Here is a 110082-nt window from a genome sequence, read left to right on the forward strand (position 1 = left end):
CGCTGCAGTACGGCGCGCCCCCGCACGGCGGCCTGGCCTTTGGCCTGGACCGCATCGTGACGCTGATGACCGGTGCCGAATCGATCCGCGACGTGATCGCCTTCCCCAAGACCCAGCGCGCCCAGTGTCTGTTGACGCAAGCGCCATCCGTGGTCGATGAAAAGCAACTGCGCGAGCTGCACATCCGCCTGCGCAACCCCGACGCGGTCAAGACTGCGGCGTGATTCCGGGCGCATCACCCACGTCCCTCGCGCATGCAGCCATGCATCGCACACCAAGCGGCTCGGGCCTTGTGCCCGGGCCGCTTTTTTCATGCTCCACCCGCCAGGCATTGATGGCCGGGCGCGGGCCCAAAGAGGCTTTCCCCATGCGTTTGTTGACAACTTCCCCCGTGTTGCTGCTGGTGACGGCCGCCTGCCTGGCACTGGCCGGCTGTGGCGAGAAGAAGACTGAACTGGGCCAGGGGGGCTCTGTGGTCACGGGTTCGGCCGGGCCGCAGGGCGCGCAGAACGCGGCCCGCGAGCTGGTGCGTTGTGATGCGCCGGTAGCCACCCTGGCGCTGGCCGAGAACCCCAATGGCTACATCATGGGCTCGGGCTACCAGCTGCCGGCGTCGCCGGTGCCGTTGGTCAAGCTGCTGGCACAGCAAAGTGGGTGCTTCCGGGTGGTAGACCGGGCGGCTGGCCTGAAGGGGACCATTCAGGAGCAGGAGCTGAAGGACGCGGGCGTCCTGCGCAAGAACAACTCCACCGTGGCCAAGGGCAAGGGTTATGAGGCGCAATACACGCTCACGCCCAGCCTCACGTTCAGCGAGCAGGATGCGGGCCGGGGCCTGGCCGGTGTGATCGCCATGATCCCGGTGCTGCGCGACATTGCAGGCCTGGCCGGGCTGGTGGAGCAGGTCAAGTTCAAGGAAGCGCAGACGGCCTTGCTGCTGTCCGACAACGAAACCACCGAACAGGTGGCAGCGGCCACGGGCTCTGCGCGCACCACCGACCTGGGCCTGGGTGGCCTGGTGTTTGGCAAGCTGGGCGGCGCTGCGGGTGCGGGCTGGAGCAATACCAATGAGGGCAAAGTCATTGCCGCGGCGTTTCTGGATGCACACAACCAGCTGGTTGTGCAGGCACGCGCGCTGCAGGCCAAGGAGCTGCCCCCGCCCGTGCCCACTACCCCGGCAGTCCAGCGCCCCAAGGGCGGTTGAAGGCCAGTGAGCGCAAGCGCCGCCCAGCCATGACACCCGCGCCCCAGCGACCGTACAAGCTCCCGGAGTCGGTGCTGGTGGTCATCCACACCCCGGCTCTGGAGGTGCTGCTGATCCGCCGCACCGGGGGTGAGGGGCATTGGCAATCGGTCACCGGCAGCAAAGATGCGCTGGACGAACCTTTTGCAGAAACAGCGCGGCGCGAGGTCGCCGAAGAAACCGGCATCGACACCCAGGCACCGGGTTGCTGGCTGGCCGACTGGGCGCTGGAGAACGTGTACGACATCTGGCCTCAGTGGCTGCACCGTTATGCACCCGGTGTGGTGCGCAACCGCGAGCGCGTGTTTGGCCTGTGCGTGCCCCCGGGGACGCCCGTGGTGCTGAGCCCGCGCGAGCACGATGCCTATGAATGGCTGCCCTGGCAGCAGGCGGCCGACCGGTGCTTCTCTGCGTCCAATGCCGAAGCGTGTCTGCTGCTTCCCCGGTTTGTGTGCCGTACGTGAGGTGGCCCGGTGTGGGCGGGCTCAAAGGGCCGAGAAGGGTGGAGAAGGTGTGTCCGCCCTCCAAGCCCGCTTGTCTCGCGCCGACGAACCCCCTCGGCGTTGCAAATGCCCGCCATGTCCCTCGCTATGGCTGCGCTTTGCGTCTTGACGGGGCACGGAGGTGCGACCCCCTCGGTCACGCCGGGTTCATTCACACTTTCTGAGCGAACGGAGGGCGGAGCGCCCGCCCATCACGGCGTATGGGGCGGCCGCATGCGCAGGGCGGCAGCAGGGTCGTCGTCGCCGACCTCGTCATCGTCTGCGGGCGCTGGGTCATCGGCCTGGCTGTCCTGCGGCGGCGGGAGGCGCGCGGGTGCGCTGTTGTCGGCACCGCCCCGTACCCGCAGCGCCACGCCACCCGGATGCCGCTCGCTGTCTTGCCCCAGGATGGCCCGTGCCGGGGTGTTGCCGATGCGGGTACGCAAGGCGTCGATGGCCTCCTGCAACGGCTCGGGTGTGGTCATGCGCGCGCCATGGCGCAGCAGCACTTGCTGGGCCATATCGAGCAGCTTGGAGTTGAGAGTGCGTTCGGCCTCGGCCAGCAGGTTCTGCACGGCACCGCCGGGGTCGCCCCCCAGGCTTTGCGCCATGGCCACCTCGGCCGTCTTGTTGACGCGTTGCAGGCAGTCGCGCACCAGGTCACTGTAGGGCGCATGCAGGTTGCAGGCGTTGGCCAGCAGCTCAGTCAGGCCGCGCGTGTTAGCGTAGCGCATGCCCAGGGCAAGCACCCAGCTGTCGCCCTCGGGCAACTCGATGGACGTGACGGCCAAGACGGCCAAGAGGCTGCCCAGGTTGCAGGCGGCCTCGAAGTCGAAGGTGCTGGAGGCGATCTCGCGGGCCATGCCACGCACCGATTCGACCGCCTGCGAGAACTGCCGCTGCTGGATGAGCTGCAGCGCGCGCGCCACCTCGGCAAAGCGCCGAATGCGTGCACTGCTCGGGTGGCGCTCCAGGATGCGGGCAAAGTCTGCCATGCACCGCTCGATGCCCTTGCGGTCGTTCTCGGCGTAATAGGCAAACGTCAGCAGCACCAGCGACTGGTAGTCGAACAGCTTGGAGTCAATGCCCAGCATCGTGGCGCGCGCCAGCACCTTGGTGGCGGTGGCGCGGTCGCCCATGTAGTACGACATCATCCCCAGCTTCTGCAGCCGCACCACCGAGTCGGGCGTGAGGGTACTGGCCGTGCGGTAGGTCTCGATGGCCTGCGCAAAGTTGCCCATCTCCACCTGCGCGCGGCCCAGCACGTCGTAGGCGTCGGCAAACGAGGCGTCCTCGCCAATCAGCTCCTGCAAGGTGGTGATGGCGCGGGCAGCCTGGCCCGATTCGATCTGTGCACGCGCCACGCCCAGCTTCGCCCAGGGCAGGGCGCGCGCGGCGATCACGGCTTCGAACAGCGTACGTGCCTCGTCGTGCCGCCCCAGGCGCAGCAGCAGCTCCGAGCCGATGCGCGCGGCATACAGCCAGTACGGCTTGCGGGCCTCGAAGCGCTCCACGCACAGCGCGGCGGCCTGCTCGAAGTCCTCGGCCTCGATGGCGTCGAAGATGGGCTTGAGGTGGATCTTGCGCAGGCGCGCCAGGCTCAGGCGCTCAAACAGCGCGCTGGGCGTGAAGGGTTTGAGCAGGTAGCCGTCCAGGGCCGACTCGGCAGCCTCAGCCACCGCTGCGTACGAGGCTTCGGCCGTGACCATGAAGAACACGGTGGAAAACGGCAGCAGCTGTGCGCGCCGCAGGTCGTCCAACAGGGTCTGGCCCGAGTAGTTGGACTCGCCAAAAAACTGGTCGCACAACACGTAGTCAAACACCGTGTGTTCCAGCCGGCTGCGTGCGTCTTGCACACGCGAGCACTGCACGATGCGGGTCACGCCGTATTCGCGCAACTGTCCCACCAGGATGCTGCGCGACGTGGCATTGCTGTCCACGATCAGCGCCTGGGTTGGTGGGGCGGGATTGGGGCCGCTTTCGGTAGCCATTGGGTGTGGGCCGTCCCTGCGTGCTCAAGAAGTTAGAGGTGCCAGTGTAAGGCGCAGCGCTATCCTGCGGTCGTCGGGCAAACCCCTTGCCCGGGCGGCTTGCGACACAATTCAACCATGCAACACGACGACATCCTGCGGGTAGCCACCTACAACATCCACAAAGGGGTGCAAGGCATCGGGCCCGCGCGGCGGCTGGAGATCCATAACCTGGGCCTGGCGGTGGAGCAGCTCGATGCCGACATCGTCTGCCTGCAGGAGGTGCGCAAGCTGCACCGGCGTGAGGCGGCGTATTTTCAGCGCTGGCCCGAGCTGCCGCAGGCCGAGTTCCTGGCGCCCGAAGGCTACGAGGCGGTGTACCGCACCAACGCGGTCACCAAACACGGCGAACATGGCAACGCGTTGCTGACCCGCTGGCCCGTGATCGGGCACCAGCACGAAGACATCTCGGACCACCGTTTCGAGCAGCGCGGCCTGTTGCATGTCGAGGTGGACGTCCAGGGCCGCAAGGTGCACGTGATCGTGGTGCATCTGGGCCTGATCCCCGGCAGCCGCATCCGCCAGATCGAGCGCCTGCAGAGCTTCATCGAGCGCGAGGTGCCGCCCGGCACGCCGCTGGTGGTGGCGGGCGACTTCAATGACTGGGGGCAGTTGCTCAAGCGCATGCTGGCGGGCTTTGGCCTGTATGAGTGGGATGCGCCGCGCACCTTCACCTACCCCGCGCGCCTGCCCCTGGCGCAGCTGGACCATGTGTATGCGCGCGGGCTCACGCCGCTGTCGCTGCACGTGCCGCGTGGCCGCATCTGGTGGCGCATGTCAGACCACTTACCCTTGATCGCGGAGTTCGGGCTGTGAGGCTTTGCCGTGGTGCGCGCGGTGTCGAGGTGGCGGGATGAGGCGCAAGCCCTTTGCGCAGGCCCCGGGCACCGGGCCCGCCGATGACCACCAGGTGCGCCTGCTGCAGGGCGCCGAAGAGCTGTTTCCGGCACTCATCGAGGCCATGGATGCCGCGATGGCGGACATCCAGTTCGAGACCTACATCTTCGACTTCACCGGCGCCGGTGCCTCGGTGGCCCAGGCGCTGATGCGCGCGGCAGCGCGCGGCGTGCGCACCCATCTGGTGGTCGATGGCGTGGGCACGGGCGCGTTGCCCAAGGCCTGGGCCGAGCAGCTCCAGGCCGCAGGGGTGTTGTGCAGCGTGTATTCGCCGCTGGGGCCGCTGGGGCTGCTGCTGCCGCACCGCTGGCGGCGCCTGCACCGCAAGCTGTGCGTGGTGGATGGGCGCGTGCTGTTTTGCGGCGGCATCAACGTGCTGGACGACTATCACGACCCCAACTACGGCGCGCTGGAGGCCCCCCGTTTTGACTTTGCAGTGCGGACCACGGGCAGCCTGGTGGCATCGGCCAGCGACACCATGGAGCAGCTCTGGTGGCGCATGCAGGCCGTGCGCGACGCGCGCCAGCGCCGCCTGCCCGAGGCGCTGCAGGCCCTGCGCGCCGCCAGCGCAGCACGGCATGCCGCGCAGGGCGCCAAAGCCGACGCCCGGCCACCCGTGCGCGCTACCCTGGTGCTGCGCGACAACGTGCGCAACCGCAGCCGCATCGAGAAGGCGTACCGCAAGGCCATCGGCGCGGCGCGGCACGAGGTCATCATCGCCAACGCCTACTTCATGCCCGGTGGCAAGCTGCGCCGCGCGCTGGTGATGGCCGCGCGCCGGGGCGTGCGCGTGCGGCTGCTGCTGCAGGGGCGGTACGAATACTTCATGCAATACCACGCGGCCCGCCCCGTGTATGGCGCGCTGCTGGAGGCGGGGGTCGAGATCTACGAGTACGCCCCCAGCTTTCTGCACGCCAAGGTGGCCGTCATCGACGCGCAGGGCGACCGGCCCTGGGCCACAGTGGGCTCGTCCAACCTCGACCCGCTCTCCCTGCTGCTGGCGCGCGAGGCCAACGTGGTGGTGGAAGACGCCGCCTTCGCCATCGACCTGCGCCAGCGCCTGGTGCACGCCATGCAGCACGCGGGCCGCCGCATGGACCCTGCGCGCTATGCCGGCCGCCCGCTGCGCCAGCGGGTGCTGGACCGCGTGGCTTTTGGCCTCATGCGCCTGGCGCTGTGGGTGACGGGCAAGCGGTATTGACGGTCGCTTTGTCCAGATTGCTATTTAATTTATAGCTATCAAGGCATATTGCACTAGCGCTTGCTGCCTAAAACCCTTGCAATCGATCAACCCGCGTTCGCTGGTACGATGCCACCCATGTCCAGCCAACCTGCCGCCGATATGACGCCCACCTCACCGGACGAAGGCACGCCCGTTTCCGTCAAGATCCGAGAGCGCCTCGCCGCCGCGCGCAAGCGCTTTCACGCCAACGACAACATCGCCGAATTCATCGAGCCCGGCGAGCTGGAAAAGCTGCTCGACGAGGTCGAGATCAAGATGCAGGGCGTGCTCGACAGCATGGTGATCAACACCGAAGGCGACCACAACACCAACAACACCGCGCGCCGTGTGGCCAAGATGTACCTCAACGAGGTGTTCCGCGGCCGCTATGTGGCACAGCCACCCATCACCGAGTTTCCCAACGCCGAGCACCTCAACGAACTGATGATCGTGGGCCCGCTCACCGTGCGCAGTGCCTGCAGCCACCACTTCTGCCCCGTCATCGGCAAGATCTGGATCGGCGTGATGCCCAACGAGCACACCAACGTGATCGGCCTGTCCAAATACGCGCGCCTGGTGGACTGGATCATGGGCCGCCCCCAGATCCAGGAAGAAGCCGTGGTGCAACTGGCCGACCTCATCATGGAAAAGACCCAGCCCGACGGCCTTGCCATCGTGATGGAAGCCAGCCATTTCTGCATGTCCTGGCGCGGCGTGCGCGACAACGACAGCCGGATGATCAACTCGGTCATGCGCGGCGTGTTCCTAAAGGATAGCGCGCTGCGCCGTGAATTTTTGTCCCTCATTCCTGGAAAGAACTGACCATGCTGGTACGCCTGCTTTACGCCAGTCGCGCGGTCGATACCTCGCCCGCCGCCATCGAAGCCATCCTGACCCAGTCGCGCCAGCACAACCCGGGCTGCGGCATCACCGGCGTGCTGTGCTACGGCGGCGGTGTGTTCCTGCAAGCCATCGAGGGCGGCCGCTCTGCGGTGAGCGAGCTGTACGGCCACATCCAGAAAGATCCGCGCCACCAAAACGTCGAACTGCTGCACTACGAAGAAATCGCCGAGCGCCGTTTTGGCGGCTGGACCATGGGCCAGGTCAACCTGTCCAAGATCAACCACTCCATCTTGCTCAAATACTCTGAAAAGCCCGAGCTGGACCCGTATGCGGTGTCGGGCAAGGTGTCGTTTGCGCTGCTTGAAGAGTTGATGGCCACCGCCTCCATCATCGGAAGAGCATAGAGATCACCCCCCTGAGGCGCTGCGCGCCTTCCCCCCGCTCTCGCACCACTTCGCGGTGCGGGCAGGGGGACGCCACCAGTGCGGCGGGGCGGCCCTTGCACGGTGGCCCCCGGCTTGGGCCGCGCCAGTTGCAGATGCCGTGAGCGGTACCTAGCCCTTCAATCCAAGCCGCAGCCGCCATCGCGCTGCGGCTTTTTGCATTCAAGCCCTCTCTCTTTTTGACCCGTGACCTTCACCGCCTTCGCCCTCATCATCCTCGCCGGCCTCATCCACGCGTGCTGGAACATTGTGGCCAAGAAGGCTGGGGGGGACTCGCGGTTTGCGTTCTTCACCTCGGTGATCATGATGGTCGTGTGGGCGCCGCTGGGCTGGTACCTGGGGCGCGACGCGGTGCCGCTGTGGGGCGCGGTGGAGTGGGGCTTTGTGGTCGCCAGCGGGCTGCTGCATGTGGCTTATTTCGTCATCCTGCTGCGCGGCTACCGCGTGGCGGACCTCACCGTGGTTTACCCGCTGGCGCGGGGCTCGGGGCCGCTCTTGTCGTCGCTGGTGGCCATCACGCTGCTGGGCGAGCAGATCTCGGCGCTGGGTGCCCTGGGCATTGTGGGCGTGGTGGGGGGCGTGTTTCTGATCGCGGGCGGCCCGGGCCTGCTGCAAGCGGCGCACGACCCCGCCGCACGGGCGCGGGTGCACAAGGGCATGTTGTACGGTTTGCTCACGGGCGCATTCATTGCCAGCTACACGGTGGTCGATGGCTATGCGGTCAAGTTTTTGCTCATGTCGCCCATCCTGGTGGACTACATGGGCAACTTTGTGCGCGTGGGGCTGCTGGCGCCGGTGGTGCTGCGCGACCTGCCCACGGCCCGCACGCTGTGGCTGGCGCAGTGGCGTTTTGCCCTGGCCGTGGCGGTGGTGAGCCCTGTTGCCTATGTGCTGGTGCTCTACGCCATGCAGCAGGCACCCCTGTCGCACGCGGCCCCGGCGCGCGAGGTGTCCATGCTGTTTGCCGCGCTGATCGGCGGGCACCTGCTGGGCGAGGGTGACCGCCTGGCGCGCATCTGTGGAGCGCTGTGCATTGCGGCGGGCGTCACGGCCCTGGCATTGGGATGACAGCCATGGCACCCCAACCCCCATTCCAGCTGCTGGGCTGCGACTTCTCCAGCAGCCCCACGCGGCGCAAGCCCATCATGCTGGCGCTGGGCCAGCGCCAGGGCGCGCGCGTGGTGCTCACCGCGCTGCAGCCGTTCGACACCCTGGCCGCATTCGGCCAGTGGCTGGTGCAGCCCGGCGACTGGGTGGGCGGGTTCGACCTGCCGTTTGGCCTGCCGCGCGAACTGGTGCAGGCACTGGGCTGGCCCACCGACTGGCAGGCCTGCATGCAGCACTACCGCAGCCTCAGCCGCGAGCAGATCCGCGCGCAGTTTGCGGCGTTCTGCGATGCGCGTCCCGTGGGTGGCAAGTTTGCCCACCGCGCCACCGACGTCCCCGCAGCCTCCAGCCCCTCGATGAAATGGGTGAACCCGCCCGTGGCCTACATGCTGCACGCGGGCCTGCCGCTGCTGCTGGACGCAGGCGTGCACCTGCCCGGCCTGCATGCAGGTGACCCCCGCCGCGTGGCGCTGGAGGCCTACCCCGGCCTGCTCGCGCGCGAAGTGCTGCAGCGCCGCGGCTACAAAAGCGACGACCGCGCCAAGCAGACCCCCGACCGCCTCATCGCCCGCAAAGACCTGGTCAATGCGCTGGAGCTGGGTCAAACGCGCCTCGGTCTCCGCCTCAAGCTCAGCCACGCCCAGCGCGATGCGCTGGTGCAAGACGCCAGCGGCGACAGCCTGGACGCCGTGCTGTGCCTGCTGCAAGCCGCCTGGGCCGAGCAGCGCCATGCCGAGGGCGATGCGCTCTACGGCCTGCCGCCGGGGCTCGATCCGCTGGAAGGCTGGATCGTCACGGCGGACAAGCCCTGACCAACGATCCCGCCGCTTTTCCGGGCATCGGCCTGCCGCAGGCTGCGTAGCATGGGTGGGACACGTTCGATGCTTTGTTTGCCCATGCTTTTCGCCCCCCGCCTTTCGTGCGCGCTGTTCGCGCTGGTCGTCTTGCTGGCCCCGCTGCTGGTACAGGCCTCCCCCGCGCCTTGGTATTACTGGCGCAGCCTGGTCGACGGCCAGCGTGTGTGTGCGCAAACCTCGCCCGGCCCGGGCTGGGAGCAGGACAGCGCCGCTCACGAAGGCCCCGGCTGCCAGCCGCGCCGCAGGGTGCTGGTCGTGCCCATGCGGTGACGGGCCGCACGGTGGGTGGTGGACAGGCGGTTGTTATAAAAAACATAGCTATCAGCGCTTATTGCATAAGCGCTTGCGGGCAAAAGAGCTTGCAATGCTGTGTGTACATTCGATAATGGCACGCATGACCGAACTCATCCTGATCCGCCACGGCGAGACCGACTGGAACCGCGAAATGCGCTTTCAGGGCCACGTGGATGTACCCCTCAACGCCACCGGCCACGAACAGGCGCGCCGCCTGGCCGAGCGCCTGGCCGCAGAGCGCCCCGTGGTGCATCACCTCATTTGCAGCGACCTCATCCGCACCCAGCAGACCGCCACGCCCAGCCTGCAGGTGCTGTTCCCTCAGGCCCGCATCGACACCCTCACCGACAGCGCCCTGCGCGAGCAAAACTTTGGCGTGGTGGACGGCAAGCGCGTGGACGATGTCAAGCAGGAACACGCCGATGCCTGGAACCAGTGGCTACGCTTTGAAGCCGACTACGGCATGCCCGGCGGCGAGACCACCCGCCAGTTCCACACCCGCGTGATGGACGCCGTCTACCGCATCGCCCAGCAGCACAGCGGCCACACCGTGATGGTCGTTACCCACGGCGGCGTGCTCGACATGATCTGGCGCACTGCACGCGGCACGGGGCTGGACGGCCCGCGCCAGAGCGACATCCCCAACGCGGGGCTCAACCGCGTGCGGGTGAGCGGCGAGGCGGTGGAAGTGCTGGACTGGGCCGACGTGCGGCACCTCGCGGATTTGCCGGAGCAGCCGGTGTATGATCAGACGAAGTTGGTGGTGCGGTGAGGATGGAAACTCCGTCAATCGACCCGTGCTACCTGCCGAGCTTCATTTTTTTTCGGTACTCGCGGTTCAAGCGTGGGAGCTTTTCACACCACGTTGTTTATTACTTCGCAATCGCAGTACCCGCCCCAGTGGCGAATGGCTTTCAGCTTTGAATCTACCTTGGTGGATGAATGTTCAGACAGCCAATGGCGAGTCTGGTCGAGTGTGTGGTCGCATGACTTCTGGGAAAGTGCGCTTTCAAGAAAACTCCCGAGGCTTGCCAACTCCTCCGGACTGATCGGAAGCTCAGCCCATTTTTTCTCGTACTCCCTCAGCAAAGCCAAGCGCTTCAGATCCTTGGCCTCTCGTTGCGTAGAAAGTTGGATCGCCAGTTCGAGACTGGCTCGTGCCCCGGGATAGTTCAGCAGGCACTCTTGCGCTGTGCTTAGGAGTCGATGGGCTTCTGCCTCTCCGTTGTGCAGCGAGAGAAATTCTTGGATATCCGATTTGGCTTTCAGAAGCGCGGGAATGGCCTTGGGCGATGGGGCTCTCCGTTCATACGAGGACTGCCCAGTGAGTTTTTGAGCAGAGATCAGTTGAGCACGGAGTTGGGCAATTGTTGTCATGGCTCTAGAGTGCATTTCCCTGTTCTACAGGCAATCCAATCGCTTGGTTCACCACTCCCACCTGCCTCGCCAGCCGCACCGACTCTGGCTGCCCATTCACCATCGGCTGCAGTACGTTCTGCACCGCCGCCCACTGCCCGTTGCGCTGTAGCGCATCCAGCCAGATCTGGTGAAACAGATCCCGTTGCGCATGGCTGCCGCCAATCTCCACCAGCCGGGGCAGGGCCACGCCCAGCTTCTCCACGGCCGTCGCCCAGTCGCCCTGGGCATGCCCCAGCAGGCCGTGGGCGGCAGGCACACACACCTGTTGCCACACGGTACGTTCATGCGCCTCGGTGCGGGTGGCGGCGTGGGCGGTGATGTTGTTTTGCAGCGTCCGCGCGGCCTCCATGCGCCCGGCGCGGGCCAGACCGTAGAGGTATTGCAGGTCCAGAAAAGGCAGCACGTGGTCGGCCAGGCGCAGTGCGAGGTGGTCAGCCACGTCGGCCCAGCGGTCGCCCACGTCCACGCCCGCCAGCTCCAGTCGGGCGAGCAGGGACACGGCGTTGATCTGGTCTTGCGTGTATTCCTTGACCACGCCCCACACCTGCTGGTCGTAGAGCGCCAGCACCTCGGCGTGCCGGTCCTGTTCCAGTAAAAAAAGTGCCTGGTGCCACCAGTTGTGCGTGACCATGAAGGAGTTCAGGTCCGTCCAGGTGTCGCTCACGCTGGCCATGAAGTCGGTGCCTTCGCGGATGCGGCCCTGGGTCAGCATGACGTGGGCCAGCGCGTGATGGGCCCAGGGCTCTTTGCGGCACAGGCCGATGGCGTGGCGGGCGGCGGCCTCGGCCTCTGGCAGGCGGTGGCATTGCTCCCAGCCAAAGGCCAGCATGCCGTGCAGATAGGGCACCTCGGCCGCTGCGGGCAGGGCCTGCAGCGCCAGGCGCAGCATGCCAGGCGAGTCGCCCCGGTTGAACAGATGGTATTGACCGAGCTTGAGGGAGGCGAGGTCGCGCGGGTGCAGGCGGGCTTGCTCTTCGTGCAGTGCAATGGCGCGGGGCAGGTCGCTATCCACCCAGGCGGCGATGGCGGCTACAAAACGTTGCTCACGCTCGGTAGCCTCTGCAGCACGGGCCAGTGCCTGGTCGATGAAGGGGCGGGCGTTGCGCGGGGCGTCGGCCGACTCGGCAAACATGTGCAGCGCGGCGCAGCTGGCCTGGACGATGGGGCTGGTGTCGGCCGCCGCGTTCAGCACGTTCACCGCGCGGGCTTCGCAGGCGATGAAGCCTTCTACAAAGTCATTCAGCGCCGTCGCGCTGGTGGCGTCGTGCAGCGTGATGGGGTTGCCCAGGCTGTCGGTCATGCGGGTGTGCGTGGAGGATAGCATGGGGCATTGTTGGGTCGCTGGGCTCAGCCGCCGTTGATCAAGGTCAGGTAGGCGTTGCGGGTTTCGGCGGACACCGAGGCCACGAGTTGTTCGTGCGGCGTCTGGTGCCGCGCCAGCATGCGGGCGCTGGCCACGGTTTTGGACTTGCAGTACCAGTGGCAGGTGTGCTGCATCAGAAACAGCTCGGCCGTCATCATGTAGGCGCGGTCCTTGGGTGACAGGTGGCTGGTGTTCTGCACCACATGGGCAATGCCGCGCGCGTGGATGGCGAGCGCTCGGCGCACGTCAAACGTCATGGCGGGCAGCAGCTTGTCGGCAAACGGGATCGGCACGGAGAGCCGGCTGACGCGGGTGTGGGCTTCGTCCACCTTGGCAAAGTCGGCGGCAAAGCGGCTGAACTGCTCGCTCAGCTGCGACTCGGTGGTGCTCAGCAGGCTCCATATCTGGCTGCGGCGCTCGTCGGTGCTTTCGCCCAGAGCGCGCAGGTAGCCGTCGGTCAGCGCCTCCATCAGCTTTTCGATCTGGTAATTGGCCAGGTGTTTGCCCAGCAGTGCAATGCGTTTGCGCTGCTCTTTGGCGTTGAGCATGAAGGTGCCGGTGGCGATGAGGATCGCCAGGATGATGATGTCCATGCGGTGGTGGGGTGGTGGTTGGTAAGGCGGGGGGCTCCAGCGGCGGTGTCAGCGTCAGAGCGTGTCCCCCAAGGTTACCAACAACAGCGCACGACAGACGCAGCGTTATGCCGCAGGCGGCTGGGGCCATGCGCGCTGGGGCTCGCGGATGAGCTCGAAGGCATGCGCCACCTGCAGCACGCCCAGGTCGTCAAAGCGCGCACCTGCAATCTGCAGGCCGATGGGCAAACCAGCACGGGTGTAGCCGCAGTTGACCGAGGCCGCAGGTTGCTCGGACATGTTGAATGGCACGGTGAAGCCGATGTGTTCCAGCGGGCGCAGCGGGTCGTTGGTGGGCGATGGCAGCTCGGCCTGGAAGGCGACGTTGGGCGCCACGGGCGAGATCACGTAGTCGAACGCGCTGCAGGCCTTGACCGTGTTCACCCGGGTCAGGTGGAACTGGTGGCTGGCGTTGAAGACTTCGGTGCCGCTCATGCCGGCCGCGCTGTCGGCCCAGGTGCGGATATAGGGCAGCACCTTGTCGCGCCGCGCCGCAGGCAGGGCCTGCAGGTCGATGTGGGACCGCATGCGCCAGAAATGGTCCATGCCGTCGAGCATGGCCTGGGTCATGAAGGGCGCCATGGGCACGATGGTGGCGCCAGCGGCTTCCATGAGTTTTGCTGCGCGCTCCACGGCGGCCTTCACCTCGGGCTCCACGGGCAGGCCGCAGCCAGCATCCAGCAGCAGGCCGATGCGCAGGCCGCGCAGGCGCTCGGCGCCCTTGTTGAACTGGCTCCAGGCGATGTCCTGGTAGGGCAGGCTCATGCTGTCGCGTGCGTCGGGCTGGCTCAGCACCTGCATCATCAGCGCGGCGTCGGCCACGGTGCGGGTCATGGGCCCGGCGGCACGCCCGGTGTAGGGCGGGTCAATCGGGATGCGACCCAGGCTGGGCTTGAGGCTGAAGATGCCGCACCAGCTGGCGGGCAGGCGCAGCGAGCCGCCAATGTCGGTGCCGATGTGCAGCGGGCCGTAGCCCGCAGCGGCCGCAGCGCCACCACCGGCGCTGGAGCCGCCGGGGCCTTTGCTCACGTCCCAGGGGTTGCGCGACAGCGGGTGAAACGTGGACAGGCCCGAGGACAGCATGCCGTAGTCGGGCATGGTGGTCTTGGCGACGATGACGGCACCGGCCTCGCGCATGCGGGCGGCAGGGGGGGCGTCGGCTGCGGCGGGCAACAGCTCGACGGCGGCCGTGCCCAGCGGGGTGGGGTCGCCTTCGGTGGCAATGTTTTCCTTGATGGTGCTGGGCACGCCGTCCAGCGCGCCTTTGGGCTCGCCGCGCAACCACCGGGCCTCGGAGGCACGCGCCTGGGCCAGGGCGGTCTCGGGGCGCAGCAGGTAGGTGGCCTGGATGTGGGGCTCCCACCGTTCGATGTGGGCCAGCACGGCCTGCGTGACCTCGACCGGTGACAGCTTGCGCTGGCGGTAGGCGGCAATCAGGTCGTGAGCGGGCAGGTCGTGCAGTTCGGTCATGGCGGGGTGGGTGGTCGTCGTAGCGACGTTTATCAATAAAAAAGGCTGCAAGCGCTAGTAAATCAAGCGCTGGCAGCTATTGTTTTAGGAGTGTTGGCTCCTGCACGCGCCGCGTTGCGGCGCGTGGCTATCAGGACCAAGACAGCGTGGAGATGTCGTTCACGAACACGGGCATGTCTTTCCACAGGCCCTTGAGGTTCTTGTTGGCCACCGTGATCCACTGGTTGGAGTACAGGAACGCATGCACTGCGTCATCGGCCAGCAGGCGCTGCGCATCGCCCAGCAGCTTGGCGCGGTCGGCAGGGCGGGCGGCGTTCTTGATCTGGTTGAACAGGTCGTTGAACTTGGGCGAGTTGTAGGCCCAGTAGTAGTCGGGCTTGGCAAAGTTGCCCAGGTCAAAGGGTTCCACGTGGCTGATGATGGTCAGGTCGTAGTTCTTGCTGCCGTAAGTGCCGCTGAGCCACTGCGCCCATTCCACGTTCTGGATCTTGGCGACGATGCCGACCTTGGCCAGCTGGGCTGCAATCACCTCGCCACCCTGGCGCGCGTAGGGTGTGGGGGGGAGCGTCATGGTCAGCTCCAGCGGCGTCTTGATGCCGGCCTCGGCCAGCAGCTTTTTGGCCTTCTCGGGGTCGTAGGGGTTCACGCCCGTGGTGTCCACATAGCCAAACGCGCCGGGCACGTAGTGGCTGCCGATGGGCGCGCCGTAGCCGTCGCCAGCGCCCTCGATCACGGCTTTGCGGTCCACCGCAGCGGCGATGGCGCGGCGCACGCGCACGTCGTCCAGCGGCTTCTTGCCGTTGTTGATGGCCAGGATGGTCTTGGCACGCGAGCCGCTGACCACCACCTGGAACTTGGGGTTGGCCTTGAACTGCGCCACGCTGCGCGGCGTAACGCGCGGGAAGGCGTCCACGTCACCGGCGAGCAAAGCAGCCACCTGGGCGGCTGGGTCGGAGATGAAGCGGAAGGTGGCGCGCTTGATCTTGAGCGCCTTGGCATCGCGGTAGTCGGCCCAGGCGGTCAGCACCACCGACGAGCCCTTGTTCCAGGCCTGCAGCTGGTAGGGGCCGGTACCCACGGGCTTGTTGGCGTTGGTGTCGGCGCTCTTGGGCTCCACGATGATGGAGGTGGCCTGGCCCAGCACGAACAGCAGGTCGGGGTCGATCTCCTTGTTGAGCAGCACCACGGTGTAGTCGTCCACCACCTGGGTGGTGATGCCTGCAAAGGTGCGCTTGTCCTTGTTGGTGCTCTTCTCGCCGCCTGCGCGGTCGTACGAGAACTTGACGGCCGCAGCGGTGAAGGGCTCGCCGTTCTGGAACTTCACGCCACGGCGCAGCTTGAAGGTGTAGGTCTTGAGGTCGGGCGAAACCTCCCAGCTTTCGGCCAGCAGGGGCGACACGCTGCCGTCGGGGTTGATCTTGGTGAGCGTCTCGAAGATGTTGTACTGAACGATCTCGGCGATGGCAGAGGCCGCACCAGCGGTTGGGTCCAGGCCTGGGGGCTCCAGCGTCATCGCCACAGTCACCGCATCTTTGCGGCCTTGCGCCAGGGCGCCAAGCGAGGTGGTCAAGGGCACAGCGGCGATGGCGCCAGTGGCAAGGACGGTACGGCGGTTCAGCATGTTCGGACTCTCCAGACAAAAAACCAGACAACAACCATAAAGACCCCCGGTGCAATTTGTTACCGGGGAGGAAAGAAGCTTTTTACACCATCACACCTGCATGTGGTTATGCGGTTTTTGCCGTTGCCGCAGCGGCTGCCGCACGGCGCGCCCGCGCGCGTCCGGGCAACACCTGCGGCACGGCGCCCACCAGCGACTGTGTGTAAGGGTGCTGCGCGTTGCGGAACAGCTCGCCCGGCGAGCCGCGCTCCACGATGCGGCCCTGGTACAGCACCGCCACTTCGTCGCACAGGTGGTTGACCACCGCGAGGTCGTGGCTGATGAGCATGTAGGTGATGCCGAACTGCTGCTGCAGGTCCTGCATCAGGTTCAGCACCTGGGCCTGCACCGACACGTCGAGTGCGCTCACCGGTTCGTCGGCCACGATGAGGCGCGGCCGGGTGATGAGGGCGCGTGCAATGGCAATGCGCTGGCGCTGGCCGCCGGAAAACTCGTGCGGGTACTTGCCCAGATCATTGGTGCGCAGGCCCACTTGCGACAGCACCTGGGCGGCCTGCTCGCGCTGCTCGGCGCGCGTGGTCTGGCCTTGCGCCTGCAGAGGTTCGGTGACGATGCGTTCCACCGTCTGGCGCGGGTCCAGCGACCCATACGGGTCCTGGAACACCATCTGAAAATCGCGCCGCGCCTGGCGCAGCTCTTCGGCGGGCAGCTGGTGCAGGTTGCGGCCCAGCAGTTCTACCGTGCCAGAGGTGGGCGCATCGAGCGCCATCACCAGCCGTGCCAGGGTGGACTTGCCCGAGCCTGATTCGCCGACGATGCCCAGGCTGCGGCCTGCAGCAATCGAGAAGTTCACGCCGTTGAGCGCATGCACCTTGCCCGGCGGGCGGAACAGGTGCTCGCGGGGCAGCGTGTACTCACGCACCAGATCGGTCACCTGGAGCAGCGGCGCGGTGGTGGGAGCGACGGTGGTGGGAGTGGCGTGGTTCATGCAGCCACCTCGGTGATGTTCGCCACGTTCGCACTCTGCGCCTCGGCAATGGCCTCGCGCCGCAGGCAGCGCACAAGGTGGTCGCCGTCGGCATCGGTGGCCACGAGCGTGGCCTCGGGTTGTTTGTGGTGGCAGTCATCCACCGTGTAGCTGCAGCGTCCCGCAAAGGGGCAGCCTGCGGGCAGGTCTACCAGCTCGGGCACCGTGCCCGGAATGGTGGACAGGCGAGGGCGCTGGCCGGGCGCGTGCACCGCACCCAGGTGGGGCCGTGCGGCGAACAAGCCGCGTGTGTAGGGGTGGGCCATGGCTGAGAAGACCGAGGCGGTGGAGCCGCTTTCGACCACGCTGCCGCCGTACATCACCATCATGCGGTCCACGTTCTGCGAGATCACGCCCAGGTCGTGCGAGATGAGGATGAGCGCCATGCTGCGCTCGGCCACCAGGTCGCTGATGAGGTCCAGGATCTGCTGCTGGATGGTCACATCCAGCGCCGTGGTGGGCTCGTCGGCAATCAGCAGGTCGGGCCCGCAGGCCAGCGCCATCGCAATGGTGATGCGCTGGCGCTGCCCGCCAGAGAACTGGTGCGGATAGGCATCAAAGCGCTGTGCGGCGTTGGGGATGCCCACGCGGTCCAGCAGTGCAATCGCTTCGGTGCGTGCGGCTGCTGCACTCATGCCCCGGTGCAGGCGCAGCGGCTCTGCCACCTGGCGGCCAATGGTGTGCACGGGGTTGAGGGCCGTCATGGGCTCCTGGAACACCATGCCAATGCGGTTGCCACGCATCTGGCACATCTGCGCATCGGTGCGGCCCACGAGCTCTTGGCCGTCAAAGCGGATGCTGCCGGTGACCTGTGCGCTGTCAGGCAGCAGGCCCATGAGCGACATGGCCGTGATGGATTTGCCACAGCCCGATTCACCGATCAGGCCCAGGGTTTCACCGCGCGCCAGCGAAAAGCTCACGCCGCGCACGGCGTCGGCGGGGCCCCGGTGCGTTTGCAGGCGGATGCGGAGGTTGGAGACTTCTAACAGAGACATCGTGGGGTCTGGAAGGCTTTTTGGGGGGGTCAACGCTTGCGCGAGAGGCGGGGATCTAGGAGGTCGCGCAGGCCATCGCCCAGCAGGTTCAGGCCCAGCACGGCCAGCGCAATCGCCACGCCGGGCCACACGGCCAGCAACGGGGCCTGGAACATCAGCGTCTGCGCTTCGCTGAGCATGCGGCCCCAGGAGGGTTGGGGGGGCTGGGTGCCCAGGCCCAGGTACGACAGGGCCGCCTCGGCCAGGATGGCGATGGCGAACTGGATGGTGGCCTGCACGATGAGCACCGACAGGATGTTGGGCAGCACGTGCTCGATCGTGATGCGCCAACTGCCCTTGCCGCAGGCGCGCGAGGCCAGGATGTATTCGCGCGACCACACAGCGTTGGCCGATGCACGGGTGACGCGTGCGAACGTCGGGATGTTGAAGATACCGATCGCAATGATCGAATTGACAATACCCGCGCCGAACACGGCGGTCAGCATGATGGCGGAGAGGATGGCCGGGAAGGCGAAGGTGAAGTCCGCCAGTCGCATGATGAGCTCTTCCACCCAGCCGCGCTTGGCGGCGGCCAGCAGGCCCAGGGCCGTACCGATGGTGAGGCCAATGCCCACGGCGATCACGCCCACCAGGATGGAGTTGCGGGCGCCCACCAGCAACAGCGAGGCCACGTCGCGGCCAAAGGCATCGGTGCCCAGCCAGTGCTTTGCAGACGGGCTCGCCAGCTTGTTCGCCAAGTCCATCTCGTAGGGCGACCAGGGCGTCCAGACGAAAGAGAGCAGGGCAGCCAGGATCAGCAGCGCCGACAACACGGCACCGATGACAAAACTGCGGTGGCGCAGAGCGCGGTGCAGCCAGCCGGGGGCGGAGGGCATGGAGGAGGAGGGGGTGGAAACGGCGGCGCTCATGGGGGGATCAGATGTCGGAGGCCTTCACGCGGGGGTCGATCACGGCGTAGAGGAGGTCCACGACGAAGTTCACGATGACCACCATGGCAGCGAGCAGCATCACGCAGTTGCGCACCACGATCAGGTCGCGGTTGGAGATGGACTGGAAGATGAGGCGCCCGAGGCCCGGCAGGTAGAACACGTTTTCCACCACGATGGTGCCCGCCAGCAGGTTGGCGAATTGCAGCCCCATCACCGTGACCACCGGGATCATCGCGTTGCGCAGCACATGGCCCCACAGCGCGGCGCGCTGCGTCAGGCCCTTGGCACGCGCGGTGCGCACAAAGTCTTCACGCAGCACCTCCAGCACGGCCGAGCGGGTGATGCGCGCCAGGATGGCCGCCTGCACCACGGCCAGCGCAATCGCAGGCAGCAGCAGGGCCTTGAGGGCTTCGAGCGGGCTGCCACCGGCGTCTTCGGTCCAGCCCGGAAAGCCACCGGCCGAGAACCACTGCAGCTTCACCGAGAACAGCAGGATCAGCAGGATGGCGAACCAGAAATTGGGGATGGCAATGCCGATCTGCGCCAGGCCCATCACGCCCACATCGCCCAGCTTGTTGTGGCGTGCCGCGGCGTACACACCAGCGGCCAGCGCCAGCACCGTGGTGATCACCATCGCCATCAGGGCCAACGGCACGGTGAGCGCCAGGCGCTCCAGCACCAGGTCCAGCACGGGGGAGCTGTAGGCGTAGCTCTCGCCCATGTTGCCCACCACCAGGCCGCTCACCCATTGCCAGTAGCGCAGGCTGGCGGGTTGGTCCAGCCCCAGCTTGGTGGCCAGCTCCGCAACCGCGTCGGGGGAGGCATCGGGGCCCATAAGGATCTGCGCGGCGTTGCCCGGCAGAATTTCCAGCACCAGAAACACGACGATGGAGGCGCCAATCAACGTGGCCAGGAGGGTGACAAACCGCTTGAGAAAAAACAGGCCCATGGGTGGGGTGCGTGGGGAAGTGGATCAGACGCGAGGGCGTCAAAATTAATGTGTATACACAGCATAGCGGGAAAAACGTCCCCGTCAGCTGTGGTGGGTTGCAGTGTGGCATGCAAGGCACATGCCACCGGCGCGGGATAATACGGAGCATGAACTGCGCCGTTTGCCCCTTTGCCACTGTTTTTGGCCCCGCGCCCTGGGAGGCCGTATGGCGCTGATGATCACGGACGAGTGCATCAACTGCGATGTGTGCGAGCCCGAATGCCCCAACCAGGCGATCTACCTGGGGCAGGAGATCTACGAAATTGACCCGAACAAGTGCACGGAATGTGTGGGGCATTTCGACGAGCCCCAGTGTGTGCAGGTCTGCCCTGTGGCCTGCATCCCTGTGAACCCGCAGCACGTGGAAAACCGCGAAACCCTCTGGCAGAAGTTTCAGCGGTTGCAGGCAGCTACATCAACGTAGTTTTACGCGTAATCGGCCGCTTGTGTCGGTGAGTCATGCCTTGATTGCTATTGAATGAATAGCAATACCCTCTGTGCAACGGCTGGACGGGTTGGTGGCCTGTCAGTCCTCCACGGGCCGAGGAGGCTTGGGGCGGGGTGGTTTGGTGGTGTGGATGAGCAGCGTGGCTTTTTCCATGTCCCCCGCCAGCAGGGCCGGGTAGGCCTTGAGCGAGTGGATGATGCTGTCCTCGATCAGCGTGCGTTGGTCTGGCGACGGTTTCTTGAGCACCCAGTTGGCGACTTCGCTTTTGACGCCCGGATGGCCGATGCCGATGCGCAAGCGCCAGTAGTCGGGCGACCCTAGCTGACCGTGAATGTCCCGCAGGCCGTTGTGCCCGGCATGGCTGCCGCCGCGCTTGAGCTTGACCTGCCCGGGGGCAATGTCCAGCTCGTCGTGCACCACCAGGATTTCCTCGGGCAGGATCTTGAAAAAGCGCGCGAGCGATGCCACCGACTTGCCCGAGAGGTTCATGAAGGTCTGCGGCTCCAGCAGCCACACGTTCTGGCCGTGCACCGTGGTGCGCGCCGTCAGACCGTGATAACTGCGCTCGGGCACCAGCGTGGTCTTGAGTTCGCGCGCCAGGGCGTCAATCCACCAGAAGCCGGCGTTGTGCCGCGTGTCCTCGTAGTCCGGCCCGGGGTTTCCCAGGCCTACAAACAGCTTGATCATGTGCGGGATTATCGGTGGCTGGGATGGGGTCAGGCCGTCGGGATGGCTGCGCCGCTGCTGAAGACGTGTTCAGGAAGTGGGCTGTGCAGTTTGCGAGATGCGCCGCACCAATGAAAACGGCCCACGCAAGGTGGGCCGTTTCGTGGTCAACACCGCAAAGCGGGTTGACCGGATGAAGTGATCGAGGTCTTTGACCGACGAATTACTTCTTGCCCTTGCCCTTGCCCTTGGCATCGGCTGCAGGAGCGGCGTCAGCAGGGGTCTCAACGACCACGACTGGAGGCACCACGGACACCAGCACGGGGTTGTTGTTCTGGCCACCACGGACCTTGGCCACCACGCCCTTGGGCAGCTTGATGTCCTTCAGGTGCAGGGAAGCACCCTTTTCCAGTTTGGACAGGTCCACAGCGATGAATTCGGGCAGGTCCGAAGGCATGCAGGTCACGTCCAGTTCGTTCACGATCGGGTTGACCATGCACTTGTCCACCTTGACGGCGTTGGACTCTTCGGCACCGCTGTAGTGCAGTGGCACCTTCAGGTGCAGCTTGGTCTTGTCGTCCACGCGCTGGAAGTCGATGTGCAGCACCAGTTGCTTGTAGGGGTGGTATTGCACGTCACGCAGCACGACCTTGGAGGTTGCGCCAGCCACTTCCATGTCCAGCACGCTGGAGTGGAAAGCTTCCTTCTTGAGGGCGTGCCACAGAGCGTTGTGGTCCACCTCGATCAGTTGGGGTTCGGCAGCACCACCGTACACGATGCCAGGCGTCTTGCCCGAATTACGCAGACGGCGGCTCGCACCCGTACCCTGCTTGGCGCGCTCAAAAGCGACGAAGTTCATAGTTAGCTCCTGAAAAGGACAGACCGCGACCAGTCATATCCCGATTAAAAAAGACCTGTGACGCCCTCATGGCGGCAGGCCTGCGCATTGCTCCCGAACAGACAAGCCTCCCGAAGGAGGCCTGCGTGCAATCCGACTGCAACGCTCCCGGGGGAGCGCGTCAGAACAGGTTGTCCTGGTCCGAGAACAAACTCATGACCGACTCACCCTTGGCAATGCGCTGGATCGTCTCGGCGATCAGCGGGGCCACGGAGAGTTGGCGAATCTTGGAACATCCCTTGGCGTTGTCGCTCAGCGGGATGGTGTTGGTCACCACGACTTCATCGAGGGCTGTGCCCTTGGCGATGCGTTCGATGGCAGGACCCGAAAAAATGGGGTGCGTGCAATAGGCGTACACGCTCTTGGCGCCACGCTCCTTGAGCACTTCGGCAGCCTTCACCAGCGTGCCGGCGGTGTCGATCATGTCGTCCATGATCACGCAGTTGCGGCCTTCGATTTCTCCGATCACGTGCATGACTTCCGACACGTTGGCCTTGGGGCGGCGTTTGTCGATGATCGCCAGATCGCAACCCAGTTGCTTGGCCAGAGCCCGCGCACGCACCACGCCGCCCACGTCTGGGGATACCACGATCAGGTCCTCGTAGTTCTTCTGACGCAGGTCGCCCAGCAGCACTGGCGACGCGTAGATGTTGTCCACGGGGATATCGAAGAAACCCTGGATCTGGTCGGCGTGCAGGTCCATGGTCAGCACGCGGGCCACGCCCACGGCTTGCAGCATGTTGGCCACCACCTTGGCCGTGATAGGCACACGGGTAGAACGGGGGCGGCGGTCCTGGCGGGCGTAACCGAAATAGGGGATCACGGCGCTGATGCGCTCAGCCGACGCGCGCTTGAGCGCATCGACCATGATCAGCAGTTCCATGAGGTTTTCGTTGGTGGGTGCGCAGGTGGACTGCACCACGAAAACGTCACGTGCACGCACGTTTTGCTTGATTTCGACGGTGACTTCACCGTCAGAGAAACGACCCACGTCAGCCGCACCGAGGGTGGTGCCGAGGTGTTGGGCAATTTCAGCCGCCATGCCAGGATTGGCATTGCCGGTGAAAACCATGAAGTCGGGGTGGTTGGCTTGCATGAGCGTCCCAGCAGTCTGAAAAAAAAGCCCGTACGCGGAAAGCGTTTGGCAGGGGAAGAAGGATTCGAACCTTCGCATGCCGGAATCAAAATCCGGTGCCTTAACCAGCTTGGCGACTCCCCTACACAGGTCAATTGCCGAAGGCAACCAACCTTAAATTCTTCCTGATGCCCAGCCTGCCAGAGGATGAACCATCAGATTCTCACACGTCTTCACTTGCCAGCCCTCAGGGACTTCGCTCAGATCGACTGCGTGTGATTCTTGTGCAAACACTGCACTGCCTGAGCCTGTCATCCTGCCTTTGAGGCCGCGCTTCTTGAACCATTCAATGGCTTGCGAAACATCGGGGCAAAGTGCCTGAGCAACGGGCTGCAAGTCGTTTCGACCGAAGTCAAAGTGTGCTGCAGCAAAGCCTAAGATTGTAGCACTATCTGAATCGCGTTTCAAACTTGGTGACGAAAAAATTTCTTTTGTCTCCAAACCTGCTGCGGGCTTCACGATCACGAAGCTCGCTTGCGGCAGCTGGTGCGCTTTCTCAAGCGGCGTGATTGTCTCACCAATTCCCTCCACCCAAGCGTTGTGACCGCATAAAAAAAACGGCACGTCTGCGCCGAGCTGCAAACCGATCTTTGCCAGTGCATGCCGGGACAGGCTCAGACCCCACAACCGGTTCAAAGCCAGGAGCGTGGTGGCCGCATCTGACGAGCCTCCCCCCATGCCTGCCTGCGCGGGCACGCGCTTCAGCAGTCCGATATGCGCGCCCTCACGGCAGCCCGTAGCGGCCTGCAGCGCACGGGCTGCGCGAATCGACAGGTCGACTTCTGGCAGCGCTGTGGAAAGGTCTTCCCGCGAAATCAGTCCATCTGCTCTGCGTTCGAAATGCAGGGTGTCGCACCAGTCCATGAGCATGAAAACGGACTGCAGCAGGTGGTAGCCATCGGAGCGCCGCCCGGTGATGTGCAGAAAGAGATTGAGTTTGGCCGGTGCCGGCACGTCATACAGAGCTTGCATGGAGGGCAAAAGAGTGAGCTGAAGCGCGGGATTTGCTGTGCGACCGGACCTGCCGGCTTCCGCAGTCTGTGGGCCTTCAGGGCGTCAAAGCAATGCGCAAGGTCGCTATAGGCTCTGGATCACTGCGGCGTGCCGTCAATCGTCCATCGGCAATGCCGGTGAGGTCCGCTTGCCACCCGGTGGCACTGGCCTGGATGCCCTTGAGCCAGCTGAACAGGGCAGTCACAGGAATGCGGGTGCCTGTCACGTCCTGGAGCAGTCCATCCAGCGAATCCGAGGTGCGGGTGTCTTGGCCGCTGAGCAGCTGCGCGTGGCCGTCTTTCCAGTCGAGTTGTGCAATGCGATTGCCGAAGGGACTGAGCAAAACCAGCCCACCCGTCTGGGGCGTGCCACGCAGTTCAAACAGGGCAGAAAAAGATTGTGACGCCTGCCCGTCGATCTGCAAGGCAATGCGCCCATTCCAGCTGTCTTCCCCGACGGAGACCTGGGTCACAGGCTGCGCGCAGCCTGCGAGCCACAGAGCACACACTACCAGCCACCAGGCCCATCCGCGAGAAAGAGTCTGCTGCGGAGCGCTTGGACTGGCGCTGAAAAAGCCTGGCATCAGAGGGCGGCTCCGAGGCGCTTCAACGTCTCTTTGAGGGTGTCGTTGTCGGGGCTGGCGCGCTGCCCTTCCTTCCACACCCGGGTCGCACCGTCCTTGTCGCCCATGCTCCACAACACCTCGCCCAGATGAGCCGCAATCTCTACATCGGGCCGGGCCTTGAATGCCGCTTCAAGGTGTTTACGAGCGTCTGCCTTGTTACCAAGGCGAAACTCCACCCAGCCGAGGCTGTCCATGATGAAGGGGTCATTGGGCGCAAATTCGAGCGCCTTCAGGATGAGCTGCTTTGCCTCATCCAGCTTCACACCGCGGTCCGCCAGCGAATAGCCAAGGGCGTTATAGGCGTGGTGATATTGCGGCTGACGCGCGATCACCTGCCGCAGCAGCTTTTCCATGGTGTCGGGCTGGCCCGCCTTTTCGGCCAGCATGGCCTGGTCGTAGACCAGCTCGGCATCGTCCGGCGCCAAGGCCACCAGTTCGACCTGCACTTTGTAGGCCTCTGGGTACAGGCGCTGGTCGCGCAGCAGTTGGACCTCCGCCATCAATTTCATCCGTTGGCTTTCCGCCGAGTTGCCGGGCAGGTTGCGCAAAAGAGCGCGGGCCTGCGCCAGCTTGCCCTGACGTGCCAGCAGGGACGCACGGCGCGTCTGAGCGCCAAACACTTCTTCGGCGTTATCGATGCGCGCGAGCCATGCTTCCGCACCGGCAAAGTCTTTCTTTTTCTCTGCAATCTGAGCGTGAAGCAGGTATGCCTGTGTGAGGCTCTTTTGCCGCAGGTCGGCATCCGCAGACGCCGATGCAAGTTCCATGAACCGCTGCAGCGACGCCTCTGCGGCAGGCAACCGGTTGTCTTGGTATTGCAAGGTGGCAACCACCAGCCAAGCTTCCACCAGATCAGGTTTTTCCTTGGTGACGGTTTCCAGCTGGCGACTGGCTTCGGGGTAGCGCTGCAAACCCAGCAACACCCTCGCATATGCCATGCGCAGGTCCGGGATGGGCTGTTTAGACAGCGTTTGTGTCACGATGGGTTCTGCGTCCATAAGACCTTCGTCCATCAGTTCCAGCGCCAGTCTGGCTGCGCTTTCGCTGGCATTGTCGAGGGCCTGTGCCCTGCGTGCTGCGTCCAGAGCGCCCGCCTTGTCTCCAGCTGCCAGTCTCAAACGGCCCAGCGACACCCAAGCCTCCGGGCCCGTGGCGGGGTTGGTAAGCTCGTTCACCAGGGCTTGTTCCACCACCTTGGCGGCCAGGGCCTTGTCGCTCGCCCGTCCGTACAGCTGGGGCAGGGCGGTCAGGGCCGAGGCCTTTGACCGGGGCGAAGCCTGCGCGAGTTCCTGGCGCAGCAGATCAGGTGTCTCGCCAATGCGGTTCAGGGCGATCAGAATTTGCAGCACATATTGGTTGGCCTCGCGCGATTGCGGCAAGGCTTCTTTCCAGGCCTGGGCTGCAGCAAGGGCATATTCGCCGGATCGTGACTGCAGCGCAATGTCTGCAGCCCTTTGGTAGAGCTGACCGTCAGCGCTGCGGCGAGCTGCCTCCAGCATGAACGCGTAACCCGCACCCGGATCACCGGTGCGCGCACTGATCTCGCCCAGAAAAATCTCGTAAAACAGCTCTGCGTCCAGCGCGGGGTTGGACGCCACGGGTGGCTCCTGGCTGGCGGGGCGGCTTTCACCGCTGGGCTTTTGTGCCCAGGTGGAATGGGCGGCGGCCGCAATCAGGGTGGCCAATGCGACGGTACGAAAGCGGGAAGGTAACACCATCGGGCCATAATAATCCATGCCTGTGAAGCTGTTGCCCGCTTGTTTGTATGCCTGAGTTGCCCGAAGTGGAAGTCACGCGGCGCAGCTTCGCCGACGCGATTGCTGGAGCCCGGATTGAGGCGGTGGTGATGGGCAAGCCCCTGCGTTGGCCCCTGGGTTGTGATCCGCAGATACTGGTGGGTCAACAGGTGGTCGGATTCCGCCGACGGGGGAAATATCTGTTGCTCGATATGACCCAAGGCCTGCTGCTCCTGCATCTGGGCATGTCGGGAAGTCTGCGCTTTGCGTCTGGGATGCCGCAAGCCGGCATTCACGACCATTTTGACCTCGTCACCAACCAGGGGACGCTGCGTCTGCATGACCCGCGCCGGTTTGGTGCGGTGGTTTATGCGCAGGCGGAGCATTCGCCGGTGGCTGCCAAGTTGCTGGGGGGGCTGGGCATGGAGCCTCTGTCGGAGGGGTTCTTGCTCTCCGATTTCCAGGCAGGACTCAAAAAGAGCCGGATGCCCATCAAGCAGTTGCTTTTGGGCGGACGTTTGGTCGTGGGGGTCGGTAACATTTACGCGTCCGAGGTGCTCTTCCTGGCTGGTATCCGCCCTACCACCGTCGCATCGCGCATCGGCGCCGCGCGAGTGCACAAGCTGCACCAGGCCATTCGCTCCGTGCTGGCCCAAGCGGTCAAGATGGGGGGCAGCACCTTGCGCGATTTTTCCAATGCAGAGGGAATGGCGGGTCACTTTCAGACGGCGGCAAATGTGTATGGCCGCGATGGCCTGCCGTGTAATGCGTGCGGAACGGCCATTGCGCTGTTACGCCAGGGGCAGAGAAGCACGTACTTCTGCCGCCGGTGCCAGCGGCCATAGGGCCCCATCCAACCCGCGATTCGTGACACCCGGTGTACGGTCGATGCTATATTTTGTATATACCTGCCTCGCGGGCCATCCATAGATCTCTGGGAGCAAAGTGGGACCTTCATTCAACGAACAGTTCGACCAGCATGGCGCTTGGCGGCGGGAGTTCGCCCAGCAGCTCAAGCGACTGGCCGATTGGATGGCCACGCACGACCTCATGGATGCCGCTGTGCAAGAGCGCCTGCAGCGCCTGGAGGAGCAGGTCCGCAGCGACAAGGTCATGGTGGCATTTGTGGCGGAGTTCTCACGCGGCAAGTCCGAATTGATCAACGCGATCTTTTTTGCCGACTATGGCCGCCGCATCATGCCTGCCAGCGCAGGCCGCACCACGATGTGCCCTACCGAGCTGGGGTACGACGCAAATGTCGCACCCAGCCTGCGGCTCTTGCCCATTGAAACCAGGCTTCAGATGCAGAGTCTGGCCGAGTGGCGGGTCAAGACCGACCGTTGGCAGGAAATCCCGCTGGATGTCGGCAATGCTGACCAGATATCCAAAGCCCTGGAGAAAGTAGCCGAGGTGCGCAAGGTCACCCTGGACAACGCTCGCGCGCTGGGTTTCTGGCACGACGATCTGACGGACGAGAACCCTGTGCCCGATGCACAGGGCTTGGTAGAGGTGCCCATGTGGCGCCATGCCATCATCAATATCCCGCACCCGCTGCTGAAGCAAGGGTTGGTGATTCTGGACACGCCTGGCCTGAACGCGGTGGGCGCGGAGCCGGAACTGACCGTCAATCTCATCCCCCAGGCGCATGCCGTGGTGTTCATCCTGAGCGCTGACACCGGCGTGACACGCTCGGACCTGTCAATTTGGCGTGAGCACCTCGCCATCTCGCCCGAGAGTATGGAAGCGCGTTTGGTGGTGTTGAACAAGATCGACACGCTCTGGGACACGCTCAACACTGCCGAGCAGGTCCAGGCTCAGATGGAGCGGCAGTGCGTGACTTCGGCCGAGATGCTTGGCGTTTCACTGGATCGCGTGGTGCCGGTATCCGCGCAAAAAGGCTTGGTGGCCAAGATCACTGCGGACGATGTCTTGCTGGAGACCAGTGGACTGCCTGCATTGGAAGAGGCCCTGGCCAAAGGCATCATGGGCAGGCGGCAAGCCATACTGCGCGCTGCAGTGGGTACTGGCGTGGCCAGCTTGCGCACAGAAACTTCGCGTGTCATCAATATCCGGCGGCGCGACCTCGATGACCAGATGGCAGAGCTGCGCAGCCTGCGCGGCAAGAATGCGTCGGTGATCGAATCCATGCGCCATCGCATTGAGCAGGAGCAGCGTGAATTCGACCTCAGCACTGCCAAGATCCAGGCGGTGCGGGCAGTGCACCTCAAGCTATTGCGCGATGTATTCCAGCAGCTGGGCGCCAAGGCATTGAAAGTGGAGCTGTCCGAACTGGCGCAGACACTGCAGCAAAAGGGGCTCAAGCTGGGAGTAAAGAAAGTTTACGTCCAGACCTTTGACAAGCTGCGTGGGACTCTGGACAAGGCGCAGGCCTCGGGCACAGAGATTCAGGCCATGCTGAGCGGAACCTTTCGTCAGCTCAATGCGGAGTTCGGGTTTTCGTTGCAGGTACCTTCGCCGCCGCAGTTGGAACATTTTTCGCAAGACCTGCACCAGATCGAGCAGAGCCATTTGCAGTACCTGGGAATGGGCAATGCGCTCAAACTGGCTCAACCCGAGTTTGCCGAGCGCCTGGTGCGCGCGCTGGCCATGCGGTTGCGCACGGTGTACGAGTCGGCGGCCAATGATCTGGAATTGTGGAGCAAGTCTGCAACCGCGCAATTGGACGCGCAGCTGCGGGAGCGGCGCCGCAGCTTTGCTCGCCGCATGGAAGCAGTGGACCGTATACAGCAGGCCGCCAGCGGATTAGTGGAGCGTATCTCTGAGATAGAGGCGGGGGAAGAGGAGCTGGGTCAATTGGAGCGAAAGTTGCACGAGCTGACTGCCAAACTGGTGGTTCTGCCGAGGGCCGCACCCGCATTGACTAACGTACATCCGGTCACCGCATGAGTGGTGTCTCCGGGGGGGCTGATGCTGTGGCCGAGCGCGTCGTGGCCTGGCAGGCGGTGCATGGACGCAACCATCTGCCTTGGCAGCAAACCCGCGATCCGTACCGGGTCTGGTTGTCGGAGATCATGCTGCAGCAGACCCAGGTGACCACCGTGCTGGACTACTACGCACGTTTTCTGGACAGATTTCCGGACGTGGGCGCACTGGCAGCTGCTCCGCAGGACGAGGTTTTGGGCTTGTGGAGCGGGTTGGGTTACTACAGCCGGGCGCGCAATTTGCACCGCTGTGCGCAGCAGATCATGGCGGAGCATGGGGGGGTATTTCCTCGAACTGTGGCGGTGTTGTCCTCTTTGCCGGGCATCGGGCGCTCGACGGCGGGCGCGATTGCCGCGTTCTGTTTTTCGGAGCGCGCACCCATTCTGGATGCCAACGTGCGCAGGGTGCTGACGCGCCTGCTGGGTTTTGATCGTGATCTTGCTTCTGCCAAGAACGAGCGCCTGCTGTGGGGCCACGCGGAGGCGCTATTGCCCGCGGGCGATCTTGCGTTAGCGATGCCTCGGTATACCCAGGGCCTGATGGACCTGGGGGCGTCTCTTTGTAATCCCCGCGCTCCACGATGTGTGGATTGCCCGTTGGCAGGCCATTGCGTGGCTTTTAAAGACGGTGATCCCGAACGTTATCCGGTCAGGACCCGCAAACTGGCACGTCGGGCTGAGTCCTGGCAATTGGTGATTCTGCGTGATGTCGGAGGCCGGATCTGGCTGCAACGCCGACCCTCGACCGGTATCTGGGCGGGAATGCACTGCGTGCCTGTGTTCACAGATGTGGAGTCTCGCGATGCGTTCGTGGGTGCTTTGGGTGGCCCCGCGCAGTGGGTGCAGCAAGAGTTGCCGCCCTTTGTGCATGTGCTGACGCACCGGGATCTGCACCTTCATCCGCTGTTGATACAGACCGATGAAGGCGGGTCTCCTGCGCAAGACGGGGAGTGGCTGAGTCCAGATCAGTGGTCTTCGGTGGGGTTGCCTGCGCCCATCCGCAAATTGCTGGACACCACGCAATCGACGCTCTGGTGAGCGCGTGTGGTTCGCTACCCCGCCTACAGCGGCGTTGTGTAGCCACCCCGTAAATGTGCCTCGAGCGTGCCAGAGCTGGTGCTCCCTCAAGTGGGCCGCTAAAAGAAATGGTCAGCGCCCATCGAGTTCGCGGTGCCGTTTCAACGCGGTCCATCGATTGCTGAATGCCTGTGCCAGTTTCTCCACCAGATAGACAGAGCGGTGCTGCCCGCCGGTGCAGCCGATGGCGACCGTGACGTAGCTGCGGTGATTGCGATCAAGCATGTCCAGCCAGTGCGCCAGAAATTGCTCGATATGGACCCGCATGAGGCCCACTTCGAGCTGCATGTCCAGAAAGTCGGCAACAGGCTGATCCAGCCCGGTGAGGTCCCGCAGTGCGGCTTCATAGTGCGGGTTCGGCAGCATGCGTACGTCGAAGACATAGTCGGCGTCCATGGGAATCCCGCGTTTGAAAGCAAATGACTGGAATACCAGTGTCAATTGCCCTTGTGCCGTGGACATCAGGCCTTTGACATAGCTTTGCAGCTGCGAGGCGCGGATAGTGCTGGTGTCGATCACATGCGACTGCTCGCGCAGTTCCGCGAGCAATTCACGCTCCAGCTCAATGATTTGTACCAGGGCCCTGCGTCCCTGCTGGAGATCATCGTGTGACAGTGGATGGCGGCGACGTGTTTCGGAGAAGCGACGCACCAGGGTGTCAATCGTGGCATCCAGAAAGAGTGATTTCACGGCCACGCCTTGGCTACGCAGGCGATTCAGTTCTTGCGGCACTTGGTGCAAAGAAGTGGCGCTGCGGACATCCACCGCAATGGCCACACGGTTGCCGTGATGCTTGTGTTCTAGCGCCACAAAGGCTGGCAGTAGCTCGGGCGGGAGGTTGTCCACGCAGTAGTAGCCTGCATCTTCCAGAGCGTGCAGGGCGACGGACTTTCCAGAGCCCGACATGCCCGTAATGAGGACGATTTCGAGAGCCATCAGCGTTTCCTGACGAAGGTCGCGGAATTGAGTGGTGCGGGCGGTGCCATGGCTGACATCGGAGCTGCACCGCCCAGCATTTCTCGGGCGTGCGCCAAGGTCGTCTCGGTGGCGCGCTCGCCGCCCAGCATGCGGGCGATCTCTGCAACGCGCTCGTCCTGCTGCACGATCAGTACCGTGCTGGTTGTGCCTCCGGCGCTTTTGTTTTTTACGACCTTCAGATGGTGATGCGCACACGCCGCTACTTGCGGCAGGTGGGTCACGGCCAGCACCTGGCGGTCGCGCCCCAACTGTTGCATCAATCGTCCTACGGTCTCTGCGACCGCTCCACCCACGCCGGAGTCCACCTCGTCAAAAATGAGGGTGGGAGCCGCACCCAGCTCACTGGTCGTGACGGCGATTGCCAGCGATATGCGCGACAGCTCACCGCCAGACGCCACTTTGCCGACGGGCCTGGGAGTTATACCGGGGTGCCCTGCCACCAAAAACACCACGTCGTCGATCCCGTCGGAGGAGGGCTCTGACGCTTTGGTCACCGATACCTCGAATTTGCCGCCTTCCATCCCAAGGCCCTGCATTGCCTGCGTGATGGACGCTGAGAGCTTGGGGGCTGCCTTGGCGCGGGCCAAAGACAATGCGCGCGCCGCCGCCTGGTACGCTTTGGCACTGGCTAATTCGTTGGCTTGCAATCGGTCCAGATCGGTAGCGGCATCCAACTGGTGCATGGCTGTTTTCCAGCCTTTAAGCAGAGCCGGTAGTTCTGCGGGTGGGCTTTTGTACCGGCGCGCCAATCCCATCCATTGCGACATGCGTTCATCCAGTTCTATCAGACGCTGCGGGTCGATGTCGGCATGGCGCAGATACGTGTGCAGTGAATGCACCACATCCGTCACCTGCGCCAGACTCGATGCCAGGATGTCGGCCAGATTGGCGAACTCTGGTTCGATGTGTTCCTGTGTGTGCAGCAACGCATGCGCGCGTGTGAGTGCAGAGACGGCGTCCGCCTCGTCTTCTTGCAGAGCTTGCAGCGCACCATGCGCCCCATCCAGCAAAGCCTGTGCGTGGGAGAGTCGCTTGTGCTGCGTATCGAGCTCCTCCCACTCCAGGTCGCCCGGCGCCAGTTTGTCAACTTCGCTGATCTGCCATTGCAGGCGTTCGCGCTCTTGCTGCAGGGTCGACTGGGCCACGCGCGCTTGTTGCAGTGCCTTGAGGTCAGCACGCCATTGCGCCCAGCGCGACGTTGTCTCGCGGGTGTTCACACCCGCAAAAGCGTCTAGCAGGCCACGTACTGACTCCGGGCGGGTCAGGCTCTGCCATGCGTGCTGACCGTGAATGTCAAGAAGCATCTCGCCCAATGCGCGCAACTGAGAGGCTGTCGCGGGTGTTCCGTTGATCCAGGCCCGGCTCTTGCCCTGCGTGTCTACTGTGCGCCGCAGCAGCAGGCCGTCATCTGTGTCAAACCCCGCTTCTTCCAGCCAAGACCGAGCGTGTGCAGGGCAGTCAAATTCTGCGCAAATGTCGGTCTTGCCGCACCCCTCACGCACCACCCCCGCATCCGCACGTGCACCCAACGCCAGCTGCAACGCGTCGATCAGGATCGACTTGCCCGCGCCGGTCTCGCCCGTCAGCACGGTGAAGCCGCTGCGCAGATCAAGCACCAGTTTTTGGACAATCACAAAATCCCGCAGGGTCATGCGTCGCAGTGCCATGCTCAGGATCCTCCTTCGTTCCAACGCAGCTTCTTGCGCAGTGTGGCGAAGTAGTTCCATCCCTGGGGGTGCAGAAACCGCACACGATGCTCTGACCTTTTGACGAGGATGCGGTCGCCATGCAGCAAGGATGCAAGCGACTGCATGTCAAAGTTTGCGCTGACATCGCGCCCGCTCACCACTTCCACAGCTACTTCCGTTGCGTCAGAGAGCACGATGGGACGATTGGACAACGTATGTGGTGCGATCGGAACCAGTACCCAGCCCGGGATGGAGGGGTGGAGCATGGGGCCGCCCGCCGACAGAGAATATGCCGTGGAGCCGGTGGGAGACGCAATGATGAGGCCGTCTGCCCTCTGGTTAGCCACAAACTGCCCACCCACTTCAACGCGCAGCTCCACCATGCCCGATGTGGCCCCTCGGTTCACCACCACGTCGTTCATGGCCAAGGCTTCAAACACCACGCGCTCGTCGCGTACAACGGTGGCATGCATCAGAGGTCGTTGGTCTTCTTCGTAGGCCCCTCGCAGCATGGGCGGCAACGTGGTCTGGTAGGTATCGAAAGGAATATCCGTAATGAACCCGAGCCGGCCCTGGTTGATGCCGATCAGTGGCGTTCCGAAACGTGCGAGGCGCCGGCCAATCCCCAGCATTGTCCCATCTCCTCCCACCACCAGTCCCAGATCGCACCGTGCGCCGATCTGGTCTACATTCAGAGACGGGTAGTGTGTCAGTCCGGTGTTGCTGGCGGTTTCCGCTTCCAGCACCACCTCACAGCCCTGCCGCTCCAAGAAATGCGCAATGTCTTCCAAAGCCCGGCGAGAACCGTCACCGGAAGTGCCTGCTGCTGAAGTCTGATACTTGCCTATAAGTGCGACATGGCGGAAATTGGACGTCATCGCGAAATTACATCATTAAACAGATGTGAGTTTCGCGACGCGCTTCATCATCCGCGTCTTGCATGCGCTGTCTCGTTCTGATTCCAGTGCGGCAACCACTATCCAAGTCTTCACATCCTCGCCCAGCTCGTCTGCCAGTGCTCCTGCTATTGCCGGGCTGATATGGCCCCTTTGTCTCGCGTTATGAAGTGCGTTCCTGTTCAGGTTCAGTTTTTCGTGCCAGTACTGCGCTGGCTGCATCGATAGGGCTTGTTCCAATAGGGTCATTGTTGACAGCATTTTTCGCTCCTTTGAGGGTGCTTTTGTCCAGTGGGAAGTCGCGTTGCAGTTGGTCGGTGTCGGGGATGTTGCCGTATCGGATCACGCGATATCCAGCGTTCGTTAGTAAGGCGTCTCTCGCTGCGTCTTCTTCCGTTTTTTTCTTGTGTGAATCGTCGTCCAGTTCGATAACCGCTAGCACTTGCAGGGATTTGTCGCAGACAACGAAGTCTGCAATTTTTCTGTCGAAGCTGTTTCTCGTCGCTCTTGACTTTGCAGATAGCAAAGCTCCGAAAGAAACCTGCGCCAGGATTTTTGATTCAGGCAAAGACGTCGTTAGTCGGTTGTACATAGCCTCTTCGCGCTGTGTGAGAAGACGCTTTCTTTTTGGCCGTTCTTGCTCTTCGCCGTCTGTCGTGGTTTCTGTGCTTTTCTTTTTCAGCGCGGCTATCACGATTGCCGCAATCAGCACCAGCACAACCAGAAATATCAAGGTTTTCATGGATCAAGCGTTGTAATTTTGCAATCAATGTGATTGCAGTGTTGCAATCATGGTGATGGCGAGTCTATTCTCCCGTCTGCAATCAATGTGGTTGCATGAGTCGGAGCCGCCATGACCTCAAACCCGCCCTTTTGCCTACCCCCAGCCACAAAAGGCGCTGCACGCGCTGTGGCGGCTCCTGCAGCGCCTGCGCTGGGGGTGTGCACCCGCTCTTACGTCAAGGGCTCCACCGCTTCTCTCCCCTGGCCTCGCGTCGAGATTCGTGGGCAATCCGGCGCCGGGATGCTCAACGGTTGGCACTCCATCGCAACCCTTGTTGATGACATGCCGCAGCGCGCCGCAGCCGCGCCCAGCAAGCGGAGCGCGGGCGCGGTAGCGGAGCGCGGTGCTATCAATTTTGGGGGGTGCGTAGCACCTCAGACAGCTTCGGTCCCCGATGGTAATCACGGGGACAACTTTCCAGAGTCAGCCGCATGACCCATCCCACATCGCTCGTTCTAGAGGGCAATGAGGTCAAGCTCCGTTTGCAAGCGGAGCGCGTCCAAACCGGCTCGCCCGTTCATGTCGATTGGCTGCGCTTCACAGTCAATCTGCGGTTCGCGCCCATTCCCACCGTTGAGCATCTTTTCCCGCCCGCCCAGGCATCGGAATTCGATCTGCGCTCAGAGCACCAACTGAGCGAAGACGATCGCCGCCGCGCAAAGCTCTGCCACCTGCTGCGCGACATTCCAGACCCTGACTTTGCCGCCAGCACACAAGCGCTTGAGCTGGCTAACAACGTCTGCGACATCCTCGGCGAAGGCTTCACCGTAGACCCCGAAATGAAGAAGGGTCACGACTTCTACCGCCACCGCTGGAGCATCCTGCGCGCTGGCAATGAATGCGGCTGGGTCGGCTTCCTCGCCTCCGGTGAAAGCCCACGCCAGCGTGCCCAGTCGAAGACCATTCATTGCAACCTGTACGGCGTCGCCTGCACGTTTGCTGCCCCAGGCTGGGCACCACGCATGGCCGACTACATGGACGAACACCGCGCCCTGGTCACGCGCTGCGATCTGGCCCTGGACTTCTTCGACGGCATCAGCGGTGGCATGGACCGCGTTGCCACTGACTACGACGCCGGGGCCATGGACCACTACGGCCACCGCCCTGAACACAACTGTGTGGGCGCTTGGCGTGCTGGTGGTGTGGGCCGCTCCTTCTACTTCGGCAGCAAGGCCGCAGGCAAGCAAACCAACGTCTACGACAAGGGCGTGCAGCTCTACGGCAAACAGGACGCTACCGGCTGGCAGCGCATCGAGTTGCGCTATGGAAACCAAAAGCGCCTGCTGCCCACGGACGTTCTGCGCAGGCCCGCCGACTTCTTCGCAGGTGCCAGCGACTGGCATGCACAGATGCTGGCTGAGCACGGCGCCATTGCAACGCCTGAGCCCATCAAAACAGAGCCACGCCTGCCCCTTGAAACCCTCATGGCCGAGTGCACGCGCAACGCCCGTTGGTTCTTCTCCACCGCTGGCAAATCAGCCGCGCTCGCGTTCCTCTACATGGACCGCGAAACCCTCATGCAATTCATTGAGAACTGCGCCGAGATGCCCGGTCGCCTTGCCAAGTTCAAGCGCTCCGAAGTCGAGCGCATCTATCAGCAGATGTTCAAAAAGATCTCGGGCTCCGGTGCTGGCCACACCGCGTTTGCCCACTAACCCAGGCCACGAAGGACTAACCATGAAGATGACCAGCAAAGCCGTGTTGCACGGCCTCAAGCAATCCAAGGGCGACTATGAGGGCCGCGCCTTCGACTCCACCACCTTCCACCTGTCGGTGGACATTGCCCAGTCCTCCAGCGGCGAAAGCATCGGCGTGGTCACTCGCCCGTTCAAGCTGGGTGACTCCACCGAGTTCCAAAAGTGGGCACACCTCAAAAATTCGTGGCCCCTCGGCGGCGTGATGTGTGAATGTGAGTTCGACATCGTGGCCGGTGCGGACAACACCACAAAGCTCACGCTGCTGGCGATCAAACCCGCCGCCCAGGCCAAGGCCGCGTAAGGCACCAAGGCACGCCATGCGCAACGTGATCCAGTCCCGCACAACAGGCGCTTTCCTCGCGCCCTCATACGAGGACGGCCAACCGGAGTGGACCATGTTGCTCTGCGAAGCCGCCATTGTCGAAGACCTCGAAACCTGCGTGCAGCTTATCGAGGACCACACCGAACCGTTCCACCGACCCCAAGTCGTGGACCTCGATGACCTCTACAAAAAGCAGGAGCCACACCTTGGAAATTGACCTCTCGTTCTTCGCCCAGCGCGTTGCCATGCTGGCCCTACTGGCGGGCTTCGTTGGCGGTCTGCTGTTCGTCCTGGTGCATGGCGCAGTAGTCGCCCTGGCTGAGCGTCTGCGCTCACGCGCCAACACTGCCGAACGCGTCGCCCAGGCACGCATTCGGCAGCAATCAATCATGCGGGCCATGCCTCGTGGCTGACCCAACTGTCATCGAATGCCCCAGCACCTGCACGGTGACTGTGGTGCATGAATTAAGCCTCCCTCCGCTGCAACTCGATACAGCGGATGGAGCAGCCATCGCGGGCGCCGTCCTCGCGGTCTGGGTAGTCGGCTGGGCATTTCGCATGCTCGTCCGCTCCTTGAACATCGACGGCAATTCATCAACCACCAATGAGGAAAACTGAAATGAACCGCTTCAACATGCAAACCCGTCGTGCAGCCCAGATCGCCGCTGCCTCTGCCCTCGTCCTGGCTTCGCAATCGCACGCTGCTGCCATCGATGTGACCCCCGTCACTGCCGACATTAGCGCTCAGGCCGCACCAGTGGCCGCCATCGGTGCTGCTGTGCTGGTGCTCTTCGTGGGCATCAAGGCCTTCAAGTGGGTGCGTAAGGCTCTGTCCTAAGCCCTCACTGCATGCGCTCCCTGACCGGCCGGCAGGGGCCTTGCAAAAGCTCACGCGGGGTGGGCTTCTTCAAGGTGCAAAACACATGGGCCTCTTCGTCATCATCGCCGTCTTGGGGGCCGCATGGTTCATCTTTACCGCCTGATCGCGGCGATGGTCATTGCCGTCTTCTCGGCCACTACGTTCGCTGCCATCGCGCCTGTTGTGAAGTATCGCGACAACCTCGGGCGTGTCGATACGGTCAGCGGTCTGGTTGCGTGGTGGCAGGCTTATGACCCGGTTTTTCCGTGTACCTCGCCGTACACCAACAAGGCTGCGACATGGGAAGCCCGGAACGTCACGGCGCAGAAGTTTGATCTCTACAAAGTCGGGTCCAACTGTCTCGGCACAGGTACATACAACACCCTAGTGCAGAGTCCCACCGCTTCGGGCTCTGCGTGTCCTACTGGCTCCGCCCTGTCCGGTGGCACTTGCCAATGTCTTTCACCGCTGGTTGAGGTTGGAGGTGAATGCAAGCTCCCTGCTTGTCCTGTCGGCCAGCATGAGGAAGGCGGTGCATGCGTTCCTGATGCCTGCAAGCCGAATGAAACCCGCGTCAATGGCGTGTGCGTTCCTGAGCCTCCCTGTCCAACTGGGCAGACCCGGGTTAACGGCAAGTGCGTACCCATGAAGTGCCCTTCTCAGGGAACGGTGTCGGACCAGTGGTACGAGCTCACATCACCGGGCACGAGTGCGACATGCCTGTTCAACAGCCAGGACAACACCTACTGCACCATGACGGTGAAGCCCAGCGTTATCGCTTCCAGCGGCGGCAGCAACACGTATATGGGCGGCTATGGCGTTTACACCGGTGGCACCTGTGGCCCTTCTGAGCCCGGAAAGCCCACGCCTGTGGACCCCAATAAACCTGATGGCGACCCCAATAACGGAACCAAGCCACCCGGCCCGAATGACCCCAAGCCGGACACAAGGCCCGGTGGCAGTCCCGGCGGCCCCGGCAGCAATCCAACGCCGCCAAACCCTGATGGCACATGCCCTGCTGGCACCTACAAATCGAACGGCGGTTGCTACCCCAAAGACCCGCCCACGCAGCCGCCAGACAATGACGGCAAGTGCCCTAGCGGGTACATCAAGGTGGGCGATAAGTGCGTCCCCCTGATGCCGCCAGAAGACAAAGACCCTGACGACAAAGACCCCTCGTCGTTCGGAGGCCAGTGCGAGGCGATCACCTGCGACGGCGACGCCATTCAGTGCGCCATAGCCCGCGACCAATACAAACGGTCCTGCCAGCTCATGGAAAAGGAAAGCGCTGAATCTCAGCTCTACGGCTCCAATAAGGGCAAGGAGGGCAATCAGACTGGGGAGCTTCCGGGCAATGAAACCATCAGCCTGTCGGGCCGCATCGATACCTCTGATGCGCTCGGCGGTGGCTCCTGCTTTGGCAATCTGAACGTCACTGTGTGGGGCCAGTCGGTGGTGCTGCCACTCGCTGACCTGTGCCAATACCTCGCCATGCTCGGCAACATCTTGGTGGCCGTGTCGATGCTCATGGCCGCCCGCATCGTCACTAGGGGATAGAACCATGCCAATGTTTGTTGCTGCCATCGGCGGCATGCTCATCAACCTTGTGGGCACCCTCGCGGGCCGCATCCTGATTGCTCTTGGCATCAGCGTTGTGACCTACACGGGTGTCTCTGCTTCACTCGATTGGATGAAAGCTGGCGCAGTCTCCGCGCTCGGTGGTCTGCCTGCCGACATGATCGGGCTGATCGCTTTCATGAAGGTGGGCGTCTGCATCAGCATCATCACCAGTGCCATTGCTGCACGTGCCATCGTCAGCGGCCTTAGCGGCGACAGCTTCAAGAAGTGGGTGATGAAATGATCTACCTCACCACTGGTGCGAACGGCGCAGGCAAAACGCTGCTGACTCTCAAGGATGTGCGGGCGCAGCAGCTCAAGGAAAACCGCCCGGTTTACTACCATGGCTTTGACATGGACGAGGCCAAAGCGGCTGAATTCGGCTGGCAGAAGTTTGACCCCAAGGATTGGCAAGGCCTCCCTGATGGGTCGATCTGCATCATGGACGAGTGCCAGAACGAATTCCCGTTGAGGCGCTCCGGCTCGGAGGTGCCTGAGTACGTGCAGGCCATCGCTCAGCACCGTCGCCGCCGCGGTTTTGACTTCTGGATGATCTGCCCGCACCCCTCGCTGGTCGATGTGTTCGTGCGCCGTCTGATCGATAAGCCATCATGGCATCGGCACCTAAAGCGTGCCTTCGGCGCTGATGTGGTCAGCGTCCTTCGCTTCTCGGCACCTGACATGAAGTGTGAAGAGCCCGGCGCAGGCGCTCGCGGCGAAGTGTCCATGGTGGGCTATCCCAAGGAGGTCTACAGCTGGTATCGCTCGGCCAGTCTCCACACCGGGAAAAGGAAAATCCCTCGCGCCGTGTTCGTCCTGGCTGCGTGCGCCATCGCTGTTCCCTCGGCCCTGTACTTCGCCATCACCGGCGTTTACAAAAACGCCACTAAGCAGGCCAAGCCCGCTACAGAAACGATAGCAAACGTGCCAGGCGGAAATGCTCCTCAAAACGGGCGGCAGGTTGCCCAGGTGATGACCGCTGCGGAATATGTCGACCACCGCACCCCGCGCCTGAAAGACTTCCCGCAGACGGCCCCGGCCTACGACGAGGTCACCAAGCCCACTGAGGCCCCGTACCCTGCGGCCTGTGTCCAGATGGGCAAAACCTGCAAGTGCTACACGCAGCAGGCCACGCTATTGCAAGTGTCCGGCGCTGCATGTCTCCAGATCGTGCAACAGGGCTTCTTCATGGACTGGAAAACCGCCCCCAGGGGTGAATTCAGTCCAAGGGATAGGGGCGACTATCGGCAAGGCCGGGAAGGCCATCAGCAGCCCCAGCAAGTGGCCCAGCTGGACCCGCAACGCACAGTCCCTGTGCCATCGCCTGCGGCCCGACCTGAGCCCGTGCAGAGTCAGTACCTCCAAGGCCTCGCTGCGCGCAATGCTCAGGTGCGTTCTAGCCTCACGCAATGATTCAGCCGCGCCGTGTTTGCTCTCTGGCTTCGGCCTCATCTTCAAGCATTAGCACCCATCGGTAGCCCTCTGGTGCCTCTGGTCGGCTGAACGGCGATGGCCCTCCGTTCTTTGGTTCCTTGTCAGCAAAAAACAGCAGATAGGCGGCTTGAATGAGGCCCATGCCTGATAGGGCTAGCAGCGCGTAGTACGTGAAATAGGGGAGTTGCTTCATGCCCTTAAAACTAGCACAGCCTTTCAAATGTCGCCAAAACGGATCTGGCCATGACAATTCAGGCGCTGACAACGATAGGGCAGCGGGCCAGCGGACGCATTGCGCGCATGCGGTCGATGTGCCCGCCGAAGCCCTTCCGCTTCACCGGCTCAGAGAACACCAGCGCAACTTGCGCAGCCTTCACCAGCTTGCCCAGGTCGCGCACCTTCTTCGCCAGCTCTCGCGCCCAGCTCGGGGCAGTCTTGCGGACTGGATAGGCCACCCGGCCCGCTGCCTTGAACGCCGCACCACGCTCGGCCCTGATCGCCCGCAGGAGGCGTGTCGTAGGCCGCGACGTAGCCCACACCAGCAAGCGCCCGAACTGCAAAGGCATCTGCAGCGCCAGAGCTTCAGGAAATTTGCGGTAGTTGATTGCGATCATGGTGTTCCCCTTCAGGTGTACCGGGCCCCTAGATTCCGAGCCGGACAACTGTTGTCTGTTGCCCGTGCAAGCTGGCCTTGCTTGCACCGTTCCCCTGAGTTCTTCGCCGTGCCATTAGCGGTGCCGGGATTGAGTTCCGGAGGGGGGAGGGTTTGTAAAGCGCAGCTTTATGGATTCCCCCCGCAGGAACTCAAAGCGCCCTCGGCGCGGTCCTGGCTTAGCGTTGGCCGAAGAGGCGAAGAAATCTGGGGAATGGTGCTGGGCACTACCTTTCACGGGCAACGGACGCCGCGCGGCGAGCGCCTAAAGCTGCGAAGCAAGCTCAAGCCAATTGAAGTCCTCGATAGCGCGCACCGTTTGATACATTCGTGCTATCAAAATTACAGCTAACTGATTACCGTTTTGACCATCTACGGCTACGCCCGCGTTTCGACAACTGAGCAAAACACCGCGACACAGCTCGCGGCATTCAAGCGTGCGGGCATCGAAAAAATCGTTCAGGAAAAGCGCTCAGCGGTAAAGCAGCGCCCAGAGTTGGAGAGGCTGTTGACCACCATGGTCAAAGGTGACGTGCTGGTGGTCTACAAGCTTGATCGGCTGGCCCGTTCTGTCTCTCACTTCGTCAAGGTTTTTGAGCATCTGAAAGGGAAGGGTGTCGGCTTCAGGTCGCTGACAGAGTCAATCGAAACCGATACGCCGCAGGGGCGCATGTTCTTGCACCTGCTGTCTGCTTTTGCAGAGTTTGAGCGTGAATTGATCCGGGAGAGGTGTCTTGCTGGTCAGCGGGCAGCTCGTGCCGCTGGGAAGACATGGGGCCGAAAGCGGGCTCTGGCAGATGATGATGTTGCCCAGGCCGCAGCGTGTTGGCGTTCGGGCTGGTACGACCAGCGGACTCTTGCGGATATGCTGAGCGTTTCCATCAGTAGCCTGCGCGACCACATCCACCGCCATGAGGGCAGGGGGCGTTGGGCGAAGACTCGATTACAAAAGTAAAATCATTCCATGCTCGATGACCGTGCCAAGTTGTTGCTCAAAGCCCTGGTCGAGCGTTACATCGCTGATGGGCAACCCGTGGGGTCTCGAACCCTTTCCCGTGCGTCGGGGTTGGATTTGTCGCCGGCCACGATCCGCAATGTCATGGCTGACCTCGAAGAACTGGGACTGATTGCAAGTCCGCACACTTCTGCAGGTCGCATCCCTACTGCGCGCGGGTACCGGTTGTTTGTGGACACCATGTTGACGGTACAGCGAGAGTCTGTAATGCCACCACAACTGGCCCCAGAACAGCCACAAAAGGTCATTGCAAACGCTGCGCAGCTTCTATCCAGCCTCTCCCAGTTCGTCGGTGTGGTGATGGCACCTCGGCGTACCTCGGTCTTTCGGCACATCGAGTTTCTGCGACTCTCTGAAAAGCGGTTTCTGGTCATCATCGTGTCCCCTGAGGGCGACGTCCAGAATCGCGTGATTTTTACCGAGGTGGACTATTCGCAGTCTCAACTGATAGAGGCCTCCAACTTTCTGAATGCACACTACGCAGGGCTTGCGATGGAGCAGGTGCGAGAGCGCTTGAAGTCCGAGGTCGATGTGTTGCGTGGGGAGATCGCATCGCTCATGCAGGCTGCGGTCAACGTGGGTTCTGAGGCGCTTTCAGAAGCGCAGGACGAGGTGGTGATCTCTGGCGAACGCAACCTTCTGTCAGTCAGCGACTTCTCCAGCGACATGGGTAATCTGCGCAGAGCTTTTGACCTGTTCGAGCAGAAGACACAGATTCTTCGGCTTCTGGATATTTCCAGCCAGGCGGAAGGTGTGCGCATCTACATCGGTGGAGAGAGCCAAGTGGTGCCATTTGAGGAGCTTTCGATCGTGAGCTCGCCCTACGAGGTCGATGGAAAGGTGGTGGGAACGCTGGGCGTGATAGGCCCCACGCGCATGCCCTACGACCGCATGATCCAGATTGTGGACATCACTTCCAAGCTGGTCTCCAACGCCCTCAGCCACCGCAAGTAAACGCCCTACAATACGGCGCTTGCCCCGTTGTATGGCGCTGGAGCATGGCTTGGGGCGTTAGCTCAGTTGGTTAGAGCAGAGGACTCATAATCCTTTGGTCGTTGGTTCAAGTCCAACACGCCCTACCACCCTCGTTTGCTGGACGAGGTATTAACAACAAACGCATTTTTTCAATCCGAATCGCGCAGTTTGTTTTTTTGGAGCCTTCAGCGTGCATTACAATCGTAGCTAGCGCTGAATTGATGAGTTGTTCGAATGCCTTGCTAAGAGGCGTCAAGCAACAAGCAAGCAGATTTTGAGGGAGACCAAAAAATCATGCTATAATTCAAAGCTTAGCGGCTGTAGCTCAGCTGGATAGAGTACTTGGCTACGAACCAAGGGGTCGTGGGTTCGATTCCTGCCAGCCGCACCAATTGGTAAGCCTCCCGTCTGAAAAGACGGGAGGCTTTTTCCATTTTGGCGCCTCGCTACACCACACCGCTACAAGGTGTGGATCATGGACGGTTTCTTTCGGCGTGGGGATGTGTGGTGGGCGCGCCTTGCAGTTCCGGCGCGTCTGCGTCAGGCGGCAGGGCGACGCGAGTTCGTGCAGTCATGCCGCACCACCGACAAGCACGCAGGGCGCGTGGTTGCGGCTGCGCTGCTGGCACAGTGGCGGCGGAAGCTTTTCGAGCTGGGAGGCGGGCGGGTGGACATTGAAAAATTGGTCGGTGGTGGCCCGGCCCTGGTGGCGGGCGGGCATCTGTCGCTTCAGCGCGCGGTGGAGCTGTTGGGCTTTGACCTGGGTGATCTGCTGCGGGCCGCCAGCGCCGGGCGCATCGGTCTCCACTGTCGGATTCCGCCCGGGGCTGCTAACGGGTTCGTCGTGCCGTCGCAGTCGCTTGAGTCTGTCGATGCTGAGTTGGGCCAGGCTGGCGGCGTGGTGATCCCGAGCCCCAATGGAGCCCCCAACGACAGCATCCGCGCGCAGATGGTGGGGCAGGTGCTGCCCCTGGTGGATTCGGCCATCGTGGCCGGTCAGGTGCTGGCTGGTGAGTTGGGCGCGGTGGAGCTGGTGTGCATGGAGGCGCCAGGACGGCCCGGGTGGCTCTACGTGCCCGATGTAGCGCCTGTTGTATCGGTGGGTAGCCTGGAGGTGCTGGCTGTTGAGCTGGAGGCGCTGCGGGCCGCTGCAGTAGCAGTGATCCCAGCTGAGCGCATGATGGCAAAGACGGTGACGGCCCCAGAGCCCCCAACACAGCCCCGGGGTGGGAAGTGGGCGGGCAAACGGTTTTCTGAGGCGCTTGAGGCGTATTGCGCAAGCCCCGATGGCCTACCCAAGACGCTGGCCTCTGAGGTTGAGCAACGCCAGCGCAAGGCCGGGATGATGCTGTTCCCTGAATTCATGGGTGATCTGCCCCTGGGGGCAATTGATGGTGACGTGCTACGCCAGTACCGGGACGGGCCATTGAAGACTTTCCCGGGCAATGCAAACCATCTGCCAAAGGAGGTAAAGCGCCCCACCATGAAAGCGACGATTGAGGCACTGCGCGCAGCGCGTCCTGATTGGCCGCTCATGAGCCCCACTATGCAGCGCGAGCGCATGCAGTGGTTGCGCCGTTTTTTTGCGTGGCTGGTTGCCCGTGGGTACATGGACGCGGACCCTTCGTCTGGGCTGGCTGGTGAGACAGGGGTGTCGAAGGCGGATGCGAAGGCCGCGCGTCGGGATGCAGCCGCTGCGCGCAAAGAAGCAGGTGAGGAAGACGGGCGTGGGCCGTTCTCTGGCGATGAGCTAACGGCGATCTTTTCGCAGCCTCTGTTTGTGAGGGGTCACGGCCGCCATGTGGTGGGCGCTGAGCGTTGCGGGCCGCATGAGTTCTGGTTGCCGCTGCTGGGGTTGTTCGGTGGCTTGAGGTTGAAAGAAGCGTCTCAGCTCCGCTTAACGGATGTGCGGCAGGTCGATGGCGTGTGGGGCCTGGACCTGAACGAAGACACACCGGACAAGAGTCTAAAAAATGAGCAGTCTGCGCGGCTGGTGCCGCTGCATCCGGCGCTGGTCGCGGCTGGTTTTCTGGACTACTGCGACCGGCTGCGGCGTGAAGGATTTCGGCGCGTTTTCCCCGAGCTTTCATGCGTGGCCTCTGACGCCCGCTACAGCAAGGACAGCGGGCGGCGAATGTCGATGATGTTGGAAAAGCTGGGCATGCCGCGTGATGGTGGCCGGGTGTTTCATTCATTCAGGCACAACATGAACAACGCGCTGGCACGGGTGCCAGCTGAGGTTCTGGGCTTTGCAGATGCCACGTTGGCGCGCGTGGCCCGGTACGCGATCATGGGTCACGACCTGCCGCCGGGTGAGCGAGATGTGAACACCGCGAGCTACCTACGCGGGAGAACGAGCGAGATGGCTGCCCTGGTGGCCGCTGTGCAGTATGAGGGGCTACCGACTGTTGCGCGCTTCGATGCTGGTTGGGGCGTCGAGGCGATCCGGGACGCGCTGGGGCGCAAACATGGCGACCGCAAGGGCAAGGAAGACATGGGCGAGGTCTTGCACTTGCGATAAGAGGGGGCCCTCGAAGCCACTGGATAGACCCCGTACTTTGCCCTGGTTTTGCTATTTCGGGCTGTTCTGGCGCGAGCGCGTTTTTGAAGCCCCAGGATACCCATGATGGTTCACTGAACCTTATAGGTAGAGGTCCAAGCGGGGGAAAAACTACATGATACCCTTCAAATAAGAATTATTATCATCTGTGGGTATAAAGGTCTACGGTGCCCCCTGGTGTGTTGCTGCGGAGTCGAGGCGGTTACTCTCTGTGGGCAATGGCCCATGCGGTGTGCGGCGTAGCCGCGATGCGCTGATGGCCCGGGCCGTTGGTGTCTTCTTGTCTTTCTTCTTCTGTCGGGTTGGTGAAGCCAGTTGTCCCCCTACCCCACAGCGTTCTGTAGGGTGGGGGCTGGCTTGACCACCCGGCCTATTCACCGCCGGGGCGGTTGTCGGTATAGGTGTCCACTCTGCGCACGGTCACAGCTTGTTTTGAGACAGGCACCAGCGCAGTCAGCCATGCGCCTGTCTCTCACCCCACGCACCCTGTAACGACTACGACTCGTCGCCGCGCCCTGTCGGTGCTGCCGCTGTGTGGGGTTCCCTCTAGCGGCTTTATCTTCCCCGTGCCGAGCGTCTGGATGCCGACAAGCACGGGTGCATACCTGGGGGTTAGAACACCCGGTTCAAGACCTCCCGGGCGTGGTGGTGCGCGCTTTCATGGGCGTCTGCCAGTTCCACGATGACGACGTTTCCGTCTGCGCCGTCCTGGATGGCCAGGAAGTCCACGCCGCTGCTGTCGGTCATGACGAACGTCCGGCTGCCGCCGTTGTCGTACTCGAAAAGGCATTCGCTGGTTTCGTAGATGGTGGCGAACTCGCTGGTGTCGATGGCGCGGGCGCTGAGGCCAAAGGCGGCCTTGTTGGTGGTGGTCATGGGTTCCTCTCGTTGATGATGATGATCAGGCCGCGCGTCTGAAAAGCGTTGCGGGCGCTGTTGGTGTGAGGGCCGGGCGCGCGTTGCGACTGCGCCAGGGTTGCAAGTGGCCGTGGTCGTCCACGACGAAAAACTGGGGCGGGCGGCTCGCCTTGACGCCGGGATCCGCAGCGCGCACCGCGTCGATGAAGTCCTGGACATCGGTCTGCTTGTACAAGACCACGTTCCCGTTGCACGCATACGGCATCAGTTGTTGGCCGTACAGGTCGGGGGCTTGAGTGCCTTCGCGCGGGCTTCTGCGAATGTCCGCAAGGAATGGATACCACGCCACGGCAGCGCCGGGCAATTGGCTATCCAGCTGGGTCACGGTTTGCTGGATGGACAACAGGCGGAGTGTTCTACGAATCATTGGGTTTTCCCTTCTTCTAGTTTTTGATCTTGTGCGGTTAGGCGCCGCTGCGCCCGCGATGGGTGGCGTCGTCTAACGCCTCTCTGGCTGCATCTGCCAATGTCGCTGCCAGGCTCAAAGCCTGGTTTGGGTCGAGGCGGTAGACCGTGGGGCGCGGGCCGGGCACGCTCATCTGGACAAACGGGGCGCCAGTGGCCTCATCCACCGCCGCGCATACAGTGGCCTGCGGCCATGCGTACCCGGTGCTGCTACCTCCCATGCCGACACCAAAGGCGCCCAGCACTTCAGCCACTCGCCCCGTAGGGCGCACATCGCCGATGCGCAGTTGCTGGTGAAACCGGACGAACTCACTGAGTTCGCTGCGGCTGTAGAACACCTGCCGCCCCATCTTCACCAGGGGAATGCGATAGATGGCCTTCTTGCTGTGGTTGCGGTTCTCTCGCAGCCATGAGGCCCACTGTGGCGCGGTGCGTTCCGGCAGTGCCTCTGCTAGCACTCCTGCTGCCAGCTCGGCAGAAATCAATTCTTCTGTCGCGTTCATGCGCCTCCTTGTTGTTATGAGGTGCTCATTGTAGATATGAAGCAAATAAAAAGTCAATGTTTCTTTTTTAAGGCTTCATTTTGCGTCAAAATTCAACCTGACTAAAAATTAAACGTCCGTCTTATCACTTCGTCAGGAGCGCTCATGCCACCCGAAACCCGCCATGCCGCCGTCGCCTACTACCGCGTGTCCACCACCGGACAGGAGCAATCGGGGCTTGGTCTTGATGCGCAGCGTGAAGCGGTTGCCCGTTATCTGAAAGGCGCTGGCTGGGAGTTGGTGGATGCGTTCACCGAGACGGAAACCGGCAAAGGGTCAAACGCCCTGGCCAAGCGCCCGCAGCTCCGGGCGGCCCTTGAGCTGTGTAAGCGGCGAGGCGCAACGCTCGTCATTGCCAAGTTAGACCGCTTGGCCCGCAACGTGAATTTCATTTCCGGCCTGCTTGAGGCTGGGTGCGATTTCGTGGCCGCCGATATGCCTCAGGCGAACAAGGTGATGATCCAGATGCACGCAGTGATGGCCGAGTGGGAGCGGGACCAGATCAGCCAGCGGACAAAGGATGCCCTGGCGGCATCGAAGGCGAGCGGTACGAAGCTGGGGACGGCTGGACCTGCGAACCTGCGCAGGAACATTGAAGAACGCCGGGACGCGGCAAACGATTTTGCCGCCAAGCTGGCGGGCGTGGTGGAAGGGTTCCAGGCGCGCGGACTGAGTCAGCGTCGGATGGTGGCTGAGCTGAACACCGTGGGCATCAAGGCCCCGCGTGGCGGGGCGTGGTCATTGAGACAGGTGCAGCACCTGTTGGCGCGCCTAAAGGCGGATGAACCTGGCGAGGCTGCGCGCGGTAGCTGGTGAGATAGTGCCTGCCGCTAGTTCATCTGGCGCTGGCATTTGCACCCGCGCACAGAGGCCATCTTCCAAGCGCAGCGGCTACTCTCCCGCCTGTCAGGGTTTCAATGGCGCCATCCATGTAAGTGATCTCAATTTCGTCCAGACGCACACAGTGGACAGAACCGTTGAGCCAAACGTGTTCAAAGGTGCCGCGCTTTTGTTCTCCGGGCTGGAGGGGGCCCACAATTTGCATCCCAGCTTGCACTTTCCCGCTGATGGTGTCTCGTACAGGGTCCCCAACCTTGTTGAACGGGGTCGCTTTGAAAACAACGTACTTCATCGCCTTCGGAGAGGTGTTGTAGAAGCCAACGCGATAGCCAGTAGTGTCGAAGCGTCCGACCTCCAGCCGGTGTCCTTCCATTGTGATGGGTTGCTCAGTGCTGTTCTTAACCTGGGGTGCGGTTGCAACGCATCCGGTGAGTGCCAGGACGGCGGCACAGATCGAAATAAATCTCATGGAACTCCTTGTTTGCGTCAAAGTGTAATGGCGCAACTGAGCCGCAATTGCCATGTTCGCTGATGCCGTGCGCCGTCGATGTGCTACAAAAGCACTTTTGGCTTACAGTGGTGTAGACGGACGTTGGACTCTGGCTTGTGGTCCTGCCAGCCGCACCAATGTTTAAAGCCTGCAATCGCAAGATTGCAGGCTTTTTCATTTGTCCACGCGCAGTGCGCCGATTGGAGAGTTCTGGCGATGAGCAAGGCTTTTACCAAGGAAACCGACAGTGCCGACGATGACGAAGGATTGGCACTGCCTCCTTTGCCGCCTGGCGGCAAAAACTACATCACTCCGTCAGGTTATGCACGCCTGAGGACAGAGCTGTTGGATCTCATCGACAACGAGCGGCCCAAGATCGTGGATGTGGTGCACTGGGCTGCTAGCAATGGAGACCGGTCTGAGAACGGGGACTACCTCTACGGCAAGAAGCGCCTGCGCGAAATTGATCGGCGCATCCGTTTTTTGACCAAGCGGCTCGAGATCGCCGAGGTGGTGGACCCCAGTTTGCATGCGGGCAGTGAACAGGTCTTCTTTGGGGCCACCGTCACCTACTCCGACGACGAGGACGGTGAGCGCACGATCACCATTATGGGCATCGACGAGGCGGACAGTCGTATGGGTCAAGTCAGCTGGATTTCGCCCGTGGCGCGGGCTCTGTTGAAGGCTCGCGTTGGGGATGAGGTACAGCTGCCCACGCCGGGTGGGGTGCGCCATTTGGAGGTGGTGGAGGTGCAGTACCCACCTCGGAGCGCCGCCACATAGCCTGTTTGCGCACAAGCGGCGGCCAGCGCGCCAGTTGTATAGGCCTCAGCTTGATGCGCCGCGCTGAAGCGTCAGGGCTGAGGCGTGATCCTTGCAGCGCGCAGCACCGCCTGTGTGCGGCGCAGGTTGCGCAATGCCAGCTCCAGGTGCGCCTGGTCGCAAACCGCCACGATGAATCGCAGGTCCGTGGTGTCCAAGGCCGCCTCATCGTCCATGTCCACATGGGTGATGTCGGCCTCAGAGTTGGCAAGCTCCGCTGCCACGCGTGCAAGCACCCCCTTGCCGTTGTTCACCGTGACGACCACACCCGTTTCGAACATGCGGGTGGGCTCGTCCGACCAGTCCACCGCAATGAACCGCTCACTGTCTTTGTGTTGCAGGCGCTTGGCCACGCTGCAATGCGCGTTGTGCACCACCAGCCCTTCGCCACGACCCAGATAACCCACGATGCTGTCACCAGGCACTGGGCGGCAGCAGGTGGCGTATTGCACGGAAGCATTCTCGCTACCGTCCAGCGTTACGGCCCCTTGCGACAGGTTTTCGTGGGATGTGTAGCGCTCACGGGTCATGAGCAGGGCGTCCGGACGGTGGCCATGCTCTGACATCAACACCATGAGCCGTTTGGCGACGATGCTGGCAATGCGTTTGCCCAGACCCAGATCGGTCATCAGCTCGCTGCGCGTGCGGTTGCCGGTAAAGCGCAGCAGTTTGTCCCACAGCGGTTGGGTCTCGGCGTTGACGGGGGGCAGCTGTTCGAGGCCTTCCGCGCGAATCGCCTGGGTCAACAGTTTTTCGCCCAGCCCTTCGGACTCGGTTTGGGCCAAGGTCTTGAGGTAGTGACGGATCTTAGACCGCGCACGGCCCGTACGCACAAAACCCAGCCACGCAGGGTTGGGTGTGGAGACCGGGGCAGTGATGATCTCGACCACGTCACCGTTTTTCAGTTCCGTGCGCAGCGGGACCTGCTCGTTGTTAATTTTCGCAGCGGTGGTGCGGTCGCCCACATTGCTGTGAATCGCGTAGGCGAAATCCACTACCGTGGCACCCCGCGGCAAGGCCATGATCTGGCTTTTGGGCGTGAAGACGTACACCGCATCGGGAAACAGGTCCACCTTGACGTGGTCCCAGAACTCCGCCGCATCCCGCGTTTCGTTCTGGATGTCCAGCAGGGACTGCAGCCACTTGGTTCCCAGTCGCTCAGCGGCAGTGCCTTCTCCGTCCTGGGCCTTGTACAGCCAGTGCGCTGCCACGCCGGCTTCGGCAATCACATGCATCTCGTCGGTGCGCATCTGAAACTCGATGTTCACGCCCGAGGGACCAACCAGCGTGGTGTGCAGCGACTGGTAGCCGTTGAGTTTGGCAATCGCGATGTGGTCTTTGAACTTGCCGGGCACCGGCTTGTACATCTGGTGCAAAACACCCAGGGCCGTGTAGCAATCGGTCACGGTGGGTACGATGACCCTGAAGCCGTAGATGTCCGTCACCTGGGCAAAGCTCAGGTGCTTGAGGTCCATCTTTTGATAGATGGCGTACAGCGTTTTCTCGCGTCCAGCCAGGCGCACCTTCATGCCGATCTTGGAGAAGGCAGCATCCACTTCCGCTTGCACTTTTTGAACCAGATCGCGCCGGCGGTTGCGGGATTTGTTGACCGCCTTGGCGAGAGTGGCGTAGCGCCAGGGGTGCAGATGCCGGAACGCCAGGTCCTGCAGTTCACGGTAGGTCTGGTTCAGGCCCAGGCGGTGGGCAATGGGGGCATAGATTTCCAGCGTCTCGGACGAGATGCGGCCCCATTTGCTGCGCGGCATATCCGACAGCGTGCGCATGTTGTGGGTGCGGTCGGCCAGCTTGATGAGGATGACGCGCACATCCCGCGCCATGGCCAGCAGCATTTTGCGAAACGACTCTGCCTGGTTCTCTTCGCGGGTGTTGAACTGCAGTTTGTCCAGCTTGGTCAGGCCGTCCACCAGCTCGGCCACGGGGGCGCCAAACCGGTCGATCAGGTCGGCCTTGGTCACACCGCAGTCTTCCATGGCGTCGTGCAGCAGCGCCGCCATCAGCGCCTGGGCATCGAGCTTCCAGGCTGCGCACTGTGCGGCGACCGCAATGGGGTGGGTGATGTAAGGTTCGCCACTGTTGCGCAATTGCCCCAGATGGGCTTCGTCGGCAAAGCGGTACGCCTGGCGCACCTGTTCGATGCTGGTGGCGTCCAGATAGTCCAGGCTGTCGGTCAGTGCGGCGAAGCTGGCTGCAGCCGCATTGGCGGCCGCAGCGGCCGCCGAAAGATTGCCTGTCGGGGCCGGTTCACCGGGCCGTGGCTGCGTTGCAGAAGGTGAGTTGAGCACCGCGTTCATGCCTTAAATGTAGCGCGGGACAGCGCCAGAGGACTTTTGGGCAAAAAAAAGCACCGCTGGCGCGGTGCTTTTGGATGGGCTTTGCCCAGCAGAACGTTCAACCCGGAACCTTCTTGAGCATCTCCAGGCCCACTTTGCCTTCGGCGATTTCACGCAGGGCGGTCACCGCTGGCTTGTTGCGGCTTTCGATGCGGGGGGCGTGGCCCTGGCTCAGCATGCGGGCGCGGTACGTGGCGGCCAACACAAGCTGGAAGCGGTTGGGGATCTTTTCCAGACAGTCTTCTACGGTGATGCGTGCCATCGTTTACTCCGGGGATTCAGGTGATATTGAGCGACTGGAAGGTGTCAGCACGGGCGCGGCGCTGGGCGGCGTACTTGAGTCGCTGGGCGTGAACTACGGCTTTCAGGTCGAAAAGCGCGCGCTCAAACAACTCATTGATTATAACGAAGTCGAATTTGCTGACTTGGGCCATCTCTTCGGCCGCATTCTTGAGGCGGATTTCGATCACCTCTGGCGTGTCTTCACCACGCCGCTCCAGGCGAGAGCGCAGCTCTTCCCAGCTGGGCGGCAGGATGAACACCAGCACGGCGTTGGCGAAGGCCTCCTTGATCTGCAGCGCACCTTGGAAGTCGATTTCCAGGATCACATCCGAGCCCTGGGCAATGCGCTCTTCGATGGCTTTCTTGGAGGTGCCGTAGCGGTTGCCGTGCACATGCGCCCATTCCACGAAGGCATTGCTCTGCACCATCGCGTCAAACTCGGATTGCGACGCGAAGTAGTAGTCGCGGCCGTGTTTCTCCTGGCCGCGGGGCGCGCGGGTGGTGTGTGAGACCGAGAGGTGAACGTGCGAATCCAGCTCCAGCAGTGCCTTGACCAGGCTGGACTTGCCGGCACCACTGGGGGCTGCCACTACGATGAGATTTCCAGGATAGTCCATGGTTGATGTGCGCCAGGCGCTATCAAAAAATGAGTGTTATTCGATATTTTGCACTTGCTCGCGCATCTGCTCGATCAGCACCTTCATGTCCACGCTGATGCGGGTGAGGTCGAGCGCGGCAGATTTGGAGCCCAGCGTGTTGGCTTCGCGGTGCAGCTCCTGGATCAGGAAGTCGAGGCGTTTGCCCACCTCACCGCCCTTTTTCAGCAGGCGCTCAATTTCGTCCAGGTGCGAATCCAGCCGCGTGATCTCTTCGGCCACGTCGATGCGGATGGCAAACGCTGTGGCTTCGGTCAGAGCGCGGTCGCGGGCGGCCTCGGGCAGGGTGGCGCCGTCGGTGAGGGCCATGGCCTCTTTCCAGCGTTCCATGAAGCGCAGGCGCTGCTGCTCCACCAGCAGGGGAACCATGGGAACGGCCTGTTCGGCCAAGGCGCGCAACTGTTTGACGCGATCCAGCAGCATGGTCGCCAAGCGCTTGCCTTCGCGCTCGCGCGCGGCCAGCAAGGCGGCGAGGGCTTCTTCGGCCAGGGCCGGAACGGCCTCGCTCCAGTCTTCGGTGCCCGAATGCGCGTTGGCGCACAGGCGCAAGGCATCGGCCACGGTGAGAGGCGCCGCGCTGGGCAGCCAGGCCCGGACGGAATCCTGCAGTGAGTTGAGACGCTGCAATAGCCGTGCGGGCGGGTCTTGCAGGCTGTTGTTGTCGTCGGTGTCGAGGGCGGCGCGCACTTCGACCTTGCCGCGCTTCAGGCGCGCGGTGAGCAGGCTGCGCAACGTGGGCTCCATGGCGCGCAGCTCGTCGGGCAGGCGGAACGACAGGTCCAGAAAGCGGCTGTTGACGGATCGGATTTCCAGTCCCAGCCTGCGCGTCTGGGGGGCGCGGGCGTCGGTTTCAGCGCCAGTGGCAGATGCGCCATGCTGTGCGCTGGCGTATCCGGTCATGCTGTAAACTGGCATTGGACTTTTTGATGGTTGCTTGCGATCCGGCGATTATCCGGGTTCCGCCTTACCCCCGAATCATCTTCGCAAAATATGTCAAAAATCAAACCGGCCCCCTTGCCGCCCGATACCGCAATTGGCGGCTACCGTGTGGTGCGCCGGTTGTCCTCCGGTGGTTTTGGTGTGGTCTATCTGGCCCTCGACGCCGAAGGCCAGCAGGTGGCCATCAAGGAATACCTGCCTTCTTCTCTGGCAACCCGCGCTCCGGGTGAGTTGCTTCCCAAGGTTCCGCCCGAAAAGCTTTCGCTGTATCGCTTGGGGCTCAAGAGCTTCTTTGAAGAGGGCCGCTCGCTGGCGCAGATCTCGCACGCCTCGGTGGTGAGCGTGCTCAATTTCTTCCGCGAGAACGAAACCGTCTATATGGTGATGAACTACCTGGAGGGCGCGACCCTGCAGGACTTCATCATCACCGCCCGCGACCTCAAGACCCAGAAGGTGTTCCGCGAGTCCACCATCCGCTCGCTGTTTGACGAGGTGCTGCGCGGCCTGCGCATCGTGCACCAGCACAAGATGCTGCACCTGGACATCAAGCCCGCCAACATCTTCATCACCGATGACAACAAGGCCGTGATGATTGACTTCGGCGCGGCGCGTGAAGTGCTGAGCAAGGAAGGCAATTTCATCCGCCCCATGTACACCCCCGGCTTTGCAGCGCCAGAGATGTACCGGCGCGATTCGCAGATGGGGCCGTGGACGGACATCTACGCCATCGGCGCCTGTATCTATGCCTGCATGCAAGGCTTTCCGCCCAACGAGGCGCCGCAGCGGGTGGACAAGGACCGCCTGTCGCTGGCGCTGACCAAGCTGCGCGGTGTGTACTCCGACAACCTGATCGAGGTGGTCGAGTGGTGCATGGCGCTCGACCCGCTGTCCCGTCCCCAGTCGGTGTTCGCCTTGCAAAAGGAGCTCAGCCGCGAGGGGGAGCGCCGCTACACCAAGCTCACCGTGGCCGAGAAGATGCGACTGCAGCTCGACACCCTGGTGTCCGACACCAAGAAGAATGTGCAGAAGGTGGGTGAAGCCACCGGAATCGGAGCCAAGCCCAAATGAACCCGGTGCACGCAATGCAGGTTCGGGCGAGGCATGTGTCCATGGATGGCGCCCCGGTGCATCCTTGTTTGCGTGAGTCCCTATGAAGTTCTCGGTATTCCAGATCAGCCGCCGCGGCGGCCGCGAGAAGAACGAAGACCGCATGGGCTATTGCTACACGCGCGAATCGGGCCTGTTTGTGTTGGCCGACGGCATGGGCGGCCACCCCGAGGGCGAGGTGGCCGCGCAGATCGCGCTGCAGACCATCTCGGCACTGTTCCAGCGCCAGGCCAAGCCCCAGCTCAAGGATGTGCAGGAGTTCCTGTCGGGCGCGCTGCTCGCGGCGCACCACCAGATCCTGCGCTACGCCACAGAAAAAGGCATGCTCGACACACCGCGCACCACCCTGGTTGCGGCGGTGTTGCAGGCCGGTACCGCCACCTGGATCCACTGCGGCGATTCGCGCCTGTACATGGTGCGCGATGGCGACCTGCTGACCCGTACGAGGGACCACTCGTACATGGAACTGCGCAACACGCCGCCGCCCGGGTTGGAGCGCATCAACCGCAACGTGTTGTTCACCTGCCTGGGCTCGCCCACCAAGCCCATCTACGACATCACCGGCCCGGTGTACTTGGAGCAGGGCGACCGGATCCTGTTGTGCTCTGACGGCCTGTGGGGCACGCTGAGCGACGACGAAATCGCCAAGCAGCTGGGCCGCAACACCGTATCGCACGCCGTGCCCGAGCTGGTGGAAGACGCCCTGCGCAAAGCCGGGGACAGCAGCGACAACGTGACGGTGATCGCCCTGGAGTGGGAGACGCCAGACGCGTTCGAGTCCACCCAGGGGGTGTCCACCGACAGCATCAGCGATGACGTGTTCGCCTCCACCATCCAGGCCGGTCCGCTCGATGGGCTGGTGGACGACCTGGACGACGCCGCCATCGAGCGCTCGATTGCCGAAATCAACGAGGCGATTCGCCGCTCTGCGGCCCGCAAAGCCTGACGGATGTGATGGGCCCGGCCGAGGCTGCGCAGCCTCGTGCACTGGGCTGATGCCTGTCAGTTGAACCGTTCCGTTTGCTGGCGTGCGCTTTGGGCGACGCTTGGAAGGCATTTTCTGAACACCCAAGAACCATGACCACTTTCATTCGCACCGGCAACCGCGCCGCCAACCAACTGCGCCCTGTGCGCATCACGCGCCACTACACCATGCACGCCGAGGGCTCGGTGCTGATCGAGTTTGGCAACACCAAGGTGCTCTGCACCGCCTCGGTGGAAGAGCGCGTTCCCCCGCACAAACGCGGCAGTGGCGAAGGCTGGGTGACGGCGGAATACGGCATGCTGCCGCGCGCCACCCACACCCGCAGTGACCGCGAGGCCGCGCGCGGCAAGCAGACGGGCCGCACGCAGGAGATCCAGCGCCTGATTGGCCGCAGCCTGCGCGCCGTGTTTGACCTCAAATTGCTGGGCGAGCGCACCATACAGCTCGACTGCGACGTGATCCAGGCCGACGGCGGCACACGCACCGCCGCCATCACGGGCGCGTGGGTGGCCGCGCAGGATGCGGTCCACCAGCTGCTGGCCAGCGGCAAGATCACCCAGTCGCCGCTGCTACAACCCGTGGCGGCGATTTCGGTGGGCATCGTGCAGGGCACGCCGCTGCTGGACCTGGAATATGTGGAAGACGTGGATTGCGACACCGATATGAACGTGGTGATGACCGGCGCGGGCCACTATGTGGAGGTGCAGGGCACGGCTGAGGGCGTGGCCTTTACCCGCGCCGAGATGGACCAGCTGCTGGGCCTGGCCGAACAGGGCATTGCCCAACTGGTGCAGCTGCAGCAGCAGGCGTTGCAAGATACTCCTTAATTGATAGCTGCCAGCGAATATTTCACTAGCGCTTGCGGCCATTTTGACCATGAAAATTGTTCTAGCATCCAACAACCGAGGCAAGCTGGCCGAGTTGCAGGCCATGTTTGCGCCCCTGGGCGTGGAGCTGGTGCGCCAAGCCGATCTGGGCGTGGGTGAGGCCGAGGAGCCCTTCCGCACCTTTGTCGAAAACGCCCTGGCCAAGGCACGGTTTGCGTCGGAGCACACAGGCCTGCCCGCGCTGGCCGACGATGCCGGCATGTGCGTGGATGCCTTTGGCGGCCTGCCGGGTGTAGACACCGCGTATTACTGCACCCAGTTCGGCTATGAGAAAAGCGATGACAACAACGTGCGTGCCCTGCTGGAGCAATTGCAAGGCGTGACCAACCGCCGCGCCGCCATGGTCAGCACCCTGGTCGCCGTGCGCAGCCCGCAAGACCCCGAGCCGCTGATTGCCGTGGGCCGCGTGGTCGGCGAGATCACCACCGAACCCCGGGGCAGCAACGGCTTTGGCTTCGACCCCGTGATGTTCATCCCCGAGTTCGGCAAGACCTTTGCCGAGCTGCCCGTGGAGGTGAAAAACGCCCACAGCCACCGGGGCCGCTCGGCCGCGCAAATGCTGGCGCTGATGCGCGAGCGCTGGTTGGCATGAAATCCCCCCTGAGTCGCTTTGCGCCTTCCCCCCAAGGGGGGACACCGCCAGCGCGGCGGGGCGGCCCTTGCGCGGCGGTCGTGCGCGCGACAGCTCCCGCTGCAAGCAGCTACTGTGGCGCGAGCGCTATGAACCTTTGATGCTTGAAATGGCTATTCCTATCATTCCTGCTGCTGATGATGCGCCCGCTGTGGTGCGCGACATCCAGCATTACATGCGCCCGGGCCTGCTGCAGCTGCCCAGCCTGCCGCCGCTGTCGCTGTACGTGCACCTGCCCTGGTGCCTCAAGAAGTGCCCGTACTGCGACTTCAACTCGCATGAATTCCGCGCGGGTGCCAGCACCGGCGGCGAGGTGCCCGAGCAGCGCTACATCGACGCCCTGATGGCCGACCTGGAGGCTGCGCTGCCCTTGGTCTGGGGGCGGTCCGTGCACAGCATCTTCATCGGCGGTGGCACGCCCAGCCTGTTCTCGCCCGCAGCCATCGACCGGCTGATCGGCGACATTCGCGCCCGCCTGCGGCTGGAGCCCGATTGCGAGATCACGATGGAGGCGAATCCCGGCACGTTCGAGAAAGACCGGTTTCGCGCCTTCCGTGCGGCGGGCGTTACCCGCCTGTCGGTGGGGGTGCAGAGCTTCAATGACCAGCACCTGAAGGCCCTGGGCCGCGTGCACGACCGCGCCCAGGCGATGGCGGCGGTGGAGGAGGCCGCTGCGTCCTTCGACACCTTCAACCTTGACATCATGTACGCCCTGCCGGGCCAGACGCTGCCAGAGCTGGAGCAGGACCTGCAGACCGCGCTGGCGTTCAAGCCGCCGCACATCTCCATCTACCACCTCACCATCGAGCCCAACACCTACTTCGCCAAGTTCCCCCCGGCCATCCCCGAGGACGACCAGGCATACGCCATGCTCGACCGCATCACCGAGATGACGGGCCAGGCGGGGATGGCACGGTACGAGATTTCTGCCTATGCCCAGCCGGGCCACCAGTGTTTTCACAACACCAACTACTGGCAGTTTGGCGACTACCTGGGCATCGGCGCGGGTGCGCACAGCAAGCTCAGCTTTGCCCACCGCGTGGTGCGGCAGGTACGCTTTCGGGACCCGGCGCGCTACATGGACAACGCCCTGGCCGGCCATGCCGTGGCACAGGACGACGAGGTGCGCCGCGCCGATCTGCCTTTTGAATACATGCTCAACGCCCTGCGTTTGCGCGAGGGCTTTGCGCTGCAGGACTTCATGGCACGAACGGGCCTGCCCGTCACTGCCATCGCCAAGGGTCTGGAGGCCGCCGAGCGCAAGGGCCTGATAGAGCGCGACATGGCGCGCGTGCGGCCGACGGAGCGGGGCTTTGACTTTCTGAGCGATCTGCAGGAATTGTTTCTGGTGGACTGACCGGGTCCCTCAGGCCAATCTGCAGCGTGCGGCGAGCTCAACCGCACTTTGCCGCAAGGATGCGGCCGTTGCCATCCACTTCCAGGTTCAGCCGCTGGGTGTCGTACTCCTTGGTGATGATCTGCCCTGGGCGCAGGATGCGCGCGGTCTGGGCGCCCGAGCGTTGCCGCGCTGACTCCACCACCGACGCCGTGCCGTTTTGCCCCACCGCAAACTGTGCGGGCTGGGCGTTGCACATGCCTCCGGGCGTCGCGGCCGCAGGTGCCTGGCCGGCGGGTGATGCCGGTGTTTGTCCGTAGCCCGCGCAACCGGTGACGGCGGCTCCCAGGGCCAGGCAGCAGGCAAGGGCAAAAGGGGGGGCTTTCTTCATGCGACAGGCTCCTGAATGCGAAACGCCCACCATAGCGGAACGCTGGCGTGTTGAGCGGTGGGTTGCGGTAAGGACCGGTTTCCAGCCGTAACGGAGATGCCCCCGGTCGTACGGGTGCTGGCTTTTCTTGATGCGCATCAAGCACCTGTGGTGCTGATGCAACACAACGTACCGCCGTGGGCCGGAGCGGGGCGCTGAGATGGTTTCTGGCGGGGTCGGCTCCGCACAATCAAGCGGCCCGTGTAGCGCACCGGTGGTGGCAACCCCCTCGCCATCGGGGCCAATGTGTTGCTCGGGTTTGTGTTGACCGTGACTTATCGAACCTCCTGACCATGCCTGAAGATTCCCGCCTTCGCCTCATCCGTGCCTTGGGGGACACCCTGGACGGTTTGGACGTGGCCCTGTGTGCGTTCGATGAAGCTGACTGCACCATTGCCTGGAACAGCACCTTCTTCAAGTTCTTTCCGGAGCACGCGGGGCATGTGTATGTTGGCGAGCCCTACGAGGCCAATCTGCGCCGCTTCTACCACCAGCGGCTTGATGCGCAGGAGCTGCCCAACATCGAGCGCTACATCACGGCCGGCGTAGAGCGCCACCGGGCGCAGACGCGTCCCTACAAGTTCGAGCACCGGGGGCTGCGTGTTCATGTGTCGTCGTTGCCCATCGAAGGGGTGGGGCGGGTGCGCGTGTGGCGTGCCGAGGCACTTTCAGTCACCAACGCCCCCGTTGTCGATGCCGCGCCGGCGGGCCCCGACATCCATGAGCCGGGCTACCTGCGCAGTCCGGTGATCGAAAGCACCGAACTGTTCGACCGCATCCCTGATGGGCTGATGATCTGCGCCGAAGATCAGCGCATTCAATGGGTGAACCAGCCCTTCATGCTGATGTACGGTCTGTCGGACCGTACTGCTGCCGTGGGCCAGGCATTTGATGAGGTGTACCGCCACGCATGGTCTGTCGCGGGCGAGGGCGACATGGCGCCGTTCTACGACGGCCTGTCTACTTTGCAAGAGCACATGCGTTTTGCCGGGGCTCCGTTTGAGGTGCCCCTGCCCCGCAGTCGCTGGAGCCGCGTTATTGCCAAGCAGGGCATCGACGGCACCGTGTTCTACGCCCATGTGGACATCACCGAACTCAAGCGCCAGCAGCGCTTGCTGGCACTGGCCGAACGCAGTGCCCGCGACAGCGAGGCGCAGCTGCGCGAGAAATCCATCTTGCTCGAAGCCACGCTGGAGCACATGGACCAGGGCGTTGCAAAGATCAGTGCCTCCGGCGTGGTCGAACTGTGCAACCGCCGCGCGCTGGAACTGCTGGAGCTGCCCGCCGAACTGATGGCATCCAAACCCACGCTGGTGAACGTGCTGGCCTACCTGCGCGCGCGGGGCGAGTTCCACGGAGCCTCCCAGGATATCCAGGACATGCTGCTGCACAGCAATGGCGGGCTCGATCAACATCAGGTGTATGACCGCCCCCGGCCCGATGGCCGCATCCTGGAGGTTCAGACCGTGCCCATCAAGGGCGGCGGCGCGTTGCGTACCTTCACCGATGTCACCCAGCGCAAGCAGGCCGAGCTGCAGATCCGCCACGTCGCAGAGCACGACGGCCTGACGGGCTTGCTCAACCGCACCGCCTTCTTGCAGGCGCTGCAGGCAGCCGCCACCGATGTGCATCGCCTGGGCCGAGGTTTTGCCGTGTTGTATGTGGATCTGGACGGGTTCAAACCCGTCAACGACCGCTACGGGCACGCGGTGGGCGACCAGTTGCTGATGTGGGTGGCCCGGCAACTGACACAGGCCGCGCGCGAGGATGACGTGGTGGCGCGGCTGGGCGGTGACGAGTTTGCGCTGCTGCAACGGGGGGTATCCGACCGCGAAAGCGCCCACCGCCTGGCCGACCGCTTGGTGCAGGCCCTGGGTCAGCCCACCGAGATCGAAGCGCACGCCCTGCAGATCGGGGCGTCCGTCGGCATTGTTCTGTCTCCCAGCGACGGCACCGAGGCCGAAGAACTCCTGCGCAAGGCCGATTCCGCGATGTATCTGGCCAAAGCCACCGGAAGGGGCTGCGCGCGGATCTATGGCACCTGAGTTGAGAGCCGGGGTGCTATGGTGATTGCTGTGCGGCTGAATAGGCTGGGTCCATACGCCGCAGCGCTGATCGTCTGCGTGGCTCATGCGTGCAGGGCGCGAGAGGAATCGGCCTCGTCCTACACGCCTATGCCGAGCCCCGTTCTAACATCCGCCTGTCGATACCCCTCGACATCCCTCCCGCTTGCATCGCGCAAGTGTTCAGCCCGCAAGTTGCGGGCTTTTTTTTGCCACACGCCGCGAGGAATCCTCTGCTCGAATTGATCGGAGAGTGTGCGTCACGGAGCTGAGCGGAGCGGGTGCTTAGTGGGGATGGCCGAAAAGAGCGACCGCACTGTAAGCCCTTTGCTGCGGAGCAAGGCCCCGGAGCCCATCTGTTGGCACCATAGCGGGTATCGGTGATGCCGTCATCACCCAGCCATCGCAGCGCGCTACACAACAAGAATGATTCTGTACAAACCCGGCACGCAATTTCTCTACAAGGGTCGCACGGTCAGTGTGGACTACGTCATCATCAAACGCACTGGTCTGTGGATCCGGCTGGCACAGACCGAAGAAGTGTGCCGCCCCGAAGATTTGATCCCGATTGCGCCCCAGTCGATGGGCTTGGCCAGGTAAAGCGAGGCCGCTAGTGGCCCATCGCACCCAAGCAAACCGTCCAGGTCGTTACCTGAGCTGCTGGGATAGCCATAGCAGGCCCCAGACAATCGCCACCAATTGCACCAGATTGACCAACAACGCTGCCGAGTGCACGCGGCGAAAGTGCTGGATGGCACTGCTGCTGCTCGCTTCGATTTGGGCTCCCAGTTGCTGCATTGCCTGCAGCAAGTGCTTGCGCAACAGCGCGACGACACAGGCATTGATCGCCACGCCGATGGCGAAGGGGTACCTGCCCCAGAGCGCGTAGCTGACCAAAGCACCCAGTGACGTCCAAAACGCCGCACGGTAGTACACGCTGAAAAACCCCCGAACGAACCGCGCGTCCAGTGGAGTGTCATGTTTCAGTGTGAGAAGGGGCAGACCACCCATCAAGAAATAGGCGGTGGTGACCAACAGGGCCACCGTGAAAAAGAACGAGGCGTAGATGGCAGGCGACAACATCATTCTCCCTGCGGAACTGTGGGCCACTGGCGGTAGTGGACTGGCTCCGAATTTCTGCGTCCTGCCCATGGATGTGGCGAGGCTTGGGCAAACGACAGTCTACGGGGCCACTGCGTTCTTGTGAATCCGGTGGGGGGTAAGGCAGGGATTTCAGCAACAAGCAGGTTGCCGTGCCGGCCTTTGTGCACATTTCGCTGTCGAAAATGTGTGGGGCAAAGAACTGGCGGAGACTGTGAGATTCGAACTCACGGACGGTTGCCCGTCGGCAGTTTTCAAGACTGCTGGTTTAAACCACTCACCCAAGTCTCCGGGAGGGAAGGCGCGAATTCTAGCCGACTGCGGGTGCTGATTTCTTTTGCAGCATGCCCCGGGTCTCGATGAACTTCACCACGTCGGCCACGCCCGCCAGGGTCTTGAGGTTGGTCATTACAAACGGCTTGAGGCCGTGGGCGTTGGTGCGCATGCGGGTCGTGTCGGCGTGCATCACCTCCAGGTTGGCGCCGACATGGGGGGCCAGGTCGGTCTTGTTGATGATGAACAGGTCGCTCTTGGTGATGCCGGGGCCGCCCTTGCGTGGGATTTTTTCGCCCGCTGCCACGTCGATGACGTAGATGGTGAGGTCGCTCAGTTCGGGGCTGAAGGTAGCGGCCAGGTTGTCGCCGCCGCTTTCGACGAACACGATGTCGGCGTTGGGGAATTCGCCCAGCATGCGGTCGATGGCTTCGAGGTTGATGGAGCAGTCTTCGCGGATGGCGGTGTGGGGGCAGCCGCCGGTTTCCACGCCCAGGATGCGCTCAGCGGGGAGGGCGCCGCTGACTGTGAGCAGGCGCTGGTCTTCCTTGGTGTAGATGTCGTTGGTGATGGCGATGAGGTCGTAGTCATCGCGCATGGTCTTGCACAGCATTTCCAGCAGCGTGGTCTTGCCGGAGCCTACGGGGCCGCCGATGCCCACGCGCAGGGGGGGCAGGTTTTTGGTGCGGTTGGGGATGTGGTGCAGGTTGCTGGTGGTCATGATCGGAAGAGGCGGGAGTATTGGGTTTCGTGCTGGGCCGACAGGATGGCCAGCATGGGCGAGAAGGCCTGGCGTTCGCTGTCCATCAGGCCCACGGCGTGGTCGGCTGCGGCGGGGATCGCGTCGGCCAGCCGGGCCAGGATGCGCTGGCCTGCGCTTTGGCCCAGTTGCATGGATTTGAGGGCGGCCTGCACCATGTTCTCCGCCCAGCCGAAAGCGTAGGCCAGCAGGACGTCGCGAACGGGCGCCTGGGTGTTGGAGGCGGCCAGTGCGAATGCCACAGGGTAGGTGGGGGGCAATGCGGCCAGGTGGCGCACGGCGGGCATCAAGGTCTCGTCGCCCTGGTTCTGATTGCGCAGCCAGTCGGCCATCGATCGGCCCATTTGCTCGGTCTGCAGGCGCAGCTCGCTCGTTTCGCGGGTGTGCAGCACCCAGTCGTTCAGTTCGCGCACATGTGCCCAGTCGGCGCGCCGCCACGCAACCACGGCCTTGGCGATGAGGGCCATGTCGCCCCGGGCTTGGGTGATATGCAGTTGGTCCAGCAGCCAGTCGCCCACGGCGGCTTCGCTGGCCAGGCCCGCGTTTTCAATGGCGCTTTCCAGCCCCTCGGAGTACGAGAACCCGCCCACGGGCAGCGCGGGCGAGGCCAGCCACATCAGCTGCAAGAAGCTGGCGGCGGGCAGGGGCTTGGGGCGGTCCAGGCGCATGGAGCGGGGAGTCAGTGGTCGTGGTTGCAGTCAGGGCCGTGTACATGCCCCTGGGCCACCACGGGGATGGAAACGGTGCGCCCCCGCGCCGGGGCTGTGGCGGGCGCAGCTGCATGGCTGTGTTCGTGGGCATGCCCGTAATCGCGGGTATGGTCATGGTCATGTGAGTGGCCATGGCCGTGACCGTGGTGATGGTCGTGTCCATGTCCCCCATGGCTGTGTCCACCACCATGCCCCGATGCGTAGGCACCACCTTCGGGCTCAAACGCCAGGTGCTGCTCGGTCACGATCAGGTGCATGGCGCGCAGCATGTCGGCCAGCACGTGGTCGGGTTCGATCTTGAGGTGGTCGGGTTGCAGCTCGATGGGCACATGGCGGTTGCCCAGGTGGTAGGCGGCGCGGGTCAGGTCAAACGCAGTGCCGTGGCTGCTGCAGTGCGTGATGACCAGCACGGGCTGCGGCGCCGCAACCACGCGCACCATGGAGCCGTCTTCGGCCACCAGCACATCGCCGCCGCGCACCAGCGTGCCGCGCGGCAAGAAGATGCCCAGCTCGCGCCCCGCTGAGTCGGTGGCCGCAAAGCGGCTTTTCTGGCGCACGTCCCAGTCCAGCTCGATGGTGGTGGCGCGTTTGAGCAGTACGGGAGCGAGGCCTTGGCCTTGGGGGAGAAGTTTGGAGACCTGGATCATGGCAAGAGAGGATTACGGTGCCGGCAAGGCGAGGTCAACATTGTGGCCTTGGCTGCGGAGTGATACCCGCCGGCTCTACAGCGCACGGCTCATGTACCGGCTGTGGGGGTCGAGCTGGTAGCTGCCGAACGGCACGCAGTCGGTAAAGCCGTAGCGCAGGTAGAGCTGGTGAGCGGGTTCAAAGAAGGGCTGGGTGCCCGTTTCCAGGCTGATGCGCTGGTAGCCCAGGTCCACCGCCTGGCCCAGGATGTGTTCCAGCACTGCGCGGCCCACACCCTGGCCCCGCACGCTGGCTGCGGTGCGCATGGACTTGAGTTCGGCATGTTCGGCGTCCAGGTGCTTGAGCGCGCCGGTACCCACCAGCTCGCCATCGCCCCGCCAGGCTGTCCAGAAACGGATCTCGGGCTGGCGCAACTGCGCCATGTCGAGCGCGTGCACGCTCTCGGGTGGCGAAGTGGCATGCATGTCTTTCAGATGCTCCTGCATGAAGGCTTCGATGCGTGGATCGGTCAGGTCGTCCAGGTGGATCCGCAGGTCTTGCAGCAAGGCGTTCATGGGCCGCGACCTCAGAACAGAAAGTAGCGCTGCGCCATGGGCAGCACGGTGGCGGCCTCACAGGTGAGCAGTTGGCCGTCCGCGCGCACGGTATAGGTTTGCGCGTCCACTTCCATCTTGGGTGTGTAGCTGTTGTGCACCATGTGCTGCTTGCGCACGCCACGGACGTTGCGCACGGCGCTCAGCGTTTTGCGCAGACCAAAGCGATCACCGATGCCCGCCGCCAAACCGGCCTGCGAGACAAAGGTGAGCGAGGTCTTGGCGATGGCACCACCGAATGCGCCAAACATGGGCCGGTAGTGCACGGGCTGGGGCGTGGGAATGGAGGCATTCGGGTCGCCCATGGCAGCCATGGCAATCAGCCCGCCCTTCAGGATGAGCGCGGGTTTGACGCCGAAGAACGCGGGCTTCCAGATCACGATGTCGGCCCACTTGCCGACTTCGAGCGACCCCACCTCGTGGCTGATGCCGTGGGCGATGGCGGGGTTTATGGTGTACTTGGCCACGTAGCGCTTGATGCGCGTGTTGTCGTTGCGGGCCGAGTCGCCGGCCAGGCTGCCGCGCTGCACCTTCATCTTGTGCGCGGTCTGCCAGGTGCGCAGGATGACCTCGCCCACACGGCCCATGGCCTGGCTGTCGCTCGACATCATGCTGATGGCACCCAGGTCATGCAGGATGTCTTCGGCAGCGATGGTTTCCTTGCGGATGCGGCTTTCGGCAAAGGCCAGGTCTTCGGCAATGCTGGCGTCGAGGTGGTGGCACACCATGAGCATGTCCACATGCTCGTCCAGCGTGTTGTGCGTGTAGGGCATGGTGGGGTTGGTGGACGATGGCAAGAAGTTGTCCTCGCCCACCACGCGCAGGATGTCGGGCGCATGCCCGCCCCCTGCGCCTTCGGTGTGGAAGGCGCAGATGCCGCGCCCGCCCACGGCCGCAATGGTGTTCTCCACAAAGCCCGATTCGTTGAGCGTGTCGCTGTGGATGGCCACCTGCGTATCGGTGGCTTCCGCCACGTCCAGGCAGTTGCTGATGGCCGATGGGGTGGTGCCCCAGTCTTCGTGCAGCTTCAGGCCAATGGCGCCCGCATTGATCTGCTCGTGCAGCGCATCGGGCAGGCTGGCATTGCCCTTGCCAAGAAAGCCCAGGTTCATGGGGAAGGCATCGGCCGCCTGCAGCATGCGCTCCATGTTGAAGGGGCCGGACGTGCAGGTGGTGGCCAGCGTGCCGGTGGCGGGGCCCGTGCCGCCGCCCAGCATGGTGGTCACGCCGCTGGCCAGGGCCTCTTCGATTTGCTGCGGGCAGATGAAGTGGATGTGGCTGTCGATGCCGCCCGCGGTGACGATGTTGCCTTCGCAGCTGATGACCTCGGTGCCGGGGCCGATGATGATGTCCACGCCGGGCTGCGTGTCGGGGTTGCCCGCCTTGCCGATGGCGGCGATACGGCCCGCGCGCAGGCCGATGTCGGCCTTGAAGATGCCGGTGTGGTCCACCACGAGGGCGTTGGTCAACACCGTGTCTACAGCCCCCTGGGCATTGCTGCGTTGCGACTGCGCCATGCCGTCGCGAATTGTCTTGCCGCCGCCAAACTTCACTTCTTCGCCGTAGCTGCCTGCGCGCAATGTGTGGTCGGCCTCGACTTCGAGAATCAAATCGGTGTCGGCCAGGCGCACGCGGTCGCCCACAGTGGGGCCGAACATCTCGGCGTAGGCGCGTCGTCCAATGGTTGCCATGGGTGGGGTGCTCCGTGAGAACGGTTTACTCTATTTTTGATAGCTGCTTGGGCAATGAATACCGGCGCTATCTGCCTATTTGGCTTGAAGTTTCTACAGCGCGCCCTGCGTCAGGCCCTGGAAGCCGAACACGCGGCGCTCGCCCGCGTAGTCCACCAGTTCCACGGTGCGCTCCTGGCCGGGCTCAAAGCGCACGGCGGTGCCCGACGCAATGTTCAGCCGCATGCCGCGTGCAGCGGTGCGGTCGAAGCCCAGGGCGTTGTTGGTCTCGGCAAAGTGGTAGTGCGAGCCGACCTGGATGGGCCGGTCGCCGGTGTTGCGCACCACCAGCGTCAGGGTGCGGCGGCCGGTGTTGAGCAGGTGTTCACCGGGTTCGGTGAAAAGTTCGCCGGGGATCATGATGGCTCCTTGGTGTGAATGCTCAGGCCATCTGCGCCAGCAGCGCGCCACCGAACGCAGCCACGCCAGCACCCGCTGCGCGGGCCAGCCACACATGGCGGTAGCGCAGCGCCCAGCCCGCCCCCAGGCCTGCGCTGTGCAGCAGCACGGTAGCGGTCAGCATGCCCGCCAGGGTCAACCAGGCGCTGTCGCTGCCCGCCAGTTCATAGCCGTGGGCCACACCGTGGAAGACGGCAAACACGCCCACACCCAGCGCCGCCACCAGCCCGGGCACGCGCAGGCGCGACACGACCAGCAGGCCGGTGACCAGCAGCGACGCAGCAATCATCGGCTCCACCGCTGGCAGCGCCACGCCCTGCAGGCCCAGCACGGCGCCCACCAGCAACATGGCGGCAAAACCCACGGGGCCCCACAGCAGGTCGCGCCCGGCGCTGCGCGCGGCCAGGGCGCTCCACAGGCCCACGGCCACCATGGCGGCCAGGTGGTCCAGACCGAACAGGGGGTGGGCAAAGCCGCTCAGAAAACTGTTGTGGATGTGCGATTCAGCACCGGTATGGGCGCTAGCGCCGGTGCTGATTGCGCTGGCAGCTATGAAAAGAAGAGCGGCTGTGTGGCGGTGTGAGAGTGCGATGCGCATGGGGGCTCCACAGAGAGAAGGGGGAGTAGAAGATAGAAGGGGTCAGACGATCGGCTGGTGCACGGTGACGAGCTTGGTGCCGTCGGGGAAGGTGGCCTCGACCTGGATGTCCGGAATCATCTCGGGGATGCCTTCCATCACATCCGCGCGGGTCAGCACGGTGCGGCCTTCGCTCATGAGCTGCGCCACGGTCTTGCCGTCGCGTGCGCCCTCCATCACGGCCGCGCTGATCAGGGCCATGGCCTCGGGGTAGTTGAGCTTCAGCCCCCGGGCCTTGCGGCGCTCGGCCAGCAGGGCGGCGGTGAAGATCAGTAGCTTGTCTTTCTCACGAGGGGTCAGTTCCATGTCGTTGTGCTTTAGGTAAGGAGGGTTGGGCTCGTGTGGCAGGTTGTCCTGGCCGGGCGGTCAGGAGGACAGCGGATTCATCATAGGCAGCAAGCCCCGTGCCCGCCATACGCCAGAGGGCGAAGATGTATTAGACGTGCAGGCAACCCGTGGCATGGAAACTGCACTTGCAAGGTGTCGCCGCCCTTTGCCATGCCCCCCTCCACCGCCTCCCTTGCCCCGCCCGACGCCAGTTCGGCCCCTGTGTCGGGGCCGGATGCCGACGCACAGGCGCCGCAGCAGGTGGTCAAGGTCCGGCGCGACTACAACAGCTGGGTGGCCACCGAGACCATGGAGGACTACGCGCTGCGCTACACGCCCCAGCGCTTTCGCAAGTGGTCCGAATGGCGCGTGGCCAACACGGCGTTTGGCGCGGCATCCTTCCTGATCCTCGAAGCCGTGGGCGCCACGCTGCTGGTGCAGTACGGCTTCATCAACGCCTTCTGGGCCATCGTGGCCACGGGGCTCATCATCTTTCTGGCGGGGCTGCCCATCAGCGTGTACGCGGCGCGCTATGGGGTGGATATGGACCTGCTCACGCGTGGTGCGGGGTTTGGCTACATCGGCTCCACGCTCACCTCGCTGATCTACGCGAGCTTCACCTTCATCTTCTTTGCGCTCGAAGCCGCCGTGATGGCCTATGCGCTGGAGTTGGCGCTCGACATCCCGCCCACCTGGGGGTACCTAGTCTGCGCCATTGTGGTGATTCCGCTGGTCACCCACGGCGTGTCGGCCATCAGCCGCTTGCAGGTGTGGACGCAGCCGCTGTGGCTGGTGATGCTGGTGGTGCCGTTTGTGTACGTGCTGGTGCGCGATCCTGGTGCGTTTTCTGGGGTGGTGCACTACGGTGGTGAATTGGCGCGCGGCGCCACGTTCCAATTGCCCTTGTTTGGTGCGGCTCTCACGGTGGGCATTGCGCTCATCACCCAGATGGGGGAGCAGGCCGATTACCTGCGCTTCATGCCCGCCCGCACACCCGACACGCGCGGGCGCTGGTGGCTGGGCGTGCTGGTGGGCGGGCCGGGCTGGGTGGTGCTGGGCGTGCTCAAGATGCTGGGCGGTGCGCTGCTGGCCTACCTGGCGCTCACCCACATGGTGCCGGCCGACCGCGCGGTGGACCCGAACCAGATGTACCTGGCCGCGTATGAATACGTGTTCCCCAACTACGGCTGGGCGGTGGCGGCCACGGCGTTGTTTGTGGTGATCTCGCAGCTCAAGATCAACGTGACCAATGCCTATGCGGGCTCGCTCGCGTGGTCCAACTTCTTCTCGCGCCTCACGCACAGCCACCCGGGGCGGGTGGTGTGGGTGGTGTTCAACACGTTGATCGCCTTCATGCTGATGGAGATGAACGTGTTCCGCGCCATGGGCGAGGTGCTGGGGCTGTACTCCAACATCGCCATCGCCTGGATCATGTCGGTGGTGGCCGACCTGGTCATCAACAAGCCGCTGGGCCTGTCGCCCAAGGGCATCGAGTTCAAGCGCGCGCACCTGTACGACATCAACCCGGTGGGCGTGGGTTCGATGGCACTCGCGTCCATTTTGTCCATCAGTGCGCACCTGGGGTTTTTCGGCCCGCTGCCGCAGGCATTCTCGGCCGTGATTGCGATGGCCGTGGCTTTTGTCACTGCCCCGCTGATCGCCTGGGCCACCGGGGGGCGCTACTACATCGCGCGCCAGTCTGAGCCGGCTGCGCTGGCCGACGTGGTGGCCGTGCCCCTGCACGGCCCGCTGCGCCGCAATGCCGAAGGGGGGCTGGGGACGGAAATAGGCAGCTACCGGCGCACCACTGTGCAGCGCTGCGTGATCTGCGAGCGCGAGTACGAAGCGCCCGACATGGCCCAGTGTCCCGCCTACCGGGGCGCCATCTGCTCGCTGTGCTGCACGCTGGATGCGCGTTGCGGCGACCTGTGCAAGCCCCACGCGAGCATGGCGGTGCAGTGGTCGGCCGCGCTGCGCTGGGTGCTGCCGCGCGCCACGTGGCGCTACTTGGACACGGGCCTGGGCCACTTCCTGCTGCTGATGCTGGTGATTGCACCGCTGCTGGCTTCGGTGATGGGGCTGCTGTACCACCAGGAGCTCAACACCATTGCCCAGGCCGCCACCGACACCGAGGTGATGGCTGCCCCTGAAGTGGCGCTGCGCTCGGGCCTGCTCAAGGCCTATCTCGCGCTGTTGGTCATCTCGGGCATCGTGGCCTGGTGGCTGGTGCTGGCGCACAAGAGCCGCCAGGTGGCGCAGGAAGAATCCAACCGCCAGACGGGCCTGCTGGTGCGCGAGATCGAGCTGCACCGCCAGACCGACGAAGCTCTGCAGACGGCGCGCAGCGTGGCCGAGGCCGCGCAGCAGCAGGCCGAGGAAGCCCGCTTGCGCGCCGACCAGGCCAACCAGGCCAAGAGCCGCTACATCAGCGCCATCAGCCACGAGATCCGCACCCCGCTCAACTCCATCCTGGGCTACGCACAACTGATGGGTGAGGACGCGGGCGTGCCACCGCACCGCAAGCAGGCGGTGCACGTGATCCGGCGCGGGGGCGAACATTTGTTGTCGCTGATTGAAGGCACGCTGGACATCGCGCGCATCGAGTCGGGCAAGCTCACGCTGGATGTAGCGCCCATGCGCTTTGCCGACGGCCTGCACGAGATGGCCAGCCTGTTCGAGCTGCAGGCCGCCGCCAAGGGCCTGGCGTTCGCCTTCGATGTGCAGGGGGTGATTCCGGAAGTGGTGCGTGCCGACGACAAGCGCCTGCGCCAGATCCTCATCAACCTGCTGGGCAATGCGGTCAAGTTCACGGCGCAGGGCACCGTCACCCTGCGCGTGCGCTATGCGCGCGAGATGGCCCGTATCGAGGTGCAGGACACGGGGCCGGGCCTCACGGCCGAGGAGATCGAGCGCATCTTCGAGCCCTTCGCGCGCGGCGGATCGGGCGGTGGCGGTACCGCTGCCGCACCGGGTGCGGGCCTGGGCCTGACCATTGCCAAGATGCTCACTGCGCTCATGGGCGGCGAGCTGACGGTGAGCAGCACCCCGGGCGTGGGTTCGGTGTTCCACGTCAAGCTGTTCCTGCCCGAAGTGCATGGCGATGCGTCGGGCAAGGTCGCAGCGCCGGCGGCGCGGGCCGCACACGGCCAACGCCAGCGCAAGGGGTACGCGGGCGAGCGCCGCCGCATTCTGGTGGTGGACAACGAGGAGCCCGACCGCGAGCTGCTGGTGCAACTGCTCGAACCCCTGGGCTTCGAGCTGCGCCAGGCCGCGAGCGGCCACGATGCGCTGGACTTGCTGTCTACCGGGTACCGGCCGCACGTGGTCTTCATGGACCTGGCCATGCCGGGCATCGATGGCTGGGAAACGCTGCGGCGCGTGCGGCAGATGCACCTCGAAGACCTCCACTGTGCCATCGTCTCCGCCAATGCTTTCGACAAAGCGCTCGACAACGACGTGGACATCCGCCCCGAAGACTTCATCGTCAAACCCGTGCGCCACAGCGAGCTGCTGGACTGGCTGGAGCGCCGCCTGGGCCTGCAGTGGCAATACGACGAGGCCTCCGGAGCGCTCGCCGGGACTGAACCCGCGCTGGGGTCTCATGCGTCCGTGCCCCTCACTTACCCCGATACCGCTGCGCTGGTGGCTTTGGCACAGGCGGTGTCCTTGGGCTACTACCGGGGCATTCTCAACACGCTGGACGACATTGAACGCAGCCAGCCTGCGCACAGCGCTTTTGTCAGCACCATGCGGCAGCTGGCCAAGCAATTCCAGTTCGATGCCATGGGCCAGATCCTGGAGCAGGCACCCTCGTGATGACCACTGCCAACCCCTTTCCCTCTCACCCCCCCACAGCACCTGCGAGCGCGCTGGACCGCAGCGACAGCGACGTGGTGCTGATCGTGGATGACGTGCCCGACAACCTGGCCGTACTGCACGACGCGCTGGATGAATCGGGCTACACCGTGCTGGTGGCCATGCACGGCGAGGCGGCGCTGCAGCGTGCGGCCCAGGCCCTGCCCGACATTGTGTTGCTCGACGCCATGATGCCGGGCATGGACGGCTTTGAAGTCGCCCGGCGCCTCAAGGCATCGCCCGCCACGGCGCACATCCCCATCATCTTCATGACCGGCCTCACCGAGACCGAGCACCTGGTAGCCGCGCTGGAGGCGGGCGGCGTAGACTACGTCACCAAGCCCATCAAGCCACGCGAGGTGATGGCCCGCATGAGCGTGCACCTGGGCGCAGCCCGCAAGGCCCGGCAGGACGCTCGCCAGGCGCGCGAGGCGCGCAACGCGCTCGATGCCTTTGGCTACGCCAGCATCACCGTGCGCGCAGTGGATGGCCGCATCGTGTGGCAGACCCCGCTGGCGCGCGAGCTGCTGCAAAGCTACTTCGGCGAAGTGGGCCCGGACGGCACGCCCACGGCCTTCGGCCACTGGGCACCCGAGCCGGTGCAGGCTTGGCTGCGCCGCCATGTACTGGCCGACAACGCGGCCGAACTGCTGGCCGCATCGCTGGCCGAGCCTCCGCGCCTGGCGGTGGAGCAGGGCGCGCGCCGCCTCACCTTCCGCCTGCACCAGCAGGCCGGTGACAGCGCGGGCGGTGGTGACTGGCTCATCGTGATGCGCGAGGTGTCCGACGCGAAGATCATCGAATCCATGGGCCTGGCCTTCCGGCTCACCGCGCGCGAGGCCGAAGTGCTGTACTGGGTGCTCAAGGGCAAGATCAACCGCGACATCGGCGACATCCTGGGGGCCAGCCCCGCCACGGTCAAAAAGCACCTGGAACGCGTGTTTACCAAGCTGGGCGTGGAAACCCGCACCGCAGCGGCGGCCATGGCCATGAACCGTATCCGGCAGCTGCATCCCCAGTTCGAGGGCTGACCACCGCCCGGGAGGCACAAAAAACACGTTGACCCAGCCATGTTGCAGCGCAATAATCGCGCACCTTCATTTCCGGAGCCCCAGCGTGGAAAGTGCCAGTTGTTGCAGTGAAACCCAGCAAGCCGTGACGGCTGCTGCCTGCCAGGCCTCCTGACGCCCGCTCCCGGGCCGTGGGTTGCCTTGTGCAAGCCCCGGCCCCGTCCCTCCCAGCCCCTGTTGTACCTGTGTGCCCATTGGGGCAGCTTTGGCCGTTTTGGCCATGGTGGTGTGGGTGGCTCTCCCGTCTTGCCGCTTCGTTGCATCTGTGCCGTCTGCACAGGCCATGCCCCCTTCGCTGGGGCGTTGCCCGCGTGCCGTGACGGCGCCTCCCGGCATATCTCTGCGTCTGTGTGCTCCGTCCTGCCTGCCAAGGACGACGGCCATGCGTTTTTTTGTTGTAGACCTGCCCAGCCTTTTCCAGCGTGCGGTGGCGCCTGGCGCTGCCAGCGCTGAGCCAGGGGCACAGCTGCCCCCTGGCGCGCAGGGCCCGGCCCGTGCGGCGGCTGACAGCCTGCAAGCCGTGGCCGACCTGGATGGCGCCACGCTGTGGCCCACGCACCGCATTCGCTGCTATCTGCACAGCCAGCCACCAGCACGCGCATCGCACCGCCGCGCGCGGCAGCCCTGAACCCGGCCACGACCGGCCCTGCATCGCATCCACCCCCCCAGGAGGCCCCATGGACCCAGACCCGCGCTGGCGCTCTGAAGCGCCACCCCACACCACCCCCCTTGAACTTTGCATACCGGGCCCTGGGCCGGAGGCGATGGCTTGCGTGACCGCGTGAGCCGCATCCTCTGGCCGTTGCGGGCCAGAAGGAGTGACTCACCATGTTCCGTTTCATCCACATTTCTGCGCACACGGCACCACAGCCCGTAACGCGCAACGCCGCCAGCGTTGGCTGCTAGGGAGACCGCCATGAGCTTCCTGCACCACCTGTTCGACCGCTTTCTGCACACCCGCCATGTCACCCGCCACTTTGCGCGGCGGCTGATTCTGGACACGCTCACGCTGGGCCGCGCGCCCACCCCCGCCACCTCGCCCGACCTGCTCAGCCGCGAACTGCAGCGCGCCGCCAGTGATGAGCTGCCCCAACTGATCGAGCGCCTGCAGTCCGACCCTGCAGGTCTGAGCGACGCCCAGGCCGCTGCCGCCCTGGCCCAGCACGGCCCCAACGAGGTGGAGCACGAAAAGCCGCTGCCCGCCTGGCTGCACCTGTGGCACTGCTACAAGAACCCATTCAACGTGCTGCTCACGGTGCTGGCACTGATCTCGTACCTCACCGAAGACCACGAGGCCACCATCGTGATCCTGGCCATGGTGGTGCTTTCCACGCTGCTGCGGTTCGTGCAGGAGGGCCGCTCCAACCGCGCGGCCGAGCGCCTCAAGTCGCTGGTCAGCAACACCGCCACGGTGCTGCGCCGTAGCGGAGCGGAGGGCGAAGGCAGGGCAGCCACGCCGCGCGAGCTGCCCATCCACCAGCTGGTGCCGGGCGACCACATCGTGCTGTCGGCAGGCGACATGATCCCGTCGGACTGCCGCGTGCTCACTGCCAAGGACCTGTTCGTGAGCCAGTCGGCCATGACGGGCGAATCGCTGCCGGTCGAAAAATTTGCCGAGCGCAGCCAGCCCGGCACCAGCGCGCTGGACGCGACCAACCTGCTGTTCATGGGCACCAACGTGGTCTCGGGCTCGGCCACCGCGCTGGTGGTGGCCACGGGCAACCACACCTACTTTGGCACGCTGGCCACGCGCGTCACGGCCACCGACCGCACGCCCACCGCGTTCCAGGCAGGCGTCAACAGCGTGAGCTGGCTGTTGATCCGCTTTGCACTCGTCATGGTGCCCATCGTGCTGGTGGTCAACGGTTTTACCAAGGGCGACTGGTTGCAGGCCTTTTTGTTCGCCCTGTCGGTGGCCGTGGGCCTCACGCCCGAGATGCTGCCCATGATCGTGACCAGCACGCTGGCCAAGGGCGCCGTGCTGCTGTCGCGCAAGAAGGTGGTGGTCAAGCGGCTGGATGCGATCCAGAACTTTGGCGCGATGGACGTGCTGTGTACCGACAAGACCGGCACGCTCACGCAGGACAAGATCTTTCTGGAGCGCCACACCGACGTGTTTGGTCACAACAGCGACGAGGTGCTGGCCTTTGCCTACCTCAACAGCCACTACCAGAGCGGCCTCAAGAACCTGCTGGACCATGCTGTGCTGGAGCATGTGGAGCTGCAGACCGACCTGCGCCTGGCGCAGGACTACCGCAAGGTCGATGAGGTGCCGTTCGACTTCGTGCGCCGGCGCATGTCGGTCATCGTCAGTGAACGCAACGACCACCACGAGCTGATCTGCAAGGGTGCGGTGGAAGAGATGCTGGACGTGTGCACCCAGGTGCGCGTGGTGGAAGACACCGGCGTGCAAGACCTTCCGCTGGACGCCACCCTGCGCGCACGGGTGCTGGAGGTGACGCGCGGCCTGAACAACGAGGGCCTGCGCGTGGTGGCCGTGGCCATGAAGGAGACGCCGCCCCACCAGACCGTGTATGGCGTGGCCGATGAATCGGGCCTCACGCTGATCGGCTACGTGGCGTTTCTGGACCCACCGAAGGAATCCACCGCCCCCGCGCTCAAGGCACTGGCCGCGCATGGCGTGGCGGTAAAGGTGCTGACCGGCGACAACGAGCTGGTGACGCTCAAGGTTTGCCGCGAGGTGGGTCTGGCCGTGCAGGGCGTGCTGCTGGGCAAGGACGTGGACGCCATGGACGACGCCGCGCTGGCGCGCGCCGCCGACACCCACAACGTGTTTGCCAAGCTCTCGCCGCTGCACAAGGAGCGGCTGGTGCGCGCGCTGCGCGCGGGCGGCCATGTGGTGGGCTTCATGGGCGACGGCATCAACGACGCCCCCGCGCTGCGCGCGGCCGACATCGGCATCAGCGTGGACAGCGCGGTGGACATTGCCAAGGAGGCGGCCGACATCATCCTGCTGGAGAAAAGCCTGATGGTGCTGGAAGAGGGCGTGATGGAAGGGCGCAAGACCTTCAGCAACATGCTCAAGTACATCCGCATGACGGCCAGCTCCAACTTCGGCAACGTGTTCTCGGTGCTGGTGGCCAGCGCGTTCTTGCCCTTCTTGCCCATGCTGCCGCTGCACCTGCTGGTGCAGAACCTGCTGTACGACCTGTCGCAGATCGCCATCCCGTTCGACAACGTGGACGAGGAGCTCATCCGCAACCCGCTGCAATGGAACCCCGGCGATATTGGTCGCTTCATGGTGTTCTTCGGGCCCATCAGCTCGGTGTTCGACATCACAACGTTTGCGGTCATGTGGCATGTGTTTGGCGCCAACAACGAGGGCGCGCAGACCCTGTTCCAGTCGGGCTGGTTTGTGGTGGGGCTGCTCACGCAGACGCTGATCGTGCACATGATCCGCACGCCCAAGCTGCCGTTTGTGCAGAGCGTGGCCTCGGTGCCGCTGCTCACGGCCACGGTGCTCATCATGGCGGTGGGCATCTTCATCCCGATGGGGCCGCTGGCCGGGCACTTCAAGCTGCAGGCGCTGCCACTGGCTTACTTTCCGTGGCTCGTGGGCATCCTGGCGGGCTACGTGGTGCTGACGACCGTGATGAAGCGCTGGTATGTGCGGCGCTACGGCTGGCAGTGAGGGGGCGCCAGGTGCGTGCCTGGGTCAGTGCGCCAGGGCCTGCTCCAGCTCCTGCTTGTTCATCCGGGACCTGCCCCGGATGTTCTCGCGCTTGGCGTCTTCGTACAGCTGCTCGCGCGTGCGGCCCTGCGGGCCGCGGTGCGAGTTTTTGCCGCCGCGCACAGGGGCCGGCGTGGCTTTCAGGGTCTTGGGGTTGGCCGTGCGGGCTTCGCCGTGTTGCGCGCGCTCCTTGTTCACGGTGCGCGCGGCAATCACTTCTGCGGTGCTTTCGCTCTCACCGCGTTCCAGCAGGCTGTCCTTGATGTGTTCGTACTGGCGCTCGCGTTTGGCGCTCCAGGCTGCGCGTGGCATGGGGGCTCCTTTCGGTTCGACGGGGGGCTTTTCAGCTTAGACCCGTGACCTGGCGGAGCGGTCAGTGCATTGTGACGGCGGGTGTAGGACAAGCCTGGTGAGCGGGCCACGCCCTGCGCCGCAGGAGCGTTTGGCTTGGGTTTTGATGCAAAAACGGCCGCAAGCGCTAGTGCATCATGCGCTGGCAGCTATCATTTTTGTAGTTTCTCTACATCCCCAGCGATTTGAGCAGTTCGTCCGTATCGTCCTGGCCGGCAGGCGGCGGGGCTGGCACGGGCGGGGCAGCCTGCGACTGGGCCATGAGCGCGTCAGGGTCGGGCGCCTCCTGCGCTTCGAAGTCGTAGAGCTTGATGAACTCGGTGCGGTCGATGGCGAGTTCCAGGTAGAAGATGTTGTTGTTGCTGGTGTAGAAGGTCACGCGCCGGGCCTCGGGCTTGTCGAGGTTGGCATCCACCGACAGCTGCACCTGCTTGTTCAGCACCAGCATCTTGGGCTGGTTCTGCGTGATGTGGGTCTGCAGCTCGCGCCGCACCTTGCCGGTGAAGTCGCCCACCACCTGGTTCATCAGCTCGCCCATTACGTTGCTGACCTCGTCCGAGGTGTAGGAACTGACCAGATCGTCCTTGGACATGCCCATGTTCAGCAGGTAGTTGGCATACAGCTCCATGGCCGCCTGGCCGCTGAAGTTGATGATCACCAGCCCCGAGAAGCCGCCATCAAACAGCACAAAACAGCCGATTTCGGGCCGCAGGCAGGTCTTGCTGATGCGCTGCACCATGCCGGAGTAGTGGATCTGGCTGTGCGTGGCCACGCCCAGCACGCGGGTGACGGAGTTGCACAGGCTGATCAAAAGGTCTTCGGTGCCGTAGACGGTGGATTTGTCGGGGGTGCTCATGGTGTCTTGGATAAGGTTGCTGGGGCCAGCATAACCGCTGCACACAGCATAGGCGAAGGCGCTGCGCTGTATCTGCGTGCTTTCCCCGGTAGTGGCAGGGTGGCCACGGGGCCGCCCAGAAGGTTGAGCGCGCCCGGTTGACAACCTGCGGGGGTGGGGTATCGTGCCTCCCACCACCAGCGCCTGCCCGGCACGCCTGGGGATGGCCCCACCAAGGGCCCGTTGACGTACACGGTTGTGAAGACACGGCACCATGGGTGACAAAGAAGACCTGAACCGCGAGCGGCTGGAACTGGTGCTGGAAGCCGCCGGGCTGGACCTGTGGGAAAACGACTTGGTCACCGGCCGAGTCACCCACAAGGCGACCAAGACCTTTCTGGAGCTGGGCTTTACCGAGGACGAAATCGTGTCGGGCGTGCAGGACATCTATGGCCTGTTCCACCCCGGCGACCTGGACATCGTGCGCCAGGCCGTGGCAGACCATGTGCAGGGCGTCACGCCGCAGTACCGCGCCGAGTTCCGGCTGCGCTCCAAAGCTGGCGAGTGGATCTGGTTTGCCAACTACGGCCGCATCATGGACCGCAGCAGCGCCACGCCCGGCAAGCGCCTGATCGGCGTCACCTTCAACATCCACGACCGCAAGCAGAAGGAAGACGAGATCGCCCAGATCAACCGCCAGCTGGTCGAGCAGAACCAGTTGCTGCAGACGTTGAACGCGGCCCTGGAGCGGCTGGCTGCCAACGATGCGCTGACGGGCCTGGCCAACCGCCGCACGCTGATGGAGCTGGGCGCCAACGAGTGCAAACGCTCCGAGCGGTTTGAACACCCGCTGTCGCTGCTGGTGGTGGACATCGACCTGTTCAAGGCCGTCAACGACGCCTGGGGGCACCTGGCTGGCGACCGCGTGATCTGCGCGGTGGCCCACGCCTGCGCCGCGCGCAAGCGCAGTGGCGTGGACATCGTGGCGCGCTTTGGCGGCGAAGAATTCGTCATCGTGCTGCCCGAGACCGATGGTGCCAGCGCCCTGCATGTGGCCGAATCGCTGCGGCGCGACGTGGCGGCGCTGCAGGTGCCCGTCAATGACGCGGGGGGCACGGTGTCGGTCACCGTGAGCATTGGCGTGACCACATGGCGCGACGGCGCCTGCGCGGGTTTTGAAGCGCTGCTGAACCAGGCGGACCTGGCCTTGTACCGCGCCAAGCAGACCGGGCGCAACGCGGTGTACTGCGCCGAGGAGCCATGCGGCGATGCCATGCCCGCGCGGTGGGCCCGCGACCCACAAGACGACACCGGTGGAGCGCGGTTGAACTGAAGACTGGGTGAATCGGTCGGTGGCGGGGTGGCGTTGCCTGGCCTGGTGTGCGTGCTGGATGTTAAATACCCAGGAAGCGTTTGTTCTGATTGGCGTTGTTGCTATCAAATGTGTAGTGATTCAGGCGACCTTGTTCCCGGCCGCCTGGTGGATCGCCGCCCGGATGCGCGGGTAGGTGCCGCAGCGGCAGGCATTGCCCGACATGGCGGCGTCGATGTCGGCATCGGTGGGCTGCGCGGTTTTCTTCAGCAGTGCGCAGGCTGACATCAGCTGCCCGCTCTGGCAGTAGCCGCACTGCGCCACATCCACCGCCGTCCACGCCGTGCGCAGCGCGGTGGCTTCGGGGCCCTGCAGGCCCTCGATGGTGGTGACCTGGGCATTGCCCACGGCCGACAGGGGCGTGATGCAGGCGCGCACCGGCTCGCCGTTCAGGTGCACGGTGCAAGCGCCGCACAGTGCCATGCCGCAGCCAAACTTGGTGCCGTTCATCTGCAGCTCGCCGCGCAGCACCCACAGCAGGGGCGTGTCGGGTGCAGCGTTGACGGCAACGGGTTGGCCGTTGAGGTTCAGGGTCGTGGTCATGGGAGCTCCGGTGCGTCGGGTCAGCTGAGCTTGAGCGGCAGCGCGCGCAGGCGCTGGCCGGTCAGGGCAAACAAGGCGTTGGCCACGGCGGGTGCGATGGGCGGCACGCCGGGCTCGCCCACGCCCTCGGGGGGCTCGGCGCTGGCCATGATGTGGGTCTCCACGCGGGGGCAGTCGGCCATACGCAGCAGGGGGTAGTCGTGCAGGTTGCTCTGCTGCACCTGGCCGTCTTTGATCGTCACTTCGCCCCACAGCGCCGCCGTGAGGCCGTAGACCACGGCGCTTTCCATCTGCTGGGCAATCAGGTTGGGGTTGATGGACGCGCCGCAGTCGATCACGCACACCACGCGGTGCACGCGGATGGCCTTGTCGGCACCCACCGACACCTCGGCCACCTGCGCCACGATGGAGCCAAACGACTGGTGCAGCGCCACGCCGCGCGCCCGCTGCACGCCCGACGCATCGGGCGGCAAGGGCTGGCCCCAGCCCGCCAGCTCGGCCGCCTTTTGCAGCACCTTCAGGTGGCGCGGGTGCTTTTGCAGCAGGGCTGCGCGGAAGGCCACCGGGTCCTTCTTGGCGGCGTGGGCCGCTTCGTCCACAAAACTCTCTTTGAAAAACGCCTGGTGCGAATGCCCCACCGAGCGCCAGAAGCCCACGGGCAGCGGCAGGTCGATGATCTCGTGGGCGATGCGTGCGTGCGGCCACTCGTAGGGCTGGTCGAACGCGCCTTCGGACGCGGTCTTGTCCGGCCCGGCGCCCGGCAGGCCAAAGGTGCGGGCCAGCACCTGCGGCACGATGGCCTGGCCGGCCGACACGTTGTGCCAGGCCACCAGCTGGCCCTGTGCGTCCAGCCCGGCCTTGAACCTGGCCACGCAAGCGGGGCGGTAGAAGTCGTGCTGCATGTCCTGCTCGCGGGACCACAGCGTCTGCACCGGTGCGCCCCCAGCAGCCTTGGCAATGGCGGCGGCCTGGGCTACGTAGTCCACCTCCAGCCGCCGGCCAAAGCCACCGCCCAGCAGCAGCTGGTGCACGGTCACCTTGTCTTCGTCGATGCCCAGGGCCTTGGCGGCCGCCATGCGCGCCAAGCCCGGCACCTGGGTGGATGTCCACACGCTGGCTACGCCGTCCTTGAACTGCACCGTGCAGTTGATGGGCTCCATGGTGGCGTGGGCCAGGTAGGGCGCACGGTAGTCGGCCGTGAGGGTGGTCGCTGCGCCTTGCAGGGCTTTGTCCACATCGCCCACGCTGTGGTAACCAAAGCCCTGGGCCTGGTCCAGCGCCTGGGTCAGCTGGGTCATGACGGTGGCGCTCGACAGCGTGGGGGCGGGGCCGTGGTCCCACTGCACGGTGAACGCGGCGGCGGCCTTCTTGGCGTGCCAGGGCGTGTCGGCAATCACAGCCACGCCGCCGGTGCCACCGTGGTACGGCGCGACGGCCAGCACTTGCTTTACCCCAGGCATCTTTTGCGCAGCTGCGCCATCGAACTGGGCCACCTTACCGCCCCGCGTGGGGCACATCACCACGCTGGCGTGCAGCAGGCCGGGTGGGTGGGCGTCGATGCCAAACACCGCAGTACCGTCGAGTTTGGAGGGCGCCTCGATGCGGGTGAGGGGCTTACCGATGAGCTTGAATTCTGCGGGCGCCTTGAGCGTGACCTTGCCCGGTGGCGGCTGCTGCGCCGCCAGTGCTGCCAGTTCGCCAAACGTGGCGCGCTGGCCTGCCGCGTGTTCCACCACGCCGGCGTTGGCCTTGCATTCGGCGGCCTGCACCTTCCATTGCACGGCGGCTGCATTGATGAGCATGGCGCGGGCGTGGGCACCGGCCTCGCGCATGGGGTGCCACAGGTCCTTGATGCTGCTGGAGCCGCCCGTCATCATCACACCCACCTCGCGCATGGTTTTGGCCGTCAGCCAGCCCGCCACGGCCTTGATGGAGCCGTCGTTGTCGGGGTGGAATGGCAGGCCGTCCACCACCGTGGCCAGGTTGTTGTAGATGTCGTCGATGGGCGCCATCTCCAGCCGCACCTGGGCCCAGTCGGCATCCAGCTCCTCGGCCAGGATGGCCGCCAGGCCGGTGTGCGCGCCCTGGCCCATTTCGGACTTGGCCATCATCACCGTCACCGTGTTGTCGGCCGCTACCTTGAGCCAGCCATTGAGTGCCACCTGGCCCGTGCCTTGGGGCAGGGGCTGCGCGGTGTGCAGCCGCTGGCGCGGGGGCACCACACCCCAGCCGATGACCAGCGCGCCGGCCGTTGCGGCGCCGCCAAGCAGCACTGTGCGTCGTTTCACCATGGGTCGGGTCCTTTGTGGCTGAGCGTGGGCTGTGGCCGCCATCGTAGAGGGGCAGGGCATTTCCCACAGAGCGCTGTGGGTGCGGAGATTGTGAGTGTTTTTGGCTGCTAGTGCTCATTGGGTATGCCCTAATAGCTATTAAATGAATAGCGTTTCGCCTACCCGACACAGGCGTTGCTTGCAGGCTGCATCCTTCAACGGCGGCGCTGGCGTGTACGCCACCCGGCGTATTTCGCCAACCGGCCCTGCTCTCCAGAATCCATTCCATCGCCCGATCCAATGCGGCTCCCCACCGGGGCCTGCCGGGCGAAGCGGTTTGATTGATTCCCAGACTGAAACCACCACCGGAGAAGCACACATGCAACGTCGTTATTCCCTCAAGGCCCTCGCGGCCGTCGCTACGCTCGCTGGCCTGTCTGCGCTGCCAGCCCACGCCCAGGACACGATCAAGGTCGGCATCCTGCACAGCCTGTCGGGCACCATGGCCATCTCTGAGACCGTGCTGAAAGACACCGTGCTCATGGCGATCGACGAGATCAACGCCAAGGGCGGTGTGCTGGGCAAGAAGCTCGAACCCGTGGTGGTGGACCCTGCCTCCAACTGGCCCCTGTTCGCTGAAAAGACCAAGCAGCTGCTGGGCCAGGACAAGGTCTCGGTGATCTTCGGCTGCTGGACCAGCGTGTCGCGCAAGTCGGTGCTGCCCGTCGTGGAAGAAATGAACGGCCTGCTGTTCTACCCCGTGCAGTACGAGGGTGAAGAACTGTCCAAGAACGTGTTCTACACCGGTGCCGCGCCCAACCAGCAGGCCATCCCTGCAGTGGACTACCTGATGAGCAAGGACGGCGGCAGTGCCAAGCGCTGGGTGCTGCTGGGCACCGACTACGTCTACCCCCGCACCACCAACAAGATCCTGCGCGCCTACCTCAAGAGCAAGGGCGTGAAGGATTCGGACATCGATGAAAAGTACACCCCGTTCGGCCACAGCGATTACCAGACCATCGTGGCCGACATCAAGAAGTTCAGCCAGGGCGGCAAGACGGCTGTGGTCTCCACCATCAACGGTGACTCCAACGTGCCCTTCTACAAGGAACTGGGCAACGCGGGCTTGAAGGCCAAGGACGTGCCTGTGGTCGCCTTCTCGGTGGGCGAGGAAGAACTGCGCGGCGTGGACACCAAGCCGCTGGTCGGCCACCTGGCCGCCTGGAACTACTTCCAGTCCATCAAGAGCCCGGCCAACACCGAGTTCATCAAGAAGTGGAGCGACTACGCCAAGGCCAAGGGCATTGCCGGCCACAAGGACAAGCCGCTCACCAACGACCCGATGGAAGCCACCTACATCGGCATCAACATGTGGAAGCAAGCGGTTGAAAAGGCCAAGAGCACGGACGTGGACAAGGTGATTGCCGCTATGGCCGGCCAGACCTTCAAGGCACCTTCGGGCATCGTGAGCAAGATGGACGAGAAGAACCACCACCTGCACAAGAGCGTGTTCATCGGCGAGATCAAGGCCGATGGTCAGTTCAACGTGGTGTGGAAGACCCCTGGCCCTGTGAAGGCCAAGCCATGGAGCCCTTACATCGAAGGCAACGACAAGAAGAAGGACGAGCCAGAGAAGAAGTGATCTCCCCCTGAGCGGCTGCGCCGCTTCCCCCTCTCTCACGCTGCGCGTGGGAGGGGGACGCCCCCAGCGCGGCGGGGCGGCCCTTGCGCGGGGGCGCTGGCATGGGCTGCGCTCACCGCAGAGGCTGGTCGTTTCTTTCACCCACTGGCCCTTCCATGCTTTTCTCTTCTTTCTCCCGTCTGATCGCCTGCGCTGTGTTGTGTGCAACTGCGCAGGCGTACGCACTCACCGCCGAGCAGGCCCTGGCCATGGCCGCCGGCGAAACCGACGACCGCGTGGCCGCCGTGCAGCAGGCCGTGGTGGAACCCAGCGAACGCACCGCTGCCTTTTTGCAGGCGCTGGCCGACGATGCGGTGAAGGTGGCCGACGGCAAGGCGCTGATCGTGCGTGATGACAAGGGCATCGACCCTGTCACTGGCGCCGAGGTTCCTGTGCCCGCCGATGCCGAAGACATCATCAACAACAACCGCATGCGCGGCGAGATCGACACGGCCCTGGCGGGCCTGGCGCTGTTTGGCAAGGACGAAACCCAGCGCATGGCTGCCGCCAAGGCGCTGACTAAGGAGCCTGATGCGGGCCGACTGCCCCTGCTCGACAAGGCACTGGCGCAGGAGACCAACGACAAGATCAAGACCCAGCTGGAGCTGGCCCGCGCCGCCACCTTGCTGGGCAGCGACGACGCGGCTCAGCGCATTGCTGCGGCGCAGGCACTGTCGCTCAGCGCCACACCCGATACGCGGCTGCTGCTCAACGAACGCGTCACGGTCGAAGAAGACCCCAAGGTCAAGGCTGCGCTGCAGGCCGCCCTGCGCGCCATGGAAGGCCAGCTGGCCTGGGGCGAGCGGCTGGGGGCTGCGTTCTCGGGCATCAGCCTGGGCTCCATCCTGCTGCTCGTCGCCTTGGGCCTGGCCATCACCTACGGCCTCATGGGCGTGATCAACATGGCCCATGGCGAGCTGATGATGATCGGCGCCTACGCCACCTATGTGGTGCAGGGCATCTTTCAAAGGTACTTTCCGGGCGCGTTCGACTGGTACCTGGTGGCCGCGCTGCCGCTGGCGTTTGGCGCATCGGCCGCTGTGGGCGCAGTGCTGGAGCGCGGCGTGCTGCGCTTTCTGTACGGCCGCCCGCTGGAGACATTGCTCGCCACCTGGGGCATCAGTCTGGTGCTGATGCAGCTGGTGCGCACGATTTTTGGCGCGCAGAACGTGGGTGTGGAAAACCCCGCGTGGATGAGCGGTGGGGTGCAGGTGCTCTCCAACCTCACGCTGCCGTACAACCGCCTCGTCATCATCGGCTTTGCCATCGCCGTGCTGCTGGGCATGGGCTACCTGATTGGCCGCACGCGCCTGGGCCTGTTCGTACGCGGCGTGACGCAAAACCGCCCCATTGCTTCGTGCATGGGCGTGAACACCGCTCGCATCGACACCATGGCCTTTGCCCTGGGCTCGGGCATTGCCGGCCTGGCTGGCTGCGCGCTGAGCCAGGTGGGCAATGTGGGGCCCGACCTGGGCCAGAGCTACATCGTTGATGCCTTCATGGTGGTGGTGCTGGGCGGCGTGGGCCAGCTGGCGGGCACGGTGTATGCCGCGCTGGGCCTGGGCATTTTGAACAAGTTCCTCGAAGGCTGGGCGGGCGCGGTGCTGGCCAAGATTGCAGTGCTGGTGTTCATCATCATCTTCATCCAGAAGCGGCCGCAGGGCATCTTCGCGGTCAAAGGGCGTACGGCCGACTGAAGCATCAGAGACGACAGATCATGACTACGCCAACCTCTCCCAACCTCCCACTGCCTGCACCGGCGCCGCTGCTCACGCGCGGCGGTTGGTCGGCCTTCATCGTGGCGCTCGTCGTGGTGTGCGCCGTGGCCCCCGTGCTCAACCTGTGGGTGCCCGCAGGCAGCATGTTCCACCTGAGTGACTACGCCGTGGCGCTGCTTGGCAAGATCATGTGCTACGCCATCTGCGCGCTGGCCATGGACCTGATCTGGGGCTACACGGGCATCCTGAGCCTGGGCCACGGCCTGTTCTTTGCGCTGGGTGGCTACGTGATGGGCATGTACCTCATGCGCCAAATTGGCCGCGACGGCAACTACAAAAGCGACCTGCCCGACTTCATGGTGTTCCTGGACTGGAAGGAACTGCCCTGGCACTGGGCGCTGTCCGACAGCTTCATCGCCACGCTGATCCTCATCGTGGCCGTGCCGGGCGTCATCGCGTTCGTCTTCGGCTACTTCGCCTTCCGCTCGCGCATCAAGGGCGTGTACTTCTCCATCATCACGCAGGCCATGACCTATGCGGCCATGCTGCTGTTCTTCCGCAACGAAACCGGTTTTGGCGGCAACAACGGGTTCACCGACTTCAAGCGCATCCTGGGCACGCCCATTGCCACGCAGAACATGCGCATGACGCTGTTTGTGCTGACGGGCGTCACGTTGCTGGGCTTCTTTTTGCTGGCGCGCTGGCTGGTGCGCAGCAAGTTCGGTCGCGTGCTGCAGGCCGTGCGCGATGCCGAGACGCGCGTCATGTTCTCGGGCTACTCGCCGCTGCCCTACAAGCTCACCATCTGGACCATCAGCGCCATGATGTGCGGCGTGGCGGGCGCGCTGTATGTGCCGCAGGTCGGCATCATCAACCCGGGTGAGATGAGCGCTGCCAACTCCATCGAGATCGCTGTGTGGGCGGCTGTGGGCGGGCGCGCCACGCTCATCGGGCCCATCGTGGGCGCGTTCATCGTCAACGGTGCCAAGAGCTGGCTCACGGTGACGGCGCCGGAGTTCTGGCTGTACTTTCTGGGCGCGCTGTTCATTGCCGTGACGCTGTTCCTGCCCGATGGCGTGGTGGGCCTGGTCAAGAAGCTCAAAGCAAAAATGACAACCACGAAGGGAGCTGCGCAATGACGCCCGATCTGATGGAAGAAGGCGCGCGGCGGCTGCAGAAGACGCTGGCGCCCGCTGTACTGGGCCAGACTGAGTCGGGCGGCCGCGCGGCAGGCTTCTCGCGCGTGGCGGTGCCGGGCGAGGTGGATGTGACCCATGGCCGCATCCTTTACCTGGAAGATGTTCACGTGAGTTTTGACGGCTTCAAGGCCATCAACGGCCTGAGCCTGGACATCGCTCCTGGCGAGCTGCGCTGCATCATCGGCCCCAACGGCGCGGGCAAGACGACGATGATGGACATCATCACCGGCAAGACGCGGCCCGACAAAGGCACGGTGTTCTTCGGCTCCACCATCGACCTGCTGCGCCACAACGAGCCCGAGATCGCGAGCCTGGGCATTGGCCGCAAGTTCCAGAAGCCCACGGTGTTCGAGCAGCTCAGCGTGTTTGAGAACCTGGAGCTTGCGCTCAAGACCCACAAGGGCGTGAAGTCCAGCATGTTCTTTCGGCTCAACTCCGCGCAGTCGGACCGTCTGGCCGAGATCCTGCACACCATCCACCTGGCCGACAGCGTCACGCGCCAGTCGGGCAACCTGAGCCACGGGCAGAAGCAGTGGCTGGAGATTGGCATGCTGCTGATGCAGGACCCCAAGCTGCTGCTGCTGGACGAACCGGTGGCGGGCATGACGGACGAAGAAACCGCGCGCACGGCCGAGCTGTTCCTCACGCTCAAGGGCAAACACTCGCTCATGGTGGTGGAGCACGACATGGGTTTCATCCGCACCATCTCCGAAAAAGTGACGGTGCTGTGCGATGGCTCGGTGCTGGCCGAAGGCACGCTCGACCAGGTGCAGGCCGACGAGCGCGTGATCGAGGTGTACCTCGGCCGGTGAAGGTATTCACTATCAAAAGTATAGCTGCCAGCGCATATTGAAATAGCGCTAGCGGCCCAAAACACTCCAAGTCACCATGCTCACCGTCCAGAACATCAACCAGTACTACGGCGGCTCCCACATCCTGCGTGACGTGAGCCTCACCGCCACACCGGGCAAGGTCACCGTGCTGCTCGGCCGCAACGGCGTGGGCAAGACCACGTTGCTCAAAAGCCTGATGGGCCTGGTGCCCATCAAGAGCGGCAGCATCAGCTTTGACGGCAAGCCCATCGACAAGGCCACGCCCTACGACCGGGCGCGCGCTGGCATTGGCTTTGTGCCCCAAGGCCGCGAAATCTTCGGCCGCCTCACCGTGGAAGAAAACCTGCGCATGGGCCTGGCCTACAAAAGCGGCTCCACCCCCGTGCCCCCGCACCTGTACGAACTGTTCCCCGTGCTCAAGCAGATGCTCAAGCGCCGGGGCGGTGACCTGTCGGGCGGACAGCAGCAGCAGCTGGCCATTGCGCGTGCACTGGCGCCCGGCCCGCGATTGCTGATCCTGGACGAGCCCACCGAGGGCATCCAGCCCAGCATCATCAAGGACATCGGCCGCGTGATCCGCATGCTGGCCGACCAGGGCGAGATGGCCATCCTGCTGTGCGAGCAGTACTACGACTTTGCGCAGGAGCTGGCCGACGAGTACCTGGTGATGGAGCGCGGTGAGGTCATCGCACGCGGGCCGGGCTCGGAGATGGAAGCCAAGGGCATTCGCAACCTCGTCGCCATCTGACGGCTCATGGCTGTTGCGCCACAGCGCCGAGGGCTGGGCTGCGCCAGCGCGACACACTCTCCATGAGCAGCACCGTGCACACCATCCATGTGCCGCCCAGCAGCCAGCCCGCCAGCACGTCGCTGGCGTAGTGCACGTGCAGCACCACCCGGCTCCAGCCGGTGGTGAAGATCAGCGCACCGGCCAGCACCACCGCAGGCAGGTGCCAGGCGCGGGGCAGCAGCCGCGTGGCCAGGTAGGCCAGCATGGCGTAGGCCACCATCGATGCGCTGCTGTGCCCGCTGGGAAAACTGTAGCCGCTGGCCTCCGCAATACCGTGCGTGTGCTCGGGCCGCACGCGCTCGAACAGGTTTTTCAGCACCTTGGTCAGCGCGCCGTTGCCAGCCATCGCCACCAGCCAGCCGGTGGCCAGCAGGCGGTGCCGGCGCAGCCACAGCGCGGCGGCCACGCCCAGTGCCAGAGCGGTCTGCACCCACGTGTCGCCCAGGTGGGTAAGGGCGGCAAACCACCGCAGCACGGCGGCCGATGCCTGCGCTTGCAGGCCAGCGGCCAGGGCATCGTCCAGCGCACCCCACGTGCCCTGGGCGCGCCCGCTCTCCGCCAGCTCAGCCATGGCGGCACCGGCCATCACCAGAGCGCACGCCGAGACGGCCATGGCTGCCACCAGCACCCAGCGCGCTTGCGCTGGAAACACGCGGCCCAGCGGTGCGCCCGCGTGTTGCCGCAGGCTGCGCAGACCGGTCAACGCCACGGCGCCCAGCAAAGCAAAAACCAGCACGCCTGCCATCCACCAGCCTACGGGGTGCTGTGCCAACAGGGCGCCAATGTCGGTGGCGGCCAGGGCGCCGGGGGTTGTGGTCATGGGGAGAGATCGTCCTTTTCTGTCTGCAGGGGTGGTCAGGGGCGCATGGAGAGAAGCCAGGGGTTGTACCGAAGTTCCCAGCATCCCATTGAATGGTGGGTGTATTGCGCCTTCAAGGCAGCTGTCGGCGCAGGCTGACAGACGGAAGGCATGGCTACCGGCTGCGCGGCGCACGATCGCTTGCCACCATGGAGTGCCCTGTAGTCCGTGTAGGCGCTGGTGGCGTGGTTCAGGCCTTCGGGCAGGACCGGCCGCTGCAATTGGGTCTGCACGCTGTGGGGTTGCTCTTGTTTGTTGCAGAGTTTTTGCATGACACCTTCGGAACACACCCTTCCTCCCCAGCCCCGTGGCCCCATCCACCTGGTGGTGCCTCGGCGGCCCGGTGCCGACCTGGACCTGCTGCGTGCCAAGCTGGAGGGCGTGCCCGCCTTGCAGGCGCACGACGTGGTCTGGCACGTGCCCGACCGGCGCGGCGACATCGTGCAGTTGGCCGAGCGTGCGGCACAGGCCGCACAGGACGACGGCGGGCTGGTGGTGGCCGCCGGGGGCGACGGCACCATCAACGCCGTGGCGTCGGCGGCGCTGCGTGCCGGGGTGCCGCTGGGTGTGGTGCCCATGGGCACGTTCAACTACTTCAGCCGCGAACACGGACTGGCACTCGACCCCGAGACCGCCGTGCAAGACCTGCTGCAGGCATTGCATGCAGGCGACCTGCGGGCCGTGCAGGTGGGGTTTGTGAACCGCCGCCTGTTTGTCGTCAACGCCAGCGTGGGGCTGTACCCCAAGATGCTGGCCGACCGTGAGATGGCATCGCGCCGCTTTGGCCGCAAGCGCTGGGTGGCTGTTGCCGCCGCGGTGTGGAGCCTGTTCCGCCCCGCGTCGGGCCGGCGCTGGCGTGTGGTGACGAAGACGCACCAGGGCGCCGCAGCGCAGCAGGAAGAGCATCTGGTCACCACCCTGTTTGTGGGCAACAACCCCCTGCAACTGGACCGCATGGGCCTGCCCCAGGCACAAAAGGTGGCCGATGGAGGGCACCTGGCCGTGGTCATGCTCAAGCCGCAAGGTCGTTGGGCCATCGCTCGCACCGTGTGGAACGCGGCCACCGGCCAGTTGGACAAGGACAACGCCGTGGTCAGCATGGCCTGCTCCGAGTTGACCGTGACCCCCGCCAGCTGGCGCCCGCCGCAGGTCAAGGTGGCGTTTGACGGCGAGCGCGAATGGATGACGCCGCCCCTGCATTTCCGCATCAGTGCGCGGCCGTTGTGGCTGGTGGCACCGAGCCCCTTGCAGCGCGACGGTGCACCGCCCCCGCGCGCGGCCGAGCCATTGCCCGTCACGGTAGAGCCCGAGGCGCCTGCGCCGGGCGCCGCTGCACCCGGCCTGTTGCCTGCGTGATGCGCCAGCCCTACGGCCCGCCCGCTGCCTTCGGTCCTCCGCCATGACTGTTCTGATGCACCTGTCGGACCTGCACTTCGGCGCGCACGACGCTGCGGTGTGTGCGGCCGTCCAGCGGCTGGCGCAGCGCCTGGGGGTGGCGATGGTGGTGGTGTCGGGCGACCTCACCCAGCGCGCCACCGCCGGGCAGTTTGAACAGGCCGCGCGCTTTGTGCAGGGCCTGCATGCGCGCAGCAATCTGGTGTTGGCGGGCAACCACGACCTGCCCCTGTTTGCGTGGTGGATGCGCTGGGGCCGGTCGTATGAGCGGTTCTCCGAGCAGTTCGGCATGGACCAGGAACCCGTGCGGCAGATGGGCGCGTTCTACGTGGTGGGCGTGAACACCACGCGCGCCTGGCGGCACGAGCGCGGTAGCCTGTCGTCCGCGCAGATCGAGCATGTGGCGCTGTTGCTGGCACGCGCGCCCCCTGGCGCATGGCGCATCGTGGCCAGCCACCACCCCCTGGTGGCCCGCGACGCCGAGGACCGCGCTCACCGCCCCCACCGTGCGGACGAGGCGGTGGAGCGCTGGCGCATGGCCGGGGCGCAGATGCTGCTATCGGGCCACGTGCACCAGCCGTGCCTTTTGCAGCCACTGCCCGGGCTGTGGGCCAGCAGCGCGGGCACGGCGGTGTCGCACCGCCTGCGCCATGGCAGCCCCAACAGCCTGGTGGTGCTCAGCATGGAGGCATCGGGCGCCGTGGCCGACATGCAGGCCCGGTATGCAGAGCGCTGGGACTACGACAGTGCGCAGGAGGCGTTTCGGTGTGTGGAGCGCCAGCGCATCGAGCACGAGGGCAATGGCCCCGGATCCCCTCGCGCCCGAGCGACGAAATGGGATGATTGATTGCTATTTATTTAATAGCTGTTGGCGCAAGTATTTCTAGCACTTGAGTCCGGAAAGGCTTGATTTTTGAATCTGGCCCCTTTGTCGCGCGGCTCCCTCGCGGCGGCCCCTCGACCAGCCATCTCCCAGTGCGTGCAGGGGGTCATGGCGCCTGCTGCCGTGGTGGTGCCCGGAGTGTTTTCACCGGTTGACCAGCCGTGGGGCGGCGCCTATTCTGGGTGCGGCAGGGCAGGTGATGCCCTTGTTCCCCACACCGAACCACCGGCCGCCCCACGCCCCAGACAACCATGCACAAAGAATTCCACCACGATGCGGTGCGCCGCCTGCAGGCCCTGATCGAACGCGAGACCGGCAAGCCTCTGGGCGAGGCGGCGCAGGCCGAGATGGCGGGCATCCTGCACGGCATGGAGAACCCCGAAGGCGCAGCCGCCAACGGCCTGGAGGTGGCGCCGCGCGAGGTCACCATCCTGCTGGCCGACCTGCGCGGGTTCACCGCACTGTCGGGCTCGCAGCCAGCGTCGGTAGTGATCGCAGCGCTCAACCGCTGCCTGGCAAGGCTGTCCGAGGTGGTGTTCAAGTACCAGGGCACCATCGACAAGTTCATGGGCGATTCGATCATGGTGCTGTTTGGTGCACCGGTGGCCCGCGACGACGATGTGGACCGCGCGCTGCTGTGCGCGGTGGAGATGCAGATCGCCATGCGCGAACTGAACCTGGCCCACCTGACCGAGCGCCTGCCCGAGGTGTTTCTGGGCATTGGCGTGAACACGGGCACCGTGATGGCCGGGCGCTTTGGCTCGGACGTGTATTCCGAATACACGGTGATCGGTGAGGCGGTGAACCTGGCTTCGCGCATCGAGGCGCTGAGCCTGCGCGGCCAGGTGCTCATCAGCGACTCCACCTACCAACGCTGCTGGGGGCTGGTGTCGGCGTCCGCACCCATGCAGGTGTTCGTCAAGGGGCGCACGCAGCCGGTGAGCCTGCGCGAGCTGATCGCCATCCCGTCGCACAAGCTCAAGGTGCCCCGCCAGGAGTTCCGCCGCAGCCACCGCGTGGATGCACGCCTGCCCTGCCTGTGCCAGCGCATGCAGGACAAGATCGTGGTGCCGCACATCGTGCACGGTGCCATCCGCGACATCGGCTACCACGGCCTGCTGGTGGAGCTGATCGAGCCGCTGGAACCTCACAGCGAGATCAAGCTGGAGTTTGAACTGCCGCTGGTGGACTACCGCGTGGCCGATGTGTACGCGCGCGTCATCACCCTCAAGCAGGAGGGCGACGAATGGGTGGCCGGGCTGGAGTTCACCTCCATCAGCGCCGAATGCCGCGCCAAAGTGCAGATGTTTGTGCAGTTGCTGGTGGCGCACTGACCGCCGCCGAAAACGCCGTCGCGGCGTCGTCAGCTCAGCAGCCCAGCATTCGCGCCAGGTCGACCAGGCTGGTGGCATGCAGGTCGTTGCCGGGTTGCGGCGTTTCGTCCTTGGGGCGCGCCGCGCCCAGCTCGTGGGGACGCTCGACGTAGGCCGTGTGCAGGCCGCAGCCGCGCGCGGCGGCCAGGTCGTCATGGTGGGTGGCCACCAGCGCGACCTCGGCAGGGGCCAGGTCGAACACCTTCGCCACGCCCAGGTAGGTGGCCGGGTCGGGCTTGTAGGCCTTGAACACCTCGGCACTCAGCACGCAATCCCAGGGCAGGCCGGCGCGTTTGGCCATGTTGGTCAGCAGGCCTATGTTGCCGTTGGACAGCGAGGTGATGGTAAAGCGCGTCTTGAGCCGCGTGAGGCCTTCCACGCTGTCGGGCCAGGCATCGAGCCGGTGCCATACCCGGTTGAGGTGGCGCCGCTCGGGCTCGGAAAGATGCGCCAGGCCGAAGCGCGGAAGGATCTCGTCCAGGATGCCCCGGTGCAGGTCGTCGATCAGCGTCCAGCCCTGCTCGCCCCGCATCACACGCGCCATGGCCGGCTGGTAGCCCCCGCGCCAGGCGAGCGCGAAGGCATCTGCATCCACGGCGGGGTGCAGGGCCTGCATCTCTCGCACGATGCTGCCGTGCCAGTCCACCACGGTGCCAAAGATGTCGAACGCCAGCACCTTCACGGTGCCGGCCACGCTGTCTGCAGGGCTCTGGGTTGTCGTCATTCGCAGTCCTTGGGTGGGCGCAAAGGCCGGGCGGGGTGGGGTGGGGCGGGCTGCCAGCGTAGCAGCCCCGGCGGTTCTGTGTGCTCGCGCGGGTTACAGATGCCCTCCAACCTGCAAGGCAACGCATACAGTGCTATGGTTACGAAAATCGGGTTTACCCATGTAACTCCGTTTCTTTTCCATCCCCCTGTATTGGTTATATCTCCTGCGCTGGCGCATCCCGTGCCGGTGCGGCGTTCGCCTGCTGCCGCCATGACCGCGCCCTTGTCTCCCACGTCCTCCGCGTCTTCCCCCATCGCCCACACGCCCACCGACGACCGCACCCTGGTGCGCGCCGTGCTGGCCCTGGGGGTGGGCGGATTTTCCATCGGCACGGGGGAGTTCGTCATCATGGGCCTGCTGCCCGAGGTGGCGCGGGACATCGGCGTGAGCATTCCGCAGGCCGGCCATGTCATCAGCGCCTATGCCCTGGGCGTGGTGGTGGGCGCGCCGGTGCTGGCCGTGCTGTGCGCCCACTGGGGGCGCCGCGCGCTGCTGATGGCGCTGATGGTGGTGTATGCGTTGGGCAATTTCGCATCAGCGCTGGCGCCGGGCTATCTGTCGCTGAGCGCCATGCGATTGTTCACCGGCCTGCCGCATGGCACCTACTTTGGTGTGGCGGCCCTCGTGGCTGCAGCCCTGGCCCCGCCCGGGCGTCGGGCGCGTGCTGTGGGCTGGGTCATGCTGGGGCTGACCACCGCGACCCTCGTGGGCGTGCCGATTGCTGCCGCATTGGGCGAACACTTCGGCTGGCGCGCGGCCTTCGTCTTCGTGGGGCTGATCGCCGTGGCGGCCGTCGTCATGGTGCGCCTGTGGGTGCCCGACATGCCTGCATCGCATGGCGCTAGCCCGCTGCGCGAGCTGGGCGCCATGGCGCGCAAGCAGGTGTGGTTCACGCTGGGCATCGGCGCCATTGGTTTTGGTGGCATGTTTGCGGTGTTCAGCTACATCAAGCCCACCTTGCTGGAAGTGGCCGGCATGCCCCCAGCGCTCATGCCCTTCGTGCTGTCGCTGTTCGGCCTGGGCATGGTGGCGGGCAACCTGGTGGGCTCGCGCATGGCCGACAAGGCGCTGATGCCCGCCATCGGCAAGGTGTTGCTGTGGTCCATCGTGGTGATGGCGCTGTTTGTGCCCGCCGCGCACCACCCCATCAGTGCGGCGTTGGCCACCTTCTTCCTCGGCACGGTGGTCGCCATCGGTCCCGCATTGCAGATCCGGCTGATGGACGTGGCGGGCGACGCCCAGACCCTGGCCGCCGCGCTCAACCACTCGGCCTTCAATGCGGCCAACGCACTGGGCGCATGGCTGGGCGGCGTGTCCATCGCGGCCGGACTGGGGTGGACGTCCACCGGCTGGGTGGGCGTGGTGCTGGGCCTCGGTGGCGTCGGGATCTTTGCGTGGTCCATGGCGAGCGAACGGAGCACAAAACCCGCCACAGTGTGACCGTAGCGGTGGCGCGACACCGCCGCAGCGGGGGAAACGAACACCGCGTTCTGCGCTACATTGAACGCGGGCTGGCCTTTCTGCCAGCCACGTCGCTCGGACGGTTCCGGGCGCTTACGTGAAAGTCACACCGCATGTCTGCATCGCAGGGCAAGCGCCGTTTTGCGCGCATCGATCGCCTTCCTCCCTACGTCTTCAACATCACGGCCGAGCTCAAACTCGCCGCCCGCCGCCGGGGCGAAGACATCATCGACATGAGCATGGGCAACCCCGACGGGGCCACGCCACCGCACATCGTCGCCAAGCTCACCGAAGTGGCCCAGCGGCCCGACACCCACGGCTACAGCGCCAGCAAAGGCATCCCGCGCCTGCGCCGCGCCATCAGCCACTGGTACAAAGACCGCTACGCGGTGGACATCAACCCCGACACCGAGGCCATCGTCACCATTGGCTCCAAGGAAGGCCTGGCCCACCTCATGCTGGCCACGCTGGACCGGGGCGACACCGTGTTGGTGCCCGACCCGAGCTACCCCATCCACATCTATGGCGCGGTGATTGCCGGTGCCGATATCCGCAGCGTGCCCGTGGCGCCCGATGTGGACTTTTTTGCCGAGCTGGAAAAGGCCATCCGCGGCAGCTACCCCAAGCCCAAGATGATGATCTTCGGCTTTCCGAGCAACCCCACGGCGCAGTGCGTGGAGCTGTCGTTCTTCGAGCGCGTGATCGCTCTGGCCAAGAAGCACGACATCCTGGTGGTGCACGACCTGGCCTATGCCGACATCGTGTACGACGGCTACCGCGCCCCCAGCATCATGGAAGTGCCCGGCGCCAAGGATGTGGCGGTGGAGTTTTTCACCCTGAGCAAGAGCTACAACATGGCCGGCTGGCGCGTGGGCTTCATGGTGGGCAACACCGACCTGGTGGCCGCGCTCGCGCGCATCAAGAGCTATCACGACTACGGCACTTTCACGCCGCTGCAGGTCGCGGCGATTGCCGCGCTGGAGGGTGACCAGCAGTGTGTAAAAGACATCGCCGCCCAGTACCAGCGCCGCCGTGACGTGCTCTACAAGGGCCTCACCGAAGCCGGCTGGTCCGTGGACTGCCCCAAGGCCAGCATGTACATCTGGGCCCGCATCCCCGAGCCGTATCGTGCGCTGGGCTCGTTGGAGTTTGCGCGGCAACTGCTCGACAAAGCCAAGGTGTGTGTGTCCCCCGGCATTGGGTTTGGCGACCAGGGGGACGAATATGTGCGCTTTGCGCTGATCGAGAACGAGGCGCGGATTCGGCAGGCGGTGCGAGGGATTCGTGCGATGTTCAAGGCGGACGGGTTGCTGAAGGTACCCGGCGGCTGATGCGCAGACCGCACCTCTGCGCTATCACGCGCAGAGGGTTCCTCTTGGCGTGGCTCCCGGCCACGCCCACCCCTGATAGCTCAGGTATGGAAGGTGGTTTGCAGCGGGGGCGGTGACAGCAGCGTCTGCCCCACCACGCAACACCGCTGGGCCGCGATGCGCAACTTGTCCAGCATGTCAGGCGGTGTGCCCGCGTGGGCCAGCAGATGCACATCGCAGACGATGGATTGGAAGGCCACTGGCACATCGAGCTCGATGCCCAGGGCGCCGCGCAGATCGGCAGTGGCTTTGACGCGAACTTCCAGCCGGGTCAGCTCGATCCCCATGAGGTTTGCCACCATCCGGATCGATGACTCCTGGCAGGCGGCCAGCGCGGCGCACAGCAGGTCGCCAGGGCAAGGCGCGTCATACGGCCCCCCCACACCGCTGTGCACGCCAAAGGGTATGGCAGCGGAGCCGCCGTTCACGACGTGAACCTGCGAATGAAAGGGGTCTGCCAGGTTGCTACCGCGTGTCAACGCCTCGTCGGTGACCAGGGCCGACGCAGGTGTCTGCTTGTATTGGGCACGCAAGTTCTTCTGGGCTTCGTAAACGCTGCTTGTCATGTCAATTCTCCTGAACAGTGGGGGTGGGTGACCCAGGCCTGGGCATCAGGCCTGCGCCGTGGAGGGATCGATGGTGGCAACGACCCGCGCCACGCTGTCGACCGGGAAGCCGCTGAGCCGGGCATGCTCGCGCACCTGTTGTTCGCTCGTGGCGTTGTAGATGCAATAGACCTTGTCGCCTGTCACATGGCTTTGGATCCATTGCAGGTCCGGGCCCATGCTGCTGAGCACGTCGCATGACGTGCGGGAGAGCGCTTGCAGGTCTGCGGCACTGGCTGCGCCAATACCGGCAACGGTGCGCTCGATCACGAATGTGGGCATGATGCTTTCTCTGCGGGAGTGGTACATGCCTCAACGGTACCGAGCAGGGTCACACCCGTCCTTTAAAGTTCGCAAGAAACCGCTAAATCTTCCTAACGATGGCGCTGTCGCAGGTGGCTGATGCAAGACAACTATCACTTTGACCGCTTTGAAGTCCGGCCAGCCGAGCGAGTGCTTTTGGTGGATGGCGCAGCGGCAGCCATTGGTGCCCGCGCTTTTGATCTGCTTGTGTGTCTCCTGGCGCACCGCGACAGGGTGGTGCCCAAAGCCGAGATCCTGGACGCCGTGTGGCCTGGCATGGTGGTGGAAGAAAACAATCTGTCAGTACAGATATCGGCCTTGCGCAAGCTGCTGGGGCCCCGCGCCATCGCCACGATTCCAGGCAAGGGGTACCGCTTTGCGCTGGCCCCCAAGCCCGGCAACGCACTACAGCCCAGCGCAGCACGACCAGTCCAGGAGGCCGCTGCCAGCCGACCGACCATCGCCGTGCTGCCTTTCCGCGTGCTGTCCGACGACCCGCATGTGGGCTTTCTGGCCGACGGCCTGGCGGAAGACGTCATTGCATTGTTGGCCCGCGTTCCCGGGTTTGTGTTGATCTCCCGGGCGTCGTCCTTTGCATTTCGTGGCAACGCGGTTGCCCTCCCTGAGGTGGCTCGCCAGCTGGGGGTTCGGTTTGTGGTGGAGGGCAGTGTCCGCCCGCACCGGGATCTTTTGCGGGTCTCCACACAGCTGATTGATGCGGCGTCTGGGCATGTCTTGTGGAGTGGCCGCTTCGACCGCCACCGCGATCAGGCGGTCGATTTGCAGGAAGACATCGCCCGGGGCATCATGTCCGAGTTGGAGCCCGAGCTGACGCGGGCCGAAATCGCCCACATTCGCCGCCAGCGCCCCGAGAACCTGAACGTATGGGCCCACTACCACCAGGCGATCGGATCGATCGCGATGCAGGGTTGGAGCCGCGATGCGATGACCGAGGCTCGGTCCCAGCTGCGCCAGGGCATTGCGCTGGAACCGGCTTTCGGTTTGGGCCATGCGCACTACGCGTTGCTGACGGCCTTGTCCATGAACATCGGATATCTGGCTTCTGACGCTCCGGGTACTGCCGATGAAGTCTTGAAGGCCGCTCAACAAGCTATCGAACTGGATGACGGAAGCTCCGAGGTGTTGGGCTATGCGGGCTGTGCCCTCAGTGACCTGGGACACCACGACCGTGGCATTGAGGTGCTTCAGCGTGCGCTGGAAATCGATCCGAGCAATGCCCAGGCCCATGTGGCACTGGGAGCATCGCTGGTTTTGAAGGGGCAACTGGAGCGCGGCATCGACACCATGCGGCTGGGCATGCGCCTCAGCCCGCGGGACCGGCGCCTGGGGTTCTGGAAGTGGGCGCTGGGCCTGTTCTTGTTGCGTGCAGAGCGGCTGGACGAAGCGCTGGCCGAGGCGCGATCGTCCGCGCAGCATGACCCCAAGTTTCATCTGGCACGCATTCTGGAGGCGGCGGTTCTGGACCGTCAGGGGCACACGGAGGGCGCTGCTGCAGCGGTGGCAACAGCCCGCCGGTTGTGCCCTGTGCTGACACCCGACGAAGTGGCCTGGACTTTTGGCCGCCGTGTGCGGGATCGACTGGTGTTGTGGTGGGGGCCTCCACCAGCCGGGTAGCGGCGCTGGCGGTCCGGCGTGGATGGGCGGCCACGAGCGCGTTTTCGCGTGGGCCCGCATTCGCGCAGCCACCCGTTGCGGTAGGTGCGTTCATGTGCGATGGGACTTTGCAACCAAACGTCTGCTTACGGCTGGGCTACGGGGTCACGGCTTAGACTGATTAGCATGCATCTACTGGACTACAACCCCGACGATCTTGACGTCACCATCACGGAGCTGCTCGTTGCCACCAGCGACTCTGCCGACCACGAGCTTCCCTCTGTGGTGTCAACCGTTCTGCAACTGTTGCGCAATCGCATGGGCATGGACGTCGCCTTCGTCTCTCAATTCGTGGATGGCCGTCGAACCATACAAGCGGTGGACAGCCTGTCAGATTTTTCTCCCCTGGAGCCCGGCATGTCCGATCCGGTCGAGGAGAGCTGGTGCCAACGCGTTGTGGAAGGCCGCCTGCCCGAGAAGATCGACAATGCCGCCCCCTACATCGCGTCCGGCAAAGCCCCTGATCCCGGGTTTCCGATTGGCACCCATCTAAGCGCACCTGTGCGCCTTGCTGGGGGTAAGGTCTACGGCACACTGTGCTGCTTCAGCCGCGGTGTGAAGGCGGATGGGGACATTGACCGCCTGCGGTATTCGGCAAATTTGCTGGCGCAGAAGCTGTCTCCGCAGGCTACGGAATCGACCTTTTGAAGCGTCGGTGTTGAATGCACACACCCTGTGTCAGTGAATTGACACAGATTGTTCAGCGAACTCCGAACATCAAATCCGAGGCTCTACGAGGGGCGCCGAGAGCAAGCGAAGCTCCTTGGCGCATCCGGCTCTCACATCGCCCAGATCCGAGGCGCCTCTCCATTCAGCCCCCACAAGACCCCCCGCCAAGCCACCCGCACGGCCTTGAGCAGCTTCATCGCGGGCTCTACCTGCGGTGCCAGCACGCGCACCACCACCATGCGGTCGTTGGGGCTGGTGGCCCCTGCAGTGGCCTTGACCTGGGGGTGTTGATCCATCACTGCACGGGCAGCGTCTAGCGCTGCGTCGCGGCGGGCGCGGTCCAGTGAGGAGCCCGTGGCAAAGAACATGCTGGCCATGCAACGATGGCCCGCTAAACCCAGCGGGCTGCTCAGCAGCCGGTCATCGGCGGCATCGATGACGCCGCGCTCCAGCCACAGGCCGGGCACTTCCAGGTGCTGGGTGAAGCGGCCTTGTTCAAACGGCTGACCCGCATGCGGCAGGCCCAGTGCGGTCACGTCCCAGGCCATGCACTCGGCGCCGGGGGCAAGGTTCAGCGTGAGGTGGTTTTCGGCATGGCAGGCGCTGTAGCACAGGGCTTCGAGCGGCAGCCACTCCAGGCGTGCGCCTTCGGCCAGGGTGAGGTGGCTGCGCTGCAGCGCCAGCGGGCCGGTGGAGCGGTAAAAGCGCGTAGCGCCGGGCGTGGTGACCAGGCCGTGGGCGCCGGGGCCCACGGTGGTGGTGATGTCCAGGGTGTCGCCGCCCACCAGACCGCCGGGCGGGTGCACCAGCACGTTGTGGCAGATGGCGTCGCCCTCGGGGTACAGGCTTTGCAGGATGCGCAGCGGCCCGTTGTGCTCGTAGCGGGCGACGGTGCGGGCGTTGTGCTCTGCCGTGTAGTCGAGCTGAAGGCGGGCGTGCCAAGACATGGGGTGATGGTCTGCTACGAAATGAGTAGCTGATTATGCCCTGCAGGCAAGCGGTAGAGACCTGTATGGGTGAAACGTGCCACCCGTTTTACCTACGCTGTTTGGCGTACGGGTGTCTGCACAGGCGCCTCCACGGGGGATGTCGGTTCGGCCGTGTACCAGCTGCGCAGCTTGCCGGGGTTGAGCAGGCCCTGCGGGTCAAAGCGGCGCTTCATGCCCACCACGGCCGGGTCCAGGTTGTTCTGCTTGCCGTCTTCTACGATGTACACGTGCGGGTTGTTGATCTGCACGCCATGGTCGCGGTAGATCTGCATGATCTGGTTCAGGCGCTCTTCGGTGGTGTAGCGGATGATCTGCAGGCCGCTGCAGTTGAAGGCGCCTTCCTTGGTGCGCAAGAACTCCAGGTGCATCATCACCTCGCCCTTCAGCGCGGCCTCCAGTGCGCGCACTTGCTTGAGCCGGTGCATGGGGTTGAAGCCGCTCTGGATGTAGGTCAGGCCCTTGTCCACCTTGAGGGCGTGCAGGGTGGTGTGGTTCCAGGTGTATTCGAGCAACGTCTTGTGGCTGCTGGCCACTTCGTCGGCCGTCTTGCGGTAGGTGACCTGGCCGCCGTGCTGGGCCACCATGTCGCGCATGCCCGCTTCGGAGTGCGGGGCCACCACCACCAAAACGGCATGGCAGCCTTCCGGCAGGTGCTCGGCCAGGCTGGTGAAGTACTGCGGGATGGGGGCGGCCACAAAACACACCTCTTTTTTCTCCAGCCCGGGGGCGCTGCCAAAGCGGTCGGCAAACTCTAGCGCAGCGTCAAACTGCTCGAAGGTGGCGATGCATTCGGTCCACGCCACGGCGGGGGTCAGGGCCACTTCCAACTCCAACACGATGCCGTTGGTGCCGTAGGTGTGGTGCAGCAGCATGGCCTCGGGGCCGCGCAGTTCGATGACTTGGGGCTCGGGCTCCACCGTCATGGCGCGCACGGCCAGCACATTGCCGGGCGCGGCCAGCGGGCCGTGGTTGATGGAGCCCGCACCGCCAAAGCCGCCGCCAAACAGCCCGCCCAGCGTGGCGCTGCGGTAGGTGCTGGGGAGCCAGCGCAGTTCTTGCCCGTGGGGCTTGGCCTGCGCGTCAAAGTCTGCCAGCCGGATGCCTGACTGCGCGCGGCCCACGCCGCCGCGCACCCAGCCAAAGGCGTTGTAGCCCGACAGGTCCAGGATCACGCCGCCGTGCAGCGGCGTGCTCTGCCCGTAGTTGCCAGTGCCGCTACCGCGCACGGTGAGGGGGATGCCCGCGCTGGCGCAGGCGGCTACCACCTGGCGGATTTCTGTTTCTGTGCGCGGGCGCACCGCGATGTCGCCGCGTTTGCCTGCCAGGTCTCGCTTGAGCACGGGGCTGAACCAGGCAAAGTCCTGTGAGAGGCGGCCCACGCGCAGCGGGTCGGCGATCCAGTCCAGGTCGGGCAGCAGGTCGGGCAGTTGTTGGGCGGTGGTGGTCATGTCGGTATCTCCTTGGCCTCTGGCGGCCGTTTTTGGCAAAAGGAAGCCCGTGCCGCGCGCCAGTGGCTGCGCGCGGTGCGTTGGCGATGGGGGGTGAAAGGTCTAGTCGTGCGACGTTTCGCTGGCGTGCCAGCCGCCCAGGGCGACGCGTGTGAGCCATGCCATCAGCACGAAGAGCGCGACGCCGGTGAGCGAGATCAGCAGCAGTGCAGCAAACATGCGCGGGATGTTGAGCTGAAAGCCCGCTTGCAGGATCTGGTACGCCAGCCCTGCACCTTGGCCCCCGGTGCCCGCCACGAACTCCGCCACCACAGCGCCGATGAGCGCCAGGCCGCTGGAGATGCGCAGCCCACCAAAGAAGTAGGGCAGCGCGCTGGGGATGCGCAGGCGCAGCAATGTCTGCAGCCGCGTGGCGCGGTTGAGCTGGAAGTAGCTTTGCAGATCCGGCTCCACACTGCGCAAGCCCAGTGTGGTGTTGCTGATGATGGGGAACAAGGCCACCAGTGCGGCGCAGATCACCATCGACGCCGTCGGGTCCTTCACCCAGATGATGATGAGCGGCGCCACGGCCACGATGGGGGTGACTTGCAACAGCACGGCGTAGGGGAAGAGCGCGGTCTCGATGCGTTTGCTCTGCACAAACAGGAACGAGATCAGTACGCCCGCCACGGTGGCCACCACAAAGGCCAGCACCGTGATCTTGACTGTGACCCACAGCGAGCCGCCCAGTGCGGCCCAGTCGGTGAACAGCGTCTTCATCATCAGGATGGGCGAAGGCACCAGGTAGGGCGGCAGCTCCATGGCCGTGACCAGGCCCTGCCAGAGCGCGATCAGCACCAGGCCGACCAGCACGGGGTAGACCACGCGTTGCACGCGGGGCTGGGCCATGAGTGGCGGGCGTTTGGGCGTTGTCTTGGTGGCAGGTTGGGCAGCGACTGGTGCAGGCGCCGAGCGCGGGGAGGCTGCGGGGTGGCCGGTGACCACGGGCGACGCCATGGGTGCGGAAGGGAAGGGGGTGCTCATGCCACGGTCTCCTCGGTGTCCACGCTGGCGCGCAGCAGGCTGTCCTGCAGCAGCTTGGCGTAGCGGCTGAATTCGGGCGACACCATGAAGTCGGCCGTGCGGGGGTAGGGCGCGTCGATGCGGAACTCTTCGACCAAGCGGCCGGGGCGCGCGGCCATCATGACCACGCGGCTGGAGAGGAACACCGCCTCGTGGATCGAGTGCGTCACAAAGATCACGGTGAGCTTCTTCTTGCGCCACAAGTTGAGCAGGTCGGCGTCGAGCTTGTGGCGCGTGATTTCGTCCAGCGCGCCAAAGGGCTCGTCCATCAGCAGCAGGTCAGGCTGGGTGACCAGGCCGCGGGCGATGGACACGCGCATCTGCATGCCGCCCGACAGCGCGCGGGGCAGGGCGTTGGCAAACTTTGACAAGCCCACCAGCGCCAGCGCTTCGGTCACGCGCGCATCGGCCTCGGCACCCGGCACGCCCGCCAGGTCCAGCGGCAGGCGCACATTGGTCTGCACACTGGCCCAGGGCATGAGCGTGGGGGACTGAAAGACAAACGCCATCTTTTTGCCGCTCTCGTCCAGCTGCGCCACGGGCTTGCGCCACAGGTGCAGGCGGCCATCGGTGGGCTCCAGCAGGCCCGCCACCATTTTTAGCAACGTGCTCTTGCCGCAGCCCGAGGGGCCGAGCAGGGTGACGAATTCGCCTTCCTCAATGGTCAGGTCCACCGGCAGCAGGGCCTGCGTGCCGTTGGGGTATGTTTTTTCGGCGGAGAGCACCTCCACCGCGGGCGTGGAGTGGGTCAGAGGTGCCTGGGTGTGTGCCAGTGGCGGAGAGTCAGCGGGGGATGTCATGGTCGCCTTTCGATGGATGCGGCCGGGCGTGCAAGGGAGCGCACCGGCCACTGTTTCAGGGCTGTCAGGGCTCAGGGCAGAACCTTGAGGTCTTTGACGAAGGCCGTGGTGTAGGTCTCTGTGAGCTTGACCTTGGCAGGGTCGATGAGCTTGGCCTCCACCAGGAAGTCGTAGCTGGCCTTGGCGCGCGCGTCGGTCATGATGCCGATGCCCATCGTGGCCGCGTCACCCCCGGTGGCCATGGCCATTTCCTTGAGCTTGGCCACGCTGTAGGCGAGCTGCTCGTCGTTCATGTTGGGGTTGTCTTTCTTGATGAGGGCGTTGGCGGGGGCTGGGTCGGCCAGGTAGCTCTTCCAGCCTTCCATCGATGCTTTTACGAACGAGGCCACGGCGGCGCTGCGGTCCTTCACCGTCTTTTCCATGCACGAGATGGTGGTGGCATAGGCGGGGTAGCCCTGGTCACTGAACATCAGCGTGTTGGCCTTGACGCCCGCCTTGGCAATCGCAAACGGCTCGGAGGTCAGGTAGCCCTGCTGGGCGCTGTTTTTGTCGGCGACGAAGGGCTGGATGTTGAAGGTGTAGGGGCGGGTCTGCGAATCGGTGAAGCCGTACTTGGCCTTGAGCCAGGGCCAGTAGCCGCGCTGGGCCGACGATGCGATCAGGATGGTCTTGCCCTTGAGGTCTTCGAACTTCTTGACGTCCTCGTGTGCGATGAGCACCTGCGGGTCCTTCTGGAACACAGCGGCCACGTTGACCACGGGCACGCCGCCTTCACGCATCTGGATCATCTGCAGGTCGCTCGATCCCATCACGCATTCGGCCTGGCCAGCGGCCATCATCTGCACGATGTTGACCTGCGGGCCGCCCATCTTGATGGTCACGTCCAGCCCGTACTTTTTGTACAGGCCTGTAGCCACCGCCTGGTAGAAGCCGCCATGCTCGGCCTGCGCGTACCAGTTGGTCATGTAAGTGAACTTTTCCTGCGCTTGGGCGGTGCTCGACATGGTGCCGATGGCACCAACAGCGAGCAGCGCGGTTGCACCAATTTTGGAAAGGCGGGAGGCGGTCTTCATCATGGTGGTACTCCGGTAGGGGGTGGAGGTGGAACGAAGGGACAACGAAGGGAAAGGCGAAAAGGATTGGCGGTGGCGTTCGCAGGTTTCAGGCCAATGCGGACGGGTGCTCGATGTGCCCGGTGTGATGGGCACGGCCCCAGGTGGGCTCAGCGCGTGGTGCCCACCGCAGTTGGTGCAGCTCGGTGATGGCGGCGGCCCAGCTCACGGCCAGCGATTCGAGGATGGCGTGGCCCTGCTCGGCCGTGGCGGGCAGCGGGTCGCCAATGATTCCGCTGGGGCCGAAGTCGCGTGCGCTCCAGGCGCAGGCGGGGCGGCCGTCAGGCGAGAGCAGGGGCGAGTCAAAAACGGGCGGGTAGTTGACCACCGCGCGCTCCATGTGCACGGTGTCGGGGGCCAGGGCCAACATCAGTGCGGTTTCGCCATGACCGGCGTGCATGGCCAGGCGTTTTTCCTTGTCTGAGAGGAACTGGCCCGCCACATGCGGCACCCGCCAGGTGAAGCTGGGCACCACGATGAAGTCGCCATGGCGCAGTCGCAGCTCGCGCGCGCACATCTCCATCACCTGTGGCTGGCCGCCGTGGCCGTTGACGAACAGCAGCTTGCGAAAACCCGCGCGGTACACCGACTCGCCCACCTCGTTCATGGTGGCCAGCAGGGTCTCGCCGCTCAGCGTGACGGTGCCGGGGAAGTGCAGGTGCTCTTCGGACTTGCCGTAGGTGATGGGGGCCATCGCAAACGCGGGCACATCAGCCGGCAGGCGCGCGAGTGCATGGCCCACCACACCTGCGCTGATGACGGTGTCCACCGCACAGGGCAGGTGCGGGCCGTGCTGCTCTGTCGCGCCGGTGGGCAGCACGATGACGGTGTTTTCCTTGTCGGGCAGGTCTGCGATCTCGGTCCAGCTCAGGTAGGGCAGGTAGCGGTGGGGCGGGTTGTAGCCGTGCAGCATGGAGGACTTTCGTGAAGGTGTTGGGGGTGGATCAGCGCTGTGGCAGATAGGCCGTGGCTTCGACCTCAATCAGGATGTCGGGCGTGGGCAACATGCCGCTCACTTCCACTACGGTGGATGCGGGGGGCTCGCCGGGGAAGAACAGCTTGCGCACGCGGCTGTACTGCGGAAAGTGGTCCAGGTTCTTGAAGTACTGCACCAGCTTGAACACGTCGGACATCTGGCCGCCTGCGGCCTCGATGGTCTGGCGGATGCGGTCGAGCACATACCAGCTCTGCGCGAGGATGGGGCCCTCCTTGATGTCGGTGCTGAACTCGCCCGTGCGGCCAATCAGCGTGGCGGCCTCATGCGGGATGTCGTCGTAACCGCGCACGATGCGGCTGGCGGCGGGGTCCACGGCGATGATCCCGCTGAGGTAGATGAAGTCGCCTGCGCGGCGCCATGCGGCGTAGCGGGCCAGGGGCTGGGCGATGCCCGGTGCAGGGGCGGTGGCAGTGGCAGTGGCAGATGCGGTGCTCATGCGAGGCTCCTTGCGGTTTGGGTGGTGGGCACATGCCAGGCAGCCGGTGCATGGCCGCTGGCGACGCGGCCCTGGCGCAGCACCACGCGGCCCTGCGCGCCTTGTGTGCGCGATGGAAAGCCCCAGTGGTCGGCCTGCGTGAAAACCAGCAGGTCAGCCACCGCGCCCGGCTGCAGGGGCAGCGCGGTGGGGCCGGTGCGTAGCCAGTCGCTGCGGCACAGCGATTCGCTCCATTGGTCGAAAGGTGTCTCCAGCTGCGCCGCCAGCACACCCGTGGCCAAGGCCTCCAGCGGGTCGAAGCTGCCCACAGGGCAGAACGGGTCTTGCACGTTGTCGCTGGCCACCAGCACCGGTATGTTGCGTGCACGGGCCTCTTTCACCAGCGTCAGGCCACGCTGGCGCGGCGTGCGGCCGGTGGTGGCGTCCTGCAGCAGTAAATTGGTGATGGGCAGCGTGACCAGCGTGATCGGGCTTTGTGCCACGGCATCGAGCGTGGCGAGGGCGGTGGCTTCATCCTGTGCCGCCAGCGCGCAGGTGTGGCCACAGACCACATGGCCTTCAAAACGCAGCTCCTTGAGCAGTGCAGCGGTGGTTGCCAAGCCTTGGGCGCCGGGGTGCAGTTCTTCGTCCACATGCAGGTCCACGTTCAGTCCGTGGTGTTGTGCGGCTTCCAACAGGTGGCGCAGCGCCTGCGGGTCCCAGTTGGTGGAATGCACAAAGCCGCCCAGCAAGGCGCCGGGGCCGCTGGCGGCCACGGTGGTGGCTAGCTGCATGGCGGCGCTGCGTTCCGTATACAGGTGCAATGGGATCAGGCTCACGCGCTCCAGCGTGATGCGGTCGGCCCAGTCATGGGCCAGTGCGCGCAACACGTTCCAGGCCTGTGGCTGTGCATCAGGCTCCCACCAGTCGCAGTGGGTGCGCAGGTGCACGGTGCCCGCGTCGTAGGCCCATTGCAGCGCGCGGCTGGCGCGGGCGTGGATGTCGGCTTCGGTCCAGCCCTGGCGGTCCACCATCATGGCCTCGATGGCGCCCAGCAGGCCGGGTTTGACCACACCCATGCGGGGCAGGGTGAAGGCCTTGTCCAGGTGGGTGTGCGCATCCACCAGGCCGGGTAGCACCAGCGCGCCTGCTACGTCCCACACCGTGCCGTGGGGCGCTGGATGGGTGCCATGGGGCAGCACCTGCACGATGCGGCCCTGGGCCAGGTGCAGGTCGGCTAGTGCGGGCTGGTGGCCCTGCTGCGGCCACGCGGTGGGCAGCAGCCACCGCGGCAACCGTGCGCGCAGGATGTGGTCGGGAGTGCTGGATGCGTGCATGCCGTGGCCCTTAGAAATTGGTCTTATGCAAAGCGCGCCATGGCCTGGCCCACGCGGGCCTTGAAGGCCGCAAGCCGGGGTGGTGTGGCCACGTTCATGTGGTAGTAGGCGTGGTAGTCCACCCGCGCCTTGCCGCCGGTGAGCAGGCGCATGTAGCGGGTGATGGACTTGCGTGGCGGGTCGCCCATGAACAGGGCCGTCCAGCGGGGGCGGCCGTAGGTGACCACGGCGGAGATGCGCTTGATGTGCGTGAGCGAGGGCTTGACGTTGTGCGGGTCGCTGATGTCAAAGGCCACGCCGGGCATGAGCACGCGATCGAAAAAGCCCTTGAGCATCGCCGGCATGCCAAAGCACCAGGTGGGAAAGCAGAACACTACCGCCTCGGCCCAGAGCAAGCGGTCCACATAGCCCTGCACGGGCAACTGGTTGCTGGGCACCTCGTGGTAGCCCAGGCGCTCTTCGCGTGTCATCACGGGGTTGAAGCCCTCGGCGTACAGGTCGCAGTCGTCCACCTCATGGCCCGCGCCGCGCAGCTGCTGCACCACCTCGGTGTGCAGTGCGGCGTTGTAGCTGGTCTCTACCGGGTGGCAATAGATCACGAGGATGCGCATGGCGGGGGTCCTTCGGGTTGTGGGAGATGGGCCTACAGGTCCAGCGTGAGCGTGGCGCTGTGGCTGCGCGCGCAGCACACGGCGACGTGGGTGGCTTGCTCTGCAACGCTCAGGCAGCTGTCGCGGTGGTCGGGTTCGCCGTCCAGCCAGCGGGTCACGCAGGTGCCGCACACGCCCTGCTCGCACAGGGTTTCCAGCGGCACGCCAGCGAGCTGCAGCACGTCGGCCATGCTCTCGCCAGGGCCAACAGGCAAGCGCATCTGACTGCGCTGCAGGATCAGCTCGAACGTGTGTTCTGTGCGGGTGGCGCTGGCGGTGTCGGGGGCTGTCTGCATTGTTTGACCATGTGATTTGATCGATTGGTCAAACTATTGCAAAGGCTGTGCCAGCCACAAAAACCTGTCAAACGTCTTTGTGGTGGATCAACGCGGCCTTATCGCGACGGATTTGCGCCGCGTGCTGGTGCGCATCGCGCCCCTCAGGCCCTTTGGCGCGTAGACCATGCCCAGAAATGGGCATGGGGCTTTAGTCTGGTGCGAGGCCGCAGCCCAGCAGCACAAAGCTGGTGAGTTCGCGCACGATGGGCTCGCGGTCAATGGGCTCGTCGGGCGCCAGGCCCAGCATGATGTGCACCTGTACGCCGTAGTCGGCGTAGTGCTGCGTCATGCCCCATATCTGCATGAGCAGCAGTGTGGGGTTGACTGCGCGCATGCGGCCTTCGGCGATCCAGCGGTGGATGAGGTCCACCTTCTGCTGGGTGGACTTGACGGCCACGGGCCAGTATTTGCCCAGGTTGCGCCCACCGCCCAGCACCTCGGTGGTGAAGATGCGCGACAGGCCCGGGTTGTCCAGCGCGTAGTCGAGCTTCTTGCGCACGTAAGTGCTCAGCACTTTCTTGGGGTCGTCGCTCTGGCTGTCGAACTGGAACGCGCCCGACCAGCCGTTGAGCACTGAATACAGCAGCTCTTCATACAGCTCTTCCTTGCTGGCGATGTAGTAGTGCAACTGCGGCTTGGTCAGGCCC

General features: G+C 64.4%; 111 protein-coding genes, 4 tRNA genes and 1 pseudogene (2 of these 116 only partly in view). 54 read left to right on the forward strand and 62 right to left on the reverse strand.

Annotation, left to right across the window (positions count from 1 at the left end; translation table 11 throughout):
* The 3 genes from aspS to nudB form a co-directional block, all read left to right on the forward strand.
* A protein-coding gene (gene aspS, locus C8C99_RS19815) for an aspartate--tRNA ligase (RefSeq protein WP_056641203.1) crosses the window boundary here: on the forward strand, window positions 1-224 show its final stretch. The gene continues 1594 nt to the left of window position 1, outside the view; 224 of the gene's 1818 nt are visible here — the last part of the coding sequence; its start codon lies beyond the left edge, outside the window; its stop codon occupies window positions 222-224.
* 143 nt (window positions 225-367) lie between these two features.
* Window positions 368-1201, forward strand: a complete 834-nt coding sequence (locus tag C8C99_RS19820) for a CsgG/HfaB family protein (RefSeq protein ID WP_056641774.1) — start codon at window positions 368-370, stop codon at window positions 1199-1201.
* Between the two features lie 29 nt (window positions 1202-1230).
* Window positions 1231-1704, forward strand: coding sequence for a dihydroneopterin triphosphate diphosphatase (nudB, locus tag C8C99_RS19825; protein WP_108626643.1), 474 nt, complete (start codon window positions 1231-1233; stop codon window positions 1702-1704).
* Window positions 1705-1934: 230 nt separating this feature from the next.
* Here the strand turns inward: nudB and C8C99_RS19830 are convergent, their stop codons facing one another.
* Window positions 1935-3713, reverse strand: a complete 1779-nt coding sequence (locus C8C99_RS19830; RefSeq protein WP_108626644.1) for a tetratricopeptide repeat protein — start codon at window positions 3711-3713, stop codon at window positions 1935-1937.
* A gap of 117 nt (window positions 3714-3830) precedes the next feature.
* On the opposite strand from C8C99_RS19830, the gene C8C99_RS19835 reads away from it, so the two are divergent.
* The 8 genes from C8C99_RS19835 (at window position 3831) to C8C99_RS19875 (ending at window position 10187) form a co-directional block, all read left to right on the forward strand.
* Complete coding sequence (locus C8C99_RS19835; RefSeq protein WP_056641212.1) at window positions 3831-4568, forward strand: endonuclease/exonuclease/phosphatase family protein; 738 nt, start codon at window positions 3831-3833, stop codon at window positions 4566-4568.
* A 37-nt stretch (window positions 4569-4605) separates the two neighbouring features.
* Window positions 4606-5850 (forward strand): cardiolipin synthase ClsB, encoded by a 1245-nt coding sequence (gene clsB, locus C8C99_RS19840; protein WP_108626645.1) that lies wholly within the window; start codon window positions 4606-4608, stop codon window positions 5848-5850.
* Window positions 5851-5967: 117 nt separating this feature from the next.
* Complete coding sequence (folE, locus tag C8C99_RS19845; RefSeq protein WP_056641776.1) at window positions 5968-6693, forward strand: GTP cyclohydrolase I; 726 nt, start codon at window positions 5968-5970, stop codon at window positions 6691-6693.
* A gap of 2 nt (window positions 6694-6695) precedes the next feature.
* Entirely contained in the window at window positions 6696-7118 is a 423-nt protein-coding gene (locus C8C99_RS19850; protein ID WP_056641218.1) for a BLUF domain-containing protein, read from the forward strand.
* A gap of 225 nt (window positions 7119-7343) precedes the next feature.
* The gene (locus C8C99_RS19860; protein ID WP_108626646.1) at window positions 7344-8225 is read left to right on the forward strand and encodes a DMT family transporter; all 882 of its coding nucleotides are present in this window, start codon (window positions 7344-7346) and stop codon (window positions 8223-8225) included.
* Entirely contained in the window at window positions 8222-9076 is an 855-nt protein-coding gene (locus tag C8C99_RS19865; RefSeq protein ID WP_108626647.1) for a DUF429 domain-containing protein, read from the forward strand. Before C8C99_RS19860 ends, C8C99_RS19865 begins: the two co-directional genes overlap by 4 nt.
* 84 nt (window positions 9077-9160) lie before the next feature.
* Window positions 9161-9391, forward strand: coding sequence for a hypothetical protein (locus C8C99_RS19870; RefSeq protein ID WP_108626648.1), 231 nt, complete (start codon window positions 9161-9163; stop codon window positions 9389-9391).
* Between the two features lie 124 nt (window positions 9392-9515).
* Window positions 9516-10187, forward strand: coding sequence for a histidine phosphatase family protein (locus C8C99_RS19875; RefSeq protein WP_108627245.1), 672 nt, complete (start codon window positions 9516-9518; stop codon window positions 10185-10187).
* A gap of 83 nt (window positions 10188-10270) precedes the next feature.
* Here C8C99_RS19875 and C8C99_RS19880 read toward each other — a convergent pair whose 3' ends face one another.
* From C8C99_RS19880 to C8C99_RS19920, 9 genes are all read right to left on the reverse strand, one after another.
* Complete coding sequence (locus C8C99_RS19880; protein WP_158274181.1) at window positions 10271-10792, reverse strand: DUF2695 domain-containing protein; 522 nt, start codon at window positions 10790-10792, stop codon at window positions 10271-10273.
* Between the two features lie 4 nt (window positions 10793-10796).
* Complete coding sequence (locus C8C99_RS19885; protein ID WP_108626650.1) at window positions 10797-12158, reverse strand: tetratricopeptide repeat protein; 1362 nt, start codon at window positions 12156-12158, stop codon at window positions 10797-10799.
* A 23-nt stretch (window positions 12159-12181) separates the two neighbouring features.
* A complete protein-coding gene (locus C8C99_RS19890; protein ID WP_108626651.1) occupies window positions 12182-12790 on the reverse strand; it encodes a hypothetical protein in 609 nt (202 codons plus the stop codon).
* Window positions 12791-12895: 105 nt separating this feature from the next.
* Window positions 12896-14299, reverse strand: coding sequence for an amidase (locus C8C99_RS19895; RefSeq protein WP_108626652.1), 1404 nt, complete (start codon window positions 14297-14299; stop codon window positions 12896-12898).
* Between the two features lie 130 nt (window positions 14300-14429).
* Window positions 14430-15920, reverse strand: coding sequence for an ABC transporter substrate-binding protein (locus C8C99_RS19900; protein WP_108626653.1), 1491 nt, complete (start codon window positions 15918-15920; stop codon window positions 14430-14432).
* 106 nt (window positions 15921-16026) lie between these two features.
* Entirely contained in the window at window positions 16027-16908 is an 882-nt protein-coding gene (locus tag C8C99_RS19905) for an ATP-binding cassette domain-containing protein (protein ID WP_108626654.1), read from the reverse strand.
* Window positions 16905-17942, reverse strand: coding sequence for an ABC transporter ATP-binding protein (locus C8C99_RS19910; protein ID WP_108626655.1), 1038 nt, complete (start codon window positions 17940-17942; stop codon window positions 16905-16907). Before C8C99_RS19910 ends, C8C99_RS19905 begins: the two co-directional genes overlap by 4 nt.
* A 29-nt stretch (window positions 17943-17971) precedes the next feature.
* Entirely contained in the window at window positions 17972-18850 is an 879-nt protein-coding gene (locus C8C99_RS19915) for an ABC transporter permease (protein WP_108626656.1), read from the reverse strand.
* A gap of 7 nt (window positions 18851-18857) precedes the next feature.
* Window positions 18858-19820, reverse strand: a complete 963-nt coding sequence (locus C8C99_RS19920; RefSeq protein ID WP_108626657.1) for an ABC transporter permease — start codon at window positions 19818-19820, stop codon at window positions 18858-18860.
* 208 nt (window positions 19821-20028) lie between these two features.
* Here C8C99_RS19920 and C8C99_RS19925 point away from each other — a divergent pair, with 208 nt between their 5' ends.
* Complete coding sequence (locus tag C8C99_RS19925) at window positions 20029-20286, forward strand: YfhL family 4Fe-4S dicluster ferredoxin (RefSeq protein ID WP_108626658.1); 258 nt, start codon at window positions 20029-20031, stop codon at window positions 20284-20286.
* A gap of 102 nt (window positions 20287-20388) precedes the next feature.
* On the opposite strand, the gene pth is transcribed toward C8C99_RS19925, so the two are convergent.
* The 7 genes from pth to C8C99_RS19960 form a co-directional block, all read right to left on the reverse strand.
* A complete protein-coding gene (pth, locus tag C8C99_RS19930; protein WP_108626659.1) occupies window positions 20389-20997 on the reverse strand; it encodes an aminoacyl-tRNA hydrolase in 609 nt (202 codons plus the stop codon).
* Window positions 20998-21199: 202 nt separating this feature from the next.
* Complete coding sequence (locus C8C99_RS19935) at window positions 21200-21835, reverse strand: 50S ribosomal protein L25/general stress protein Ctc (protein WP_056641261.1); 636 nt, start codon at window positions 21833-21835, stop codon at window positions 21200-21202.
* A 160-nt stretch (window positions 21836-21995) separates the two neighbouring features.
* Window positions 21996-22970: a ribose-phosphate pyrophosphokinase gene (locus tag C8C99_RS19940; protein ID WP_015012772.1), complete on the reverse strand. Its 975-nt coding sequence runs from the start codon at window positions 22968-22970 to the stop codon at window positions 21996-21998.
* Between the two features lie 46 nt (window positions 22971-23016).
* Window positions 23017-23093: transfer RNA gene (locus C8C99_RS19945), tRNA-Gln, on the reverse strand.
* A gap of 30 nt (window positions 23094-23123) precedes the next feature.
* Entirely contained in the window at window positions 23124-23981 is an 858-nt protein-coding gene (gene ispE / locus C8C99_RS19950) for a 4-(cytidine 5'-diphospho)-2-C-methyl-D-erythritol kinase (RefSeq protein WP_056641264.1), read from the reverse strand.
* 76 nt (window positions 23982-24057) lie between these two features.
* Complete coding sequence (locus C8C99_RS19955) at window positions 24058-24474, reverse strand: lipoprotein insertase outer membrane protein LolB (protein WP_233247271.1); 417 nt, start codon at window positions 24472-24474, stop codon at window positions 24058-24060.
* A 110-nt stretch (window positions 24475-24584) separates the two neighbouring features.
* Complete coding sequence (locus C8C99_RS19960) at window positions 24585-26363, reverse strand: tetratricopeptide repeat protein (RefSeq protein WP_056641268.1); 1779 nt, start codon at window positions 26361-26363, stop codon at window positions 24585-24587.
* 29 nt (window positions 26364-26392) lie between these two features.
* Between C8C99_RS19960 and mutM the strand changes: the two genes are divergently transcribed.
* The 3 genes from mutM to mutY all read left to right on the forward strand — a co-directional run bounded on the left by mutM (window position 26393) and on the right by mutY (window position 30343).
* Window positions 26393-27208 (forward strand): bifunctional DNA-formamidopyrimidine glycosylase/DNA-(apurinic or apyrimidinic site) lyase, encoded by an 816-nt coding sequence (mutM, locus tag C8C99_RS19965; RefSeq protein ID WP_108626660.1) that lies wholly within the window; start codon window positions 26393-26395, stop codon window positions 27206-27208.
* A 100-nt stretch (window positions 27209-27308) separates the two neighbouring features.
* Window positions 27309-29270: a dynamin family protein gene (locus tag C8C99_RS19970; RefSeq protein ID WP_056641275.1), complete on the forward strand. Its 1962-nt coding sequence runs from the start codon at window positions 27309-27311 to the stop codon at window positions 29268-29270.
* A complete protein-coding gene (mutY, locus tag C8C99_RS19975) occupies window positions 29267-30343 on the forward strand; it encodes an A/G-specific adenine glycosylase (RefSeq protein WP_056641279.1) in 1077 nt (358 codons plus the stop codon). Before C8C99_RS19970 ends, mutY begins: the two co-directional genes overlap by 4 nt.
* 111 nt (window positions 30344-30454) lie before the next feature.
* On the opposite strand, the gene rapZ is transcribed toward mutY, so the two are convergent.
* The 4 genes from rapZ to C8C99_RS20000 form a co-directional block, all read right to left on the reverse strand.
* The gene (rapZ, locus tag C8C99_RS19980) at window positions 30455-31318 is read right to left on the reverse strand and encodes an RNase adapter RapZ (RefSeq protein ID WP_056641283.1); all 864 of its coding nucleotides are present in this window, start codon (window positions 31316-31318) and stop codon (window positions 30455-30457) included.
* The gene (recN, locus tag C8C99_RS19985) at window positions 31318-33027 is read right to left on the reverse strand and encodes a DNA repair protein RecN (protein WP_108626661.1); all 1710 of its coding nucleotides are present in this window, start codon (window positions 33025-33027) and stop codon (window positions 31318-31320) included. The genes rapZ and recN overlap by 1 nt, the downstream gene beginning before the upstream one ends.
* A gap of 2 nt (window positions 33028-33029) precedes the next feature.
* Window positions 33030-33926: an NAD kinase gene (locus C8C99_RS19990; RefSeq protein ID WP_108626662.1), complete on the reverse strand. Its 897-nt coding sequence runs from the start codon at window positions 33924-33926 to the stop codon at window positions 33030-33032.
* Between the two features lie 181 nt (window positions 33927-34107).
* Window positions 34108-34686: a DUF2726 domain-containing protein gene (locus C8C99_RS20000; protein WP_108626664.1), complete on the reverse strand. Its 579-nt coding sequence runs from the start codon at window positions 34684-34686 to the stop codon at window positions 34108-34110.
* Between the two features lie 473 nt (window positions 34687-35159).
* Here C8C99_RS20000 and C8C99_RS20005 point away from each other — a divergent pair, with 473 nt between their 5' ends.
* The 8 genes from C8C99_RS20005 (at window position 35160) to C8C99_RS20040 (ending at window position 40636) form a co-directional block, all read left to right on the forward strand.
* Window positions 35160-36383, forward strand: coding sequence for a replication initiation factor domain-containing protein (locus tag C8C99_RS20005; protein WP_108626665.1), 1224 nt, complete (start codon window positions 35160-35162; stop codon window positions 36381-36383).
* A 22-nt stretch (window positions 36384-36405) separates the two neighbouring features.
* Window positions 36406-36726, forward strand: coding sequence for a hypothetical protein (locus C8C99_RS20010; RefSeq protein WP_108626666.1), 321 nt, complete (start codon window positions 36406-36408; stop codon window positions 36724-36726).
* Between the two features lie 16 nt (window positions 36727-36742).
* On the forward strand, window positions 36743-36964 hold the full coding sequence (locus tag C8C99_RS20015; protein WP_108626667.1) for a hypothetical protein: 222 nt from the start codon (window positions 36743-36745) through the stop codon (window positions 36962-36964).
* Window positions 36954-37160 (forward strand): hypothetical protein, encoded by a 207-nt coding sequence (locus C8C99_RS20020; protein WP_108626668.1) that lies wholly within the window; start codon window positions 36954-36956, stop codon window positions 37158-37160. The genes C8C99_RS20015 and C8C99_RS20020 overlap by 11 nt, the downstream gene beginning before the upstream one ends.
* Before the next feature lie 206 nt (window positions 37161-37366).
* Window positions 37367-37585: a major capsid protein gene (locus tag C8C99_RS20025; RefSeq protein ID WP_199226462.1), complete on the forward strand. Its 219-nt coding sequence runs from the start codon at window positions 37367-37369 to the stop codon at window positions 37583-37585.
* Window positions 37586-37708: 123 nt separating this feature from the next.
* A complete protein-coding gene (locus C8C99_RS23865; protein ID WP_146186034.1) occupies window positions 37709-39163 on the forward strand; it encodes a virulence factor TspB C-terminal domain-related protein in 1455 nt (484 codons plus the stop codon).
* A 10-nt stretch (window positions 39164-39173) separates the two neighbouring features.
* On the forward strand, window positions 39174-39467 hold the full coding sequence (locus C8C99_RS20035) for a DUF2523 domain-containing protein (protein WP_233247272.1): 294 nt from the start codon (window positions 39174-39176) through the stop codon (window positions 39465-39467).
* A complete protein-coding gene (locus tag C8C99_RS20040) occupies window positions 39464-40636 on the forward strand; it encodes a zonular occludens toxin domain-containing protein (protein WP_108626671.1) in 1173 nt (390 codons plus the stop codon). The genes C8C99_RS20035 and C8C99_RS20040 overlap by 4 nt, the downstream gene beginning before the upstream one ends.
* Before the next feature lies 1 nt (window position 40637).
* Here the strand turns inward: C8C99_RS20040 and C8C99_RS20045 are convergent, their stop codons facing one another.
* Together C8C99_RS20045 and C8C99_RS20050 are read right to left on the reverse strand one after the other, a co-directional pair.
* Window positions 40638-40850: a hypothetical protein gene (locus C8C99_RS20045; protein ID WP_108626672.1), complete on the reverse strand. Its 213-nt coding sequence runs from the start codon at window positions 40848-40850 to the stop codon at window positions 40638-40640.
* Window positions 40851-40908: 58 nt separating this feature from the next.
* Window positions 40909-41271, reverse strand: coding sequence for a hypothetical protein (locus C8C99_RS20050; RefSeq protein WP_108626673.1), 363 nt, complete (start codon window positions 41269-41271; stop codon window positions 40909-40911).
* Between the two features lie 402 nt (window positions 41272-41673).
* Between C8C99_RS20050 and C8C99_RS20055 the strand changes: the two genes are divergently transcribed.
* The 5 genes from C8C99_RS20055 to C8C99_RS20075 all read left to right on the forward strand — a co-directional run bounded on the left by C8C99_RS20055 (window position 41674) and on the right by C8C99_RS20075 (window position 45820).
* Complete coding sequence (locus C8C99_RS20055) at window positions 41674-42264, forward strand: recombinase family protein (RefSeq protein ID WP_108626674.1); 591 nt, start codon at window positions 41674-41676, stop codon at window positions 42262-42264.
* Window positions 42265-42273: 9 nt separating this feature from the next.
* Complete coding sequence (hrcA, locus tag C8C99_RS20060) at window positions 42274-43278, forward strand: heat-inducible transcriptional repressor HrcA (protein ID WP_108626675.1); 1005 nt, start codon at window positions 42274-42276, stop codon at window positions 43276-43278.
* Between the two features lie 51 nt (window positions 43279-43329).
* Window positions 43330-43406: transfer RNA gene (locus C8C99_RS20065), tRNA-Ile, on the forward strand.
* Between the two features lie 207 nt (window positions 43407-43613).
* A tRNA-Arg gene (locus C8C99_RS20070) sits at window positions 43614-43690 on the forward strand.
* A gap of 84 nt (window positions 43691-43774) precedes the next feature.
* On the forward strand, window positions 43775-45820 hold the full coding sequence (locus C8C99_RS20075; protein ID WP_146186035.1) for a DUF6538 domain-containing protein: 2046 nt from the start codon (window positions 43775-43777) through the stop codon (window positions 45818-45820).
* Window positions 45821-46471: 651 nt separating this feature from the next.
* On the opposite strand, the gene C8C99_RS20080 is transcribed toward C8C99_RS20075, so the two are convergent.
* The 3 genes from C8C99_RS20080 to C8C99_RS20090 all read right to left on the reverse strand — a co-directional run bounded on the left by C8C99_RS20080 (window position 46472) and on the right by C8C99_RS20090 (window position 47685).
* Entirely contained in the window at window positions 46472-46735 is a 264-nt protein-coding gene (locus C8C99_RS20080; protein ID WP_108626677.1) for a hypothetical protein, read from the reverse strand.
* 25 nt (window positions 46736-46760) lie between these two features.
* Window positions 46761-47120 carry a hypothetical protein gene (locus tag C8C99_RS20085; RefSeq protein ID WP_146186036.1) on the reverse strand — a complete coding sequence of 120 codons (360 nt, stop codon included), beginning with the start codon at window positions 47118-47120 and terminating at the stop codon, window positions 46761-46763.
* 61 nt (window positions 47121-47181) lie between these two features.
* Window positions 47182-47685, reverse strand: coding sequence for a hypothetical protein (locus C8C99_RS20090; protein WP_108626679.1), 504 nt, complete (start codon window positions 47683-47685; stop codon window positions 47182-47184).
* 144 nt (window positions 47686-47829) lie between these two features.
* Here C8C99_RS20090 and C8C99_RS20095 point away from each other — a divergent pair, with 144 nt between their 5' ends.
* Complete coding sequence (locus C8C99_RS20095) at window positions 47830-48540, forward strand: recombinase family protein (protein ID WP_108626680.1); 711 nt, start codon at window positions 47830-47832, stop codon at window positions 48538-48540.
* Between the two features lie 19 nt (window positions 48541-48559).
* Here the strand turns inward: C8C99_RS20095 and C8C99_RS20100 are convergent, their stop codons facing one another.
* A complete protein-coding gene (locus C8C99_RS20100) occupies window positions 48560-49033 on the reverse strand; it encodes a hypothetical protein (RefSeq protein WP_108626681.1) in 474 nt (157 codons plus the stop codon).
* Between the two features lie 237 nt (window positions 49034-49270).
* Between C8C99_RS20100 and greB the strand changes: the two genes are divergently transcribed.
* On the forward strand, window positions 49271-49837 hold the full coding sequence (gene greB, locus C8C99_RS20105) for a transcription elongation factor GreB (protein WP_108626682.1): 567 nt from the start codon (window positions 49271-49273) through the stop codon (window positions 49835-49837).
* Window positions 49838-49908: 71 nt separating this feature from the next.
* On the opposite strand, the gene C8C99_RS20110 is transcribed toward greB, so the two are convergent.
* The 4 genes from C8C99_RS20110 to C8C99_RS20125 form a co-directional block, all read right to left on the reverse strand.
* Entirely contained in the window at window positions 49909-52188 is a 2280-nt protein-coding gene (locus tag C8C99_RS20110; RefSeq protein ID WP_108626683.1) for a bifunctional (p)ppGpp synthetase/guanosine-3',5'-bis(diphosphate) 3'-pyrophosphohydrolase, read from the reverse strand.
* A 97-nt stretch (window positions 52189-52285) separates the two neighbouring features.
* Complete coding sequence (gene rpoZ, locus C8C99_RS20115) at window positions 52286-52489, reverse strand: DNA-directed RNA polymerase subunit omega (RefSeq protein ID WP_005794722.1); 204 nt, start codon at window positions 52487-52489, stop codon at window positions 52286-52288.
* A 16-nt stretch (window positions 52490-52505) separates the two neighbouring features.
* The gene (gene gmk / locus C8C99_RS20120; RefSeq protein WP_056641300.1) at window positions 52506-53126 is read right to left on the reverse strand and encodes a guanylate kinase; all 621 of its coding nucleotides are present in this window, start codon (window positions 53124-53126) and stop codon (window positions 52506-52508) included.
* Between the two features lie 36 nt (window positions 53127-53162).
* Complete coding sequence (locus C8C99_RS20125; RefSeq protein ID WP_108626684.1) at window positions 53163-54065, reverse strand: YicC/YloC family endoribonuclease; 903 nt, start codon at window positions 54063-54065, stop codon at window positions 53163-53165.
* Window positions 54066-54155: 90 nt separating this feature from the next.
* Here C8C99_RS20125 and C8C99_RS20130 point away from each other — a divergent pair, with 90 nt between their 5' ends.
* The 5 genes from C8C99_RS20130 (at window position 54156) to hemW (ending at window position 59071) form a co-directional block, all read left to right on the forward strand.
* Window positions 54156-55172 carry a serine/threonine-protein kinase gene (locus C8C99_RS20130; RefSeq protein ID WP_015012787.1) on the forward strand — a complete coding sequence of 339 codons (1017 nt, stop codon included), beginning with the start codon at window positions 54156-54158 and terminating at the stop codon, window positions 55170-55172.
* 82 nt (window positions 55173-55254) lie between these two features.
* Window positions 55255-56157, forward strand: a complete 903-nt coding sequence (locus C8C99_RS20135; protein WP_056641306.1) for a PP2C family serine/threonine-protein phosphatase — start codon at window positions 55255-55257, stop codon at window positions 56155-56157.
* 131 nt (window positions 56158-56288) lie between these two features.
* Window positions 56289-57023: a ribonuclease PH gene (gene rph, locus C8C99_RS20140; RefSeq protein ID WP_108626685.1), complete on the forward strand. Its 735-nt coding sequence runs from the start codon at window positions 56289-56291 to the stop codon at window positions 57021-57023.
* A gap of 49 nt (window positions 57024-57072) precedes the next feature.
* Complete coding sequence (gene rdgB / locus C8C99_RS20145; protein WP_108626686.1) at window positions 57073-57675, forward strand: RdgB/HAM1 family non-canonical purine NTP pyrophosphatase; 603 nt, start codon at window positions 57073-57075, stop codon at window positions 57673-57675.
* A 148-nt stretch (window positions 57676-57823) separates the two neighbouring features.
* Entirely contained in the window at window positions 57824-59071 is a 1248-nt protein-coding gene (hemW, locus tag C8C99_RS20150) for a radical SAM family heme chaperone HemW (protein WP_108627247.1), read from the forward strand.
* Between the two features lie 37 nt (window positions 59072-59108).
* Here the strand turns inward: hemW and C8C99_RS20155 are convergent, their stop codons facing one another.
* Window positions 59109-59441, reverse strand: coding sequence for an I78 family peptidase inhibitor (locus C8C99_RS20155; RefSeq protein WP_108626687.1), 333 nt, complete (start codon window positions 59439-59441; stop codon window positions 59109-59111).
* Window positions 59442-59773: 332 nt separating this feature from the next.
* Here C8C99_RS20155 and C8C99_RS20160 point away from each other — a divergent pair, with 332 nt between their 5' ends.
* Both C8C99_RS20160 and C8C99_RS24075 read left to right on the forward strand, forming a co-directional pair.
* Window positions 59774-61525 (forward strand): diguanylate cyclase domain-containing protein, encoded by a 1752-nt coding sequence (locus tag C8C99_RS20160; protein WP_108626688.1) that lies wholly within the window; start codon window positions 59774-59776, stop codon window positions 61523-61525.
* 444 nt (window positions 61526-61969) lie between these two features.
* A complete protein-coding gene (locus C8C99_RS24075) occupies window positions 61970-62143 on the forward strand; it encodes a hypothetical protein (RefSeq protein ID WP_199226465.1) in 174 nt (57 codons plus the stop codon).
* Between the two features lie 48 nt (window positions 62144-62191).
* Here the strand turns inward: C8C99_RS24075 and C8C99_RS20165 are convergent, their stop codons facing one another.
* The 10 genes from C8C99_RS20165 to C8C99_RS20210 form a co-directional block, all read right to left on the reverse strand.
* Complete coding sequence (locus tag C8C99_RS20165) at window positions 62192-62626, reverse strand: hypothetical protein (protein WP_108627248.1); 435 nt, start codon at window positions 62624-62626, stop codon at window positions 62192-62194.
* 221 nt (window positions 62627-62847) lie between these two features.
* Window positions 62848-62935 (reverse strand) — tRNA-Ser (locus C8C99_RS20170).
* Between the two features lie 19 nt (window positions 62936-62954).
* Window positions 62955-63638: an urease accessory protein UreG gene (gene ureG / locus C8C99_RS20175; protein WP_056641379.1), complete on the reverse strand. Its 684-nt coding sequence runs from the start codon at window positions 63636-63638 to the stop codon at window positions 62955-62957.
* Window positions 63635-64345: an urease accessory protein UreF gene (locus tag C8C99_RS20180; RefSeq protein ID WP_056641381.1), complete on the reverse strand. Its 711-nt coding sequence runs from the start codon at window positions 64343-64345 to the stop codon at window positions 63635-63637. Before C8C99_RS20180 ends, ureG begins: the two co-directional genes overlap by 4 nt.
* A gap of 11 nt (window positions 64346-64356) precedes the next feature.
* Window positions 64357-65034, reverse strand: a complete 678-nt coding sequence (gene ureE / locus C8C99_RS20185; RefSeq protein WP_108626689.1) for an urease accessory protein UreE — start codon at window positions 65032-65034, stop codon at window positions 64357-64359.
* 75 nt (window positions 65035-65109) lie between these two features.
* Window positions 65110-65589 carry a GNAT family N-acetyltransferase gene (locus C8C99_RS20190; protein ID WP_108626690.1) on the reverse strand — a complete coding sequence of 160 codons (480 nt, stop codon included), beginning with the start codon at window positions 65587-65589 and terminating at the stop codon, window positions 65110-65112.
* An 11-nt stretch (window positions 65590-65600) separates the two neighbouring features.
* The gene (gene ureC / locus C8C99_RS20195) at window positions 65601-67319 is read right to left on the reverse strand and encodes an urease subunit alpha (RefSeq protein ID WP_108626691.1); all 1719 of its coding nucleotides are present in this window, start codon (window positions 67317-67319) and stop codon (window positions 65601-65603) included.
* A gap of 93 nt (window positions 67320-67412) precedes the next feature.
* Window positions 67413-67718, reverse strand: coding sequence for an urease subunit beta (locus tag C8C99_RS20200; protein WP_056641394.1), 306 nt, complete (start codon window positions 67716-67718; stop codon window positions 67413-67415).
* A gap of 22 nt (window positions 67719-67740) precedes the next feature.
* Window positions 67741-68355, reverse strand: coding sequence for a HupE/UreJ family protein (locus tag C8C99_RS20205; protein ID WP_108626692.1), 615 nt, complete (start codon window positions 68353-68355; stop codon window positions 67741-67743).
* A 42-nt stretch (window positions 68356-68397) separates the two neighbouring features.
* Entirely contained in the window at window positions 68398-68700 is a 303-nt protein-coding gene (locus tag C8C99_RS20210) for an urease subunit gamma (RefSeq protein ID WP_108626693.1), read from the reverse strand.
* A 192-nt stretch (window positions 68701-68892) separates the two neighbouring features.
* Here C8C99_RS20210 and C8C99_RS20215 point away from each other — a divergent pair, with 192 nt between their 5' ends.
* The 4 genes from C8C99_RS20215 (at window position 68893) to mgtA (ending at window position 77298) form a co-directional block, all read left to right on the forward strand.
* Window positions 68893-72537 (forward strand): ATP-binding protein, encoded by a 3645-nt coding sequence (locus C8C99_RS20215; protein WP_108626694.1) that lies wholly within the window; start codon window positions 68893-68895, stop codon window positions 72535-72537.
* Complete coding sequence (locus tag C8C99_RS20220) at window positions 72537-73607, forward strand: response regulator (RefSeq protein ID WP_056641403.1); 1071 nt, start codon at window positions 72537-72539, stop codon at window positions 73605-73607. Before C8C99_RS20215 ends, C8C99_RS20220 begins: the two co-directional genes overlap by 1 nt.
* A gap of 421 nt (window positions 73608-74028) precedes the next feature.
* Window positions 74029-74274: a hypothetical protein gene (locus tag C8C99_RS20225; RefSeq protein ID WP_056641404.1), complete on the forward strand. Its 246-nt coding sequence runs from the start codon at window positions 74029-74031 to the stop codon at window positions 74272-74274.
* 288 nt (window positions 74275-74562) lie between these two features.
* Window positions 74563-77298: a magnesium-translocating P-type ATPase gene (gene mgtA / locus C8C99_RS20230; protein WP_108626695.1), complete on the forward strand. Its 2736-nt coding sequence runs from the start codon at window positions 74563-74565 to the stop codon at window positions 77296-77298.
* Between the two features lie 24 nt (window positions 77299-77322).
* On the opposite strand, the gene C8C99_RS20235 is transcribed toward mgtA, so the two are convergent.
* Together C8C99_RS20235 and C8C99_RS20240 are read right to left on the reverse strand one after the other, a co-directional pair.
* Window positions 77323-77649, reverse strand: coding sequence for a plasmid stabilization protein (locus tag C8C99_RS20235; RefSeq protein ID WP_108626696.1), 327 nt, complete (start codon window positions 77647-77649; stop codon window positions 77323-77325).
* 208 nt (window positions 77650-77857) lie between these two features.
* Window positions 77858-78544, reverse strand: a complete 687-nt coding sequence (locus C8C99_RS20240; RefSeq protein WP_108626697.1) for a DUF3334 family protein — start codon at window positions 78542-78544, stop codon at window positions 77858-77860.
* Window positions 78545-78797: 253 nt separating this feature from the next.
* Here C8C99_RS20240 and C8C99_RS20245 point away from each other — a divergent pair, with 253 nt between their 5' ends.
* On the forward strand, window positions 78798-79856 hold the full coding sequence (locus C8C99_RS20245) for a sensor domain-containing diguanylate cyclase (RefSeq protein WP_108626698.1): 1059 nt from the start codon (window positions 78798-78800) through the stop codon (window positions 79854-79856).
* A gap of 120 nt (window positions 79857-79976) precedes the next feature.
* Here the strand turns inward: C8C99_RS20245 and C8C99_RS20250 are convergent, their stop codons facing one another.
* Both C8C99_RS20250 and C8C99_RS20255 read right to left on the reverse strand, forming a co-directional pair.
* Window positions 79977-80438 (reverse strand): (2Fe-2S)-binding protein, encoded by a 462-nt coding sequence (locus tag C8C99_RS20250; RefSeq protein ID WP_108626699.1) that lies wholly within the window; start codon window positions 80436-80438, stop codon window positions 79977-79979.
* Between the two features lie 20 nt (window positions 80439-80458).
* Entirely contained in the window at window positions 80459-82729 is a 2271-nt protein-coding gene (locus tag C8C99_RS20255; RefSeq protein WP_108626700.1) for a xanthine dehydrogenase family protein molybdopterin-binding subunit, read from the reverse strand.
* A 358-nt stretch (window positions 82730-83087) separates the two neighbouring features.
* Here C8C99_RS20255 and urtA point away from each other — a divergent pair, with 358 nt between their 5' ends.
* From urtA to urtE, 5 genes are all read left to right on the forward strand, one after another.
* Complete coding sequence (urtA, locus tag C8C99_RS20260) at window positions 83088-84350, forward strand: urea ABC transporter substrate-binding protein (protein ID WP_056641426.1); 1263 nt, start codon at window positions 83088-83090, stop codon at window positions 84348-84350.
* Between the two features lie 155 nt (window positions 84351-84505).
* A complete protein-coding gene (gene urtB, locus C8C99_RS20265; protein WP_108626701.1) occupies window positions 84506-86086 on the forward strand; it encodes an urea ABC transporter permease subunit UrtB in 1581 nt (526 codons plus the stop codon).
* A 20-nt stretch (window positions 86087-86106) separates the two neighbouring features.
* Window positions 86107-87246, forward strand: coding sequence for an urea ABC transporter permease subunit UrtC (gene urtC / locus C8C99_RS20270; protein ID WP_108626702.1), 1140 nt, complete (start codon window positions 86107-86109; stop codon window positions 87244-87246).
* Window positions 87243-88118, forward strand: a complete 876-nt coding sequence (gene urtD, locus C8C99_RS20275; RefSeq protein WP_108626703.1) for an urea ABC transporter ATP-binding protein UrtD — start codon at window positions 87243-87245, stop codon at window positions 88116-88118. Before urtC ends, urtD begins: the two co-directional genes overlap by 4 nt.
* Before the next feature lie 76 nt (window positions 88119-88194).
* Window positions 88195-88887: an urea ABC transporter ATP-binding subunit UrtE gene (urtE, locus tag C8C99_RS20280; protein ID WP_108626704.1), complete on the forward strand. Its 693-nt coding sequence runs from the start codon at window positions 88195-88197 to the stop codon at window positions 88885-88887.
* Window positions 88888-88891: 4 nt separating this feature from the next.
* Here the strand turns inward: urtE and C8C99_RS20285 are convergent, their stop codons facing one another.
* A complete protein-coding gene (locus tag C8C99_RS20285; RefSeq protein ID WP_108626705.1) occupies window positions 88892-89749 on the reverse strand; it encodes a phosphatase PAP2 family protein in 858 nt (285 codons plus the stop codon).
* 309 nt (window positions 89750-90058) lie between these two features.
* Between C8C99_RS20285 and C8C99_RS24455 the strand changes: the two are divergent.
* A pseudogene (locus C8C99_RS24455) lies at window positions 90059-90382 on the forward strand (diacylglycerol kinase family protein); the annotation flags it as partial.
* Here the strand turns inward: C8C99_RS24455 and C8C99_RS24460 are convergent.
* A complete protein-coding gene (locus C8C99_RS24460; protein WP_369818051.1) occupies window positions 90379-90996 on the reverse strand; it encodes a hypothetical protein in 618 nt (205 codons plus the stop codon). The pseudogene C8C99_RS24455 and the gene C8C99_RS24460 overlap by 4 nt on opposite strands.
* Before the next feature lie 191 nt (window positions 90997-91187).
* Here C8C99_RS24460 and C8C99_RS20295 point away from each other — a divergent pair, with 191 nt between their 5' ends.
* The gene (locus C8C99_RS20295) at window positions 91188-92030 is read left to right on the forward strand and encodes a metallophosphoesterase (RefSeq protein ID WP_199226467.1); all 843 of its coding nucleotides are present in this window, start codon (window positions 91188-91190) and stop codon (window positions 92028-92030) included.
* Window positions 92031-92317: 287 nt separating this feature from the next.
* Window positions 92318-93400, forward strand: a complete 1083-nt coding sequence (locus C8C99_RS20300; RefSeq protein WP_056060658.1) for an adenylate/guanylate cyclase domain-containing protein — start codon at window positions 92318-92320, stop codon at window positions 93398-93400.
* A gap of 34 nt (window positions 93401-93434) precedes the next feature.
* Here C8C99_RS20300 and C8C99_RS20305 read toward each other — a convergent pair whose 3' ends face one another.
* On the reverse strand, window positions 93435-94163 hold the full coding sequence (locus C8C99_RS20305; RefSeq protein ID WP_108626708.1) for a haloacid dehalogenase type II: 729 nt from the start codon (window positions 94161-94163) through the stop codon (window positions 93435-93437).
* A 252-nt stretch (window positions 94164-94415) separates the two neighbouring features.
* On the opposite strand from C8C99_RS20305, the gene C8C99_RS20310 reads away from it, so the two are divergent.
* A complete protein-coding gene (locus C8C99_RS20310) occupies window positions 94416-95645 on the forward strand; it encodes an MFS transporter (RefSeq protein WP_108627249.1) in 1230 nt (409 codons plus the stop codon).
* A gap of 134 nt (window positions 95646-95779) precedes the next feature.
* Window positions 95780-96997 (forward strand): alanine transaminase, encoded by a 1218-nt coding sequence (gene alaC, locus C8C99_RS20315; RefSeq protein ID WP_108626709.1) that lies wholly within the window; start codon window positions 95780-95782, stop codon window positions 96995-96997.
* Window positions 96998-97077: 80 nt separating this feature from the next.
* On the opposite strand, the gene C8C99_RS20320 is transcribed toward alaC, so the two are convergent.
* The gene (locus C8C99_RS20320) at window positions 97078-97602 is read right to left on the reverse strand and encodes an OsmC family protein (protein WP_108626710.1); all 525 of its coding nucleotides are present in this window, start codon (window positions 97600-97602) and stop codon (window positions 97078-97080) included.
* 45 nt (window positions 97603-97647) lie between these two features.
* A complete protein-coding gene (locus C8C99_RS20325; protein ID WP_108627250.1) occupies window positions 97648-97923 on the reverse strand; it encodes a DUF4242 domain-containing protein in 276 nt (91 codons plus the stop codon).
* Between the two features lie 120 nt (window positions 97924-98043).
* Here C8C99_RS20325 and C8C99_RS20330 point away from each other — a divergent pair, with 120 nt between their 5' ends.
* On the forward strand, window positions 98044-99579 hold the full coding sequence (locus C8C99_RS20330) for a winged helix-turn-helix domain-containing protein (RefSeq protein WP_108626711.1): 1536 nt from the start codon (window positions 98044-98046) through the stop codon (window positions 99577-99579).
* A 165-nt stretch (window positions 99580-99744) separates the two neighbouring features.
* Complete coding sequence (locus tag C8C99_RS20335; protein WP_056641468.1) at window positions 99745-100266, forward strand: GAF domain-containing protein; 522 nt, start codon at window positions 99745-99747, stop codon at window positions 100264-100266.
* 131 nt (window positions 100267-100397) lie between these two features.
* Here the strand turns inward: C8C99_RS20335 and C8C99_RS20340 are convergent, their stop codons facing one another.
* From C8C99_RS20340 to C8C99_RS20390, 11 genes are all read right to left on the reverse strand, one after another.
* Window positions 100398-101234: an urease accessory protein UreD gene (locus tag C8C99_RS20340; protein ID WP_056641471.1), complete on the reverse strand. Its 837-nt coding sequence runs from the start codon at window positions 101232-101234 to the stop codon at window positions 100398-100400.
* A gap of 92 nt (window positions 101235-101326) precedes the next feature.
* Window positions 101327-102724, reverse strand: coding sequence for an FAD-binding oxidoreductase (locus tag C8C99_RS20345; protein ID WP_108626712.1), 1398 nt, complete (start codon window positions 102722-102724; stop codon window positions 101327-101329).
* 102 nt (window positions 102725-102826) lie between these two features.
* Window positions 102827-103747 carry an ABC transporter permease gene (locus tag C8C99_RS20350; RefSeq protein WP_108626713.1) on the reverse strand — a complete coding sequence of 307 codons (921 nt, stop codon included), beginning with the start codon at window positions 103745-103747 and terminating at the stop codon, window positions 102827-102829.
* Window positions 103744-104586: an ABC transporter ATP-binding protein gene (locus C8C99_RS20355; protein ID WP_233247273.1), complete on the reverse strand. Its 843-nt coding sequence runs from the start codon at window positions 104584-104586 to the stop codon at window positions 103744-103746. The genes C8C99_RS20350 and C8C99_RS20355 overlap by 4 nt, the downstream gene beginning before the upstream one ends.
* A gap of 71 nt (window positions 104587-104657) precedes the next feature.
* Window positions 104658-105662, reverse strand: coding sequence for an ABC transporter substrate-binding protein (locus tag C8C99_RS20360; RefSeq protein ID WP_108626714.1), 1005 nt, complete (start codon window positions 105660-105662; stop codon window positions 104658-104660).
* An 85-nt stretch (window positions 105663-105747) separates the two neighbouring features.
* Window positions 105748-106611, reverse strand: a complete 864-nt coding sequence (locus C8C99_RS20365; RefSeq protein WP_108626715.1) for a creatininase family protein — start codon at window positions 106609-106611, stop codon at window positions 105748-105750.
* A 31-nt stretch (window positions 106612-106642) separates the two neighbouring features.
* Window positions 106643-107131, reverse strand: coding sequence for a RidA family protein (locus C8C99_RS20370; protein ID WP_108626716.1), 489 nt, complete (start codon window positions 107129-107131; stop codon window positions 106643-106645).
* Window positions 107128-108447, reverse strand: a complete 1320-nt coding sequence (locus C8C99_RS20375) for an amidohydrolase family protein (RefSeq protein ID WP_108626717.1) — start codon at window positions 108445-108447, stop codon at window positions 107128-107130. The genes C8C99_RS20370 and C8C99_RS20375 overlap by 4 nt, the downstream gene beginning before the upstream one ends.
* Before the next feature lie 23 nt (window positions 108448-108470).
* The gene (locus C8C99_RS20380) at window positions 108471-109058 is read right to left on the reverse strand and encodes an NAD(P)H-dependent oxidoreductase (protein WP_044398955.1); all 588 of its coding nucleotides are present in this window, start codon (window positions 109056-109058) and stop codon (window positions 108471-108473) included.
* 32 nt (window positions 109059-109090) lie between these two features.
* On the reverse strand, window positions 109091-109393 hold the full coding sequence (locus C8C99_RS20385) for a 2Fe-2S iron-sulfur cluster binding domain-containing protein (RefSeq protein ID WP_108626718.1): 303 nt from the start codon (window positions 109391-109393) through the stop codon (window positions 109091-109093).
* Window positions 109394-109583: 190 nt separating this feature from the next.
* Window positions 109584-110082 carry the 3' portion of a TetR/AcrR family transcriptional regulator gene (locus C8C99_RS20390; RefSeq protein ID WP_108627252.1) on the reverse strand. 158 nt of this gene lie beyond the right edge of the window, so the window shows 499 of its 657 coding nt (coding positions 159-657); the start codon falls outside the window, past its right edge — the gene reads right to left on this strand; its stop codon occupies window positions 109584-109586.

Source organism: Acidovorax sp. 107 (genome assembly GCF_003058055.1).
Lineage (GTDB): Bacteria > Pseudomonadota > Gammaproteobacteria > Burkholderiales > Burkholderiaceae_C > Acidovorax.

Coding starts and splice junctions, on each gene's coding strand:
- C8C99_RS20125 (WP_108626684.1), bottom strand. CDS start 54,065: ATGACCGGATACGCCAGCGCACAGCATGGCGCATCTGCCACTGGCGCT.
- C8C99_RS20295 (WP_199226467.1), top strand. CDS start 91,188: ATGACTGTTCTGATGCACCTGTCGGACCTGCACTTCGGCGCGCACGAC.
- C8C99_RS20225 (WP_056641404.1), top strand. CDS start 74,029: ATGCGTTTTTTTGTTGTAGACCTGCCCAGCCTTTTCCAGCGTGCGGTG.
- mutM (WP_108626660.1), top strand. CDS start 26,393: ATGCCTGAGTTGCCCGAAGTGGAAGTCACGCGGCGCAGCTTCGCCGAC.
- C8C99_RS20310 (WP_108627249.1), top strand. CDS start 94,416: ATGACCGCGCCCTTGTCTCCCACGTCCTCCGCGTCTTCCCCCATCGCC.
- C8C99_RS20385 (WP_108626718.1), bottom strand. CDS start 109,393: ATGCAGACAGCCCCCGACACCGCCAGCGCCACCCGCACAGAACACACG.
- C8C99_RS20360 (WP_108626714.1), bottom strand. CDS start 105,662: ATGATGAAGACCGCCTCCCGCCTTTCCAAAATTGGTGCAACCGCGCTG.
- C8C99_RS19885 (WP_108626650.1), bottom strand. CDS start 12,158: ATGCTATCCTCCACGCACACCCGCATGACCGACAGCCTGGGCAACCCC.
- C8C99_RS20285 (WP_108626705.1), bottom strand. CDS start 89,749: ATGACCACAACCCCCGGCGCCCTGGCCGCCACCGACATTGGCGCCCTG.
- C8C99_RS20335 (WP_056641468.1), top strand. CDS start 99,745: ATGCATCTACTGGACTACAACCCCGACGATCTTGACGTCACCATCACG.
- rph (WP_108626685.1), top strand. CDS start 56,289: ATGACCACTTTCATTCGCACCGGCAACCGCGCCGCCAACCAACTGCGC.
- greB (WP_108626682.1), top strand. CDS start 49,271: ATGAGCAAGGCTTTTACCAAGGAAACCGACAGTGCCGACGATGACGAA.
- C8C99_RS20080 (WP_108626677.1), bottom strand. CDS start 46,735: ATGACCACCACCAACAAGGCCGCCTTTGGCCTCAGCGCCCGCGCCATC.
- C8C99_RS20180 (WP_056641381.1), bottom strand. CDS start 64,345: ATGCGCCTGGACCGCCCCAAGCCCCTGCCCGCCGCCAGCTTCTTGCAG.
- C8C99_RS20090 (WP_108626679.1), bottom strand. CDS start 47,685: ATGAACGCGACAGAAGAATTGATTTCTGCCGAGCTGGCAGCAGGAGTG.
- C8C99_RS20365 (WP_108626715.1), bottom strand. CDS start 106,611: ATGCTGCACGGCTACAACCCGCCCCACCGCTACCTGCCCTACCTGAGC.
- C8C99_RS20205 (WP_108626692.1), bottom strand. CDS start 68,355: ATGCGCATCGCACTCTCACACCGCCACACAGCCGCTCTTCTTTTCATA.
- ureG (WP_056641379.1), bottom strand. CDS start 63,638: ATGACCACCAGCAACCTGCACCACATCCCCAACCGCACCAAAAACCTG.
- C8C99_RS20350 (WP_108626713.1), bottom strand. CDS start 103,747: ATGAGCACCCCCTTCCCTTCCGCACCCATGGCGTCGCCCGTGGTCACC.
- C8C99_RS20135 (WP_056641306.1), top strand. CDS start 55,255: ATGAAGTTCTCGGTATTCCAGATCAGCCGCCGCGGCGGCCGCGAGAAG.
- C8C99_RS20160 (WP_108626688.1), top strand. CDS start 59,774: ATGCCTGAAGATTCCCGCCTTCGCCTCATCCGTGCCTTGGGGGACACC.
- C8C99_RS19850 (WP_056641218.1), top strand. CDS start 6,696: ATGCTGGTACGCCTGCTTTACGCCAGTCGCGCGGTCGATACCTCGCCC.
- hemW (WP_108627247.1), top strand. CDS start 57,824: ATGGCTATTCCTATCATTCCTGCTGCTGATGATGCGCCCGCTGTGGTG.
- C8C99_RS20320 (WP_108626710.1), bottom strand. CDS start 97,602: ATGACAAGCAGCGTTTACGAAGCCCAGAAGAACTTGCGTGCCCAATAC.
- C8C99_RS24075 (WP_199226465.1), top strand. CDS start 61,970: ATGATTCTGTACAAACCCGGCACGCAATTTCTCTACAAGGGTCGCACG.
- C8C99_RS20040 (WP_108626671.1), top strand. CDS start 39,464: ATGATCTACCTCACCACTGGTGCGAACGGCGCAGGCAAAACGCTGCTG.
- C8C99_RS20165 (WP_108627248.1), bottom strand. CDS start 62,626: ATGTTGTCGCCTGCCATCTACGCCTCGTTCTTTTTCACGGTGGCCCTG.
- recN (WP_108626661.1), bottom strand. CDS start 33,027: ATGGCACTGCGACGCATGACCCTGCGGGATTTTGTGATTGTCCAAAAA.
- C8C99_RS19900 (WP_108626653.1), bottom strand. CDS start 15,920: ATGCTGAACCGCCGTACCGTCCTTGCCACTGGCGCCATCGCCGCTGTG.
- C8C99_RS20100 (WP_108626681.1), bottom strand. CDS start 49,033: ATGAGATTTATTTCGATCTGTGCCGCCGTCCTGGCACTCACCGGATGC.
- C8C99_RS20240 (WP_108626697.1), bottom strand. CDS start 78,544: ATGAGCACCCCCGACAAATCCACCGTCTACGGCACCGAAGACCTTTTG.
- C8C99_RS20340 (WP_056641471.1), bottom strand. CDS start 101,234: ATGTCTTGGCACGCCCGCCTTCAGCTCGACTACACGGCAGAGCACAAC.
- urtE (WP_108626704.1), top strand. CDS start 88,195: ATGCTCACCGTCCAGAACATCAACCAGTACTACGGCGGCTCCCACATC.
- C8C99_RS19835 (WP_056641212.1), top strand. CDS start 3,831: ATGCAACACGACGACATCCTGCGGGTAGCCACCTACAACATCCACAAA.
- C8C99_RS19960 (WP_056641268.1), bottom strand. CDS start 26,363: ATGGATTATTATGGCCCGATGGTGTTACCTTCCCGCTTTCGTACCGTC.
- C8C99_RS20305 (WP_108626708.1), bottom strand. CDS start 94,163: ATGACGACAACCCAGAGCCCTGCAGACAGCGTGGCCGGCACCGTGAAG.
- C8C99_RS19880 (WP_158274181.1), bottom strand. CDS start 10,792: ATGACAACAATTGCCCAACTCCGTGCTCAACTGATCTCTGCTCAAAAA.
- C8C99_RS20130 (WP_015012787.1), top strand. CDS start 54,156: ATGTCAAAAATCAAACCGGCCCCCTTGCCGCCCGATACCGCAATTGGC.
- C8C99_RS20045 (WP_108626672.1), bottom strand. CDS start 40,850: ATGAAGCAACTCCCCTATTTCACGTACTACGCGCTGCTAGCCCTATCA.
- ispE (WP_056641264.1), bottom strand. CDS start 23,981: ATGCAAGCTCTGTATGACGTGCCGGCACCGGCCAAACTCAATCTCTTT.
- C8C99_RS20380 (WP_044398955.1), bottom strand. CDS start 109,058: ATGCGCATCCTCGTGATCTATTGCCACCCGGTAGAGACCAGCTACAAC.
- clsB (WP_108626645.1), top strand. CDS start 4,606: ATGAGGCGCAAGCCCTTTGCGCAGGCCCCGGGCACCGGGCCCGCCGAT.
- hrcA (WP_108626675.1), top strand. CDS start 42,274: ATGCTCGATGACCGTGCCAAGTTGTTGCTCAAAGCCCTGGTCGAGCGT.
- alaC (WP_108626709.1), top strand. CDS start 95,780: ATGTCTGCATCGCAGGGCAAGCGCCGTTTTGCGCGCATCGATCGCCTT.
- C8C99_RS19890 (WP_108626651.1), bottom strand. CDS start 12,790: ATGGACATCATCATCCTGGCGATCCTCATCGCCACCGGCACCTTCATG.
- C8C99_RS20190 (WP_108626690.1), bottom strand. CDS start 65,589: ATGAACGCCTTGCTGCAAGACCTGCGGATCCACCTGGACGACCTGACC.
- C8C99_RS23865 (WP_146186034.1), top strand. CDS start 37,709: ATGGTTCATCTTTACCGCCTGATCGCGGCGATGGTCATTGCCGTCTTC.
- C8C99_RS20095 (WP_108626680.1), top strand. CDS start 47,830: ATGCCACCCGAAACCCGCCATGCCGCCGTCGCCTACTACCGCGTGTCC.
- C8C99_RS20155 (WP_108626687.1), bottom strand. CDS start 59,441: ATGAAGAAAGCCCCCCCTTTTGCCCTTGCCTGCTGCCTGGCCCTGGGA.
- C8C99_RS20050 (WP_108626673.1), bottom strand. CDS start 41,271: ATGATCGCAATCAACTACCGCAAATTTCCTGAAGCTCTGGCGCTGCAG.
- C8C99_RS20015 (WP_108626667.1), top strand. CDS start 36,743: ATGCGCAACGTGATCCAGTCCCGCACAACAGGCGCTTTCCTCGCGCCC.
- gmk (WP_056641300.1), bottom strand. CDS start 53,126: ATGGACTATCCTGGAAATCTCATCGTAGTGGCAGCCCCCAGTGGTGCC.
- C8C99_RS20330 (WP_108626711.1), top strand. CDS start 98,044: ATGCAAGACAACTATCACTTTGACCGCTTTGAAGTCCGGCCAGCCGAG.
- C8C99_RS20010 (WP_108626666.1), top strand. CDS start 36,406: ATGAAGATGACCAGCAAAGCCGTGTTGCACGGCCTCAAGCAATCCAAG.
- C8C99_RS19910 (WP_108626655.1), bottom strand. CDS start 17,942: ATGTCTCTGTTAGAAGTCTCCAACCTCCGCATCCGCCTGCAAACGCAC.
- rdgB (WP_108626686.1), top strand. CDS start 57,073: ATGAAAATTGTTCTAGCATCCAACAACCGAGGCAAGCTGGCCGAGTTG.
- urtB (WP_108626701.1), top strand. CDS start 84,506: ATGCTTTTCTCTTCTTTCTCCCGTCTGATCGCCTGCGCTGTGTTGTGT.
- urtC (WP_108626702.1), top strand. CDS start 86,107: ATGACTACGCCAACCTCTCCCAACCTCCCACTGCCTGCACCGGCGCCG.
- C8C99_RS19895 (WP_108626652.1), bottom strand. CDS start 14,299: ATGACCGAACTGCACGACCTGCCCGCTCACGACCTGATTGCCGCCTAC.
- C8C99_RS20200 (WP_056641394.1), bottom strand. CDS start 67,718: ATGATCCCCGGCGAACTTTTCACCGAACCCGGTGAACACCTGCTCAAC.
- ureC (WP_108626691.1), bottom strand. CDS start 67,319: ATGGCAACCATTGGACGACGCGCCTACGCCGAGATGTTCGGCCCCACT.
- C8C99_RS20235 (WP_108626696.1), bottom strand. CDS start 77,649: ATGCCACGCGCAGCCTGGAGCGCCAAACGCGAGCGCCAGTACGAACAC.
- C8C99_RS19940 (WP_015012772.1), bottom strand. CDS start 22,970: ATGCAAGCCAACCACCCCGACTTCATGGTTTTCACCGGCAATGCCAAT.
- C8C99_RS19920 (WP_108626657.1), bottom strand. CDS start 19,820: ATGGGCCTGTTTTTTCTCAAGCGGTTTGTCACCCTCCTGGCCACGTTG.
- ureE (WP_108626689.1), bottom strand. CDS start 65,034: ATGATCCAGGTCTCCAAACTTCTCCCCCAAGGCCAAGGCCTCGCTCCC.
- C8C99_RS20025 (WP_199226462.1), top strand. CDS start 37,367: ATGAACCGCTTCAACATGCAAACCCGTCGTGCAGCCCAGATCGCCGCT.
- C8C99_RS20245 (WP_108626698.1), top strand. CDS start 78,798: ATGGGTGACAAAGAAGACCTGAACCGCGAGCGGCTGGAACTGGTGCTG.
- mutY (WP_056641279.1), top strand. CDS start 29,267: ATGAGTGGTGTCTCCGGGGGGGCTGATGCTGTGGCCGAGCGCGTCGTG.
- pth (WP_108626659.1), bottom strand. CDS start 20,997: ATGATCAAGCTGTTTGTAGGCCTGGGAAACCCCGGGCCGGACTACGAG.
- C8C99_RS20000 (WP_108626664.1), bottom strand. CDS start 34,686: ATGAAAACCTTGATATTTCTGGTTGTGCTGGTGCTGATTGCGGCAATC.
- C8C99_RS20325 (WP_108627250.1), bottom strand. CDS start 97,923: ATGCCCACATTCGTGATCGAGCGCACCGTTGCCGGTATTGGCGCAGCC.
- C8C99_RS20250 (WP_108626699.1), bottom strand. CDS start 80,438: ATGACCACGACCCTGAACCTCAACGGCCAACCCGTTGCCGTCAACGCT.
- C8C99_RS20075 (WP_146186035.1), top strand. CDS start 43,775: ATGGACGGTTTCTTTCGGCGTGGGGATGTGTGGTGGGCGCGCCTTGCA.
- C8C99_RS19935 (WP_056641261.1), bottom strand. CDS start 21,835: ATGAACTTCGTCGCTTTTGAGCGCGCCAAGCAGGGTACGGGTGCGAGC.
- folE (WP_056641776.1), top strand. CDS start 5,968: ATGTCCAGCCAACCTGCCGCCGATATGACGCCCACCTCACCGGACGAA.
- rapZ (WP_056641283.1), bottom strand. CDS start 31,318: ATGGCTCTCGAAATCGTCCTCATTACGGGCATGTCGGGCTCTGGAAAG.
- C8C99_RS19990 (WP_108626662.1), bottom strand. CDS start 33,926: ATGACGTCCAATTTCCGCCATGTCGCACTTATAGGCAAGTATCAGACT.
- C8C99_RS20355 (WP_233247273.1), bottom strand. CDS start 104,586: ATGACATCCCCCGCTGACTCTCCGCCACTGGCACACACCCAGGCACCT.
- C8C99_RS19830 (WP_108626644.1), bottom strand. CDS start 3,713: ATGGCTACCGAAAGCGGCCCCAATCCCGCCCCACCAACCCAGGCGCTG.
- urtD (WP_108626703.1), top strand. CDS start 87,243: ATGACGCCCGATCTGATGGAAGAAGGCGCGCGGCGGCTGCAGAAGACG.
- C8C99_RS20300 (WP_056060658.1), top strand. CDS start 92,318: ATGCACAAAGAATTCCACCACGATGCGGTGCGCCGCCTGCAGGCCCTG.
- C8C99_RS19875 (WP_108627245.1), top strand. CDS start 9,516: ATGACCGAACTCATCCTGATCCGCCACGGCGAGACCGACTGGAACCGC.
- C8C99_RS20220 (WP_056641403.1), top strand. CDS start 72,537: ATGACCACTGCCAACCCCTTTCCCTCTCACCCCCCCACAGCACCTGCG.
- rpoZ (WP_005794722.1), bottom strand. CDS start 52,489: ATGGCACGCATCACCGTAGAAGACTGTCTGGAAAAGATCCCCAACCGC.
- C8C99_RS20375 (WP_108626717.1), bottom strand. CDS start 108,447: ATGCACGCATCCAGCACTCCCGACCACATCCTGCGCGCACGGTTGCCG.
- C8C99_RS19865 (WP_108626647.1), top strand. CDS start 8,222: ATGACAGCCATGGCACCCCAACCCCCATTCCAGCTGCTGGGCTGCGAC.
- nudB (WP_108626643.1), top strand. CDS start 1,231: ATGACACCCGCGCCCCAGCGACCGTACAAGCTCCCGGAGTCGGTGCTG.
- C8C99_RS19870 (WP_108626648.1), top strand. CDS start 9,161: ATGCTTTTCGCCCCCCGCCTTTCGTGCGCGCTGTTCGCGCTGGTCGTC.
- C8C99_RS20215 (WP_108626694.1), top strand. CDS start 68,893: ATGCCCCCCTCCACCGCCTCCCTTGCCCCGCCCGACGCCAGTTCGGCC.
- C8C99_RS19925 (WP_108626658.1), top strand. CDS start 20,029: ATGGCGCTGATGATCACGGACGAGTGCATCAACTGCGATGTGTGCGAG.
- C8C99_RS20035 (WP_233247272.1), top strand. CDS start 39,174: ATGTTTGTTGCTGCCATCGGCGGCATGCTCATCAACCTTGTGGGCACC.
- C8C99_RS19905 (WP_108626654.1), bottom strand. CDS start 16,908: ATGAACCACGCCACTCCCACCACCGTCGCTCCCACCACCGCGCCGCTG.
- C8C99_RS20255 (WP_108626700.1), bottom strand. CDS start 82,729: ATGGTGAAACGACGCACAGTGCTGCTTGGCGGCGCCGCAACGGCCGGC.
- C8C99_RS19820 (WP_056641774.1), top strand. CDS start 368: ATGCGTTTGTTGACAACTTCCCCCGTGTTGCTGCTGGTGACGGCCGCC.
- mgtA (WP_108626695.1), top strand. CDS start 74,563: ATGAGCTTCCTGCACCACCTGTTCGACCGCTTTCTGCACACCCGCCAT.
- C8C99_RS24460 (WP_369818051.1), bottom strand. CDS start 90,996: ATGCGGAAATGCAGGGGCGGCGTCATCCATTCGCGCTCGCCGTCAAAC.
- C8C99_RS20110 (WP_108626683.1), bottom strand. CDS start 52,188: ATGAACGCGGTGCTCAACTCACCTTCTGCAACGCAGCCACGGCCCGGT.
- C8C99_RS20345 (WP_108626712.1), bottom strand. CDS start 102,724: ATGACCACCACCGCCCAACAACTGCCCGACCTGCTGCCCGACCTGGAC.
- C8C99_RS20210 (WP_108626693.1), bottom strand. CDS start 68,700: ATGGAACTGACCCCTCGTGAGAAAGACAAGCTACTGATCTTCACCGCC.
- C8C99_RS20370 (WP_108626716.1), bottom strand. CDS start 107,131: ATGAGCACCGCATCTGCCACTGCCACTGCCACCGCCCCTGCACCGGGC.
- C8C99_RS20005 (WP_108626665.1), top strand. CDS start 35,160: ATGACCCATCCCACATCGCTCGTTCTAGAGGGCAATGAGGTCAAGCTC.
- urtA (WP_056641426.1), top strand. CDS start 83,088: ATGCAACGTCGTTATTCCCTCAAGGCCCTCGCGGCCGTCGCTACGCTC.
- C8C99_RS19915 (WP_108626656.1), bottom strand. CDS start 18,850: ATGAGCGCCGCCGTTTCCACCCCCTCCTCCTCCATGCCCTCCGCCCCC.